At 63.8% G+C, this 115,343-nt stretch carries 85 protein-coding genes, 5 tRNA genes and 1 pseudogene (2 of these 91 cut by a window edge); 53 read left to right on the top strand and 38 right to left on the bottom strand.

The genetic code is table 11. The features are described from left to right. The 4 genes from cysT to BUS42_RS22900 all read left to right on the top strand — a co-directional run. On the top strand, positions 1-603 hold the 3' portion of the coding sequence (cysT, locus tag BUS42_RS22915; RefSeq protein WP_074309999.1) for a sulfate ABC transporter permease subunit CysT. It extends 228 nt beyond the left edge of the window; 603 of the gene's 831 nt are visible here — the last part of the coding sequence; its start codon lies off the left edge, out of view; its stop codon occupies positions 601-603. After that, on the top strand, positions 593-1,483 hold the full coding sequence (locus tag BUS42_RS22910; protein WP_074309997.1) for a sulfate ABC transporter permease: 891 nt from the start codon (positions 593-595) through the stop codon (positions 1,481-1,483). The genes cysT and BUS42_RS22910 overlap by 11 nt, the downstream gene beginning before the upstream one ends. Before the next feature lie 60 nt (positions 1,484-1,543). Beyond that, positions 1,544-2,617 (top strand): sulfate/molybdate ABC transporter ATP-binding protein, encoded by a 1,074-nt coding sequence (locus BUS42_RS22905; protein ID WP_074309995.1) that lies wholly within the window; start codon positions 1,544-1,546, stop codon positions 2,615-2,617. A gap of 184 nt (positions 2,618-2,801) precedes the next feature. Next, the gene (locus BUS42_RS22900) at positions 2,802-4,127 is read left to right on the top strand and encodes an IS1096 element passenger TnpR family protein (protein WP_074309993.1); all 1,326 of its coding nucleotides are present in this window, start codon (positions 2,802-2,804) and stop codon (positions 4,125-4,127) included. 123 nt (positions 4,128-4,250) lie between these two features. Here BUS42_RS22900 and BUS42_RS22895 read toward each other — a convergent pair whose 3' ends face one another. After that, entirely contained in the window at positions 4,251-7,097 is a 2,847-nt protein-coding gene (locus BUS42_RS22895) for a M16 family metallopeptidase (protein WP_074309991.1), read from the bottom strand. 388 nt (positions 7,098-7,485) lie between these two features. Next, a complete protein-coding gene (locus BUS42_RS22890) occupies positions 7,486-8,988 on the bottom strand; it encodes a MocR-like pyridoxine biosynthesis transcription factor PdxR (RefSeq protein WP_074309989.1) in 1,503 nt (500 codons plus the stop codon). Between the two features lie 607 nt (positions 8,989-9,595). Between BUS42_RS22890 and BUS42_RS22885 the strand changes: the two genes are divergently transcribed. The 5 genes from BUS42_RS22885 (at position 9,596) to BUS42_RS43800 (ending at position 15,848) form a co-directional block, all read left to right on the top strand. After that, positions 9,596-10,693 (top strand): DUF1559 domain-containing protein, encoded by a 1,098-nt coding sequence (locus BUS42_RS22885; RefSeq protein ID WP_074309987.1) that lies wholly within the window; start codon positions 9,596-9,598, stop codon positions 10,691-10,693. Positions 10,694-10,796: 103 nt separating this feature from the next. Beyond that, on the top strand, positions 10,797-12,362 hold the full coding sequence (locus BUS42_RS22880; protein ID WP_074309985.1) for a glycerophosphodiester phosphodiesterase: 1,566 nt from the start codon (positions 10,797-10,799) through the stop codon (positions 12,360-12,362). A gap of 531 nt (positions 12,363-12,893) precedes the next feature. After that, on the top strand, positions 12,894-13,295 hold the full coding sequence (locus BUS42_RS22875; protein ID WP_074309983.1) for a GntR family transcriptional regulator: 402 nt from the start codon (positions 12,894-12,896) through the stop codon (positions 13,293-13,295). Then, a complete protein-coding gene (locus BUS42_RS22870) occupies positions 13,292-14,233 on the top strand; it encodes an ABC transporter ATP-binding protein (protein WP_074309981.1) in 942 nt (313 codons plus the stop codon). Before BUS42_RS22875 ends, BUS42_RS22870 begins: the two co-directional genes overlap by 4 nt. A gap of 4 nt (positions 14,234-14,237) precedes the next feature. After that, positions 14,238-15,848: a hypothetical protein gene (locus BUS42_RS43800; protein WP_074309980.1), complete on the top strand. Its 1,611-nt coding sequence runs from the start codon at positions 14,238-14,240 to the stop codon at positions 15,846-15,848. A gap of 123 nt (positions 15,849-15,971) precedes the next feature. On the opposite strand, the gene BUS42_RS22860 is transcribed toward BUS42_RS43800, so the two are convergent. Genes BUS42_RS22860 through BUS42_RS22850 form a run of 3 tightly spaced genes read right to left on the bottom strand, consistent with a single transcriptional unit; the run spans position 15,972 to position 20,293 of the window. After that, the gene (locus BUS42_RS22860; protein ID WP_074309978.1) at positions 15,972-17,054 is read right to left on the bottom strand and encodes a WD40 repeat domain-containing protein; all 1,083 of its coding nucleotides are present in this window, start codon (positions 17,052-17,054) and stop codon (positions 15,972-15,974) included. A gap of 17 nt (positions 17,055-17,071) precedes the next feature. Next, positions 17,072-19,666, bottom strand: coding sequence for a protein kinase domain-containing protein (locus BUS42_RS22855; RefSeq protein WP_083670446.1), 2,595 nt, complete (start codon positions 19,664-19,666; stop codon positions 17,072-17,074). 15 nt (positions 19,667-19,681) lie between these two features. Beyond that, complete coding sequence (locus tag BUS42_RS22850) at positions 19,682-20,293, bottom strand: RNA polymerase sigma factor (RefSeq protein ID WP_074309974.1); 612 nt, start codon at positions 20,291-20,293, stop codon at positions 19,682-19,684. 310 nt (positions 20,294-20,603) lie between these two features. On the opposite strand from BUS42_RS22850, the gene BUS42_RS22845 reads away from it, so the two are divergent. Then, positions 20,604-21,878: a threonine/serine exporter family protein gene (locus tag BUS42_RS22845; protein WP_254053674.1), complete on the top strand. Its 1,275-nt coding sequence runs from the start codon at positions 20,604-20,606 to the stop codon at positions 21,876-21,878. A gap of 227 nt (positions 21,879-22,105) precedes the next feature. Here BUS42_RS22845 and BUS42_RS22840 read toward each other — a convergent pair whose 3' ends face one another. From BUS42_RS22840 to BUS42_RS22820, 4 genes are all read right to left on the bottom strand, one after another. After that, a complete protein-coding gene (locus BUS42_RS22840; protein ID WP_074309972.1) occupies positions 22,106-22,405 on the bottom strand; it encodes a hypothetical protein in 300 nt (99 codons plus the stop codon). A gap of 509 nt (positions 22,406-22,914) precedes the next feature. Next, positions 22,915-24,357 (bottom strand): putative sulfate exporter family transporter, encoded by a 1,443-nt coding sequence (locus BUS42_RS22830; protein WP_074309968.1) that lies wholly within the window; start codon positions 24,355-24,357, stop codon positions 22,915-22,917. Between the two features lie 964 nt (positions 24,358-25,321). Then, complete coding sequence (locus tag BUS42_RS22825; RefSeq protein ID WP_074309966.1) at positions 25,322-29,305, bottom strand: HEAT repeat domain-containing protein; 3,984 nt, start codon at positions 29,303-29,305, stop codon at positions 25,322-25,324. Between the two features lie 141 nt (positions 29,306-29,446). Next, the gene (locus BUS42_RS22820; RefSeq protein ID WP_410001718.1) at positions 29,447-30,010 is read right to left on the bottom strand and encodes a DUF421 domain-containing protein; all 564 of its coding nucleotides are present in this window, start codon (positions 30,008-30,010) and stop codon (positions 29,447-29,449) included. A gap of 273 nt (positions 30,011-30,283) precedes the next feature. On the opposite strand from BUS42_RS22820, the gene BUS42_RS22815 reads away from it, so the two are divergent. The 3 genes from BUS42_RS22815 to BUS42_RS22805 all read left to right on the top strand — a co-directional run bounded on the left by BUS42_RS22815 (position 30,284) and on the right by BUS42_RS22805 (position 32,713). Further along, the gene (locus BUS42_RS22815; RefSeq protein WP_074309963.1) at positions 30,284-30,808 is read left to right on the top strand and encodes a hypothetical protein; all 525 of its coding nucleotides are present in this window, start codon (positions 30,284-30,286) and stop codon (positions 30,806-30,808) included. A gap of 70 nt (positions 30,809-30,878) precedes the next feature. Beyond that, a complete protein-coding gene (locus tag BUS42_RS22810; protein ID WP_143206434.1) occupies positions 30,879-32,384 on the top strand; it encodes a S8/S53 family peptidase in 1,506 nt (501 codons plus the stop codon). Between the two features lie 95 nt (positions 32,385-32,479). Then, positions 32,480-32,713 (top strand): type II toxin-antitoxin system Phd/YefM family antitoxin, encoded by a 234-nt coding sequence (locus BUS42_RS22805; RefSeq protein ID WP_074309959.1) that lies wholly within the window; start codon positions 32,480-32,482, stop codon positions 32,711-32,713. Between the two features lie 310 nt (positions 32,714-33,023). On the opposite strand, the gene BUS42_RS22800 is transcribed toward BUS42_RS22805, so the two are convergent. After that, positions 33,024-33,404, bottom strand: coding sequence for a hypothetical protein (locus BUS42_RS22800; RefSeq protein WP_074309957.1), 381 nt, complete (start codon positions 33,402-33,404; stop codon positions 33,024-33,026). Positions 33,405-34,392: 988 nt separating this feature from the next. Continuing rightward, a pseudogene (locus BUS42_RS42065) lies at positions 34,393-35,272 on the bottom strand (IS5 family transposase). Between the two features lie 130 nt (positions 35,273-35,402). On the opposite strand from BUS42_RS42065, the gene BUS42_RS22775 reads away from it, so the two are divergent. The 3 genes from BUS42_RS22775 (at position 35,403) to BUS42_RS22765 (ending at position 39,048) form a co-directional block, all read left to right on the top strand. Further along, complete coding sequence (locus tag BUS42_RS22775; protein ID WP_074309949.1) at positions 35,403-36,329, top strand: IS630 family transposase; 927 nt, start codon at positions 35,403-35,405, stop codon at positions 36,327-36,329. A gap of 492 nt (positions 36,330-36,821) precedes the next feature. After that, the gene (locus BUS42_RS22770) at positions 36,822-37,781 is read left to right on the top strand and encodes a DUF1559 family PulG-like putative transporter (protein ID WP_074309947.1); all 960 of its coding nucleotides are present in this window, start codon (positions 36,822-36,824) and stop codon (positions 37,779-37,781) included. A gap of 817 nt (positions 37,782-38,598) precedes the next feature. Continuing rightward, complete coding sequence (locus BUS42_RS22765; RefSeq protein WP_143206433.1) at positions 38,599-39,048, top strand: hypothetical protein; 450 nt, start codon at positions 38,599-38,601, stop codon at positions 39,046-39,048. 568 nt (positions 39,049-39,616) lie between these two features. On the opposite strand, the gene BUS42_RS22760 is transcribed toward BUS42_RS22765, so the two are convergent. After that, the gene (locus BUS42_RS22760; protein ID WP_074309943.1) at positions 39,617-41,908 is read right to left on the bottom strand and encodes an SPFH domain-containing protein; all 2,292 of its coding nucleotides are present in this window, start codon (positions 41,906-41,908) and stop codon (positions 39,617-39,619) included. A 376-nt stretch (positions 41,909-42,284) separates the two neighbouring features. Between BUS42_RS22760 and BUS42_RS22755 the strand changes: the two genes are divergently transcribed. Next, the gene (locus tag BUS42_RS22755; protein WP_074309940.1) at positions 42,285-42,743 is read left to right on the top strand and encodes a hypothetical protein; all 459 of its coding nucleotides are present in this window, start codon (positions 42,285-42,287) and stop codon (positions 42,741-42,743) included. After that, entirely contained in the window at positions 42,740-43,228 is a 489-nt protein-coding gene (locus BUS42_RS22750) for a hypothetical protein (RefSeq protein WP_074309938.1), read from the top strand. The genes BUS42_RS22755 and BUS42_RS22750 overlap by 4 nt, the downstream gene beginning before the upstream one ends. On the opposite strand, the gene BUS42_RS22745 is transcribed toward BUS42_RS22750, so the two are convergent. The 3 genes from BUS42_RS22745 to BUS42_RS22735 form a co-directional block, all read right to left on the bottom strand. Beyond that, the gene (locus tag BUS42_RS22745; protein ID WP_159452280.1) at positions 43,225-43,710 is read right to left on the bottom strand and encodes a PIN domain-containing protein; all 486 of its coding nucleotides are present in this window, start codon (positions 43,708-43,710) and stop codon (positions 43,225-43,227) included. The two genes, BUS42_RS22750 and BUS42_RS22745, sit on opposite strands and share 4 nt — an antisense overlap. 8 nt (positions 43,711-43,718) lie before the next feature. Next, positions 43,719-43,970 (bottom strand): UPF0175 family protein, encoded by a 252-nt coding sequence (locus BUS42_RS22740; protein ID WP_074309936.1) that lies wholly within the window; start codon positions 43,968-43,970, stop codon positions 43,719-43,721. Positions 43,971-44,050: 80 nt separating this feature from the next. Then, positions 44,051-45,220 carry a pyridoxal phosphate-dependent aminotransferase gene (locus BUS42_RS22735; protein ID WP_074309934.1) on the bottom strand — a complete coding sequence of 390 codons (1,170 nt, stop codon included), beginning with the start codon at positions 45,218-45,220 and terminating at the stop codon, positions 44,051-44,053. A 408-nt stretch (positions 45,221-45,628) separates the two neighbouring features. Between BUS42_RS22735 and BUS42_RS22725 the strand changes: the two genes are divergently transcribed. After that, positions 45,629-46,927 (top strand): hypothetical protein, encoded by a 1,299-nt coding sequence (locus BUS42_RS22725; RefSeq protein ID WP_074309931.1) that lies wholly within the window; start codon positions 45,629-45,631, stop codon positions 46,925-46,927. A 221-nt stretch (positions 46,928-47,148) separates the two neighbouring features. On the opposite strand, the gene BUS42_RS22720 is transcribed toward BUS42_RS22725, so the two are convergent. The 4 genes from BUS42_RS22720 to BUS42_RS22705 all read right to left on the bottom strand — a co-directional run bounded on the left by BUS42_RS22720 (position 47,149) and on the right by BUS42_RS22705 (position 52,488). Further along, positions 47,149-48,075, bottom strand: coding sequence for an ABC transporter ATP-binding protein (locus BUS42_RS22720; RefSeq protein ID WP_074309929.1), 927 nt, complete (start codon positions 48,073-48,075; stop codon positions 47,149-47,151). A gap of 30 nt (positions 48,076-48,105) precedes the next feature. Next, positions 48,106-49,338, bottom strand: coding sequence for an RNA-guided endonuclease IscB (gene iscB / locus BUS42_RS22715; RefSeq protein ID WP_074309927.1), 1,233 nt, complete (start codon positions 49,336-49,338; stop codon positions 48,106-48,108). 380 nt (positions 49,339-49,718) lie between these two features. Next, positions 49,719-51,131, bottom strand: a complete 1,413-nt coding sequence (locus BUS42_RS45290) for a hypothetical protein (RefSeq protein WP_254053673.1) — start codon at positions 51,129-51,131, stop codon at positions 49,719-49,721. Between the two features lie 1,027 nt (positions 51,132-52,158). Beyond that, positions 52,159-52,488, bottom strand: a complete 330-nt coding sequence (locus tag BUS42_RS22705; protein ID WP_074309925.1) for a MazG nucleotide pyrophosphohydrolase domain-containing protein — start codon at positions 52,486-52,488, stop codon at positions 52,159-52,161. A 567-nt stretch (positions 52,489-53,055) separates the two neighbouring features. On the opposite strand from BUS42_RS22705, the gene BUS42_RS43795 reads away from it, so the two are divergent. From BUS42_RS43795 to BUS42_RS22685, 3 genes are all read left to right on the top strand, one after another. Next, the gene (locus BUS42_RS43795; RefSeq protein ID WP_159452279.1) at positions 53,056-53,205 is read left to right on the top strand and encodes a hypothetical protein; all 150 of its coding nucleotides are present in this window, start codon (positions 53,056-53,058) and stop codon (positions 53,203-53,205) included. A gap of 162 nt (positions 53,206-53,367) precedes the next feature. Next, positions 53,368-55,515: a polymorphic toxin-type HINT domain-containing protein gene (locus tag BUS42_RS22690; RefSeq protein WP_074309918.1), complete on the top strand. Its 2,148-nt coding sequence runs from the start codon at positions 53,368-53,370 to the stop codon at positions 55,513-55,515. A gap of 537 nt (positions 55,516-56,052) precedes the next feature. Then, positions 56,053-57,534, top strand: coding sequence for a hypothetical protein (locus tag BUS42_RS22685; protein WP_074309916.1), 1,482 nt, complete (start codon positions 56,053-56,055; stop codon positions 57,532-57,534). A gap of 281 nt (positions 57,535-57,815) precedes the next feature. On the opposite strand, the gene BUS42_RS22680 is transcribed toward BUS42_RS22685, so the two are convergent. Continuing rightward, positions 57,816-58,799 (bottom strand): hypothetical protein, encoded by a 984-nt coding sequence (locus BUS42_RS22680; protein WP_254053672.1) that lies wholly within the window; start codon positions 58,797-58,799, stop codon positions 57,816-57,818. Positions 58,800-58,992: 193 nt separating this feature from the next. Further along, positions 58,993-61,809 carry a tetratricopeptide repeat protein gene (locus BUS42_RS22675; RefSeq protein WP_074309913.1) on the bottom strand — a complete coding sequence of 939 codons (2,817 nt, stop codon included), beginning with the start codon at positions 61,807-61,809 and terminating at the stop codon, positions 58,993-58,995. A 95-nt stretch (positions 61,810-61,904) separates the two neighbouring features. On the opposite strand from BUS42_RS22675, the gene BUS42_RS22670 reads away from it, so the two are divergent. The 9 genes from BUS42_RS22670 (at position 61,905) to BUS42_RS22625 (ending at position 71,670) form a co-directional block, all read left to right on the top strand. Next, positions 61,905-62,735: a hypothetical protein gene (locus BUS42_RS22670; RefSeq protein WP_074309911.1), complete on the top strand. Its 831-nt coding sequence runs from the start codon at positions 61,905-61,907 to the stop codon at positions 62,733-62,735. A gap of 1,037 nt (positions 62,736-63,772) precedes the next feature. Further along, complete coding sequence (locus tag BUS42_RS22660) at positions 63,773-64,822, top strand: DUF1559 domain-containing protein (RefSeq protein WP_074309908.1); 1,050 nt, start codon at positions 63,773-63,775, stop codon at positions 64,820-64,822. Between the two features lie 309 nt (positions 64,823-65,131). Further along, positions 65,132-66,313, top strand: a complete 1,182-nt coding sequence (gene metK / locus BUS42_RS22655) for a methionine adenosyltransferase (protein WP_074309906.1) — start codon at positions 65,132-65,134, stop codon at positions 66,311-66,313. 103 nt (positions 66,314-66,416) lie between these two features. Continuing rightward, positions 66,417-67,610, top strand: a complete 1,194-nt coding sequence (gene galK, locus BUS42_RS22650; RefSeq protein WP_074309904.1) for a galactokinase — start codon at positions 66,417-66,419, stop codon at positions 67,608-67,610. Between the two features lie 153 nt (positions 67,611-67,763). After that, positions 67,764-68,201 (top strand): DUF2784 domain-containing protein, encoded by a 438-nt coding sequence (locus tag BUS42_RS22645; RefSeq protein WP_074309902.1) that lies wholly within the window; start codon positions 67,764-67,766, stop codon positions 68,199-68,201. A 77-nt stretch (positions 68,202-68,278) separates the two neighbouring features. Then, positions 68,279-69,478 carry a selenium-binding protein SBP56-related protein gene (locus BUS42_RS22640; protein ID WP_074309900.1) on the top strand — a complete coding sequence of 400 codons (1,200 nt, stop codon included), beginning with the start codon at positions 68,279-68,281 and terminating at the stop codon, positions 69,476-69,478. A 51-nt stretch (positions 69,479-69,529) separates the two neighbouring features. After that, positions 69,530-70,156, top strand: coding sequence for an SCO family protein (locus tag BUS42_RS22635; protein ID WP_074311361.1), 627 nt, complete (start codon positions 69,530-69,532; stop codon positions 70,154-70,156). Between the two features lie 20 nt (positions 70,157-70,176). Continuing rightward, positions 70,177-71,124 carry a diacylglycerol/lipid kinase family protein gene (locus tag BUS42_RS22630; RefSeq protein ID WP_074309898.1) on the top strand — a complete coding sequence of 316 codons (948 nt, stop codon included), beginning with the start codon at positions 70,177-70,179 and terminating at the stop codon, positions 71,122-71,124. A gap of 66 nt (positions 71,125-71,190) precedes the next feature. After that, positions 71,191-71,670 carry a YpsA SLOG family protein gene (locus BUS42_RS22625; RefSeq protein WP_074309895.1) on the top strand — a complete coding sequence of 160 codons (480 nt, stop codon included), beginning with the start codon at positions 71,191-71,193 and terminating at the stop codon, positions 71,668-71,670. A gap of 101 nt (positions 71,671-71,771) precedes the next feature. On the opposite strand, the gene BUS42_RS22620 is transcribed toward BUS42_RS22625, so the two are convergent. Together BUS42_RS22620 and BUS42_RS22615 are read right to left on the bottom strand one after the other, a co-directional pair. After that, entirely contained in the window at positions 71,772-72,254 is a 483-nt protein-coding gene (locus tag BUS42_RS22620) for a hypothetical protein (RefSeq protein ID WP_074309893.1), read from the bottom strand. After that, on the bottom strand, positions 72,254-73,207 hold the full coding sequence (locus BUS42_RS22615) for a DUF1559 domain-containing protein (protein ID WP_074311359.1): 954 nt from the start codon (positions 73,205-73,207) through the stop codon (positions 72,254-72,256). Before BUS42_RS22615 ends, BUS42_RS22620 begins: the two co-directional genes overlap by 1 nt. A 215-nt stretch (positions 73,208-73,422) precedes the next feature. Here BUS42_RS22615 and BUS42_RS22610 point away from each other — a divergent pair, with 215 nt between their 5' ends. After that, the gene (locus tag BUS42_RS22610; RefSeq protein ID WP_074309891.1) at positions 73,423-74,838 is read left to right on the top strand and encodes a sulfatase-like hydrolase/transferase; all 1,416 of its coding nucleotides are present in this window, start codon (positions 73,423-73,425) and stop codon (positions 74,836-74,838) included. A gap of 115 nt (positions 74,839-74,953) precedes the next feature. On the opposite strand, the gene BUS42_RS46045 is transcribed toward BUS42_RS22610, so the two are convergent. Next, positions 74,954-75,088, bottom strand: a complete 135-nt coding sequence (locus BUS42_RS46045; RefSeq protein WP_256386186.1) for a hypothetical protein — start codon at positions 75,086-75,088, stop codon at positions 74,954-74,956. A 26-nt stretch (positions 75,089-75,114) separates the two neighbouring features. Next, the gene (locus tag BUS42_RS22605) at positions 75,115-76,284 is read right to left on the bottom strand and encodes an FHA domain-containing serine/threonine-protein kinase (RefSeq protein WP_254053671.1); all 1,170 of its coding nucleotides are present in this window, start codon (positions 76,282-76,284) and stop codon (positions 75,115-75,117) included. Between the two features lie 177 nt (positions 76,285-76,461). Between BUS42_RS22605 and BUS42_RS22600 the strand changes: the two genes are divergently transcribed. Then, on the top strand, positions 76,462-77,403 hold the full coding sequence (locus tag BUS42_RS22600) for a pseudouridine-5'-phosphate glycosidase (protein WP_083670440.1): 942 nt from the start codon (positions 76,462-76,464) through the stop codon (positions 77,401-77,403). A 475-nt stretch (positions 77,404-77,878) separates the two neighbouring features. Here the strand turns inward: BUS42_RS22600 and BUS42_RS22595 are convergent, their stop codons facing one another. Both BUS42_RS22595 and BUS42_RS22590 read right to left on the bottom strand, forming a co-directional pair. Continuing rightward, positions 77,879-78,238 carry an RNA recognition motif domain-containing protein gene (locus tag BUS42_RS22595; RefSeq protein ID WP_015244158.1) on the bottom strand — a complete coding sequence of 120 codons (360 nt, stop codon included), beginning with the start codon at positions 78,236-78,238 and terminating at the stop codon, positions 77,879-77,881. A 446-nt stretch (positions 78,239-78,684) separates the two neighbouring features. After that, positions 78,685-79,314: a DUF2239 family protein gene (locus BUS42_RS22590; RefSeq protein WP_074309889.1), complete on the bottom strand. Its 630-nt coding sequence runs from the start codon at positions 79,312-79,314 to the stop codon at positions 78,685-78,687. Between the two features lie 888 nt (positions 79,315-80,202). Between BUS42_RS22590 and BUS42_RS22585 the strand changes: the two genes are divergently transcribed. Then, entirely contained in the window at positions 80,203-81,249 is a 1,047-nt protein-coding gene (locus BUS42_RS22585) for a glycosyltransferase (protein WP_074309887.1), read from the top strand. Beyond that, positions 81,246-81,860 carry a class I SAM-dependent methyltransferase gene (locus tag BUS42_RS22580; RefSeq protein ID WP_074309885.1) on the top strand — a complete coding sequence of 205 codons (615 nt, stop codon included), beginning with the start codon at positions 81,246-81,248 and terminating at the stop codon, positions 81,858-81,860. The genes BUS42_RS22585 and BUS42_RS22580 overlap by 4 nt, the downstream gene beginning before the upstream one ends. Before the next feature lie 76 nt (positions 81,861-81,936). On the opposite strand, the gene BUS42_RS22575 is transcribed toward BUS42_RS22580, so the two are convergent. Beyond that, positions 81,937-83,427 (bottom strand): ArnT family glycosyltransferase, encoded by a 1,491-nt coding sequence (locus BUS42_RS22575; protein ID WP_074309883.1) that lies wholly within the window; start codon positions 83,425-83,427, stop codon positions 81,937-81,939. A gap of 61 nt (positions 83,428-83,488) precedes the next feature. Further along, positions 83,489-84,706, bottom strand: a complete 1,218-nt coding sequence (rffA, locus tag BUS42_RS22570) for a dTDP-4-amino-4,6-dideoxygalactose transaminase (RefSeq protein ID WP_074309882.1) — start codon at positions 84,704-84,706, stop codon at positions 83,489-83,491. A 787-nt stretch (positions 84,707-85,493) separates the two neighbouring features. On the opposite strand from rffA, the gene BUS42_RS22565 reads away from it, so the two are divergent. Beyond that, a complete protein-coding gene (locus tag BUS42_RS22565) occupies positions 85,494-86,468 on the top strand; it encodes a DUF72 domain-containing protein (protein ID WP_074309880.1) in 975 nt (324 codons plus the stop codon). Between the two features lie 15 nt (positions 86,469-86,483). On the opposite strand, the gene BUS42_RS22560 is transcribed toward BUS42_RS22565, so the two are convergent. Next, positions 86,484-87,707: a DNA polymerase Y family protein gene (locus tag BUS42_RS22560; protein ID WP_074309878.1), complete on the bottom strand. Its 1,224-nt coding sequence runs from the start codon at positions 87,705-87,707 to the stop codon at positions 86,484-86,486. Positions 87,708-87,801: 94 nt separating this feature from the next. Between BUS42_RS22560 and BUS42_RS22555 the strand changes: the two genes are divergently transcribed. Then, positions 87,802-88,239 (top strand): hypothetical protein, encoded by a 438-nt coding sequence (locus BUS42_RS22555; protein ID WP_254053670.1) that lies wholly within the window; start codon positions 87,802-87,804, stop codon positions 88,237-88,239. 85 nt (positions 88,240-88,324) lie between these two features. Here the strand turns inward: BUS42_RS22555 and BUS42_RS22550 are convergent, their stop codons facing one another. The 8 genes from BUS42_RS22550 to BUS42_RS22520 form a co-directional block, all read right to left on the bottom strand. Beyond that, a complete protein-coding gene (locus BUS42_RS22550; RefSeq protein ID WP_074309876.1) occupies positions 88,325-89,755 on the bottom strand; it encodes an amidase in 1,431 nt (476 codons plus the stop codon). 658 nt (positions 89,756-90,413) lie between these two features. Beyond that, entirely contained in the window at positions 90,414-91,439 is a 1,026-nt protein-coding gene (locus tag BUS42_RS22545; RefSeq protein ID WP_074309874.1) for a bifunctional heptose 7-phosphate kinase/heptose 1-phosphate adenyltransferase, read from the bottom strand. After that, the gene (locus BUS42_RS22540) at positions 91,436-92,551 is read right to left on the bottom strand and encodes a GSU2086 family protein (protein ID WP_074309872.1); all 1,116 of its coding nucleotides are present in this window, start codon (positions 92,549-92,551) and stop codon (positions 91,436-91,438) included. The genes BUS42_RS22545 and BUS42_RS22540 overlap by 4 nt, the downstream gene beginning before the upstream one ends. Beyond that, positions 92,548-93,381, bottom strand: coding sequence for an HAD family hydrolase (locus BUS42_RS22535; protein ID WP_074309870.1), 834 nt, complete (start codon positions 93,379-93,381; stop codon positions 92,548-92,550). Before BUS42_RS22535 ends, BUS42_RS22540 begins: the two co-directional genes overlap by 4 nt. Next, entirely contained in the window at positions 93,378-93,941 is a 564-nt protein-coding gene (locus BUS42_RS22530) for a D-sedoheptulose-7-phosphate isomerase (RefSeq protein ID WP_074309868.1), read from the bottom strand. The genes BUS42_RS22535 and BUS42_RS22530 overlap by 4 nt, the downstream gene beginning before the upstream one ends. A gap of 478 nt (positions 93,942-94,419) precedes the next feature. Next, positions 94,420-94,923 carry a hypothetical protein gene (locus BUS42_RS45285; RefSeq protein ID WP_254053669.1) on the bottom strand — a complete coding sequence of 168 codons (504 nt, stop codon included), beginning with the start codon at positions 94,921-94,923 and terminating at the stop codon, positions 94,420-94,422. Continuing rightward, positions 94,920-95,870, bottom strand: coding sequence for a hypothetical protein (locus BUS42_RS45280; RefSeq protein WP_254053668.1), 951 nt, complete (start codon positions 95,868-95,870; stop codon positions 94,920-94,922). The genes BUS42_RS45285 and BUS42_RS45280 overlap by 4 nt, the downstream gene beginning before the upstream one ends. Before the next feature lie 93 nt (positions 95,871-95,963). Next, positions 95,964-97,379, bottom strand: coding sequence for a hypothetical protein (locus tag BUS42_RS22520; protein ID WP_074309866.1), 1,416 nt, complete (start codon positions 97,377-97,379; stop codon positions 95,964-95,966). Between the two features lie 984 nt (positions 97,380-98,363). Between BUS42_RS22520 and BUS42_RS22515 the strand changes: the two genes are divergently transcribed. From BUS42_RS22515 to rpoC, 16 genes are all read left to right on the top strand, one after another. Next, the gene (locus BUS42_RS22515) at positions 98,364-100,037 is read left to right on the top strand and encodes a sigma-70 family RNA polymerase sigma factor (RefSeq protein ID WP_074309864.1); all 1,674 of its coding nucleotides are present in this window, start codon (positions 98,364-98,366) and stop codon (positions 100,035-100,037) included. Between the two features lie 333 nt (positions 100,038-100,370). Then, positions 100,371-100,443 (top strand) — tRNA-Thr (locus tag BUS42_RS22510). A 94-nt stretch (positions 100,444-100,537) separates the two neighbouring features. Next, positions 100,538-100,619: transfer RNA gene (locus tag BUS42_RS22505), tRNA-Tyr, on the top strand. A gap of 166 nt (positions 100,620-100,785) precedes the next feature. Beyond that, positions 100,786-100,856 (top strand) — tRNA-Gly (locus tag BUS42_RS22500). 111 nt (positions 100,857-100,967) lie between these two features. After that, positions 100,968-101,040: transfer RNA gene (locus BUS42_RS22495), tRNA-Thr, on the top strand. 157 nt (positions 101,041-101,197) lie between these two features. Beyond that, complete coding sequence (gene tuf, locus BUS42_RS22490) at positions 101,198-102,409, top strand: elongation factor Tu (protein WP_074309862.1); 1,212 nt, start codon at positions 101,198-101,200, stop codon at positions 102,407-102,409. An 80-nt stretch (positions 102,410-102,489) separates the two neighbouring features. Further along, positions 102,490-102,642, top strand: a complete 153-nt coding sequence (gene rpmG / locus BUS42_RS22485) for a 50S ribosomal protein L33 (RefSeq protein ID WP_015244128.1) — start codon at positions 102,490-102,492, stop codon at positions 102,640-102,642. 146 nt (positions 102,643-102,788) lie between these two features. Continuing rightward, positions 102,789-102,861, top strand: a tRNA-Trp gene (locus BUS42_RS22480). A 154-nt stretch (positions 102,862-103,015) separates the two neighbouring features. Continuing rightward, positions 103,016-103,552, top strand: a complete 537-nt coding sequence (gene secE, locus BUS42_RS22475) for a preprotein translocase subunit SecE (protein ID WP_074309861.1) — start codon at positions 103,016-103,018, stop codon at positions 103,550-103,552. A 114-nt stretch (positions 103,553-103,666) separates the two neighbouring features. Next, complete coding sequence (gene nusG / locus BUS42_RS22470) at positions 103,667-104,449, top strand: transcription termination/antitermination protein NusG (RefSeq protein ID WP_074309859.1); 783 nt, start codon at positions 103,667-103,669, stop codon at positions 104,447-104,449. Positions 104,450-104,550: 101 nt separating this feature from the next. Continuing rightward, complete coding sequence (gene rplK / locus BUS42_RS22465) at positions 104,551-104,976, top strand: 50S ribosomal protein L11 (RefSeq protein WP_015244125.1); 426 nt, start codon at positions 104,551-104,553, stop codon at positions 104,974-104,976. A 165-nt stretch (positions 104,977-105,141) separates the two neighbouring features. Further along, positions 105,142-105,819 (top strand): 50S ribosomal protein L1, encoded by a 678-nt coding sequence (rplA, locus tag BUS42_RS22460; protein ID WP_074309857.1) that lies wholly within the window; start codon positions 105,142-105,144, stop codon positions 105,817-105,819. 34 nt (positions 105,820-105,853) lie between these two features. Next, entirely contained in the window at positions 105,854-106,447 is a 594-nt protein-coding gene (rplJ, locus tag BUS42_RS22455; RefSeq protein ID WP_074309854.1) for a 50S ribosomal protein L10, read from the top strand. Between the two features lie 198 nt (positions 106,448-106,645). Next, positions 106,646-107,050 (top strand): 50S ribosomal protein L7/L12, encoded by a 405-nt coding sequence (rplL, locus tag BUS42_RS22450; protein ID WP_074309851.1) that lies wholly within the window; start codon positions 106,646-106,648, stop codon positions 107,048-107,050. A gap of 397 nt (positions 107,051-107,447) precedes the next feature. Next, complete coding sequence (gene rpoB / locus BUS42_RS22445) at positions 107,448-111,155, top strand: DNA-directed RNA polymerase subunit beta (RefSeq protein ID WP_074309849.1); 3,708 nt, start codon at positions 107,448-107,450, stop codon at positions 111,153-111,155. 860 nt (positions 111,156-112,015) lie between these two features. Continuing rightward, positions 112,016-115,343: the 5' portion of a DNA-directed RNA polymerase subunit beta' gene (gene rpoC / locus BUS42_RS22430; protein ID WP_074309844.1), read on the top strand. Its footprint extends 953 nt past the window's final position; the window shows 3,328 of its 4,281 coding nt (coding positions 1-3,328); it begins with the start codon at positions 112,016-112,018; its stop codon lies off the right edge, out of view.

Genomic DNA, 115,343 nt, shown 5'->3' with positions numbered 1-115,343 from the left:
ATGGGAACGGCGACCGCCTGGGTCCTGGTTCGCTACTCGTTCCCCGGCAAGGGGATCATGAATGCCCTGATCGACGTCCCGTTCGCGGTGCCGACGGTAGTCACCGGCCTGATGTTGGTCGCGCTCTACGGCCCCACGAGCGTCCTGGGCTCGTTCCTCGGCCGCCACGGCTGGGGCGTAATCTATCAGCAACCGGGGATCGTCCTGGCCTTGCTGTTCGTCTCGTACCCGTTCGTGATCCGGAGCGTGCAGCCGGTCCTCCTCGAGATGGACCCGGCCGAGGAAGAAGCCGCGGCGACCCTCGGCGCCGGCGCGTTCACGACGTTCCGCCGGGTTACCTTCCCGACCCTCTGGCCGGCCATCCTGACCGGCACGGCGCTGGCGTTCAGCCGGGCCTTGGGCGAGTTCGGCAGCGTGGTGATGGTGGCCGGCAACCGGCCGCTCCAGACCAAGACGGGGCCAATGTACATCTTCGGCGAGATCGAGAGCGGCAATCGCGATGGCGCCATGGTCGTCTCGGTCGTCCTGCTCGCCAGCTCGCTCGCGATCCTGATCGTCCTGAACCGGATGCAGCGGCATGGGAGGCCCGTCCATGGCCGTTGAACTTGAAATGGAAGTTGACGAGAAGCCGACCACTCAGAACGGGCCGCCGACCGTGCTGAAACGCAATCGCCATCCTTGGGGCCGCTGGCTCCTGATCGGTCTGGTGGTGGCCTGGTTCGCGATCCTGGTGCTGGTTCCCGCCCTCGCCCTGGTCCGAGCCGCCCTGGCGGGCGGGTTTCGCCCCTTCCTCCACGCCTTGGCCGCCCCCTCGGCGCGGGAAGCGTTCCGCCTGACGATCCTGATCACGCTCCTGGCCACGGCGATCAACACCGTGTTCGGCCTCGCCCTGGCGATCGTCCTGGCGCGGCAGAACTTCTGGGGCAAGACCCTGGCCGACGGGATCGTCGACCTTCCGTTCGCGATCTCGCCGATCGTCGCCGGGCTGATGCTGATCATCCTCTATGGCGGCAAGGGCTGGATCGGCCAGTGGCTCGAGCCGATGGGGATCCAGGTCGTCTACGCCCTGCCGGGCATGGTCCTGGCCACGACCTTCGTCACGCTCCCGTTCGTGGTCCGCGAGGTCGTGCCGGTGCTCCGCGAGTTCGGGGTCGACCAGGAAGAGGTGGCGTACACCCTGGGCGCGGGACGGTGGCGGACCTTCTGGAGCGTAACCCTGCCGTCGATCCGCTGGGGCCTGGCCTACGGAGTGACCCTGACCGTCGCCCGCTCCCTGGGCGAGTTCGGAGCCCTGCTCGTGGTCTCCGGGAACATCCTCGGCCGAACCCAGACGGCCACCCTCTACGTTCACGACGGAATCGAGAGCTTCGACATCGAGGGGGCCTACGCCGCGAGCGTTCTGCTGGCGGGAGTCTCGTTCGTGATGTTGATTGGCATGGAACAGTTTCGCAAGCGTGTCGAGGCTCGCGAGGAGTCCGAATGACATTCCACGACCCAGAGACGACCGGGTGCCCGACCACGGACCCGAGCGGGAGGCGCTGACGTGGCCATCGCGGTCCGAAATCTCACGAAGCGGTTCGGAAAATTCCAGGCAGTGGGCGGGGTCTCGTTCGAGGTTCCCGCCGGCGAGCTCGTCGCGTTGCTCGGCCCCTCGGGCTCGGGCAAGAGCACGATCTTGCGGATCATCGCCGGGCTCGAGCCGGCCGACTCGGGCGACGTCGAGATCACGGGGGAGGACGCCAGCACCCTCTCCACGCAGCAGCGTGGCGTCGGCTTCGTCTTCCAGCATTACGCCTTGTTCCGGCATATGACCATCCGCCAGAACGTGGCGTTCGGCCTGCAAGTCCAGAAGCCTCGACCGCCGGCCAGCGAGATCAAGGCCCGGGTCGAGGAGCTCCTCGAGCTGGTCCAGTTGCTCGTCCACGCCGACCGCTACCCGTCGCAGCTCTCGGGCGGCCAGCGGCAACGCGTCGCCCTGGCGCGGGCGCTGGCCACCCGGCCCAAGGTCCTCCTCCTCGACGAGCCGTTCGGCGCCCTTGACGCCAAGGTCCGCGACGAGCTCCGCACCTGGCTCCGCCGGCTCCACGACGAGGTCCACGTCACCAGCCTGTTCGTCACCCACGACCAGCAGGAAGCGTTCGAGGTCGCCGACCAGGTCATCGTCCTGAACAAGGGCCGGGTCGAGCAGATGGGCCCGCCCCAGGAGCTCTACGAGCACCCGGCGAGCCCGTTCGTGACCGAGTTCCTCGGCTCGGTCAACGTGCTCCGCGCGGAGACGGTGCTCGGCATGGAGCTGGGGGACGAGGTGCCGCTCCCGCTGGACGTCGCCAACTCCAACGACAATTCGGCCGTCTACGTCCGCCCGCACGACTTCGAGATCACCCGCCAGAGCAACGGCCGCCCCGCCTGGTCAGCCCGGATCCGCAAGCTGATCCCGCTCGGCGGCCTGGTCCGGCTCGACCTGACGCTCCTCGACGGCACCACCCTCAACGTCCAGCTCACCCGCGAACGCTGCCTGCAACTGGCCCTGGCCGACGGCGAGGATATCTACGTCTCGCCCAAGGACTGGAAGGTGTTTCACGAGTCGAAACGATTCGTGGAGAATTATGTGATCTGAGCTGAATGCGATTTCCGTAAATCCGCTCGCCAGTCGAAACGATGATTCCCCGCAAGCCCCTGCCATTCTCCGGTAGGGGCTTGCTCGTTTAGGTTCGATCCCTTCAAACTCCAGGAACGATAGGCAACACAGTCCCAAGGCCGACCCGTAGATTCTCGTGGGCGGGCTGAGATTAAAGGGGGCGATGATGAAAACACCCGATTGGACGCATGCGATGGAGACCTGTCTCCAAAGCCAGGTCATTACCGCCGACCAGCCCGGACCGGTGCTGAAGGACTTCGGGCTGATCCTCGACTACGTGGGGACCAAGGGGGTCAAGTCGGCCGGGAAATACCATCTCCTGCCGATCGCGTGCATCCCGGAGCTGGACCCGCACCTGAGCCGGTCCCTCGACCTGAGCCTGACCTTGAAGCGTCCGCAACTCCGGTCGCATCCCTACTTGCAAGGGCTGAACCTCTTGCTGCGGGCGTCCGGCCTTGGCCGCGTCGAGGGGACAGGGGCCAAGAGCCGCCTGAGTCTCGACCCGGCGATGCTCGAGCAGTGGAACCGGCTCAATCCCACCGAGCAATACTTCAACTTGCTCGAAGCCTGGTTACTGTACGGCCGGCCGATCATGGTCGGGGACAGCAACGGTCGTCGCAGGGGTTCAATGCTGTCATCCTGCATGCAGACCTGGCTGTTCCTTCCCGAGAACAGTCGCCAGGTCGAAACCAGGGCAAACGGCTTTATCGAACTGATCGGGATCAGTGAAGGCTACTACCAGCTCGCCTTGATGGACCTGTTCGGGCTCATGAACGTCGGCCAGCCCCCGAGGGGGAGTGAGCGTTGGCTCCCAACCAGCCTCAAGCCGAATCCGTTCGGCGATGCCGTCTTCACCCTGCTCGCCATCAAAGTCGATCCATTCTCGGGAAATGTCGTCTCGGACGAGGAGCAGGAGGAGGACGAAGCGACCGAAGAGGAGGAGGCTGAAGGGGAAGACTCTGACGAACCCGAGTTTGGGATCTGGCAGTCGGTGTTTCAGCCCTATTTCCCGGAGTGGCAAGAGTCTCTCGTTTTTCCAAAGCGGGAGGCGCGTGAAGGCACATTTCTTTTCCGCGTGTCCCTGGCCCCCACCCTCTGGCGGCGGATCGCCATGCCGGCCGACTCCACTCTGGACGAGCTGGTCGGCTGGATCCTTCGTGCGATGAAATTCGACTCCGACCACTTGTACATGTTCACCTACACCGACTCCATGGGATCGAAGGTCAGTGTCTCCAGCCCTGAGTCGGATGAGGGGCCCTGGACTGATGAGATTTCGATCGGCAGACTGCCGCTGGAACCCGGACAGTCGATGGAACTGCTGTATGACTTTGGCGACTGCTGGAGATTCACCGTCAAACTGGAAAAGATCGAGCCGCCCAACGTGAAGATCAAGGCCCCAGGGATCGTGGAAAGCCACGGCGCTGCGCCAAAGCAGTACTCGAACTGGGATGATGAGGACGAGGACGAGGATCAGGACGAGGGCGAGTAACTTCATCAACGAACGTTCAACAACCAACGCGTCTGAAACGAAACCGAGCCTCGGCGAGGCCGTCGTCGTTCGACGACGGCCCCTCCGAGGCTCGCGGTTTGGTGCGTGCGGGTTCCGGCTGACTTACTTCGCCCCTTCCTCGGCCCCTTGCGTCGCGGCGGGGGGAAGCGGATTCCCCTCGGGGTCGAGGACGTTGATCACTTTGGCGTAGGGGAGCGACTTGAGCCCCGCCTCGATCTTCGAGCGGTCGCCGACGACCAGGATCACCATGTGGTCGGGGTCGAGATGGGTCTTGGCGACCCGTGCCACCTCGGCCTTGTCCACGGCGTCGATCTTGGACTGGTAGGTCGAGAAGTAGTCCGCCGGCAGGTTGTAGAGCACCAGGTCGGCCATCGTCCCGGCCACGCCGAACGTCGTCTCAAACTTGTTCGGGAAACCCTTGATGATCCGGTCCTTGGCGAAGGTGAGCTCCGTGTCGGTGACCGGGCGGGGCCCCGTGATGTCGTTCAGCTCCTTGACCAGCTCGATCAGCGCCTCCTTGGTCACCGCGGTCTGAACCGAGCCGCCGGCCTCGAACGGCCCGGGACCGATCCGAAAGGCGAAGTGCGACCGTGCTCCGTAGCTGTACCCCTTGTCCTCGCGAAGGTTCAGGTTGATCCGGCTCGAGAACTGGCCACCGAGAACCGCGTTCATGAGGGTGAGCGGGAAGTAGTCGGGGGTGGACCGGGGGAGGCCAACCTGGCCGACGGCCAAGACCGACTGCGCAGCGGCCGGCTTATCGACCAGAAAGATCGTCAAGGGCTTCTTCGAGGACGGAGGCGTCGGCAAATCCCGCTTGGGCGCTTCGCCGGGCTTCCAGTCCTTGATCGCCTTCTCGAGCGCGGCCGTGATGGCGTCGGGCGTCGTGTCGCCCACCACGATCAGGCTGGCATTATTCGGCAAGAACAAGGCCTTGTGGAACGCAACGACATCCTCACGCTTGAGTGAGTTGATCGTTTTGGGCGTGCCGAGATCGGGGCGGCCGTAGGGATGCTCCAGGCCGTAGAGCAGGCGAGGGAAGACGACGCCGGAGATTCCCTCGGCACTGTCGAGCCGCGCCTTGAGCATGGCCAGGCGCTGAATCCGGAGCCGGTTCAGCTCCTTCTCGGGGAACGACGGGTTCAGGAGCACGTCGGTGTAAAGGTCGAGTCCGCGGTCGGTGTGCTTGGTCAAGGTGGTCAATGACAGCGAGCTCGATTCGAGCTTGCCGCTGGCATCGATCGAGGCGCCGATCTCGGAGAGGGCTCCGGCGAGCTCGAGCGAGTTCCGCGTTGTCGTCCCCTCGGTCAGGAGATCGGCGGTCAGCGAGGCGAGTCCTTCCTTCCCGTCGGGTACGAGGGCCTCGCCCCCCTTGACCACCAGGTTGAGGGTCAGGATCGGCAGCTCGTGCCGCTCGGCGATGAGCACTTCCAGGCCGTTGGACAGGGTTCGCCGCGTGACCGGCGGGGGGGTGTACTTGGGGGTCGGGCCGACCTCGGGCATCTTGGTGCGGTCGAACTCGTCCTTGACCTCGGCGATCTTCGGACTCTCCGCCGGCGTCTGCTTCGAGCGATCGACCTCCGCCTCGGCCTTGCGAGGCGTCGGGTCGCCGGGGTTGACGTCGAGCCGGATCCGATTGGCCGTGAGGTACTGATTGGCCACCCGCTTCACATCTTCGGGTGTCACCTTGAAGAGCCGGACCATCTCGGCCTTGTAGGCCAGCGGATCGCCGAACTCGACGTTGTAGTTGTTGAGGAAGTCGGCCTTGCGACCCGCGGCCTGAAGGCCGACCACAAGCTGGCTCTCCTGGGTGTTCTGCGCCTTGATGACTTCGGCGAGGGTCGGGCCGTCTTTTTTAAGCCGTTCGATCTCGGCGTCGGCGAGCTTGACCAGGTTGTCGAGCGACTGGCCGCGCTGGGCGTAGATCGTGACGGTGAACTCGCCGGCCAGGGCACTCGCCGGGTGCCCCGCCTCGACGTGCGCGGCGAGTTGGCGATCGTACATCAAGGCGCGGAAGAGCCGGTTCTCCTTGTCGATCCCACCGAGGACCAACGCGAGGACATCGAGCGCCTGCTCGTCGGCGTCACCCCGCTGGCCGGTCGGCCAGACGAGTTCCACGCGCGGAAGCGAGACATGGTCGGTCATTTCGATGTGCTTAGGCGCGGACAGGACGGGAACGTTCGGCTTGAGCTTGGCGACCTCGGGGCCGCGGGGCAGGGGGCCGAAGTATTTGGCGACCAGCCGCTTGGTCTCGGCCGGGTCGAAATCCCCTGCGATGCAGAGGCTGGCGTTGTTCGGGCTGTAGTAGGTGCGGAAGAAGTTCGAGACGTCGTCGAGGCTGGCCGCCGAGAGGTCGGCCATCGAACCGATCACGCTGTGGTAATAGGGATGGTCGGGTGGGTAAAGCGCCTCGAGCAGGGTCTCGGCCGTCTGACCGTAAGGCACGTTGTCATACCGCTGCCGCCGCTCGTTCTTGACCACGTCGCGCTGGTTGTCGAGCTTCGCCTGGGTCAGGGCCGGCAGGAGGAAGCCCATGCGATCGGCCTCGAGCCAGAGGGCGAGTTCGAGGGCGTTGCTCGGGACATTCTCGTAGTAGTTGGTCCGGTCGGTGCTGGTGCTGCCATTGATCTGGGCGCCCACCTTCTCGATCGGCCCGAAGTATTCGTTGTCGTGGTTCTTCGACCCCTGGAACATCAGGTGCTCGAACAGGTGAGCGAACCCGGTCCGCCCCGCCTTCTCATTCTTCGAGCCGACCTTGTACCAGAGGTTCACTCCCACGACCGGCGTGGTGTGATCTTCGTGGAGGATGACCTCCAAACCGTTGGGCAGCGTGTACTTATCCACCTTAAGCTGCGGAATCTGGGGCGTGCGGTCATCGCCGCGCGCCGGGGAGCCGGCCGACGCCAAAGCGGCCGACGCCGCGAGCATGAGGGACAGGATGCCGCGTTTCATAAACGTGCTCACTCCGTGAACGATATTGGGCCGTCCGAACTGGCTCCGTTCTAACCGCTCCCGGGGGTGAACGTCCAGAGTCGGCCCCGCTTGCAAACCTCCTGGAGTACGTCGCTCCGACCCGTTTGGTTCCCGACCGCGCTCCCCTTCGTTCCGGCGCAGGCGAAGAGTCGACGTGCGCGGGCAAGGCGACAGTTTCCGCCCAAGGACGCAATCCCAGGGGGAGTTCTCGAAGTCGTACGCGACCATGCAATCAGTCGCGGCGAGAGCCGCCACACAGGCATACCGAAATCTATCCCAACAAACCACAATCTAAAATTCTTATTAATCGCAATTACATTTGTACTTTTTCAGCGATGTTCGGCGGCTCCTCACGGACCGACACGGCTCATACGGAGTTGACGCCGCGGTGGAGGGCCGCCGCCAAACGGCGCACGCCCTCGCGAATCTGGCGCGTGGAGTGGGCCGCGTAGCCGAGGAGGAGGCCCTGGCGCGACATCGGTTCGAGCGTGTAGGACGAGAGAGGAGGAGCCACCACGCCCGCCGCCTCGGCCCAGCGGGAGGCCGCTCGGTCATCGATCCCATCAGCGAGCCAGCCCATGACCTGCAGGCCGGTCTCCGACGGGACAACATCGAGCAGGCCGCACAGCTCGGCCTTCGCCGCGCAGACGAGGGTCTCCTGCCGCTCGGCGTAGAGCGAGCGCATCCTTCGGATGTGGCGGTGGAAGTGGCCTTCGGCAAAGAAGTCGGCGAGAACCGCCTGGGTATGGAGCGGGGGCGGGCCGCCCGCGAGCGCGAGGGCCGAGACGAAGGCGTCGACCAGGGCCGGGGGGGCCACGAGATAGGAGAGTCGGAGAGCGGGAAAAAGGACCTTGCTGAAGGTCCCCATGTAGACCACTCGCCCCTGTCGGTCGAGGCCTTGCAACGAGGCCAGGGGGCGTCCGATGTAGCGGAACTCGCTGTCGTAGTCGTCCTCCAAGATCCAGGCGCCCGCCCGATGGGCCCAGCAGAGCAATTCCAGTCGGCGTGCCAGGGTCATCGCCACCCCGAGCGGGTACTGGTGCGAGGGTGTGACATAGGCCAGGCGTGCCTCCGGGCAACGCGCCACCCCGGCGGAGACGATCATCCCTTCGCCGTCAACCGGCACGGGGACCGGTCGCGCGCCGGCCCCGACGACCGCCCCTCGGGCGCCCACGAAGCCCGGGTCCTCGATCCAGGCGGGGTCCCCCGGGTCCAGCAGCAGGCGCGTCGCCAGGTCGATCGCCTGCTGGGTCCCGGCGACGATGACCACCTGACCGGCCTCACAGACGACCCCCCGCGCCGTGCCCAAGTGGGCGGCGATCGCCTCGCGGAGCGGCCGGTAGCCGGCCGGTTCGCCGTAACCGAGGACGTTGCCAGTCGACCGCCGCCAACGTCGCGCGGACAGGGCCGCCCAGTCGTCGAGGGGCAGGGTATCCATCGCCGGCACCCCCGGCCGGAACGGCTTGGGGTCGGCCGTGCCGCGGACAACCCAGGCCGGCGTGGTCGCCAAAAGCGCACCCCGTCGCGAGAGCCGGCCGGGCTGGCCGCCCAGGTCGCCCCCGCCGGCCTTGCCCCGACGCACCAGCAGGGCGTCCTCCGGCAGGGTTCGAGTCACGTACGTCCCCGCCCCGACCTTCCCCTCCAGGTAGCCTTCCGCGAGCAGTTGATCGTAGGCGGTGGTGACCGTGTTCCGCGACACCCCCAAATCGACCGCAAGGGTCCGACTGGCGGGAAGGCGCCCACCAGGCTTGAGCGACCCGGCGAGGATCGACCCGCGCAGGCCGTCGTAGAGTTGGCGGAAGAGGGGCGCCGACGACGAAGCGTCGAGCGGGATCGCTAACAGCGAGACCGGAGGGATGCCCTTGGCCATGACACGTTCGCTCCGCGTTTGGGGACGAAAATGGCCCTCTCAATGTTCCTCATAATGGCTCTTGCCGCAAGGCCAATCTGACTTACGATATGAAGTGGGATTCTCGGAGGCCGTCGTGCCTCTACCCGCAATCGTGCCAGGTCGGCAAACTTCACGAATACTACAAAATCCAAACATATTATCGCAATAACAATTGTTTAGTATTGCGCCGATGATCCTTTACGACCCATCATACGGGTCGCCATCTCCTCGCATCGGGGTGCATTGACCATGAAGCGAACGGGGCCTGTGATCCTCCTGCTCCTGCTCTCCGCACTCGTTTCCCTCCAGGGTTGCGGCGGAGGCGATCCTGGGCAGCCTGCGGTGGGGTCGATCTCGGTCGGGTCAAAGTCTGAAGACGGGCCGAAGCTGGCCCCGAAGAAAGGGATCAGGCCCTCGCCGGCGAGGTAACACGGCCCCCAAGCCAGGGTAGCCGACAGTTGTCCACATCTCGCATGGGGTCTCGGTCGTTTCCTGTTTCCGAGCCGTTGATCCCGTGCGCTCTGAGATTGCCGTCCCTTCTCCCTCGATTCCGATTATCAACTCTGTCAACGAGGAGCGAGTCCCGATGAAAGCGATCCCGTGTGTCCCGGCAGGTCGGCGTGGCTTCACCTTGATCGAACTTCTGGTCGTCATCGCGATCATCGCGGTGTTGATCGCCCTTCTCTTGCCCGCGGTTCAGGCGGCGCGAGAGGCGGCACGTCGTTCGCAGTGCATCAACAATCTCAAGCAACTCGGCCTGGCCCTGGCGAATTATGAGAGCGCCAACACCTGCTACCCGATGGCCGCGTTCGCCCAGTACCTCCCTTACGGCGGAGTCAATCAGGGGATGAGCTGCTTCGTGGGGCTCCTGTCCTTCATGGAGCAGGCCCCGCTCTACGCGGCGTTCAACACCAGCTTCGGCTACCGCTGCGATGCGAACTCGACGGTGTCGGGCGTCGGCCTGAACATGCTCTGGTGCCCCAGTGACACCGAGATCGCGGGGGTCTTCTACCCCGAGCCGGCCGGGAAGGCTCATAAGACCAACATCCAGAACTTCATGTTCACGAGCTACGCGGGTTGCTACGGCGCCTGGGCCTCGTCGGCCTCGAACTCGTCGGCGTCGCTCCAGCAGCAGAACGGGGCGATCGTCTCCAACGGGATTAGCCCCGTTTTCGGTGGCACGGGGAGTACCCGCGGCGTGGTCACGATCGCGTCGGTCACCGACGGGACAAGCAACTCCATCGCCTTCGGTGAGCACGCCCACGGCCTGCTCAGCAAGACCGACGGCAACAATTCCTTCAACAAGTGGAATTGGTGGGTCTCCGGCAACTACGGCGACACGGCATTCACCGTCTTCTATCCGATCAATGTTCAGAAGAAGACACAGAACTGGGACGATGGCGCCAGCAGCGGCGGCTACACCGAAGGAGGAGCCTTCCTCAACGCCGCAACGAGCTTCCACTCCGGCGGGGCCAACTTCGCGATGTGCGACGGCTCGGTCCGGTTCCTCAAGGACAGCATCTCGACCTGGGCCCTCGACGGCACCGGGACCCCGTCCGGCGTTACAATGGACCCGAGCACACAGGTCTGGTCGGTGACCAACGCGGCGCAGTTCAAGCCGGGCGTCTACCAGGCCCTGGGGACGATCAACGGCGGCGAAGTCATCAGCGCCGACGCGTACTGATCGCACGGTGGGCGGGCTCGACCGTCGGGGGGTGTGCACAAGGCCCCGCCGATCGACCCGCCCCTGCCGTCGCGTCCGACAGCGAACCCGCAAGGACCCAACGATGATGAGCCCAATCCGATCCGCCCTCACGCTCGGGATCAGTCTGGTCGCAGCCGTCTCCGCCGCGGGGGAATTCCCGTTCTCCTCGACGATCCAGCCGCCGCGACGCGTGCAGGTCATCGCCCACCGGGGCGCACACAATCAAGCCCCGGAAAACACGGTGGCGGCCCTCGATCATGCGGTCGCCGACGCGGTCGAGTGGGTCGAGGTCGACGTCCGCCTCAGCCGCGACGGCCGTCACGTGCTGATCCACGACGCCGACCTCGGGCGCACGACCGACGGCCTCGGCCCGGTCGACGGCCGGACGCTGGCCGAGTTGAAGACGCTCGACGCCGGCGCGAAGTTCGCCCGACGGTTCGCAGGCGCGAGGATCCCCACTCTCGAGGAGGCACTCGCGACGGCGAAAGGGCGTGTCAACCTCGCCCTGGACTGCAAGCGGGTCGACCCGGCCCGGCTCGTCCGTGACGTGCTCGAGGCCGGAATGGAGCGTCAGGTGGTCGTCTCCGCCGACCTCGAAGTCCTCCAGGCCGTCCGGTCCGCGCCCGGGGGCGATCGGCTGGCCTTGATGCCGGAGTGGAAACCGGCCGACGGCCTCGACGCCTTCGGCGCCTTGCAGCCCGCGGCGGTCCAGGTCGATGCCGCCGACGTGACCCCGGACCACTCCCGCGCCTTCCACGGCCGCGGCCTCAAGGTCATGACCAAAACGCAAGGCGCGAACGACCGCCCCGAGACCTGGGACCGGCTGACCGCCGCGGGCGTCGATTGGATCCAGACCGACCGCGCGGAGGAGCTCCTGGCCCACGAGGTCCTCCGGCGGATCGACCCGACGGCGCGAGTGAAGGTGGCCCACCATCGCGGCGCCTCCCGGTACGCCCCCGAGAACACGCTGCCGGCCTACGAGAAGGCGATCCGCCTCGGCGCTGATCTCGTCGAATTCGACATCCAGACCACGCGCGACGGCGCGCACATCCTTATGCATGACGGCCGACTCGACCGGACGACGATCGCGCACGGGCCGATCCGCGACCACGACGCGGCCGAGCTCACCCCGCTCGACGCCGGCGCCTGGTTCGGCCGCCCGTTCGCCGGCACCCCGATCCCCACACTCGACGACTTCCTACACGCCGTCGGGGAGCGGGCCGAGCTCTATGTCGATGCCAAGAATATCTCCCCCGAAGCACTCGTCGCGGCGCTCAGCGCCCGCGGCCTGATCGACCGAGCCATCGTCTACCAGCACCCCGACTACCTCGCCCGACTCCGCGCCCTCGAGCCCCGGCTCCGCCGGATGCCGCCCCTCGCCGACCCGGCCCAGATCGACCCCCTCGCCGATCGCCTCGAACCCTATGCGTTCGACACCCGTTGGAATCTCCTGTCGAAGCCGCTGATCGACCGCTGCCACGCCCGGGGAATCAAGGTGTTTAGCGACGCCCTCGGCCTGAACGAGTCGGCGGCCAGCTATCGCCGCGCGATCCTCGACGGGATCGACGTGATTCAGACCGATCACCCGGTCCGCGTCCTGCGGACGATCGAACTCCTCGAGACCGCGAATCGCCCGCCCCAGCATTGACCAGGGCGCCGCGCCAACCCATCCTCTCACAAACACATCCGAATTCAACCCGCACAAAAAAAAGCACGGCCTACTATCCCGATCTCCTTGCCAAAAGGGAGGTTAAAGATAGTGGGGCGTGCCCCTCCCCCCTACGGAACACGTTCGACCCACGATAACGCCAACCCGTAGGGTCCGCTATTTGCGGACCATCCGTCATGGGTCTCATCGCGGACCACACCTCCAACCAGGCCGCAAGCGAAGATGGTCCGCAATAGCGGACCCTACGGGACGTGTTCGACCTACGATAATGCCAGGGCCGACCACGCCGAAGTCGGGAAAACGATCGGCCGGCGCCGGTCTCCGTCATTTCGGTGCGCTCGCCCCACGCCCCGAAACCGACGCTCACCGATCGACGTGGCGATCGGCAAGACATCTCGAATCAAAACCTCAATCCCGTTGGCCACGGCATATGCCTCCTTGACCCGCGGCGTCGGCCTTGTATCATTGTGTTAATACAAGAACCAACAAGAGCCTGCGAGAGGACGGGCCGTGCACATCCACATCAGTGCCGACGATGGGGTGCCGATCTACCAGCAGATTGTCAACCAGGTGAAGTACCTCGTGGCTTCGGGGCGGCTGGCGACGGGGGAGGAGTTGCCACCGATCCGGGTGCTGGCCGAGCGACTGGTGGTGAATCCGAACACGGTGGCGCGTGCCTATCGTGAGCTCGAGGCGGCGGGCCTGGTCGAGAAGCGGCGCACGGCCGGGACCTTTGTTTCCGACGCCGGTTCACCGCTGGCGAAGCGGGAGCGACTGAAGATCGTCACGGGGCGCGTCGACGCCTTGCTGGCCGAGGCGCGGCAGCTCGGCGTCAGTGTCGATGAGGTCGTCGACCTTGTCCGTTGCAGGGACCGGGCCATGCAACATCCTGGGGAGGATCAAGCATTATGAGTGCCGGCGAGAGTCAGAGCGTACGCGAATCCGCCTCCGACGGGGTCGTCCGGGTGTCTGGGCTGTCGCGACGGTTCGGACAGACGATCGCCCTCGACAGCGTGGACCTGGAAGTGCCGCGAGGCGGCGTCTTCGGGCTGGTCGGCGAGAACGGCGCGGGGAAGACCACGCTCATCAAGCACGTGCTCGGCCTGCTCAAGGCGCAGGCCGGGACGGTCCGCGTGTTCGGCCGCGACCCGGTGCGCGACCCGGTCGGGGTCCTCGCGCGGGTGGGCTACCTGAGCGAGGATCGCGACCTGCCCGAGTGGATGCGCATCGAGGAGTTGATGCGTTACCTTCGCGCGTTCTATCCCGCCTGGGACGACGCGTTCGCCGAGGAGCTGCGCAGGCAGTTCGACCTTGACCCGCAGGCGAAGATCAAGGGGCTGTCGCAAGGGCAGAAGGCCCGCGCCGGGCTGCTCGCGGCGCTGGCGTACAGACCCGAGTTGCTCGTGCTCGACGAGCCCTCCACGGGGCTCGACCCGGTCGTAAGGCGCGAGATTCTCGCGGCCATCATCCGGACCATCGCCGAGGAGGGGCGGACGGTCCTCTTCTCGTCGCACCTGCTCGACGAGGTGGAGCGCGTCTCCGACCATGTCGCGATGATCGACCGGGGCCGGATCGTGCTCTGCGGGCCGCTCGACGCGGTGAAGGCCGCCCACCGCCGGCTCACACTCCGATTCGACGAGCCGCGGGCCCGACCCCCGGTACTCCGCGGCGCATGGCACTGGGAGGGTTTCGGCCAAGAATGGACAGGGGTTTGCGACGGCGCAGTCGAGGAGATCTCCGGCCAGGCGGCCGGGCTCGGGGCCCGGATCGTCGAGGAGCATATTCCATCGCTCGATGAGATCTTCGTGGCCCGCGTCGGGTCGCGCCAACAGATCGCCGGGAAGGAGTAAGCCGATGCGAACGCTCACACCGGCCCTCGCCATCGGCTGGCAGCTCTGGTTGCGGAGCCGTCAAGGAGCCCACGCCGCCCTGGCCACGCTGGCCGGACTGGCCCTGTTCGGCCCCTTCGTTTTCTCACGGGTCCCGCACGAATACGCGATCGTCGGGGCCCTGGTTCCCGCCTTTGGCATCATCGCCTACTTCATGAATGCCACCTTGTTCGTCGAGGCGACGGGAAACCTGACCTCAGGGTATCCGAAACGGATGTACGCGCTGCCGGTGCCGACTCGAGTGCTGGTGTTCTGGCCGCTGCTGATCGGGGCGGTGGTCATGGCCTTGCTCTGGGTGGCGATCGCAGGCATGGTCTTCCGGCAGTCCGGCTTCCGCCTGCCGGTGCTCCTGCCGGCCTTGGGGTTGGTGGCGATAATGTCGTGGCTCCAGGTCCTCTCGTGGTCGCCGCTCAGTCCCGCCTGGCTGCGGCTGGTGGCGGTCACGCTGGTGGTCGGCGCGGCGGGAGGAATCGTCTGGAGCCTCGTCATGCTCGGGGCCGTCGGCCACGAGCGGGTCGCGGCGCTCCTGGCCGTCGCCGTCGTGGTCGCCTATCCGCTGGGGCTGGCCGGCGTGGCCAGCGATCGCCGGGGCGACGCGTGGCGGGCCTGGCCCGTGTGGCTCCGGCTCCCGTTCGGAACGGCCCGCGGTCCGCGCCGGCCGTTCCGGTCGCCGGCCCAGGCCCAGCTCTGGTACGAGTGGCGATGCCATGGACTCGTGTTTCCCATAACGACAACCTTGAACTCGCTCCTAATCCTTGGACTCGGCACCGCCAGAAACGCCTGGGCGGTCCATTCGCTGTTGTTGCTCGTTCTGTTCATCATGCCGGTGCTCTTGGCCACGTCGGTCGGAACCGTCATGGGGCGGCTGACTCCGTTCTGGGTCAAACACCCGAGGGTCGTCGAGTTCCTCGCGATTCGGCCAATGTCAACCCGGGACCTGGTCGCGGCCAAACTACGAATGACAGCGCTGAGCGTGCTGCTGAGTTGGTTGCTGGTTGTCGTCATCATGGTCCTGTGCCTCGGTCTCGTGGATCAACCTGGAGGCGCGGCGAAGCAATGGCAGGCCCTGAAAGTCCAGTTCCCCGGCGGGCATGCCGCCTCGATTCTCGCATTAGCGTTCGTGCTGGGCCCCGCCCTGGCGTTCCGGCAACTGACCGACTATTTCCCGATCACGCTCAGTGGCCGCCCCTGGCTTGAACGCCTGACCGCCGCTGTCATATTTTCGGTCGTGGCAGGAATTCTCGGCATCGCCCTATTCCCCCGAACGCTTCCGAGCCGGTTCCTGGTCGCGCGCCCCTGGTTGGTGGCGAGTCTCCTTGCGATCAAAGCGGTCGTCACGTCTTGGTCGTTCCGCGCGGCGTTGCGGCGGGGCCTGCTCCAACGGCGCGACCTGCTCCAGTACACAACCACCTGGATGGTGCTCACCGCAATCGCCATTGGCCTGTCCGTGCTGATCCTGCCAGCGAGATTGCAACCGGCCACGAGAACCGCCGTGCTGCTGAGCGTGGTAGTCTTTGTACCAATCTCGCGGTTCGCACTCGCACCCTTGGCGCTGGATTGGAACCGCCATCGTTGAGCGGCTGGTCGGGTCGTTCCGGGCCTCGACGCTCGCGGCGGCCTACCCGGTTGGCTTGCCGAGCAAAAAGGCGGTCTGCCGGGCACGATCATCGGCAGACCACTCCGTCAAACGGGCTTGCTTCTACCGAGAGGTCGGCCGTGAGGACGCGTCGAGCCGGTACAAGCGAATTGCCCCGACGCCGCCGCACGCCAGGGTCGTGCCCTCAGCCGAGAAGGCGAGCGCCGTCACCGGTCCGTCCCCCGCGGAGAAACCCCAGCGAGACTCCCCGGTCGCGACATCCCAGAGCCGCACGGACCCGTCGAATCCCGCGGTGGCCAGCTCACGGTCCCCGGGAGCGAACGCCAAGACCTGGATCTGCGATCGGGCATCCCATTCCCTGAGGAGACGGCCGGTTGCCAGATCCCAAAGACGAGCAAAATTATCGAGGCTACTGGATGTCGCCAACACTCGGCCGTCCCGCGAGAACAGCAGAGAGCTTACCAGAGCCGGATGCGCCCGAAACGCTACGGATTGGCTCCCCTGGGCGACGTCCCAGAGCCGGACCGTCCCGTCCTTGGTTCCGACGGCCAGTCTCCGACCATCGGCGTCGAACGCCAGGCACGAGACACCCGGAAGATCGAGCCGCGGCCCGGCACCTGGGTTCGCCGTCGCCACGTCCCAGAGCCGGACACCGAGGCCGTTGGCCGTGGCCAGGGTGGCACTGTCCCGACTGAAAACGAGCGCACTGGATCGCGCGGGCTGGGACGGGATGTCGGCCCGCCGCCGCCACTTGCCCAGGTCCCAGAGCGTGACGACGCCATCGGCATCGGCGACGCCCAGCGTGGTGCCGTCGGGAGTCAATGCCGCCCGATCGATCGCGACCCCCTGGGAGCCGCCGACCCAGACTCGGGACAGGTCAGGATTCCAGACGAGGATCTTGCCCTCGGCGGAGCAGCCGTAGAGCCACCCGTCGGCGGTCCGGAGGGCCATCGCCCTGATGGAGCCGCTAAACCAGTCGCTGGCGGCGAAGGCCGCCGGTGCCCACGGCGATGCCTGCGTCAGGCAGTTGAGTCCGACGAGCAGCACGGTCAACATGAGTGCCAGGCCCCGCGTGACAACCTTGACACGGCAAGGAACGCCGACGGGAGCTTCGGCGTCAGGCTCGTTCTCGTTCGTGAAAGTCGAGGCGAACGAGTCGACAATCGGTCGTGATCCTGAGAACATCCCCCACCTCGCTCGGGCTAAGGACGGCGATCGGACAGGTCCCAGAGCCTGACGGTCCCGTCCTTGCTCGCGCTGGCCAGGGTCTTGCCGTCAGGAGAGATCTCAACGGTGAAGGCATGGTCTTTGTGCCCCCGGAGCGTCAGGGTCTTGCGGCGTGAGGCGACGTCCCAGACGGCGATGCTGCCGTCGAACACGCCCGCGGCCAAAGCCGTTCCATCGGGAGAAAACGACAAACCGCGTGCCCCGGACCTCTTCCCCAACAACGGCAGGAAGCCCAGTTCGCGCCCCGTACCCAGATCCCACAGCCTGACGACCGAGTCGAAGCTGGAAGTCGCCAGGGTCTTGCCGTCGGGCGAGAAAGCGACGGACCAGGCCGGCCCCCGGTTTCCGACGGCCAGCTTGAGTCGTTGCGTCACCGAGCTCACGTCGTCATCGAAAAGCGTCACAAGGGGGGGGCGGGCCTCGCGGATATCGCCCGAGGCGAGGGCCAGGGTTTTGCCGTCGGGCGAGAATGAGGCGGAGAAGTACGGCGCGGGGGAGGTCAGCATGGCAGGCTGCTCCTGGGGGGTGCCGGCGTTCCAGAGTCGTTGCTTCCAGCTCCCGACCTCCCAGAATTTCGCGGTCCCGTCGTCGCCTGCCGAGACGAGGCACTTGCCGTCGGGCGAGAACCGCAAGGAACGCACCGCCTTGGCATGAGCCTGGAATCGGGTGAGTAGTCTCTGATTAGTGAAGTCCCATACGAGGATCTGGTAGGCGCCGCTCGTTGCCAACAACTTGCCGTCAGGCGAGAAGGCGGCACAGGAGCACGCCGTGTTTGCTTCCCCATTCATCCGCCCGACTTGTTGCTGTGTTTCCACGTCATAGACCTTGATGTTGCCGCTCCAGTTGGTGCCTGCGGAGAGGGTCTTGCCGTCGGGCGAGAAGATCGCAAACCAGCAAGGCTGGCCCCCGAAGGGTTCCAGGATGACCGACTCGGTCAACTCCGGCACGGCGGCAGGCTCCTTGTCCTCGACACGCGGTGGCTCCTGCTCAAGACGCGGAAAGCTCGGTGGGACCGCGGCAGGGTAGGGTGCGATCGGATCAACCGGCGCGCCCACCGCCCCCTCGGGCGCCGGCTCACTGGGCTCGAGCCGAACGACCACCGTCTTCTTTTGACCGCGGTGAATCGTGACGAGCTCCTCGCGGACACGCTTGCCGTCCTTGCTCGCGGAGAGGCGGTGCTTCCCCACGGCGAGGCGGATTTCCTGGGGGCCAGCCCCCTCGATCACGAGGTCTTCGTTGTCGATCCGGAGCTTGATCGCGGGGTCGTCGACTTCAACGACCAGCGTGCCCTCGGAGGTGCGGATGCGAAGCACAGTGGTGAGCAGGTTCAGGACGGATGGAAAGCCGGCGGCGCTGGCCACTCCGAGCGTGGAGAGGCCGAGGATCAGGACGAGCGTCAGGACCACGAGTCCTCGCCGGCGCCGATCTCGGCCGGCACCGGCGAGGCTCTTCGCCGGCCTCGGGGGTGGCTCCGTGTTCGGCCGCTCGATGTGAACCATGCCCTGACGAAGCAGGTCGGCAACCTCGGTCGCCGACTGAAAGCGGTGGTCCGGGTCCTTCTCGAGGAGCCGGACGATGATCGCCTCGAGCCAGCCGGGTACCAACGGATTGAGCTCACGGACCGACCGAGGCTGGTCTTCGCAGACGCGTTTGAGCACGGCCATCATGGTCGAGGCGCGGAACGGTGAGTGGCCCGTGGCGGCGGCGTAAAGGACCGTGCCCAGGCTAAACAGGTCGGCGCGGTGATCGATGGGTCCGCCCAAGGCCTGCTCAGGGGCCATATACTGGGGCGTCCCGGCAATGACGACACTGTGGCTGAGGCTGGCGTCGTCGGCGGCACGGGCAAGGCCGAAGTCGGTGATCTTGACCCGCTCGACGCCGTTTTCAAGCAGGAGGTTGGCCGGCTTCACGTCGCGATGGACCAAGCCTTGTGCGTGTGCGGCGGCCAGCCCGGCGGCGGTCTGCATGCCGATACGGAGGAGCGAGGCCACGTCGAGCGGCCCGTCGCGGTCGAGCCTCTCCTGGAGCGAGCGGCCCGAGATCAAGGGCATGACGAGATAGGGGAGGCCGCTGGCCGACTCGGCAACGGCGTGAATGGCGACGACGTGGTCGTGCGAGACGGCCGCGGCCGCACGCGCTTCGCGGGCGAACCGACGGCGCGCCGCCGCAACCGTGGCGACCAGCGGAGAGATCACCTTGATCGCCACCGGACGGTTCAACGCAGGGTCGAAGCCTTTCAGGACCAGACCCATCCCACCTTGCCCGATCACGGAGTGGACCTCGTAAGGGCCAAGCCTGCCGAGCGACCCCGCAAGGTCCGAAGGCTCGAGGAACGCGAGCGGCAACCCCACTTCGGCGGCGTTCTCATCGGCCCGCTCGACCTCGCGAGGGTCAAGACTGGCGAGGTGATCCCACCACGATCGATCGGAGGCCAATGCTTCGAGGGTCTCGCGACAGTGCGGGCAAGCGCTCAGGTGCTCTTCGAGCGCGACCACATCATCCTCGGCCAGCCGGCCGTTTAGGAGCTCCTTCAGCCGATCCACTCCACACCCGGAAACGTGGTTGCTCATGTTGAAACCTTTCCGTCAAAACCCCGCACTTTCCGCGTCCTGGACCTGCTCGATCTCACGACGGAGCCGTGCCATGACCCGGCACTTCAGGTTGTAGACCGAACCCACTTTGATTCCCAACTCGCGAGCGACGTCGGCGGCCGGCCTGGCCTCGACGCCAGTCGCGAGGAAGGCGTGCCAAGCCAGCTCGGAGAACTCGCCCCGGACTTTCCGAGCCGCCCACTCGAGCATCCGCCGCCGATAGGCGGCCTCGAACTGCGCGGAGTCTTCCGGAGCCGGGGCCGGCTGCTCCTCCAGAAAGTTGAGCACGCCGGTATCGCCGCTCCCCCGAGGCTGCCGCCCTCGCGCGACGAGCGATTTCAGCGTCAGATTGTGGGCAATGCGGAACAGCCAGCCGCGGAAGGATCCGCGTGACGGATCGTAGCGTCCCCCCTCAATGGCCGCGGCCACCACGCGGAAGACTTCCTGGGCCAGGTCCTCAGCGTCGGCGTGCTGTAACCCACGCCCCCGCGCCAGCCGCTGAAGGAGCGGGCCGTAGATGTCCACGAACTCGGCCCACGCGCACTCGTCGGCGGGGTCGCGAAGGCGAATCAAGAGGCTCGGCCTCGTCGTCGGCGCGGTGTCCAAAGCTCATGCCCTCCAGGGATATTATCCTCGCCGTGCCCAAACCTCATCGTGATTCTCCCGGTCCGGCGGAAAATTCGTCGACCGATCAAGCATCCCTGATTTCCCGGTTCAGACGGACCTTCCGAGACAGACTCTGACTCCTTACCGCCCTTGAGGCCCATGGCTCAACTTGGCAAATCGCCCACGGATTGACATGAGCGTCGCGTTGCGCGATCGCGAGCTATGGTAGTTTCGACCGGGAGTCGCGATTGAAGGCGGTTGCCGGCGACGAGTTAAGATGGCGATGATCAGGGAGCGAGACCAAGTGAGCGTGACCAAGCCTCCAGCGGTTCCGAGTCTGGATGCCGACCCCGCGTTGCCCCAGGCGTCGGATGAGGACCTGATTCTCGCGTTGGGCCGAGCCTTACACCAGGTCGGGCAGCCGGCGCACCGCCTCGAATCGACGCTGGGCCGGGTCGCGGCCCGGCTGGACCTCGAGATCCACGCCTTCAGCCTGCCGACCGGGCTGCTGATCAGCTTCGAACGCCCCGGCGACGGTAAAACGACGACCCGACTGCTGCGCCTGCCTCTGAGGCCGACGAACCTGGAGTGCCTGCGAAGGCTTTCGATCGAGTCGGAAGCGCTGGCCTGCGGCCGGGTCGCGCCTCGTGAGGCGATCGGCAGGGTCAAGGAACTGGCGAACGCCCCGAGGCGCTGGGGTCCCACAGCGACCGCGGCGGGGTTCTTGCTCTCCGCATCGGCCTTCTCGGTCTTCTTCGGAGGTGGCTTGCGCGAGCTGGGCGTCGCGTCGGGCCTGGGCCTGGCGGTGGGCCTGGTTGCGCTGGCGTTCGGCAGATCGCGTGCCATGAGCCGGCGGTTCGAGCTGACCGCCGCGGCGGTTGCGGGTTTCATCGCCGCTTTGGCCGACGTCTACCTCGGGCACTTCGTCCACTGGATCCCGCTCGCCTCGGGCCTGGTCATTCTGCTGCCCGGCCTCAGCCTGGTCGACTCAATCGAGGAACTGGCCAACGGCCATCTCACCTCGGGTGCCTCGCGAATGGCGGGGGTCGGAATCGTCTTCCTCGCCCTGATCTTCGGGGTGCTCATGGGGGTCAGCCTCGTCGGCCTCATCGCCGAGGACAGTGCCCCCGGAAGCGCGATCCCGCTCCCCTGGTGGGCACCGCTCCTGGCGCTTCCGGTCGTGGCGTTGGGGTCAACCTTTCGCTTCCAGGCCCGGCTCGCGGACATGCCCTGGATTCTCGTCGGCTCGGCGGTCGCCTTCGGCGTTTCGCGTGCCGGGGGCCATCTGGGTAACCCGCTCCTCGGTCCATTCCTGGGCGCCCTGGTGCTGGGGATGGCCGCCAATCTCTATGCACGTTGGCGCGACCCGAGCCCGCAGCTCCTCATCGTTCCGGGCCTGGCCCTACTCGTCCCGGGTTCGTTCGGGCTTCGCAGCCTCGACTCGCTCATGTCCGGGGCGTCGGTCACGGGTCTCGAGCAGGGCTTCCAGATGTTCATGATGACCATCGCCCTCGTCGCTGGCCTGCTCTTCAGCAACGCGATGGTCGCCTCGGAGGTGAACCCGCGGCTGCCCGCCGGCCCTTGATGATGCAGCCACCACCGCTTTGGATTTGCCGACGTCAGCAAAATGGCTCCCCCGACCCTGGGGACTAACTCTCCAGGGCCGTTATCGTTAACACCCAGGTTGCCGTTTGGTGTCCACGGAATCTGGACACCATACTCGCGCGCCTGGAAGAACGGTTCGAGGCGACAGTCGATGGGGGTAACGGCTGGACCGCGCCCTTTTACTCTCCTCGAATCGATTGCGGCTTGTCAGTGGTGGGGAAACGCAGCGATGACCCCGCAAACCGACTGGAGGGACGCAAAATCGAGGGACAATGCGTTGTCAGTCGCCCTCTGATAACAGGCCATCACCGTCTCTTGGCCCCAGCCGTCTCCGCTGAAAGCTTGAAGACAGTCGCGCACTCGCCCGCACGATTTGCGGCGGATCGCGTCCTCGTCGAGTCTGCCCCCCTCCTGGCGTCGTCGGTGGAGGACGATCAGGTGGGCGCAGAGCCAGACTTCGCTGAGCAACTCCTCGGATACCGTTGTGATACCGTGTACGAACAACATGGCATGCCCTCATACCACCGGTCGTATTCGTGACGGTCGGCCCCATTCTTCAAACGGACGCGGCGCCAGACCTACCACGACTCACCAAATATTTTACATAGTTCGACTGTTTCTGAATCGATACCGGACCCGGACACCTTGCCCCGCCTTGTCGAACGGAGAAATCGCCCTGATCGCGGGCCCCCTCTCTTTTCACCAAGCCCCATCCCTGCCGTGCGGATTCACCTCACCGGAATCGTCATGTGGCAAAATTTCGAATCGGGTCAACGCGAGGTGGGGGAGCCGTTGCCCGGGAATTCGGGGTCTGCGATCCGGAGGCGGATGGTGTCGGTGTTACGGGAAAGTAGCGAGCACTGGCCCATGAGAGAACACCCAAGAGGGTGATACCAAGAGTCAGGCTCACGGCGATGAGCCATTTTTCGACCGGTAGGAGCGGTTCGTACGGGATCGCGGCGAGTTCTTCCGCGAGCGACTGTTGCGGGTCGGGTTCGGGAGAGCGGTCGCTCAATTCAAAGCCCTCCAGAGATGATCGGCGGCTGGGCACCATGGAAGAACAGCCAGGAGATCGCCAGCCCGATCCAGATGATGAAGCCGAAAAGGCTGATGACGTAGACCAGGGCAAGCCGGCCGATCCCTTCGGCCCAGAGGCGTTTGAGATCGGCGGCCATCCCAATGGTAAAGAAAGTCATGGCGAAGAAGAGTCCTCGTAAGGGCTCCGTTTGCGCGGTCGCCGCGGCGAGGCCCGGGGCCATGGCCGGCCGTGCCAGTGTCAGCCCGAGGAAGGCGAGGAAGAGAGCGAAGTACCCGAGGACGAAGACGGGAAATCGTTTCAGGACGTCGCGTACCGGGACCGTCACACCGGGCTTCCGTTCGATTCCGTAGGTCCAGACGAGCGACAGGACCATCGCCCAGACGCCGATGAAGAGGTCGATGAAGACCTTGACCGTCGTCGTGGTCGTCAGGATCCAGCCTGCCTCGTAGGCAATTCCCGACTCCAGGGCTCGAGCATTGATCAGCGCTTCGGTGATCGCTCCACTCGCCACGGCCGCCCCATCGGTCTTCACCGCCAGGCCCATCCAGGCCGCCGCCACCAACGGCTCTTTCGAGAGGAATTCGCGGGCGGCGAGCGGGAGGATCAGCAACTCGAACACCGAGAAGATGACGACCAGCGACGAGACCATGATCGGCACGATGGGGCGGGCGCGAATCGCCGCCCCCGTGGTGATGGCGGCGGATACCCCGCAGATCGAGATCCCCGACGCGAGAGGTGCCGCCCATTCTCGGCTGAACCGGAAGTACTTTCGAGCGATGAAGTAGACCAAGGCCCAATAGATCAGGTAGGCCTCAATGATCGCCGCGATACCGCGAAACATGATCGATGTGACGAGGCCGGAAGCGGCGGCGGCCTTGATGCCGAGCCCCGCGCCCAAAAGGACGATCGCCGTCTTGATGAACCACTCAGAACGGGCCGCCGACCTCAGCCGGACGGCAACCGAGGGCAGGACATTGCCGACGAAGAGGCCGGAAAGCAGAGCGACGAGGAACCCCGCCTCCCCCGTCAAACCCAGAGACCAGGTGATCCCTGTCGCCGATCGCTTGTCGGGCGTCTGTGCGATGTAAGCGTAATGTCCCAGGATCAGGCTCGCGGCGCTAAGCCAAAAGATCACCGTGAAACCGGGAATGAACGTGCGAAGGTCGATCTTTCGGATCGCGGCACAGGCGCCGACCAACCCAAGGAGCAACAGGTAGGTCAAGAAGAGGCTGACGGCCCCGGGAAGGCCCGCGTAGTGCGACGAGACGGGGCGAACCGCGTCCCCAGGGCCGAGCCAGATTCGTGGGGAGGCAATCCAGCCCAACAAATCGAGGCCCATCGCGGTCGGCAGCGCAATCAAGACGATCGCGCCGCCGAGCCAGACGGCAAACCAGTCTTCCGAAGTCAACCAGGATCGCACGGGACGGAGTCCTCGAGGCTAGGGCACCGAACACGAAACGCAAGGATGCCAATTTGATGAATTGAGGCCAGTTCTCATCGAACACGACCGTCGTCAAAGCCCCTGTCGAGCCACTCTGCTCGAATCAACCGGCTTCTCCGTTGCAGAGGAACACTCTCATGGCCGTCGCGACTGGCCGGTGCTGGGAGGGAATCTGGCCGCGCTCCCACATTGTCGCAACGCATTCCTTGCTGGGATGGCCGTTTGCAAAGAGTTTCCGATGTTGGCGATTGTCGCGAACGGCTGCGGTCACGCCATGATCGTATCACAGTACGCCATGATTATGGCGCTTTGCAAGCCGGTGGTCTCACGAGCCCTTTCGACGCGATCATCTCGAGGGAAATGGTGGCCAGGCCGTGGAAATCGAGCAGGGATCGAGCCGAAGGGTCATCCTTCCCGATTTCGACTCGACTTGATTCTCTTGCGTTACGGTGCCTGGACGATGAATCGGGTCGCCGGGGAGAGGGCGACCCGGTCTACCGGACCTCGTCGAACGTCAGGTAGTCGGGCCAGAACGGTTGCGAGATGACCGCGACCTCCTGGCTGACGAAGCCGCTTCGGTCGCATCGAGCCGTAGGCGTCGAGAGTGAGTGGACGTGCAGGGCCAGGGCGAATCGTTCACTGCCGGCTAAGTCGTCGCCACGATAGCGAGCCGCCTCGCCGCGGCTTCGATAAATCCAATGGCAAGTTGGCTTTCAAATATTCAACGACTGGACCATGTCGATCTGGACAAAAAAACAACACTGTCGTCACTTCACCCGGTTTTCCGCCCGGTTCCATCAGCCGGGGCGTCGTTGCCGGCATCGGATGTTCAGCCGCGCCGCCAGAGGGAATCCCTGAGGAGCGAGTCTCGAAGATGCGGCCCGCCGGATTGAAGGAACCTTGTTCCGGCGGGCCCGTGGAACGAGAATCCCGGCGAGTGTGCTCAGCGCGAGGCGGCCGGTACACCGCCCGCCGGTTTGAGCCGGGCTCCGTTGATCCAGTCGAGCAGCGTCTGGTACTCGGCCGAGCGCTTCGCCTCGAACCGGACGCCGCCGGAGTGGGCCTTTTTGGTCGGGTCGTTCTGGGCCTCGGCTTCCTCGGCGGCCTCCCAGGTCGGCTTGCCCAGCAAGAGACTGTCGGCCGGACTCGGGAGATCGACGACCCGAAGTGCAGCACGGAAGTTGGCACGCACCGCTTGGGGCGACCACTTGCCGTCCTTGCCCGGGGCGACCATCTTGAGGATCGTATGCGAACGGTGGCAGCCCATGCAGCTCTGGCCGTCCTCACCCACCGCGGTGAAGATCGGCAGGACCTTGGCCTCGAAGTAGGCCAGGTCGAGCAAGTCGGCCGAGGCCCCCGCACCGCTCGATCGGCCGCCCGACTTCAGGAGCGCGGAGGCGATCTCCTTCTGACGCTGGTTGTCGGTGCCCGTCAGCTCGCGGAGGCTCGCTTCGATCGCCGGGTTGGCCACCAGCTTCGGGTGCGCCTGAATCACTTGCAGCGCCTTCTCGCGGACTCCGCTGTTCTCGTCGACCACCCCGTTGCTGATGACCCCGATCAGCCGAAGGTCGGAGACGTCCGCCGTCTTGGGCGAAACCGAGTTGAGGAGGCCGATCCGATGCTCGGGCGCCGGGTCTTCCAGGGCTTTACGCAAGGCGGAGTCGGACACCTTGACCTTCGCGCCGAGCACCAGCCGGATCGCCGACACCCGGGCGTCGACGTCGGCATCGGTCAAGGCCTCGGCGACCTGACTCCGGACCGCGCGGTCCGCCAGCAGCTTCGGAAACGCGGGCAAGGCCTTGAGCGCGGCGGCTCGGACCGTGGGAGCCTTGTCGTCGAGCCGAGCCACGACAGCCCCCGACCGATCCGCCTCGGCCACGGGGCCGAGCCGGCTCAGAATGGCCAGGGCGGCGGATTGCGCCTGGGGGGTTTGATTCTTCAAAAGATCATCAAGCAACGCAACCAATGGCGCATCAGCGTGGCCCATTTTGACCTTGAGCGGGAACTTCTCGGCCATCGTGCCGGCCCACTCGCGGACCGAGGGATCGACATCTCCCTGCCGGGCCGTGACGGCCAGGGCCAGCGTCGGGTCGCGGTCGTCGCGAAGCGCCACCAGGGCCTGGAGCGCCAGGCGGCGGATCGTGGGGGCGGGATCGGCCATCTGACCGATGAGGGCGGTCGAGACGCGGGCCTGAGCATCGCCGTAGACGAGCAACGGCTCGAGGTCATTACCGATCCGCCCGCCGAGCACGGGGCGCTCGTGGAACTCGGAGATCGCACGGAGGACCCCGTCGCGCTGGAGGGCATTGCCGTGGTCGAGCACCGCGACGTACTTATCGCCCAGACGATTCGAGGTCGCGTGCTGCGCCTCGGTCGCGATGTCGCGCCGCTCGTGAGTCGCCAGCGCGGGGACCCAGTTGGTATAGAGGTAGCGAATATTCTCATCACCGATGATATAGAGAGCTTCAATCAAGTTGCGACGCACCCAGGGGTGCCGGGGCGTGCTGAGCCGGGCGATGAGCTGGTCCTCGATCCGGTTCCGCAAGGCGGAGTCCGCCTGCCAGTACCACCAGCGCCAGGCCCCTTTGATCGCTTGCAACTGGACCACCGGGTCGGAGTCGTCAAGCCGTTCGAGCAGGGCGTCGGCCAGGGAAAGCTCCTGCGAGAGGTCACGGAAGTGGGCCGCGAAGATGCGGGTCGCGCCCCGGCGGGTCCGGTCGTCGGCTGACCCGAGCGCTTGCTTCAAGACCGAGACGAACCGGGTCTGCGCGGGGGTCTCACCCGGCCTCTGATTGGCATTCAGCCGATTGCCGATCGAACGGAGCGCCTCGGCCGCGGCACGTTGCACGGCCTTGCTCTCATCGCCAAGTCGCGCGACCAGCCCTGCGAGGGCCGACTCATCGCCGACCCGCCCCAGCGTCTCGCAAGCCGCGAGCCGGACCAAGGGGCGCTCATCGCCCAACTGAGTGATCAAAGCCTCGCGAACAGCAAGGGTGGGGGATTCCCAGATTCGCTCGAGGTCCCGGAGCAGGCGTGAAGACGAGTCCACGCGAAGCGTCGCGGGCTGCGGGCCGAGCGGTCCATTCCACCCCTTGGTCCCGTGCCCTGGGTAAATCCGCGAGAGCGCGAGCAAGGCCCACTGGGTCTCGCGGAACGGAGTCTGGAATTGTTCATAGGGGCTGATGTCGAGCCAACCGCCGAAGTTCTTCTGCCGAAGCAAAAGCGCGACAACTCCCTTGCGGACGGCCGGATGATCGGCGGGCAAGCCGGCCAGCGAGAGGGCGTACAGGCTCTCGCCGGTCTGCATCTCGGTGATCGCGTACGTCGGGTCGAACTTCACCGACCAGTGACCGTTGTCGCGCTGAAGCGAGAGGAGCCGATCGACGTTCGCCTTGATCTTGTCGGCGAACTTCGCCGGATCGACCAGGCAGAGGCCGATCGTCTGAGCGGCGAGGTCGCGCGTGTTCGCCGGCTCGCCCGTGGGGAGGAAGGTCGCGACCAGGTCACGGGTCTTGGCGAACCGGGCGTCCCCCGTCCGGCGCACGATCTCGTCGAGTTGCCGCCAGCTATCGGTGGCGACCTTGTAGCGGCTGACCGGGTTGTTCCCGTTCGACTCGTCGGGAGGCAGCTCTTTGCGATCGTCGTAGTAGAGCTTGAGGAATTCCGAGATCCCTCGATGCGTGTTGTCGCGCGGGGGGCCGGCGATCAGGTTCTCTGAGTCCATCACGATCGTCGAGAGCCGCCCGAGCACATTCGCGGGCGCGGGGATCATGCGGGCCCAGAGCGCCTCGGGATGGCCGTGGAACGGAACCGGATTGTTCGAAAGCCGATCGAGCAGGAACCGGAGCGCAAACGGCTGTTCGATCTTGTAGCCGGACCGCACCGCCCCCATCGCCGACTGAGTCGTGAAGTGAGTCGGGTGACAGGCGATGCAGGTCGACGTCTCGTGGTGGGCGTTGGCGACGCGATCCATCGGATGCCCCTTACGGGGGGTGTTGGCGTGCCAGCTATCGCCCGCGAGGAGCTGGAAGTCGAGGGCGGTCTTGATCGCCCGACGCGCCGACTCGGCGACCTTCTCGGGATCGCCCGCATCCTTTTTGTCGAGATAGGGGGGGACATCGAACAGCTTGGTGCGAAGCCGGTAATCGGGCTGGCAGGCGTCGACCATGACGTAATACGTCCCGCGAGTCAGCAGCCGGGTGGTGAACTTGTTCGCCCCGGGGCGCGGAGGCTTCTCGCGCTGGAGGCTCTGAGGGTCGATCCCGACCGTGTATTCGACCGGCTTGCCCTCCTTGAGCTGATAGACCCGCACGTCGGGCGGGACGTCCCGATCGATGAAGTCGAGGGCGAAAAAGGCGAGTTGGGGGGTGTCGGACGAGAAAGTGAAGGTGAACCAGTCCGGGCCGACGGCATTCTCAGCCTCGGTCGGCTGCTCGCCGAGCGGGAAATAGGGCCGATCGTCAGCCAGTCCATGGACCGTCTGGCCGAGGACCAGGGGATTGGCCTGTTCGGGCCGATCGTTGGGCTCGGCCTCGAAGCTCACCCCGTCCTCGGCCGGCTCGCCCAGGTCGGCGACCCGCACCGCGAACGGGACCGGCGCCTTGTGCGGCTCGGAGGCCTCGATCGTGACCCGGGCAGGGGTCTGCTTCGGCTGGAGGATCGTCCAGACGATATCCGGATCGCCCAGGTGGAGCGTCTTGTTGAGCGTGGTCTCGCCGAAGGCCAGCGTCACCGCAATCGGCGCGGCCGGAGCCAACCGGCCCGGTTGCGTCAGCGAAATCGAGACCGAGAGCGTCCGGGAGACCGGAGCCGCCGGGATCTCGACCGAGGCCGGCCGACCCGCGTGCGCTTCGGCCTCAAGGTTCGGCAGCCGACCAGCATCGGCCCCCAAAACGACCGCGACCCAGCAGGCGAGATTCCCAAGCATCGTAGACGGCTCCTGAATGACCCTCGATCCGATTCTATAGAATAATCGAGTCGCCTCCTCAACTCAATCGCCTGGCTCATGTTCGGCGCTTCCACTTCATCACCCGCGGAGGGGGAGGGGGGGGATTGCCGGGTGAAGTGATCAGAACTGGCGGACCTGGTCTTTGAGGTCGTCGATCTGCCGGCTCAACTGGTCGAGCTTGGCGATGATCTCCTTGTGGTTGAAATCGGCCTGTCTGGGGTTCTTGCCCTCGACGGAGAACGTGCCGCCGGGTTCGAGCACACACCGATCGACCTCGTCCAGGCTGGTGAAGCTCTGGCGATGGAGGATCGTCATCAGCTCGGACTCGGTCACGAGTTCCTTGGCCAGCGCATCGTGAATGATCCTGCCGTTTTCGATGAGGACGGTCGGTTCCCCTTGGATCATCTGATCGAGGCGGCGATGTCCGAACAGGAAGCGAACCACCAGGTAGTTGGCCATGAGCAGAGCCAAGGCGCCGACCAGGCCGCCGGCCACCGAGTTGTCATTCCCGATGATCGAGTTCTGCACGGTGTTGGAGAGCGAGATCAAAACAACAAAGTCAAATGGGTTGAGCTGGGCCAGCTCACGCTTGCCGAAGACGCGGAGGCCGATAACCAAGAACACATAAACAATCACAGGCCGAAGAATCTTCTCGGCCAGGGAGATCTCCGACAGCCACCACATGTTGCGCCAGAGATCTTGCGACCAGAGCCAGTGAAATGACATGCGAGAGCGTCCCCATCTCAAGGTTGAAGATTCAAAAGGTGGACGCCGTCCGGCAGCGTCGAAGCCGGATTGAAGGTACACCGCGGGTCGTTGGTCGTCGAGTTCGCCGTCCCCACACGAATTCTCGTCGGAGACGATACCCCTGAGAGAGAACGCGCTATAGAATATCAATGAGACGGGCGGCGAGAGTTGGACGTAAAGGGGATCAGGCCCGCCATTCAGGAGGACATCATGATTCGCTCAATTGGCTGCCTGACAATGTTCCTGCTCCTGGGATCGCCCCTCTGGGCGGGCGAGCTGGACGCCGAGTATGGGGCGAAGACGCCGAGCAAGTCCCCGACCGTCTCCCTCGCAAGCGCAACGGCCGTTGCCAATCACGTCGCCAAGCCGGTCGTCGGCAAGGGGAGCGAGCTCGACTCCGAACGGCTCGTCCAGGCCTGGAGGCATGGCGGCTTTGGTGGCTGGGGTGGTGGTTGGGGCCGTGGAATTGGCTGGGGTGGCGGTTGGGGCCGTGGAATTGGCTGGGGTGGCGGTTGGGGCCGTGGAATTGGTTGGGGTGGCGGTTGGGGACGCGGGATTGGCTGGGGTGGTGGCTGGGGCGGCGGAATTGGTTGGGGCGGTGGCTGGGGCAGTGGAATTGGCTGGGGTGGTGGTTGGGGCGGCGGATGGGGCGGTTTTGGTTACAGCTATTTGCCCGTCACTTATTATTCGACCCCTTACCTGGGCGTCGGTGGTTTCGGCCAGGGATGCTGGTAGAGGAATTCCCTTGCTGGGCGATTGCGGACTCAAGTCGCCGGCTTGGTCGTCCCCGCGCCGGAGCTTCTCGATGCGATGGAGAGCGATCGCCTGCCTGCTCCTCTTGGTCGCGTTCGACCGTCCGGGTAGGGGTCAATCCGTCGGGCTCGACTCGGAGCTTTCGTCCCCGGGCCATCGCCCGCCCGTGGCGCGAATGGCCGATGTCCCAGCCGTCCGAAAACGGCTGGGGCTGACGGCGGTGTACGACGGGATCGCCGGGATCGACTCCGTGAAGGTGGCCGTGCTCGACTACGGCTTCGCCGGCCTCGGCCAGGGTCGCCCCTACCTGCCAGCCAGCGCGGAGGTCGTCGAGCATTACGACCCGGCGTTCGTTCAGCGCAACGGTCTGGGCGACCCGGACTTCCGCACTCCGTTCGATCCGTCGAACCGGCATGGCCGGGTCATGGCCCAAATCCTCTGGTCGGTCACCGGCTCGAACCCCAAGGGACCGAAGTTTTACCTCCTCAACGCCAGCGGGCCCACCATGTTGCGCCGGGCGGTCCGGTTCGCGATCGAGCACCAGGTCGATCTGATCTTGTTTAGCGGCTCGTTTGAGGGGGGCGGTAACGGCGATGGTCGCGGCCCAATCAACCGGGTCATCGCCGAGGCGACCGCGGCGGGCATCCCCTGGATCAACGCCGCGGGCAACTCCGGGCGCAAAGTTTTCAACGGGCCGGTGCGGATCCTCAAGGACGGCTTCCTCCGGCTCCGCGACGGGTCGGACGTGGCGTCCTTGCGGTTCCGCAACCGGGTGGACGAGAACAAGGTCAGCGTCACTCTCACCTGGAGCGACTACCGCGAGGAGGAGGATGCCGGGACCGACAAGGACCTTGACCTCTACGTCGAGGATCCGTCCGGCCGGCCCGTCGGGGCCGGGGAGAAGCGGCAGGTCCCCGGCTCGCGGGTTCCCGGCCCCGACGAGACCCGCAACCCGCGCGAGCGCGTGGTCCTGGACGCCCTTCCCGCCAGCCCCGAGGTCCTCACCGACCCCGACTACTGCTACCGAATCCGGATCCGGGCAAAACGAGGCCGGTTCCTTGCGACCGATCGGCTCCGCGTCCTGGTGACCGCGAGCCGCGAGTCCTATCTTCCCCCCGGCGGCGACTCCCCGCGCGAGGCGCTCGTGTTCCTCGACGCCTCCGGCGAAGAAGAGCTCTATCCCCCGGCCGACAACCCGCTCGTCCTCACCGTCGGTGACACTGACATGTCATCATCCATCGGCCCGACCACCGACCGCCGGGTCAAGCCGGACGTCATCCTGGCCGACTCGCGCGCCTTCTTCACCGACGGCGAAGTCTCGGCCGGCTCCTCGAACGCCGCCGCCTACGTCGCCGGCGTCGTCGCCGTACTGAAAGCCGCCGCGCCCGGCCTGCGTCCCAGCCACCTGCTCCGGATCGCCCAGCAGGGACCGATCGTTCCCTACTCCGCCCTCGTCGGCCGCCCCACCCGCCCGGCAAACTCGCCCCCGCCCGGATTCCACTACTGGCAGACCCCGACCCGGGCCAAGCTCGCCGAGCTGGTGCGAGAGAAACGGTGACCTGCCTTGAAGGTCAATGTCACCAGGCGCTCCGTAGTGAGGGCCGCGACCTATGTTGAGGAATACTTATGCAAGAGGCTTCAAGGAGTCAACCCATGTCTCCGACTCTCTCACTTGACGCCGCGCAGAGTCATCTCCGAGAACTCCTCGAGGGGATGGTGCCCGGCGAAGAACTGATCCTGACCGCCGAAGGTGAGCCGATCGCCATCGTCACCCGTCCGCCTCGGGCAAGTTGGCCGTGCCAACCTGGCTCAGCCCATGACACCAAGCACTGGATGGCACCCGACTTTAACGCTCCGTTGGAGGACTTCAAGGAATACATGAAATAAACATCCTCATTGATACGCACACCTTCATCTGATTCTGGTGGAACGATCCTCAACTTAGGGACGCGGCCAAGAAAACCATCTGCGACCCGGCGAACCGGAAACTCGTCAGCACGGCGAGTTGCTGGGAGATCGCCATCAAGGTGAGTCTGAAGAAGCTCGACATCGGAGGGCCGTACCGAGGTTATATCCATCAGCACATGATCCGAAACCACTTCGAGTTGCTGTCGATCGCCGACGAACACCTGTCCGGGATCGTCGATCTACCGTTCCACCATAAGGATCCATTCGACCGACTGCTGTTAGCGAGGGTCTATCGTTCAGGCTTGGCACGCGCGATCGACGTTGGTACCGGCGGCCTTGGAGGGTCCGGCGTGTCGCGTCCCCAGGGCAACCAAGCGGCCCGCCGATTCTTACGCTTCAGGTCCGCGTGGTAGTCGACCATTCCCTTTACCCATATGACTCTATCGTCGATGGACCGGGCGATGAAGCCGCGATTCAACAACAGGTTCCTTTTGGTGCCACCGGGAGAGAGTGACTTGTATTCGTCGATCCGTCGCCGTTCGATGAAGGCGTTGGAGTCGCTCTTGCGTAAGTAATGGTCGCGCCGTTTGTCAGCCGCGATCCACATTGGCAGAGCGGAAATGGCGATGATTAAGAGCATCCGCCGAATCGTGACCTTGGGCGGTCGCATGGTCCGTCCTCAGATCGCACTCTTACGTCTGCCAGAGGCCATGCGGCCGAGGCCCTATCATCGTCGAGGATACCATGCCGTCAAGGTCGTTGCACTTGCCACCCAGCGAGAGCGGCCACGCAGGCCGACCAACCCGCCCACAACCACTCGGGCCATCTTGTCCTGATCCCAGGCATGCGGTAGCCTCGACTCGATCGGTTCGCGTGCTGGACGTCCCTGCCGGATGGAGTGATCTATGCGGCTATGCCGGTTCAGAATCCGGACCCTGATCATCGCCGTGGCGTTCATGGCAGCCATGTTCGCAACCATCGCTCGCGTTTCAAGGTGGCCCGACAGCGACCGGACTAGCCTTTACGAGGGGATCTGCGGCTTTATCTTCGTCCAAATCCTGCTGGGACTCGGCACGTTGATCGAAAACTGGTGGGCCAATTGGCGTGTGCAACGAAGTCATTCCGCCGCGAAGGGTCATCCGCTGTGGGATTCGTGGAACGACGGCTTGCCCAGGTGAACGACGACCGCTTCCGAGGTCTCGCATGCGACTCCCTCGCCTCATGACGCAGCGGACCATGATGGCTGTGGCAATCCTTGCGTTCTCGCTCGCAGCAGGGCGGCACATCAACAGGCTCGCACGGATCTCCAGCATTCGCCAGCACATGGACTTCGTTCACGCCACGAGCGAGCAACGGTTCCGAAAAGCCTCAAGTGTCACCAGAATGTCCGCCGCGTCGACTCACAGAGATGCCGGCTTACGGCCGCTTGACCTTGAAGCGGAGCGTCGTCGTGCGGCGTGGCAAATCAGGATGGCCGAATATCACCGGATGCTGAGTCTCAAGTACGATCGGGCCGCGTGGTATCCTTGGGCGAAGGTGTCCACTAATCAGCCCCGGCCCAAGTAACCCCGGACCAACCCGAGTTGCTCTGAGGTCCCATCGTGGCATTCTGGGCCAACGCTGGCCCCGAAAGGCTTGAGACGTACAAGGCCGTCGTTCTAGGCTGTGTTTGGCAAAAGGCGAAACAGGGCTTTCTCCATGATTGCGACCAACCACATGGCGACGTAGTTAACCGCCAATTTCTCGTAGCGGGTGCCTAACCGGCGGTACTCCTTGAACCAGCCCACCACCCGCTCGATAATATTCCGCCGCTTGTATGTGGCCTTGTCGAACTTCTCATCCCGAGGCTGGTCCTTGCGCGTCGGGATCACCGCCTCGACTCGTCGCCTCCGGCACCAGCGCCGGATCCGCCGATAGCTATACCCCTTGTCGCCTGCCAGCCGCCGCGGCCAGCGACGCTGGCCCCGACGGCGACGGAACAGGCGTCGGGCCATCGTCGGCTCGAAGGCCACGCTGTCGTGCCTCTGTCCGGCCGTGACGTGGATACCGACCACGCTCCCATGGCTATCACACACGAGGTGGATCTTGGTGCCGAACCCGCCTCGCGAACGCCCCAACGCATTGTCCGGCGGTTCCTCCATTTGCGTCTCTTGACGCCCTCCAAGCCTGCACGATCGGCTTGCCTTTTTTTTTCGCCCCGGCGGCTGCCCGGCTGGCCCGGATCACGGAGCCGTCGATGCACCACAAGTCATGGTCGATCTGGCCTCGATCGTCCAGTTCATCCAAGAGCGAGGAGACGATCCGAATCCATGTACCGTCCCGACGCCAGCGGTTGAACCGGTAGTACACAGTCTCCCAGGGGCCGTAGCGCTCGGGGAGATCTCGCCAAGGGGCGCCGGTATGAAGGATCCAAAGGATGCCGTTGAGGATGGGGCGGTGGTCGTTGAACGGATGCCCCAGGTTGCCGTGATGGGTCCGGTGCGGCAAGAGCGGCTCAATCCGAGCCCATTGTTGATCAGTGAGTTCGTAGCGATGCATAGGGGACCTCCTGCTCGATCACCCTATTTCTACGTTCGACGCCTCCAGACGGTTTGTCAAACAGAGCCTAGAGCGCCGAACAGGTGGATGGCGCACCATTTGAAAGGAGACATGAGTGAGGAGGTGGCCGATGACACCCTATTCTCAGGATCTCCGACAACGAGTCCTCGACACGATCCAGCGCGGCGAGGGTTCCTCGCGCCAGATCGCTCGTCGCTTCATGGTGAGTGTCTCCTTCGTCACGCGGCTGTTGAAACGGTATCGCAGCACCAGCTCGCTCGAGCCCAAGCCCCACGGTGGAGGCCATCCGCTCTCGCTCGGGCCAGAGGACCTGGAGCGGCTCCGGGAGTTGATCCGTCAGCAGCCTGACGCCACGCTCGAGGAGTGCCGACAGCGGCTCGGCACCGCGTGCAGCACCATGACCATCTCGCGCGCCCTGCGCAAGCTGGGGTTGCCGCGCAAGAAGAAGTTCCCGCGGGCCCAGGAGCAGGACCGCCCCGAGGTCCAGGAGCAGCGGCGGGAGTTCTGTGAGGACCTGGCCGGCACGGACCCAAGCCGGCTGGTCTTCGTGGACGAGTGCGGGGCCAACACGGCGCTGACCCGGACTCACGGCCGTGCCCCCGTGGGAGAGCGCGTCTACGGGAGTGCCCCTGGCCGTTGGGAGTCGATCACGCTGACCTGCGGTCTGCGCCTCTCCGGGGTGACCGCGGCGTTGGCCTTCCCCGGTGCCACCAACACCGACGTGTTCGAGACCTACGTGGAACAGGTGTTGGTCCCGGAGTTGAAGCCGGAGGACGTGGTGATCTGGGACAATCTCAAGCCGCACAAGTCGGAGGAGACGACCGAGGCCATCGAGGCGGCCGGTGCGCGAGTGGTGCCGCTGCCGCCGTGGAGTCCGGACCTGACACCGATCGAAGAAATGGTCTCGAAGGTCAAGGGAGCGATGAGGACGGTGGCGGCGGTCTATGCGGCGTTCGGTTCGGCCTTGCATGACGTAACCCGCGAAGATATCGCCGGGTGGTTCGGAGACCGTGCGGCGTACGCAATGCAACTGTGAGGCGCTCTAGCTTACGTAGTCGAGCATGAACTCGTGTGAGCTTCCCGCGAGCCGAACTCGATATCCGTGCCCAACAATCTGGCGAAAATGCGTGCGATTCAGGCAGTAAAACAGCCAGATCTGGATCAGCAGACCAAATAAGAACACTGATAATCCCTTACAGCATAATGACTTAGATTCATTACGAAACGAGCTATCGACTCAGTCGGCGAGCCGTTTGCTTTATTTATTCGATATCACGATTACAATGGTATGATCGTGCATGCTTTGATTCGCTGTTACCCCAACTAGCTAATCCATATCGGTGTCCATGCTTGCAAGAAATATTCATCGGCATGCTCGCAACGACAGAACTCCGTTGGATTTCGGTGGTCCGGCAAAACCCTGGCTCACTTTATGTGAGGAGTCAGGTTGTCGTCGAACGACTCGGTTCTCTACCCACTACAGTGCCACCTGCCTACTTCCTAGTCCGCTAAAAGACGCAGGCATCGCATGCTTAAACTTCGCAGTCCGAAGGCCGGACTCACTTTGATCGAAATACTCGTTGTTATTGCGACGCTGGGGCTGCTCTTAGGGCTTCTGCTGCCGGCAATACAAGCATCCAGAGAGGCGGCAAGGCGTGCTGGTTGTGCTAGCAATCTCAGGCAAATCGGCGTCGCAATTCATTCGTACCTAACTGACATGCAGTCATTTCCGCCTGGAAGTAACGCGGGACGAGCGTTTTCAATGCACGCGATGTTGTTGCCGAAGCTAGGAGAAACTAGATTATATGAGCAAATAGAATTTCGATCCGGAAAACCGTTCTTGTCATATTCGTATGATGAAAATTTTAGCGTATCGAGTGTCTCCTTGTCGGTGTTTCTTTGCCCGTCGGATGCAAGGCCAAGTATGCAGGCAAACGGGTTCACAAACTACGCGGGGAATGGAGGGAGCGGGACACAGGCATACGGCTACAACGGAATTTTTGTGCCAGGAAATGCACCTCCGGTAGTACCGGGCAGCGTGATCGATGGGTTTAGCTCCACAGCTTTGATGGCCGAATGGATGCTCGGAGGCGGTGCCTCTGGCGTCCAGGATCCCAGAAGGACCGTATTCGCAACGCCCGTCTCATTGATCCGGCCTGACCAACTCGAGCTTTTTGCGGAACAATGCCGCCTCCAAGTTCTTGAGGCAGGGCAATCCATCACTTCCAACAAAGGTGCAAACTGGCTTTACGGAGAGTTCGGGCACACGATTTACAACCACGTACTGAATCCCAACGAATCAAGCTGCACAAATGGCACTTTAGTTCATGAGGGGGCTTGGACGGCGAGCAGTCTACATGGCGAAGGGTCACATGTATTGTTCGTAGATGGACATATTCAGTTTTTGAGAAATAGCATACACAAAAATATTTGGCGCGCCATTGGCAGTCGAGCCGGAGGAGACAATTGTGGCACGGATGCGTTTTAGGGAGGTCGGAGGCGTTATCAAGTTTCGCTCAGCCCGGCCAGCGCGATAGGTGATCGAATCTGAAATTCGGGTCAACGTTGTTCCAGGAACAAGTGCTATAAAGGAAAGTGGCCATGCAACAGATGACCAGACTGATTGTCTCGCTCGCCATTCTCGGAATCCTCGCGAGCCCTGCGCGGGCTCAAATGCCGCCGCCGCCACCGTCGAATCCAGGCGAATTCCTCGTCATAAAACTGCCAACAGCATCGGCATCGGGTCCCAACATTGTTCAAGGATCAACTTATCTAGTTGATGTTTGGTATAAACAGTACTGCCCACAAGGCTCTTACATTCTCATATATGCTGTAAGGAATGACGGCGCTTCAGCCGGCCAAGCTCAAGCCGCCGCCCCTAATCGGCCCGCTGGTATGGTAGTTCCGCCGCCTCCAGATACTTGGCAGTCCATGACGGCCCCAGCGGCAACTCAACAAGTTACCATGACCGTTTTCGTCGAGTTGTGGTCACAGGGTGGTGGGCAACTGATCGACCGTACCGCTGTCGGTCCTCTCAGCGTAGTTCCATGATGGACCGACAGGGTGCAGGCAAGAAATTAGTAGTCCCTGGCCCCCCCCTATTTGCCCCCACCCTATCCTCGATATTATTCTTTGGAGGCCCTGACAACGCCCGGCGTCTGCCCCGCTTTTACGCCACGCGGCTGTTTTGTTAGGTCTCTTAAGAACACGCTTGTTGGTTCAGCTTGCTTCACGCTGGTTCCAGTGGCTTGCTCGTCCAGGCGGTGGCTTTCAACCACATTTCAAGTCAAGAATCGGAGAACAACATGCTTCGCATTTTCACTCGATGCACTATGGCTATCGTTGTTTCTTTGGGGCTCGGCTCTGCGGAGGCCGATCAAGATGCCACCAACTCCGCTCCGAAGGCGAAAGCAGGTGCGGAGTTGTCGCCGACCATCAAGTTTGAAATTCGTCAGCCTAGCTCCGACACTCCGGTTAAGGTCGCGATGTCAGTGCCTATGAATTGCATCGTTCGCTTCAAGTGCTCTGATCAAGCCAAGGTGCCAGACGTGGTCTTGCTCATGTTTAAACGAGGAAAGGCCACGGCCGGGCAATTCACGGCCAAGCCAGTTGCACTTGGGGATGGGATCTACGAGTGCAAGACAACGATTAAAACACCTGCCTCCGCTGGAAAATACGATTTAACTGTCCAAGCCGACCGAGAAGTGGTCGAGGGTCAGGCCCCGACTACAAAGCTGAAGGTGACTGTTCAGTGATTTGATTCTGGTGCTTGTGTCGTTTATAAATCCGGGCGGGAACTTGCCGTTCAAGACAGTCGATCGGACGGAATGGGGCTCCGGGACGGGTCGGTACGCTCGGCGATGAGCTCAGCGTCGAATCCCTGACGGACTAGCTCGGCGATTCCTTCGCTCAGGTCGTCTAGAATGTCGACGGATATGGAGTCAGAGGTGATAGCCCAAGCCTCGTACGATCAGATTCCGATCGTCAGCGCCGACAATGTGTTTGACTCATACTCAATTCAGCGGGTCTGGTAGATACTACATCGGTTTACCGTCGGATGGCGCACGGATCAGGGAGATCGAGCCTCCTGTTCAGAACGCGCTCGCTCTCTGTAGCAGGGGCCTCCGCCCCCCGGTCTTTTGGCCTGGGCACCGGGGTCGGAGACCCCTGCTACAGAGAGCGAGCGCCAGGGGGGGCGCTACCCCAGCCACCCGTCTGTGAGCGACCCGAAGGTAAACCGCTGTAAAATAAACACCGGGGCGGCCTCCATCCGAATTTGAGGCCGCTCCGGAGCATTTACTCATTCAAACATACAGGCCGAAATCAACTCGCGTCGGGCTTGGCGTTGGTCACCCCATTGGGCGTTGTCGGGGCAGGGACAGCCATCGCCTCACGGGTCATCTTTTCGGCATACTCTTCGAGCGACTTGGTCCCTTCGGCATCGGCCTCGGCCACGCCGAAGCCGGATTTCTCGGCGACCATCAGGCTGATGAGGAGTCCGAACAGGCCCTGGGCGGAACTGTCCGAACCGTGTTGGGAATCGCCGTTGGAGGAATGGCCGCTGGTCCCGGCCATGAAGACGCGCTGGGGAACCAGAGGCTGATTGCTGTTGGCGAGCTGGTTCGCGATCTGGGTGAGCGCGTACAGCCTCGGGTCGGAGAACGACTGAACCTTGCGGAGCAGGACCGACGCCTCCGACAGGCCGATCTGGGCGATTTTCGAGGCTTCGCCCTTGCCGGCGAGGGTGCGTTGTTCAGCCTCGGCCTGGGCGAGGACGACCATCTGCTCGGCCTGTTTGCGCGAGCGATCGAGCTCGGCCTGGGCCGTGACCACCATCTGCTGGGCCATTTTCTGGGCGCGGGCGAGGTCGGCCTCGGCCGCCTTGCGGGTTTTGGCCAGCTCGGCCTCGCCCTGGTTTTCGACGATCTGGATCTGCACTTTGGAGTTCGTCAGGCTCGTCTGCATCGTCGCCTGCGCCTGGGCGTCGTTGAGCGTTTGCAAGGTCTCGGCGGCGGCCCGCTGGCGCTGGTAGGTTTCGATCTGTTCGACCGAGAGCTGGCGCTGGCGCAACTGCTCGAGGAGCGTTTCGATCTTGCCCCCCGCCTCGGCCGTATCCGGCTTGCCGATCAGGACGTCGACGCACTCGATGTCAAACTGGCCGAACCGGGCCGAGAGGGTTTCCCGCGCCTCGCGCTGAATGTCGTCGCGGTCCTGCAAGAGCTGGAGCATGGTTCGCTTGTGGGCGACATCGCGGAAGAAGGCGGACAGCATCGGGTCGAGCGTTTGCGTGATCAGCTTCTTGACGTCGCCGAACCGCTGGATCACGTTCGGGGCCTTTTGATAGTCGATATGGACGACGACCGAGAGCGGCAGAGTCGGCTCGTACGCATCCTTCGTGACGAGGTCGATCGAACGCAGACTCTCGTCGTAGCGGTGGGTCTCGGTCCGGCCGGTGACCCAGTGCAGGACGAAGTTCGTCGTCGGGACCATCACGATGCTGCCGGCATACGGGTTGAACCCGTACTTGCCGGGGCCGAGCGGCCGCTCCAAGACCCCGCGCTCCCCCTCGGCGACCCGCTCGCCGTGGCGGAACCCGGTGCCCGAGATGTCCTGGCCGGTGCGTCCGTAGTAGCTGACCACCACACCCACGAAGCCGATCGGCACGACCGTCTTGGGCACAACCTCGACCGAGGCAAACCAGCGGTTGATGAAATAGGTGCCGTCGGTCAGGGGCACATACTGCCGGCCCCGATGCCCCCCCGCGGCGAGGAACGCCTCAGGGTCCTGATAGTTATTGTGGAAATGTTTATCTTCGCGCCGAGTGCCGACCGCCGGCGCAATGATCTCGCCGGGGCCAAGGCTCGGTCCGTCTTGCACCGTCACAATCCCGAGGCTGTCCACCGTGATCTGCCGCTCGGGATGGATCGGGTCGGGCGCCTGGATCGGCGCCCCGATCACGACGGGGTTGAATCCGTTCGACGCCTTGAGCTCGTTCTGCCAGCCGACGATCGTCTCCAGCTCGCGGCGTCCCTGAAATTCCAGCCGGTACGCCGCATCCTCGGTGATCACCACGAACAGCGCGAGGTTGATCGCATAAACCCCCTCGCGGAGGATCATCCGCTGTCGACCGCGCTGGCCGAGGGGGAGCGTTTCTTCGCCCGGCCCCGTCACCACATCGCCGACCAGGAACGCGCGGGCATCCTGAAAGTTATTGCAGCCCGCGACGCGCCCGAGGGTCTGGCTCGGCTCCAAGGGCTCGCCGTCCCGCGCGTAGACATAACCGATCTTGCCTTGAGGCACCGTCACCAGGTTGACCCGGTGGATCCGGTACTGCCAGGCCCACAAGCCGAAATGGACACCACCACGGAGGAGGTCGGCCTGAAAACCGGCCTCACCCAGGAGCGCCATCATCCGCCCTTCGGGGACCGATCCCTTGGGCGACCACAGCGTCTCGACAATCCCGACCCGGTTGTTCGGGATGTATCGCATCCCCGAAAACACGACCGTTGCAATCACGAGGCCAAAAAAACCGACCACCAAGAACACAAACCAATCCCCAGGAAAGAGTTGGGCCCAGAGCATTGGCCCAAGCCACATCCCCATTGCCGCGAACATGTTGCGATCTCGTCTGGCCCCGGCGTCATCGACGGGAAGATGCCGCCGCAAAGTTTTCCCAGTCCCCGCATTACCCCTAATCGCAACGCGGAGGACTTGAGCCCGTTGGGGAGCATTCGTCAGACACCCCCATGATATTTACGAATATTTCCCGGATGAGCGATCTTAGATTTTTAGGAGAGGCACTTCCGGTTGATCGAAAGCACGGGCGAGGATGAAGGCATCGGGCATTCCCTCGGAGAGCCCGGGAGACCGTTTTGATACAATACGGATTGAGGCGTCCGTTCGACTCTACGAGGGACTCGGCTTACCGTAGAGCACATCCTGAGGAAAATGGGGACGAGGCATTCCAGCCGGAACCACGGAGAGTACCGACATGCCAGATGTTGAAGAATTACTCAAACAACTTCGTGAACTGCCGCAGAGACAATACTCCGATCTGATCCGTAAGGTCGATGGGGAACGACGTGAGGCGGTCGAGCGAGAAGAGAGGGCACGCCCACCCGCGAGTGGGATGAGCCAACTCGAATTCGCCCAGTGGATCGGCCGCCGCCATTTCGCCGTCGATAAAGGGATCAGCCGGATCCTCTATCTGCCAAACGGGGCACCGGCCCAGGAAGTCCGATTGCTCGAGGTCAATGATCTGGCGCACATTCCGGAAAATGCTCCGATTGAAGCGATCGACTTCATGCCCGACATCGAAGGCGTGCCATATCAACTCTTCGTAGCGGATGTCACCCCTGGCCAGTTCGAGGCGATACGAGCCGGTCAATTGCCGCTTCCACCAGGGTGGATGCTGGAGGGCTTCCAGGCGATTTCCCCTGGTGAGCGATGAATGAGCAACAGCGTCTCTATCTCATCCAGGCCCGATCCGATCGAGCGGTTCTGCAACTGTTGGACTCACACTCTCTGCCGGCCTGCCACCAATTGCTCTATCTCCAAATGCTCACCGAGAAGCTGGCCAAAGCCTATTTCTGGCGGAACCCCGGAGTGAAGGTCCTTGGACACGCAGCATTCGTGAGATTCATCCGCTCGATCGCGACCAACCGTCGAATTGCCGAAGGAATCGGCTTCCGAGACTTGGTGAGTTTCGGAGAATGGATTGCTGATATTTCCGATTTAGCTTACGAACTCGAAAGACTGGCCCCGGCTCTCGCCGCGGACGGTCCAAATACGGAATACCCCTGGCCTCGCGCCTCGCCGACGAAAGCCCCGGCCGAGTATCCATTCGCAATTTCGATGCGTTTGAAATCGCGCAACGGCTTTACATTACTGAAAATGCTCGATGTCATCCTCGAGAACTTTGAGGATTGGTTTTAACTCAGGGGGAACTCGCCCGCCGAGCGGAGCACTTCGGCCCGAAGCCGCGGGGTGATAAAAAAGCGATAATCGTCTTGCAACTGATCCAGAAGCGGGGAGAGCGACTCGATTAGGCGACGTTGCTTGGCCTCCAGCAAAACGCCAAGGACGCCGAGCGGGGTCAGCCCAGCCCGTTTTGCCGCATGCCGGTCGGCTGCTTCATCTAAGAGAATCAGGTCCGCCCCCACTTCCAGAGCAAGGGCCAGGGCTTCTGACTCTCCCTCATCAAGCTTGAGAAGAAACCGAGTGACCGCCGTTCTGTCAGTGACAGCTTGAACCCGGATGAATGGGTATTCTCCCAAGTCGACGGTAGCCAGTCCTTTCGGCGAATTCCTGAGTTCTCTCTCCACGGCAGGTGGAACGACGACCTCGACGAACAGTTCGGGGAGAAGATCGAGGCGTTGGAGATTCGCGAGCGCTCGAATCGGGGAGGTGTCGCTCACAACAAGAATCACAGGAGATCCCTCAGACGCTCCAGCGCGGTGAGGTCGTCCGCCAAGTCTTGCTCGGTGGGACGGTAAACCGGGATCTTTCGGGACATCAATTCACCTTCGAAGTCGGCCCGGTTCAACCCGGCGAGCTTCGCGGCGGGCCAAAGCGCCAGCTTGCCGGCGTCGTACAGACGACAGGCGATTTCCACGATCGCCTCACGCTCGGTCAAGCCGGCCGCCTCCAAGGTCTCGTCAGGGATCACGACAGGCATCGGAACACTCCTCCGGCAACGGCAGGACGTGAGGTGACCCTTTCATTGTACAAGGATGACAACCGCGAAGGGTCCTTGGTTCAAACAATCACCTGCAACTTCCTGAGCCGCTCGATGGCCGCATCAAGGGTCGAGTCTTGCTTACAGAAGCAGAAGCGGATGTATTGCCGTCCCAGCGCTTTGTCATGGAAGAAGCTGGAGCCGGGGACGGTGGCCACGCCGAGGTCGCGGACCAGATGCCGCGCAAAGGCGACGTCGTCGGTGGTGCCGAAGGCTTCGATGTTGGCCATCACGTAGTAGGCCCCGTGCGGGGGGACGAGGTCGAAGCCGACGTCGAGTAAGGCCGAGCAGAGGCGATCGCGCCGGCCCTGGTAGTCGGCCGAGAGCTTGGTGTAGTAGTCGCGGGGCATCCGGTAGGCGAAGGCGCCGGCCTCCTGGAGCGGGGCCGCCGCGCCGATCGAGACGTAGTCGTGGACCTGGCGGAACGCGTGGGTCAGAGCCGGCGGGGCGATCATCGTCCCGACCCGCCAACCGGTCACCGAATAGGTCTTCGACATCCCGCCGATCGTCACCGAGCGCTCGCGCATCCCCTCGAGCGAGGCGAGCGCCACATGGGGCCGGCCGTCATAGATAATATGCTCATAAATCTCGTCGGTGATCGCGATGACGTCCCACTTGCGGCAGAGCGCGGCGACTTGTTCGAGCTCGGCGCGCGAGAAGACGGTGCCGGTCGGGTTGTTTGGATTACAGAGGACGATCGCCTTGGTCCGATCGTTAAAAGCGGCGGCCAGCTCGTCGGGGTCGAACGTCCAATCCGGGGCGTGCATCGGGAAGAACCGCGGGATCGCGCCGGCCAGCACGCAGTCGGGCCAGTAGTTCTCGTAGAAGGGCTGCGAGAGGATGACCTCGTCCCCTGGGTTGATCAGTGAAAGCAAGGCCACGAGCATCGCCTCGGTGCTGCCGCAGGTGACGGTGATCTCGGTCTCCGGGTCGACCGTCAGCCCGAGGTGCCAGCCGGCGTGCTCGGCGATCGCATGGCGCAAGCCCCGTGCGCCCCAGGTGACGGCGTACTGGTTGATGTCCGACTCGATGGCCCGGCAGGCGGCCGCTTTCAACTCGGGCGGGGCGGGGAAGTCGGGCATCCCCTGGGCCAGGTTGACGGCCTTGTATTTGGCCGCCTCGATCGACATGCCGCGGATCACGCTCTCGGTGAACCGCGTGGCCTTCTGCGAGAGCAGGGGGTGTTGCATCGGTCTTGCTTAACTTGATTGAGTGAGGATGAGACGCGCGGCGCGAAGGGCACGCCAAGCCCGCGAATGAGGTCGGCGTGTGGGGCACGCCGCCAAGGTGGATCGGCTCGGCGAGCGCTCGCGGAGCCACGCGCCCATTGTGGCCCAACCGGCTCGCATCCCGCAACACTCAGCCAATTCGCACGACCGCACCAGGCGGCCAATCCGTCACTACGCCTACCAGACGAACCTCGTGGCCAACCAGCCGGCCGATTCGGCATTGAAGGATCAAGCGGCGCGCCGATACAGAGGGCCAGACAATAGTGCTTAGGCGCACCGAATTCCCTTGGACAACCACCGTGGCCATCGCCTGGTTGCCAACAAACGGGGGGTGCGGTGCCTTCAGGATTGGATCAAGGAGGATCTCAGATGTCGGTTGATCGCAAGGAGGGCCGCCGGACGAACCATCGCGCGTTTCGGCCGACGCTGGAGCACGAGACGCTCGAGACTCGCGTCCTGATGTCAGGGAAGACGTCAAATTTGCCAGGTGCGGTATTCCTCAGGAATCCCAAGCCGGGCGTCGCCTTCGAGAACAATAACCCTCAGTTCCTCTCACCGGGCGCGCCTCGGTTCCCCGTCGCCCAATTCCCGCGCGGCAACAAGGTTGCGACCCGAACCGCCCACGGCGGCCAGAGCGTGATCGTCGCGGCTCCGGACGGCAGCCACTTCCGGATCAGCCTGACGCAGTTCATCCCCCCCGCGGGCCAGGGGCAATCGCAAACCGGGTCGGGAGCCAATGTCCCAGGGGCCCAGAACCCGATCCAGGGTCAGGTCCCCGGCGGGGGACCCGTCCAGCCGATCGGCACGGTCCGCGCCTATTCGATGTCCCGCGGACGGGTGGGATTGATCATTGACGGCACGACCACTCAGTCCGAACTCGACATCAGCCCACAGCCGTTCCCCCAGCGCAAGGGCTACGCGCACAGCTTCGCCTACGGCCAGACGAATCAGTCAAAGGTCCTCGACATCGGCCAGATCACCGTCAACAGCGGCCAGATCGGCGCGATCCTCGGCTTTCACACCGCCAACCTGTCCGGCCCCTTAGTCTCCCTGGGCACGACAGCCATCGATCGCATCGCCTTCAACAACCTGCTGCCGGGAGCGTCGATCCAGACGAATGGCGACCTGAACACACTTGACGTACTCAACAACGTCAAGCTCGATCGAGGCCCAGGGATCGTCATCGGCCGCGACCTGAACCTGTTCAACGTTGGCCAGAACCTGACCCTCCAGAACGGTGCTTCCCTCAACGTCGGCCGCTTCCTCGGCGCAACTCCTCAACCACCCAAGGGGACCGGGACAGGGTCGAACATCGTCGCCCTCAACCAATCTCTGGTCGGGAGCGGGACAAGCACCCTTGTCCCCGCAGTCTCAGGGTATGTCCAGGGCAACATCGTCATCGGCCCGGGCAGTCTCTTCTCCGCGGCGAGTGGGATCGCGGCGAGCTCCATCATCGGCACTTCCGCGGTGACCAACCAGCCAATCCCCAACCCCTCTGTCTTCCTCGTCAACGGCTCGGTAACCGTGAGCTCTCCCCGTCTCTCGGACCAGCTCGTCTCCCCGGCCTTAAACCCCTTCACCTTCGGCGTCAATATCGGTTCATCGACTCCTTCGGGCCAGGTCGCGAATTTCATCGCTCGAAGCGGCTTCGAACCGCCGAATCCCTGATCCCGACTCGCAACAGGTTCTCAGACACAAGCATGACCCCAGTCCACAGGCGTTTAAGCCGTTTGTGGACTGGGGTCGCTTTGCTCAACCCGACTGGGAATTGAAAGTCGAATGGCATGGACCGCCACGAAAATCCAAGACCGTAATATTTTTCTGACGACCGGGCCCTCACCAACGCAAATGCGTTTCCGGCTTACTTGTCCGCCCGAAACTCTCCCCGATCAGCTCGTGATCCCCTTGGTCAAGTGCATGAACGCCGTTTCGAGGTTGATCTCGTCTTCCTTGAACAGGGTCAAGTCGTAGCCTTGCTCGATCAGGCGGCTGGCCAGGAAGCTGTACTGCACGACCCCTTCGTTCATCTTGACGATCAGGACCCCGTTCTTGTCCTGAACGCTCTCGACCTCGGGCTGGTTCTCGAGCAGGTTGGCCGCGTCGGTCAGGCGGTCGGCCACGGCGATGTTCAGGACGATGTCGGTGCGGACCTGCTTCATCACGTCAACCACCGCGCCGTTGACGAGCAAGACGCCCTGCTCGATGATCCCGATCTTGTTGCAGATATCAGCAAGCTCGGGCAGAATGTGGCTCGACACCAGGATGGTCTTGCCCATCAGGCGGAGCTCTTTCAAGAGCGCGCGGATCTCGATCCGGGCGCGGGGGTCGAGGCCCGAGGCGGGCTCATCGAGCAGGAGGACCTGGGGATCGTGGAGGAGGACCCGCGCCAGGCCGAGCCGCTGGGTCATCCCGCGTGACAGGCTGGTGACCAGGGCGTCGCGTTTGTAGGTGAGGTCGACCAGCTCGAGCACCTCCTCGCAGATCTTCTTCCGCGCCGGGCCTTTGATCCGGTAGGCGGCAGCGAAGAACTCGAGGTACTCGATGACCTTCATGTCGTCGTAGACGCCGAAGAAGTCGGGCATGTAGCCGATCGCGCGGCGGATGTCCTTGGCTCCGGTGTAGATCGAGTAGCCGCAGACGGTGGCCTCTCCCCAGGTCGGGTTGAGGAGCGTGGCCAGGATCCGCATCGTCGTCGTCTTGCCCGCGCCGTTGGGGCCGATGAAGCCGTAGACGTCTCCCTTGTCGAGCGTCAGGTTGAGCCGGTTCAGGGCATACAGATCACCGTACATCTTGGTCAGGTCGTTGGTCTCGATCATCAAACCTCCTAGCGGCGGAAACTCCCGCCTTCAGGCGTGGGAAGGAGCCGCGTGAATTCTCGTGGTCAACGTGGTAGAGCGAGCTGCAATTCGCTTGCATGCCGTTGCCTTAGCGCTGTTATGGATCGCAATACCGTCAAGGGTCGCAATAGCGAAGTACCCGCTCGATCGCTTGCCTTTAACGAAACCGACCCCTTTCGGGGATTCAACGAGATCGAACTTGCGTAGCCCGAACAATTTGCCAGTTGGGGTTCGCTTCTCGCCACGCTTGCCGCTGGTTTGCTGGTAGTCGCCCTTGGAAACGTGACGCTTGCGATAGGTGACCGGGCGCGGCTCGACGACCTCACCGTCTCCGCAGCAGATCGCCACGGCATCAGCCGCATGGCTCTTGGGCCAGCCGAGGCATTGCTCACGTTTGTATTTGGTCTCGTAGCCGAACATCTCCTCGAACGACCAGCCGCTCTTCTTGAGCGATGCCTTGACGATGCCGATTTCGGTGGCGTGCTTCGTCTTGGATTTCTTCGCCAGGATCACGAATTTACCGGCGTGGAGATCGTCGTGGCACGACTCGCACAGGGTCAAAAGGTTCGAGGGGGTGTCAGTGCCTCCGTTGGACCGGAACGTGACGTGATGGACGTTAAGCTTCTGGGAATGCTTGACCTTTCGTCCGCTCTGGCAGGCGTAGTCGTCGCGATGAAGGACATACGCTTTGATGTTGTAGTAACCCTTCTGTGCGCCGTCCTGATAGCCAGCGCCATCGACGGCGAGGTTGGTGATCTTGTGGGTGTCGAAGGACGCAAGTTCCACCTTCCACCGCGTCACCGGCAGAATACTCGCGATAAAGTTCCGCTCGCGAAGGTGGCTCTCGATCTTGGATCGGATTGAAGGGGCCAGTCTCCCATCGGCTCGCATGGCGGCCCGGTTGTTCCACCTTGCGGGGCGATACCGGGTCTTCCTTGACCTTCGGTTTCGCCGGTACATGACTCTCTGTTTCATCTTCCCCGACACGTCGTCGCGGATCTGGACCTCCGCCTGATAGACGACCTTCCCGTTGGCGACGGCCGCGGCCCCGATGGACTTGCTGCCGGCATCCATTCCGGCCACGACCTCCTGCCTGTAGCCGCTGGCCCCAAACAGCAACTTAATCGTGAACGGGTCACGGCGGATGACCTTGGCCTTGCCCTGCTTGAGCAAGTGCCTTGCCTTGGCGGGCGAGCATGGCATAAGCGGCTCGCCCTTGTGATTCAGAACAAAGGCTAACATGAAGCCTCTCCTCCCTTGCGGGGTGATGCGTCGCCGCCTGCCTGTGACCAGCATGCGGCTCCGACTTCCTCTCGACCTGATATTCGGGGGTTTTCGCCGGCAACACTGCCCCTCACCCGCAGGACTGTTTAATTGCCGACCGCAGAGCAACCGACTGAGGCGATATCTGTTGGTGCCTATGGATTCCCCGGTATCGTCTGCCGGCATTTCGGCCGGCGGTCTGGTAAGCACGGGCTTTTTCTCAAAAGCCCCCGGCTTCAGCCGTGGGGTTGCTTACGGAGCCTGCTCTCTCATCTCGATGGAGTGCGTGGGAAGAAGCACGCCGTCGGCCAACCGGGTTGCAACGTAACGTATGGCACACGCCCTGGAAACGTCTTGGCTCATTTCTTGGCGCCACTCGTGTCGAGCGGCAAGATCACGCGGAGCAGCGTGGTCTGATCGACTTGCGGGGGACTCGGGGCATTGTCCAACACGAGCCGCGAGGACGCCCGGTCAATCCGGGCCACGAGCATCGGCCGGTCCAATTGCAGCAGGCCGGTCAGGTCGAGGTCGTTGAGCGCGTTGCTGGCGACCGCGGAGTCGGACGCCGAGGCCGCCACCGCGTCGTGGAACATCAGGCCGAGCAACAGGTCGGCCCGGTTGATCGGGGCACCGTTGCCGGCGTCATAAGAGGGCTGCTGGGGGAGATAGTTATGGATCTTATCCCGGATGTGCCCCGACAACTGGCGGTCCTGGCTGAGCGCGACCCGGACGGTGGCACCCGGCTCAATCTTCCGAACATCGGTCCCCGGCTCAACCGTCCCCAGCAGGTAGATCTGCCGGTTGTAGGCGAGAATGGCGTCGTACAGCGGGACTCCCACGCGGTTGGTCACCGCGCCCTCCAGGCGGTCAGGCCCGGCCGGCCGGAGATCGGACTCGATCAAGGGGGTTGCCGGGCCCGGTCCGAACCAGCGGCCCGTGAGACACTTGGTGCTCCAGATCGGGATCCGCACCCCTTCGAGTTTCTCGGCCCCGCCCGCGGGGAGATACTCGTAGCCGCCGCTGGAGAAGCTCATCTGCGAGCGGTTACCCATCCCGCCGAAGCCCGCCTCGGGGACGCCGAACCAGCTCACCATCACGTCGGTGCCCGCCGGCAGGCGCGGGGGGGCATCGCCGTTGCTCGCGGGGGCTTCGCGATCGAGCGGCAACGGGATGATCGACGCGGAGTAGTCGCGATTCTGCGGGCTAAAGATATCGAGATAGGTACTCCCCCGAATCAGGCCCGACGCCGGGACGGAATTCTCGGGGCCAGGCCCTTGGAGGACGTCGACGACGTCGACCTTGTTGATGCGGAGCACGTTCCCTTTCACGACGTAGGCTGCGTAGTAAGCAAGCAGGCTCACCGTCACCACGATCAAGGGGAAGGTGATCCAGGTCAACTCCATCCGCTTGACCACCTTCTTGAGGAACAGGTAGTCCCCCGGCCCGATCAGGAGGATGTAGAGGAAGATGAAGAAGGCGACCCAGCCGAACGAGATCAGCTTGACCCCCTGGAATTGCTCGAGCGCCTCGCGGAGCTTGGTCGAAAGGTCGCGCACGCCCGACTGATAGATCCGCCCGGCGCCGACGGCCGGGTTGGCACTGTTGGTGTCGGAGTTCAAGCGGCGGAGGCCGATCGCGCGGACCCAGAAGAGGCCCCGGTCTTCCCAGGCCGAGAACGGTTTCTGATCGACGTCGAGGGCGATGAGCGTGACCCGGCCGAAGCCGTGCGAGCCGCGAACGACCAGCGGAGCGCCGACCGCCCGGCTGAGCACCTTGCCCCCCGTTCTTCGATCTCCTCCAGCTTCGCGACCATCACCGCCGCGCCACTGGAAGAAATCGGCTTGGTCGAGCCACTGGCGAACGACTCGATCGCCCCCAGGTCGTTGACCCGCTGTAGGCCGGTCGGCAAGGCGGGCAGGATCGGCGTGAGCACGCTGTCGCTCACCGCCTGCCAGTTGGCCCCGACCGAGACCACGAGGTGCCCGCCGCGGCGAACCCAGTCGACCAGGGCCCGTCCCCGGAGCGCATCGAGCGACGCCATGACCGCGTGGTCGTTCGTGTCGAGCACCACCGCGCGGGCGGAGTCATAGCCGTACCAACGCCCCGGCAGATATCCCCCGGCCGCGTCCACCCGGGCAATCACGGTACCTCGGTCGGGCGTCGTCTGATCGACGGTAAACCCCGGGAGGGTCGGGATCAGCTCGACCCCTTGCGGCTTGCCGAGGGTCAGCACCAACGTCTCGTCCGCTCGGATTGCGTCGAACTTCGCCAGCGACGTCCCGGCGATCCGAGGCATCCGCACCTTGCGGTTCGGATCCGTGAGCCGGATGTCGAAATCGGGGTCGATCGTCCCGGGACGGGTGTAGGTCGTGAACCGCTGGCTCTCCCCCGCCCCCAGGTCAATCGCCTGGCGGACCGCGGTCGGCGTGTCGTTATCGTCGGGAACGACCAACTCCATCGACCCCGTGAACCGCTGGTCCCCTGCCTTGAGCTGGACCCAGACCGGGGTCCACGCGCCCACCTTGAACAGGTTGTTCGAGCTCCCCGTGGTGAACCCGACCCGCAAGTTCTCCACCTCGATCGGCGGCCGCTTCGGCGCTCCCCACACGGTGGCGGGCAGGACGCCCGCCAGCGCCACGACCGCCGCCAACGGCCAACGTCCCAGACGAGGTTGCATGATGCACGTTCCTTGAGGATCGAGTCGAGACGAGTCGAGCGGTCGCAAATAGGTCTCGTAGGGTGGGCAAGGCCCACCAGGTTTTTGATTTGGTGGGCCTTGCCCACCCTACGGGATCAAGATCAAGGCTTCTCAGACGGGTCGCAAACACAGGGAACGGCGCAACATCCCGGACAGGCCGTCCCATACTTTCTCTGAACGGCTGCCTCGAGGTCGACCCCTCGGATATTGGCCAAGGTCACCAGCCACGCCAGCACGTCGGCCATCTCCAGGGCGAGCTCCTCGTCCGTGCCCGACCGCAGCGCGGTCGCCAGTTCGCCGAACTCCTCGCTCAGCCAGAGAAAGGTGGCCGCATCCCCCCGCGCCTCGTCCTTCGCGCCATACATCGCGCGGATCTGCCGTTGTAAGGCGCCGATCGTCAAACCACCACGACCTACCGTTTGTTCGTTCATCGCACCTAGATCTTACAAAAGTCCTTAGCTCGAATGCAAATCCCAAAAGGAGGCCCCCAAGGGGAAAGCACGAGGCGCATTCTGTAGGTTTCGCTTCAACCCGCGATTTTGTTCAAAACGACTCGGCCGGACTGGCCGCCGAATCGCGTCGATCGGTGCGAACACGGTGTCCCGGTAGAGTTTACGTGTCGACCCAATCCGCCGCAAGAGCCGAGCCGCCGCGCCGAGACTTCGGCGACGGAGTGGCTCGAGTGCGAACCCGCCCAGCGCGTGCTTGAACTCAAACGGATCTGAGCGCGCCATTCCCTGAGGTTGTGGGCACTCCACCCCCAAATTCCATTCTATATACAAAGCCGACATAAACAGACCCACTGCCCCGAGGACCAACGACGCATCCTCACCTGCGGCATTCCCAACAGGAACGTTCGGGTCGAGTGGTTGCCCGCGGCTGCTCCCGGGGTCGATCCCGTGTGGGAGTTGCAGCGATACGAACTGGTGAGGACCGGCGACCCGCAGGGGGCAATTCACTTCCTGCGAGAGACGCGAGGCCTGTCCCGCAACGAGGCGATGAAGAAAGTGGCGGAAGTCGCCGCCGGACTGGGGATCAAGGAGGAGTTGAAGATCTGGGACCATGAACCAAGAAGGGAACGGCGGTGGAACGAAAACCTCAGCGGAATGGCGGCCATGCGCCCAAACATGGCAAATTTTCAAACTTGAATAAGTCGTCAAATCAAACATTCTACAATTCATATGCGATGAAACTCCCAGAGACCCCAATGAAAGTACCTGGCCACTCAATCTCTCCCTTGACAGCCAATGCATGCACGCTAGGATTGATTTTGGCCAAATCCGTCCTCTCTCGCTCGGAGGCCTTCAACGATGCTTGCGCCCGTTCTCGTCGGCTCCGTCTTGCTCCTCACTATTGCTGCTGATCAAGATATCAGGGCGTCTCATTTCAGCGATTACGAGGCCGCCAGGGCCAACGTCGGCCGGGATCCCGACGCCCATGTCAGGCTCGCACTCTGGTGCGAGGCTCACGGGCTTCAAGCCGAGCGGCTCAAGCATCTCGCCATTGCGGTCATCGCCAACCCGCGGCACTCCTTGGCGCGAGGGCTAATGGGGCTGGTCGAATACCGCGGACGATGGCAGCGACCGGAGTCGATCGGCGAAGGGGTGAAGAACGACGCCCTGCTCGCCGAGTATCGAGACCGCAGGGCCAAGACCAAGGACGACCCCGACGCGCAGTGGAGCCTCGCCCTCTGGTGCGACGAGCATGGCCTGAAGGCCGAGGCCGCCGCCCACTTCACGGCTGTCGTCAAGCACGCTCCCCATCGGGATGCCGCCTGGAAGCGCCTCGGGTTCAAGAAACAGGGCCAACGCTGGGTCACCGAAGCCCGACTCGCCGAGGAGAAGGCCGAGGCCGATCGCCAAAAGCAGGCCGACCGCCACTGGAAGCCAGTGCTCGAGAAGTGGCGTGACGGGCTCGGCGGCAAGAGCGCCAAGCGGCGGGCCGAGGTCGAGACGGCCCTCGCCGAACTCACCGATCCCCGCGCCGTGCCGGCGCTCTGGGCCGTCTTCGCCACCGGCAACGCCGAACAGCAAGCGGTGGCCGTGCGAGCCCTGGGGCACATCGACGCCCTCGCGGCTTCGCGATCGCTGGCGATGCTGGCCGGCTTCAGCGACTCGGCCGAGGTGCGCCGGACGGCGACCGAGACCCTCAAGCGACGAGACCCACGAGAATACGCCGACATCCTAATCAAATTCTTGCGCGACCCGATCCAGTACAAGACGCAGACGGTGGGGGGGCCCGGTATGCCAGGGACCCTGTTCATCGCGGGGGAACGCAAGAACATCCAGAGGCAGTACGTTCCGCCCCCGATGCCTCGACTGAACATGTTCAATCCTGCGTCAATCGATGTTCTTACCTATGATGTGAACGGCTTGCCGATGATCGTTCGCGGGATGGGAATCTCGGGATACGTCGTGCCGGCAGGGCCTTACGGCTATGTCGCCGTTGGCGATATCGCCAAGGGCGCCAGCACGACTGCCTCCCCATCCAACGTGATTCAGAACCTGATCCGGGATCCCGCTCACGCGGCCACGACCCTTTCCGCCGCCAACGCCCAGAACCAACCGAACCCCTTGGACCGGTCGAGAGCGCTGGCCATCCAGGGGGTGGGGGTTACAGGGGCCAATCCCGCGGGACAAACCATTCAGATCGGCCAGGCCATCCTTGAGACCCAGAACGCCGCGGCCTCGCTCCAGCAGCAGCTCGAGTCGGATGTCGCCGCTCTCGAACGGTCCAACGCCGAGACTCGCGAACAGAACGGCCGGATCGGCCAACTCCTGAACGAGGCCACCGGCCAGGACCTCGCCGCCAATCCCAGTGCCTGGCAGGGGTGGTGGATCGACCAACTCGGCTACGCCCAGAAACCAAGGTACGAGCAACCCAAGCCCACCTACGTTGAGGTGGTGTCCCGCCCGCTCCCCCCGGTCGCCGGGTTTGAGGACAATGAAAACGGGTACGTCCGGCGGATCAGTTGCTTTGGCGCCGGCACTCCGGTCCATACGCTCGCCGGGATCCAGCCGATCGAATCGCTCAACGAGGGCGACCGAGTGCTCACCCAGAACCTGAAAACAGGAGCACTGGGTTACCAGCCGATCCTCGTCGTCCATCGGAATCCACCGAGCCCGACCTACCGCATCGCACTTGGCGACGAAACCGTCATCAGCAGCCATTTCCACCGCTTCTGGAAGGCGGGCCAAGGGTGGGTCATGGCGCGTGACCTGGCGCCGGGCGACACGGTTCGCACCCTCGGCGGCCTCGTTCGGGTCAAATCCATCGATCCCTCGGACGTCCAGCCCGTCTTCAACCTCGACGTGGCCGACGATGCCGACTTCTTCGTCGGCCGCCAAGGGGCCCTGGTCCACGACAACACGCTGCCCGCCTTGCGGCAGGCTCCGTTCGATGCTCCGCCCAGCAGCCTCAAGACCTCAACGGCGGCAGCCAGTCTGGTCCCTCGATAAATCAGCTCGCGCACCGCGTAAGGATCGACATTTCCAATACATAACTACAGGCGTTACTGGATTCTTGCTGGAACCGCGCTCAACCGGCAAGATCCTCAAGCGGGCAGGCGTCTGGCGAAGCCACGAGCGGGCGGAATGGTGGGCAGACACATACAGAAGGTAATTCTCGTCGAGGAGAAATCGCCCGAGGATCATGCCTTTCAAGGCGACGGGAGCGTGAGACGGAAGTAGCCACCGTCGGGGATGGCTTCAACGTGGTCGTCGCCGCGCCGATATCCCCGCTCTTCGGGGCAAAAAAAAGGGGGGGGGGAGATTCGGAGCCGAAAACAACAATCAAATTTTGATCACCTTTTTATTACAACTTCCAACTTCTTTTGATTCATTGGATGACCGTTCACATCGGGACTTGCCGGTATCACGGGGTCCTGGGTGACGCATGATCGAGACTCGAACGGCCGGCTTCGTCTCCTTCTCTCCGGGGCGACCATGACAGACCCGCAGCATTTATCGCGACCAAGACCCTGGGGGCGATTCGTCTTGCTTGCGATCGCAGCCTCGCTGGTGGGCCTCTCCACGCGGGTGATCCCGCGCGTCTTCCCGGTGGCCGCCCGGGCGGTCCGCAAGGTGATGCCGATCCCGCAGGACACGGCGAAGATCGAAACGCGGCGCCGCGAGTTCCAGGAGTGGACTCGCCGGACGGTCCGCGAAGCGTACGACAAGGTCGGCAAACAGGACCTCCGGTGGAATGAACAGGCCCATGAGGCGCTGGAACTGGCCACGCGTCTGTTCAGCCAGCAGGTCGACCCCGAGGTCTCGCTGATCGACGTCCATACGCCGGCCAAGGCCGCCATCGCCGCCGGGTGCGACGACCCGTACCTGGTCTATCTCGACCACCGCTCCTCGGTCGGGCCGCACGACCCCGGCGAGCAGGAGATGATCCGACGGATGAAGGTCGCGGCCAGGGGGCTGGCGGCCAGTCGTTATCCCGCCTTCCGTCGCGCGATGGCCCTCCAGGTGGCCGGCACCTACGGGCTCATTTCCAATGCAGCGGGGGCTCGAAAGGAGGCCGAGCGCGATTTCGATGCCTCGCTCGCTCTCCTCCCCGAAAGCATCGCCGAAGACGAGCGGAACGAGTTCTGGGAGGCGCGCTGGTTCGAGAACCTGAGCTCCTTGATCGCGGGTTATCGTGGCCTCGATATCGCCGCGCCGGCGGCCTACGAGCGGGTCGACGCCAAGCTCGCCCAGATCCCCGAGCTGACGGTCCTCAGGCTCCAGTTGCGCGGGTACTTCTGGTTCCATTATGGCTGGGAAGCCCGGACGCAAGCGTTCGCCCCCAACGTCCCCGTCGGCGGCTTCGACACGTTCGAGAAGCATCTGGAGGTCGCCCAAAAAGCACTCAACGAGGCCTGGAAGCTCCGGCCCGATGCGCGGACGGCGGAATACCTCCTCGAGATCGAGAAGGGGATCGGCGGCGACCGCGACACGATGGAGCTCTGGTTCGATCGGGCCTTAACGGCCGACGGCGACCAGTACAACGCCTGCTTCACGAAACTCGACTGGCTCGACCCCAAGTGGCACGGCACGGCCGAGGAGATGCTCGCATTCGGCCGCGCATGCCGCGCGACCAAGAACTGGCGGGCGGGGATCACCCTCCTCTCCGGCGACGCCCATCTCCGCTACTACAGCAAGCTCTCGCCCTGGCAGCAGGCGAGATACCTGGGTTCGCCCAAGGTCTGGCCCGAGATCAAGTCGGTCTACGACGAATACCTGATGCATCGCCCGTCCGACGACCTCACGCGAAGCAAGTACGCCGTGCTCGGCTATCTCGCCGGCCGATATCCCGAAGCCCACGCCCAATTCGAGGAGCTCGGCGATCGCCTCACCGCCTGGCCGACCTTCCCGTATTACCCTCTTGAGACCATGAAGGGGATGCGATCCAAGACCGCGGCAATCGTCGCAAGTAAGCCCCGCCCGGAGCAGCCTCCCATTCGCAAGCCCGACGGTCCCGCCCTGCAGTAGTCACACGCCAAGACACCGTTCAGCTCGCTCCACCAACCAACCTGGCCCGAAGCAGGTTGCGTTCACCGTAGCGGTGGACCACGCGAGGATGGTCCTCAGCCAGGTTCGAAACCCTTTTGAACTGTCCCTGCCAGCCACATCCATGGGAATGGTCATGCCGGAGATGGCAGCGAATGTGAGCGCGGAGCCGCCATTACATCCACTCCATGTTAATTCCAACAATATAGCTTAAATGGCACAACGAACAGATCCTGGCACTTTTTGACGCGTGACCGCCATCATCACGGCATCGGCGGATCGGGCTCGACAGGCACCCAGGGCTCCCGCGCGGCCTTGGCATACTTCGCGGCCAGCTTCCTGTGAGACTCGACGAGCGCGCCGTACTCCGCCAAATTCTTCGCAGCGAGCCCGGCTTGGCGATTCTCGCCATCGGCGATGAGCCCGTACCGGTATTGCTTGTAGGACTCGGTGCTTTTCCCTTCAAGCCCCTTCAAGAATACCTTTTGGGACGGGTCCAATCCGTCAGGGATCCGTCCCGCGATGAGTTCCTTCGCGTTGTCGGCTCGCTTCAGATCGACACGGCTCTTCTCGATCTGACTCTGAAAAAAGTCCACCATCGCGCGTGCGGCTCGATCTTTCTCGTGATAGATCCGGGCCAGGCCGCTGTAACGCGCTGACTGGGTTCCAAGACCGAAGAGGAGCGCAACGTACGCCACGAGGATCATCACGGTTCGCATCCGGAACCGGAAGTTCCGAATCGAAGGCTTCGAGGCCCCCGGTTGAAGGCTCATCGAGTAGCCAAATAACAGGCCCAGGTAGGGCCACCAGAGCAGGGTCGGGATCAACGTCTCCGCGAGAAATGGCCAACCGCGCCAGACGAAGTCGAGGGCCGTCGCCATGAGCGAGATGGCGATCCCCGCGCCGAAGCCGATCCCCATGAATCGCCGGCTCCGCTGGCCACGCGCGTCGGCCTCTTCCGGAGGCAGCGGCTCCACCGAGAAAAAACCGGAGGGACGCACCCAGGTTCGGGCATGCGGATGGCGGTCATAAAACCAACCAATCCCAATACCTATGAGCGGATAAAGAAGCAGGTACACTGGCAATGCCAACTCATAGAGATCCCTCCCACGGAGCAGGTATTCCCCCCCCACGCTCACGCCCCCGAGCAATCCCCCCCCGACCAGTCCACTGAGTGCGAAACGGAGCCACGTTTGCTTCGGTGGAGAACCGGTAGGATGGTCCAGAAGTCTTGTTGTCTCGGACACAAGGCCTACTCTCGTCTTCTCTTGAGGGTACAACGACTGCCAAAGGGTTTCGCGGGAACCCACCGGGGAAAGATCGACCCAAGATTCCAGCCCTGGCGATTGAGCTGTCACCCCTTCGGGTTGCAAGGCCCCCGCCCGTCGAAAATCGGCGTGGATCTGACTCTTCTGTCTCTCTGCAAGCTCCGCTCTCAGCTCAGTCGCTGATTTCCTTGCGCAACTCCTTGGCCTCAGGATGGTCGGGGTCATCCTTGAGCAAGGTATCGAGAGTCGCCTTGGCCGCGTCGCGGTTGCCGAGGCCGAGCTGGGCCTTGGCGAGCTTGACTTTGAGGTCGTTGGGTCGCTTCGCTTTCAGCTCGATCGCGGTCTGGTATTCCTCGATGGCCGGGGCGTACTTCTTCTGAGCGGCCAGGGCGTCGGCCAGGAAGAGGTGGCAGGCGGGGTCGTAGACGTTGACGTAGAGGCACTCCATCGCCCATTTCTCGGCCAGGTCGGGTTGCTTGGCGGCGAGGTGACGCTCGGCCAGGGCCTTGCGGACGTCGAGGTCGTCGGCGTCGTTGTCGGCGATCATCGCCAGGTCAGTCAGGAACTTGGCGTCGTTCTTCTGCCGCAGGTGGACGCGCGCCAGGCCGGCGATCCACTTGGTGTGGACCGGGTCGTCGCGGCGGGCGAGCTCGTAGAGCCGCTCGGCCTCGTCGAGCTTCCCTGCCTTCAACTGGAGCTCGGCAAGCAGGTCGATCACCCGTTCGTTGGGCTTGTTCGGGTCAAGGGCCGGCTCGAGGACCGCGAGCGCGCTCTCTTCGTCGCCGATCGTGACCAGCAAGCGGGCCTTGACGTAGCTGGCCAGGGGCTGATGGGGTACGGCCTTGAGCGCCTTCTCGGCGAACGGGCGTGCCTCCTTGAGGTCGCGGCGGGCGAAATGCTCGTAGGCCATCCGCGCGTTCAGGTCGGCATCGTCCGGCTTCTCCTTGAGCATCCGCTCGAGTTGCGAGAACTTGATCGGCTTCTCGTCGTTGACCCGGGTCCGGATCGTCTTGACCACCTCGTCGAGCGAGGTCAGGTACTCCGCCTCGAAGTCGGCCTTCTCCACGTGGAAGCAGGCGGCGATCGCCCGGTCGGTCGTCAGGCCGCGGCGGTAGGCGCCGAGCATCTTGATCAGGGCGTCGGAACCAAACCGCTTGAGCATGTATTGCGCGTAGAGCTGGGCCTGGCAATACGCCATCTGGCGGTCGTCGGGCTCCTTGGGGCGGATGAACCCGAGGTTGATCGTGTCGAGGTTCAGCAGCTTCGAGCGGCTCGGCACGCGTTCCAAGAGCAGCTTGTTCCACTCCTGGGGGCGGGGGAACCCCTCGCTCTCGACGGCCAGGGCCTCGGTGTACCAGTGCGGGATGTTGAAGTCGGTCTGTTGTAAAGTGATGACGTGAACGAGTTCGTGCTTGAGCACCCGGGCCCAGTTGAACGGCTTGCCGGTGGCGCGCGGGCTGGCCAGGGCGACCACCTTGCCCGTGCAGGCGCCGACGGTCGGGATGAACGGCAGGCCGATCGTCCGGCCGCTGAACCACTTGTGGTCCTTCAAGATCTCGATCTGGGTCATCTCGGGCGGGGAGTAGCCGAACCGGGTGGTCAGTTCGCCGTGGATTGACTCGAGGTAGCGGCCCATGTACTTGCCGAGCAACTCGTCCTGCTTGGGGTCGACCAGGACACTGTAATGCTCGGTGAGGATCGGCTTGTAGGATGCCATGTGCTTGAGCACGAGCATCTGGTTGTTGGCGCGGACGTTGAACGGGTCGGCGGCGAAGGCGGCCTGAAAGAGATCGCGCGCCTCGTTCTCGCGGCCGATCTGCATGTAGAGCATTCCGAGCCCGATCGGCGCCTCGGCGCGGCGGGGGTCGGCGGCCGCGGCGAGCAGGAAGGCGCGTTCGGCCGAGTGGTATTTACGACGGTCGGCCAGGCGTTCGCCGAGGGCGGCGTAGAATGTGGCCGGCCTCGGGTTGTCGCCCAGAGCGAGGGCCTCGGCCACCGCAGCGCCGACCGGGTCGACCAGCAAGCGGAACGAGGCGGCGAGTCGGGCCAGGGCGTCCTGGTCGTGCCGGTTCTCGGCGACCGCCTTTTGAGCGGCGGCCAGGGCGTCGGTGAACCGTTCGTCGGAAATGTTCAGGTCGGCCAGCAAGATGTGCGCGGGGGCGTACCGCGGGTTGATCGCCAGGGCGCGCTCGACTTTGGCCCGGCCGGCGGCGAGCTTGTACCCTTGGAGGTCGGCGTTGCCGAGTGTGACCAGGACTTCGGCGGCCTGCGGGTTGATCTTCATGGCGCGGGCGAGTTCCTTCGCGGCCGCGGCCTCGTTGTAGCCGGAAAGGAACAAGCGGCCCTCGAGCCAGGGGGCCTGCCAGCATTGGGGGTCGGCCTTGAGCGCTCCTTCGTAGATCTCGTTGATCACGTCGTTGAGCGACTCGCTGAGCTCGTCCCCCCGCGCCATCGCCCGGTAATAACGCTCGGAGGCCTGGCCGACGATCAGGAGCGCCTCGGCGTCCTTGGCGAGATCGGCCTGGTGCTCGTTGTACCGGTCGATGAACCATTTCCAGGCATCGACCGCGGGATCGAGTTCGCCCCGCGCCTCCAGGAGGCGGGCCTCGACCCAACGCGCAGCGATGTGGTCGGGATCGACCTTCCGGGCCCGTCGCGCGGCCGAAGCGGCCGCTTCCCAGTCGCCGCGCGCGAGTTGGAGGTCGGCCACCCGGGCGGCGAGGTCGGCGTTTTGGGGCTGTTGCGCCGCGAGGTCGGTCAGCGCGGCGACGGCCCTCTCGACCTCGCCTTGGCTGGCCAGACAGTCGGCCTGGCCGAGCACGGCCTTGGCGCGAACGGGCGCGGGGAGGTCGTTCCCGTTGAGGATCGCCTCGTACGCCTCCTGAGCCTCGGCGTAGCGGCCGTTCTGCAAAAGTTGCCGGGCCTCATCGAGCCCGTCGGAACCAGCCACCACGGTCACGAGCAAAGTCAGTAGAATCTCGCGGAGCATACCCACCTCCTGTTCCTTTCCACGCTAACATAGGGGCCGGAGGAAATGAACCACCGAACCGCATGCGGCGACACGGATCAAGGCGAGGTCGAACCATGGCCAACACGAAACCCATGTACCGTCTGGTGGTCTTCGAGGAAGTGGACGACCCGCAAGGGGTCCGCGACCTCTTCTGCAAGGTGACGGGCCTCCACCCGACCGACGCCATGCAGTGGGTTGCGCGGGCGCCCGGGATCTGGCCGAGGCCGCTCACCGAGGCCGAGACCCGCACCTTGCTCGACGGCCTCTATGAGTTCCGCGTACCGGCCGAGGCGTGGCGGGTCGACCTGTTCCCCGACATCGTCCCCCCGCGCAAGATCCACACCGCCGCCTGCCTGCCGGAAGGCTTCCGGGTCCAAGGGCTGCATGGCGAAGCGACGCACTGGGTCCCCTGGGATCGGATCGACCTGATCAGCGCGGGGCGGATCGACACGGAGGACCTGTTCCGCAAGGCCAGTCCGCCAGCCTGGTCCGCCGCCCTGGCCGTGGGGCTCCGAGCGATCACGCTCCGGGTCGGCAAGCCCCCCGACCGCAGCAAACGCGCGAGCCGCCTGCTACGCGACCCGGTCGGCGAGGCGATCATCATCCGCCGCGATCCGCTAATCGCGTTCCGGATCGTCGAGAACCAGATGAACTACGCCTACCTGGGGGAGCGGCTCAGCCCCAAGGCGTCGGAAAACTTCCCCGTGTTCCTGGCCGACCTCTGCGCCCGGGCCGACCGCGCCGACATCACCCCACCCAGCCGGGCGATCGTCGAACGCAAAGACCCGGTCGAGTCGGCCTTCTCGAGCTCACAGGCCCTGCTGGAATACTCGACCCACCGGCTCCTCTGGTGCTGGTATCGCCGCGCCCGCGACCGCCAACGGCTCGAAGAAACGGGCCTCTAACCTCAAAAGGGCGGCGCATCCGCACCGCCCCCATAACCCGTCGCCGGCTCAATACCAACAATCGCAGATCTGAGAACGATCATATTCAGGCAATCCAACAATCGCAGACCTGAGAACGATCATATCCAGGCAATTTTCAAAAAAAATCAAGCAATCTTTCACTCACCTCGACAATGACTCAGGTCATTCTGTATTCAAGGTTTAGGTAACAATCGGTCCCGCTCTCGGCTCATTCCTTCGCGCGACTGACCGCGACGAGGGCATGGCAGAGATTGTTTGACCTGTGTATGATCCCCCACGATGCATGCACTCGGAACGTGCATACTCATTCGCTCGGTCGTCCCAAGGGTCACTCCGCCAAGCCGGAGTTCGCTTGAGACGTGCGCGACCAGCGAAAACTCCATAACGGATTGTCCCCCAGTGCGTCCCCCGAAGCCTGGTGCTTCCTCCCAGTGACGCCCCACCGGCCTTGCCTGAATCGCGATCTCTCAAGAGATCAACAAAACCCGACTACATTCTCATCAACTCATACTCTAAGTAATTAGGGTGTGCCTGACGCGAGCCGGATCGCTCCGGGTCGGTTCTCCGTGTTTTTTTAGCAAGAGGATCCCCCCAACGTGCGTTCTCTTCGAATCATTCTGATCAGTGCTTTTCTCTATGGGTTGATCTGCGGCCTCACCTTATCCCTGAGCGGTTGCGGCGGCGTCAGCGGCGAGCCACAACTCACGCCGGGGCCCACGAAGCAAGACGAGGATACTCGCCAACAGATGATCGACTTCGAAAATTCGAAAGCGAAAGCGAAAACCCGTAAGAAGTAAGGCCCCCGCGCCGAGCCTCGCACCCACCCGGGCAATCCTCGACCGCCCGCTTCATCGGAATCACTGCTCTTCCAGGACCGGACCGGACTCGATCCGCGTCCGAAGGCCCTGCCATGGCCTTTGAGAATTCAAGGGCAGACGGCCCGCCAAAGGGCCCGCTTGACGATCTATCGATCGTCGAGATGTTCATTTTTTCTAATTCAACCGAGGATCTCAAGCATGACGAATCGAAGCCTTAAGCGGGGATTCACGCTGATCGAGCTGTTGGTGGTGATCGCGATCATCGCCGTCCTGATCGCCTTGCTGTTGCCGGCCGTGCAGGCGGCGCGCGAGGCGGCCCGTCGTTCGCAGTGCACGAACAACCTGAAGCAGCTTGGGTTGGCCATGCACAATTATTTGTCGACCAACAATGTCTTCCCGTTGGGAGCGTCGCTCGCGGCCGATACCCCGACCACCCAATCGCCCTGGAACAATTGGGGAGCGCAGGCCCTGATGCTGCCCGCGATGGAGCAAATGGCCCTCTACAACGCGATCAACTTCAACTACGGTTGCCGTAGTGCGGCGACGGGTTCAGCCGCCGGTCCGATCAACTCCACGGCGAGCAACTCCAAGATCGCCACGTTTCTTTGCCCGTCCGACGGCAACGCGGGCCAGGTCAACCTCAACAGCTACCATGGCTCAATGGGCACCACCCCCGCGAATAACAAGACCGGAAGCTCGGGGATGTTCACGTTCCGGATGAGCTACGGGATCGAGAGCATCACGGATGGGAGCAGCAACACCATCGCCTTCTCCGAGGCCCTGGCGAGCGATGCTAGCAGCGATGGAATGCGCAAGCCGGGCAACGGAGTCGGCAACGCCGGCGGCGACACCGGGACGATCCAGCAAATGATCAGCGCTAGCACGAACCCGGCCGCGATCCAGACGGCGCTGACCGCGTGTAACACCGCGTGGCAGGCCGGTACGACCGCGACCATCGGCGTCGATCGCGGCCGTTACTGGGCGAACGGGATCGAGGGATACACGATGTTCAACACCATCGTGACCCCCAACTCCAAGCAGAACGGCTGGAATTACTGCCGACTGGACTGCTGCGACACGGCGGGCAACGCCCACTTCACCAAGGCGTCGAGCAATCACTCCGGCGGCGTCAATTCCCTGCTCGGCGACGGCAGCGTCCGGTTCGTCAAAGACTCGATCTCGCAGGTGACCTGGTGGGCACTCGGCACCCGCGACGGTGGTGAAACCATCAGCTCCGACTCGTTCTGAGCTGAGCCGCGACCTCAAATCGCGGATGCGACGGAACTTCGAGTCGATCGAAAAAAAGTAGCGGGAGGGGGAAGCATTCTGACTCCCCCCCACTTGTTTTCGATAGCGAGGGCGGCTTTGGTGACGAGGCTCACCATCAGCCAGTCCGCACGACCCGGCCATCCGGGCCACCTTTACATATTCCCCATGGCCCTGATAGACTTATCACGCAAACACCCTTGGCAAGGAACGCCAGGATCTCCAGGCGGAGGATGCCAACCTACCCGCCGCCGCCATTCCACCTTATGAGGTTGCAGGAGAGACATTTCCGTGCCCCAACAAGAGCGTTATCTGTTCACGAGCGAGTCGGTCTCGATGGGCCATCCCGATAAGATGGCCGATCAGATCTCCGACGGCATCCTCGACGCGATCTTCAAGCAGGATCCGTATGCGCGGGTGGCGTGTGAGACTTTGCTGACGACCGGGCTGGTGGTTGTGGCGGGCGAGATCACGACCACGGCGTCGGTCGACTACGCCAGTGTGGTCCGGCAAGTCGTCGAAGAGGTGGGTTACACCTCGAGCGAGATGGGCTTCGACGCCAAGACCTGCGCGGTGATGGTGGCCTTGGGCAAGCAATCGCCCGACATCGCCCAGGGGGTCAACGACGACGCCGAGAAGGGCAAGGACATCGGCGCGGGCGACCAGGGCCTGATGTTCGGCTACGCCGCCAACGAAACGCCCGAACTGATGCCGATGCCGATTGCCCTGGCGCACCGGATCATCAACCGGATCACCGAGCTCCGCAAGAACGGCACGATCAAGTGGCTCCGCCCCGACAGCAAGAGCCAGGTCACCGTCGAGTACGTCGACGGCAAGCCGGTCCGGATCGACGCGGTGGTCGTCTCGACGCAGACCGATGAGACGCCGATCGAAGAGATCCGCAAGGTCATCAAGGAGCAGGTGATCCTGCCCGTGCTGCCCAAGGACATGGTCGACGCCGAGACCAAGTACTACATCAACCCGACCGGCCGGTTCGTCGTGGGTGGCCCCTGCGGTGACGCGGGCGTGACGGGTCGTAAGATCATCGTCGACACCTACGGAGGCGCGGGTCGCCACGGCGGTGGTGCGTTCAGCGGCAAGGATCCCACAAAGGTCGACCGCTCGGCCGCCTACATGGCCCGCTACGTCGCCAAGAACGTGGTGGCCGCCGGCCTGGCCGACCGCTGCGAAATCCAGTTCGCCTACGCCATCGGCGTCTCCGAGCCGGTCAGCGTCCATGTCGACACCTTCGGCACCGGCCAGATCGCCGACGCCCAGATCGCCGACCTGGTTCGCAAGACCTTCCCGCTGACCCCGTCGGGCATCATCAAGCACCTCGACCTCCGCCGCCCGATCTACCAGAAGACCGCCAGCGGCGGCCACTTCGGACGCTCGGAAGCCGAGTTCACCTGGGAGCGCACCGACAAGGCCGACGTCCTCCGCAAGGCGATCAGCGCCCTGGTGACCGCCTAAGCCAATCGGATCGAACGGATCCTCCACATTTCCGACCGAAGCCCGTTTTCTCCCGGGAAGACGGGCTTCGCTTTTTAATTATTTTCCTGGACGTAGGCTTTCCATGCCGTCGCCGTTATTAGAGGCCGCACGCGCTGCGTACACTCAAGCGTTTGGCCTCGAGCCGACCATTCTGGCCCAGGCCCCCGGCCGGGTCGAACTGCTGGGCAACCACACCGACTACAATGGCGGCCTGGTCCTGGCCACGGCCATCGACCGCGGCACGGTCATCGCCGGCCGCCCCACCCCCGAACGCGAGGGGCAAGTCCACTCGACCGGGTTCGCCGACCCGGACCGGTTCGACCTCGAGGCCCTCGAACCGGGAGAGCCGGGAACCTGGGGCCGCTACGTTCGAGGCGTGGTCTGGGCGCTCCGCGAAACCCACGGGCCGTTGCAAGGAGGCTTTCAGGCCGCGATCGCCGGCGACGTCCCCTTGGGGGCGGGCCTGTCCAGCTCGGCGAGCCTGCAAGCAGCCCTTGCCCTCTTCCTGTTGAAGGCCGGAGTCGCCGGGCAAGCGACCGACCTCGACGACCCCGCGCGGATGGCGCTTGCCAAACTGCTCCGCCGTGGCGAAAACGAGTTCGTCGGGGTTCAGTCGGGGCTCCTCGACCAGTTCTCCGTCCTCTTCGGCCGCGCGGACATGGCCTTGAGCCTCGACTGCCGCAGCCTCGAATACGAGCGGCTTTCGCTCGGGACCCCACCGCCCGCGATCGTCATCTGCGACTCGAAGACCTCGCGGCGGCTGGCCGACGGCATGTACAACCAGCGCCGCGCCGAGTGCGAGCGGGTCGTCTCCTTCTTCCAGGCCAAGCGGGGCACCGAGGCCGTCACCTGGCTCCGCGACCTGACCGTCGATGAACTCGAAGAGGCCTGGAGCCAGCTCGACACGATCGGCCGGATCCGCGCCCGCCACGTCCTGACCGAGAACGAACGGGTCCAGCAAGGGGCCGAGGCGCTCCGCGCCGGCGATTCCGCGCGGCTCGGCGAACTGATGTCGGATTCGCACTCCTCGAGCCGTGACGACTTCGGCAACAGCTCGTCGTACCTCGAAGCCCTGATCGAATCGGCCGAGGAGGCCCCCGGCTATCTCGGCGGCAAGCTCTCGGGCGCGGGCTGGGCGGGCTGCACGGTCAACCTCGTCGACGCGGCGCAAGCCGACGACTTCGCCGAGGCGGTCCGTCACCACTACACAAAACGAACGGCCATCGTTCCCGACGTCCACATCTGCCACGCCGCCGCCGGCGCCTCCGAGCTCTGACCCGAATTTCCGGGCCCTTGGCCGAATTGCCAAGGCCCGTCGCGTCTTCACAATCGGCCGCTTCGGGCGAACAATTGGCACGGTCACCGCGCCAATCCGCAGGGTCATGAGAAGGGACTCTCACCGACGGGAAGCTTCAACGGAGGATCATCCATGCCCTGGGCGCGTATTCTGGCCGACCTTGTCGTCGTCTTTCACGCCTGCTTCGTGGCCTTCGTCGTGTTCGGGATGGTAGCGATTGTGGTCGGCCTCGTGTTAGGTTGGACCTGGGTGCGGAACTTCTGGTTCCGGACCCTGCACCTGGCCGCCATCGCCGTCGTCACCGCGCAAACGCTGGCCGGGATGATGTGCCCGCTGACGATCCTCGAGAACCACTTGCGGCGGCAGGCAGGGCAGCAAACTTACCCGGGGGCGTTCATCGGCTACTGGGCGCACCACCTGATCTTCTTCGAGGCGGAGCCGTGGGTGTTCACCGTGGCTTACACCCTGTTCGGCCTGGCCGTCGCGGGTGCCTTTCTCCTGGGCCCGCCCCGCTGGCCCTGGCGGCAAACCGTCGCAACCAACCAAGAAGCGATCCATCACGCCCCTTGACCTCCTTGCCAGATCGGGTCAGGTCAGGGCGCGTGTCCGTGTCCAACCGGCTCTGGTCCCGCGTGAAGGAGTGTCCGATGCCAGGAACGCGTGCCCTCTTCCTGATGACCGCCCTGCTCACACCGACGTTAGCGTCGGCCGAGACGTGCCTCTCGCCGTTCGTAAAGCGACTCGATCGCCCCGAGAAGTTTCTTTACGTTTTCTGCGTGGACGCGGACGCAAAGGACAATGACTTCGTCGCCGTGATCGACGTCAACCCTGACAGTTCCGCCTACGGGACGCTGATCCACACCCTGGACCTCGGCACCAAGGGGAACGAGACCCATCACTGGGGGTTCACCGACGACCGCACCCGGATCTGGGCGGGAGGCTTGCTCTCGAGCCGGGTCTGGATCATCGACGTCGCCACCGACCCGGCGAAGCCGAGGATCGAGACGGTGCTCGAAGCCGTTTCCCAGCAGACCGGCCTGTCGGGTCCGCACACGTACTACGCCCTGCCGGGCCGGATGCTGGTCAACTTCCTGGGAGCGGCCGACGGAGGGCTTCCCGCCGGCATGGCCGAGTTCACCAACGACGGCAAATTCATCCGCCGGATCGAGAACCCCAAGGAGGCTCCGTACGGCTACGACGTGGCGATCAAGCCCGGCCTGAACCGAATGGTCTCGAGCAGCTTCACCCCGCGGCGTAACTACAAGAAACCGCTGGCGCAGATGGACATGAAAGACTTCGGCAGCGAGATGGTCGTCTGGGACTTCAAGGAGCGCAAGCCGCTGCAAGTCGGCAAAACAGGGCTCGCCCCCCTGGAGGTGCGCTGGAGCTTGAAGCCTGAGAACAATTACGGGTTCACCAACTGCGCGCTCGACAACTCGATCTGGCTCTTTCGGGGCCGGTCCGACGGCCCCTACGAGTTCAAAAAGGTCGCCCAGACCGGGGCGTTTCCCGTCGACCTGCGGCAGAGCCCCGACGACCGCTACCTGTTCGTGAGCTGCTTCGGCGACAACCTGATCCAGCAGTGGGACGTCACCGACCCCGACCAACCCAAGCTCTTCAGCACCGTCTCCCCGGTCGTTCAGCCCAACATGATGCACCTGACCGGCGACGGCAAGCGGATGTACGTGACCAACTCGCTGCTCTCCACCCTGGACCACGCCGGCCGGTTCTACGTCCGGCTCGTCCACATCGGCCCCGACGGCATGAAGGTCGACCCATTCTTCAACATCGACCTGAACACGCTCCCCACCGGACCGGCGCGGAGCCACGACATGCTGTTGAACTGACAGGATCCCTTGAATCGCAGCCGAAACGAAACCGCCAAGGAGATCGAGACGATGAGGAGGCTTCAAAACCGAACGACCCCAACCTTGCTCCTGGCCTTCGTTTTCGCGGCTCCACTCCTCGGGGCAGAAAATACCGCGAAGCAGGAGACGCGGCATCAGAGCGTACTCGCCGACATCGGCCCGGCGCCTTCGGTCGCCTTGACCGATGCGGCGGGAAAGCCGTTTGTCTTGGCCGACCTGCGGGGCAAGGCAGTGGTCGTCAGCTTCGTCTACACGACGTGCACCGGCAGTTGCCCGGCCACGACGTTCAACCTGACTCGCGTCCAGCGAGCGCTCAAGGAGGCGGGGCTCTGGTCGACGCAGGTCGAGTTCGTCTCGATCAGCCTCGACCCCGAACGCGATACGCCCGAGGCCCTCGCCGCCTACGCCCGGAACTACAACGCGGACCCGGTCGCCTGGCACTTCTTGACCGGCCCCCCGGACCGGGTGGCCAAAGTGGTGGCCGCCTGGGGGATGTGGGCGAAGATCGGCCCCTCGGGTACACTGGACCACCCTTCGCGGATCTTCCTGATCGATCCTCAAGGTCGGCAGCGGGAGATCTACAACCTCGAATTCCTCAAGCCGGCGTCCGTGTTGCATGACGTCCAAACCGTGCTCGCCGAATCGGCGAACCGCTGACAGGCCCGAGGACTGATCCGTTGGCCAACATCGCTCCCCCCCGTTCGCAACGTGCCTTCGTGATCCTCAACCCGGTCGCCGGCCAGGGCGCGGCAGCGGCCGTGCGCCAGGCTTTGGCGGAAGCATTTTCCAATAGCGGCGAGGGGGCCGAGGCTCCCTACACGATCCACGAGACCGCCCCCGGCGAGGCGATTGCGACGCGGGTCCGCGAGGCCGCGGAGCAGGAGGGCTATGACCTGATCGTCGCGGGCGGCGGAGATGGGACCGTCTCGGCGGTTGCCAACGGCCTGGTTGGGTCGGAGACGCCGCTCGGGATCCTCCCGCTCGGCACGGCGAACGTCCTGGCGCGCGAGCTCGGCATCCCGATCGACCTCAAAGGGGCCTGCCAGCTCCTGGCCGGAGCGCACACCGTCACGGCGATCGACGCCATGAAGGTGGAAGACCAGTGCTACTTCACCCAGGTCGGCGTCGGCATCGACGCGATGATGATCCGCGACACCGATCGCGAGTCCAAGCGCCGGTTCGGACGCACCGCATACCTCTGGACCGCCTTCACCCGGTTGCTCGGGTTCCAGCCGCGGCGGTTCCTGATCGAGAGTGACGGGCAATCCGTTCGGTCGCGGGCCTCGCAGGTTGTCGTGGCGAACAGCGGGATCCTCGGCCAGCCACCGTTCCGCTGGGGACCCGACATCCGACCCGACGATGGCCGGGTCGACGTCTGCATCGTCCGCGCCCGCTCGTTCTGGAACTACGTCACCCTGTCCTGGCATGTGGTCCTCGGCCAGCACAAGCAGGACGCCAACGTCCGCTACCTGACCGCCCAGCAGCACGTCGTCATCGCCACCACCAAGCGTCCCTTGCCCGTGCAGGCCGACGGCGAAATCATCGGTGAGACCCCGGTCACGGTGACGGTCGTCCCGCACGCCCTCCACGTGATCGTGCCGCGGACCGCGGGGAGCGACCAATAAGTCCGCCGGCTCTTTAATCCTCGCCCCTCGCTTGCGAACGAATCTGAGTCTGAATCCGAGGTTGGCATGATCCAAAAAGTCGTCACGGGCGGACAGACAGGGGCGGAGCAGGCCGCCTGGGTGGCGGCACGCCGGGCCGGGATTGTGACGGCGGGCTACATGCCGCGCGGGTTTCTGACCGAGGACGGGCCCGCTCCGCGGGTGGGGGCGCTCTATGGGGCGATCGAGTTCCCCATGGATGACGCCCGGCGGATCCGCGCCAATCTCCGCCGGGCCGACGGCCTCTTCTGGTTCGGCGACCCGGACTCCCCCGAGGCTGCGGACACCTTCGCCGCATGCCGCGAACTGGCCAAGCCGTTCCTCACCATCAGCCCCGGATTCACGACGCCCGCGGAAGTCGTCGCATGGCTCAGCGTGTTCGAGACGGCCACCCTCGTCGTCACCGGCGCTCGCGCCTCGCGAGCCCCGCGCCTCGGGCCACTCGTTGAGGCCTTCCTGGATCACACCTTCGCCGCCTTGCGAAGAGTGGCCCGGCGCGTCGAGTAGCTCCCACAAAAAAAAAGAGAGGGCATCGAATGCCCTCTCCCCATCCCGCACGATCGATCGCCGAGCCATTGCCCAGGCCCAGGCCGCCGAAACGGCCTCGCTCACCGGCCTCGGGTTCGTGAAGCCACGCGCCGCGGTGTGGTGAGGTCGAACGGAAACGCGTTTTCTCCGTCCGACGTGACCACAATCGCGAGTTGCGTCCGGACGTTGTAGTTCACCGGGATGACGTTCCGGACCTCGTCGATCGTTGATGAAGGGAGGTCGGGATGCTTGATCCGTTTCCCGGTCGGCTGCACGGCGTTGATCTCGACCTGGTAACGCCCCGGTGCCGGCCCCTCGGAACGGCCGATGCAGTACGCACCGTCACGGATCTCCGCGGTGGCCGCCGTCGCTCCGTCCAGGGGGGCGAACGTGACCGAACCCGAGGGGAGCGGCTTACCGTCGAGCGTGATGACCCCGGAGACGGGCTGCCGGGCCGGCCCCTCGTCGCCGCAACCGACCATGACCCACGAGACGGCGAGCGCCACACCCCAGGCGAGGTTGGCCATGCCCAAGCGACCACGTTGCTTGGTTTCGGTACGCATTAGAGGGAGTCTCCGCTGATCACTTCGCCGCCGGCCCGGCTGCTCAGGGCCCGCCAGGTCGGCAGAGCGATCGAGTCTTTGATGAAACGGATCGAGCCGTCGCCGAGGAGCACGTTGACTCCGCCGGGGTGAACGCTCCGCGAGCCGATGTAATGGTTCGGGCCGTCGCCGGTGTTGCGATTGCACGGAGCCTTGACCGCGACCCAGCACGCGCCATAGTCAGGCGTCTGGCTGTTGGGAGCGAGTCGGGTCGAAATCTGGTGCGATGAGGGTTGCTCGCTCCAGATCCGGCCGCGACGGTCGATCGTCTCGACAGGCTGGCCCGCCGGGTGCGGCGTCTGGACCAACTCGGACATCAAAAACGTCTGGCTCGTTCCATCAGTCAACTCGGCCAGGGAGGCCCCGTAGTTCAAGGCGAAAGGCGAGGGTAAAATCGGGTCGGAATACGTGTTCTGGCCCCAGTTGACCCCGTAGTTTCCCTTGACGTCGCTCACGCCGCCACCGTTGTTCGTGAACACGACCTTCTGGTCTGACGGGCAGTCAAACACGTTCACCCGGGACGCGCGGGTCGTGGAGTTCTGATTTTCCTGGAACGAGAGGTTGTAGTTGAAGCTGTTGCTCAGATTGCCCTGTTCGACGAACGGCAGGAGCGACGTGATGAACGGCTGACGATACTGGTAGCCGCCCGGATTCGTGACCCCGGTCGACCCGGGAGCGAACCGCCCGTGCACATCATGATAGTTGTGCAACGCCAGGCCGAGCTGCTTCAGGTTATTCGTGCACTGAATCCGTCGCGCTGCCTCACGGGCCGCCTGCACCGCGGGAAGCAATAACGCAATCAAGACCGCGATGATCGCGATCACCACCAACAACTCGATCAACGTGAACCCAGCCCGTCGGCAGCAAGTCGTCGGGGTCTCAAGGCGAACTACCGGCTCTTGTCCATTCCGCATCGTCCATTCTCCCCTGAGAGACCCGGCCTTGAATGCCATCTTGCCTTCACTGGAACCAATCATTTATTTCTTGATCGGCATTGTCAAGTTGAAACTCCACTATCTTGACCAACTTGATAGGAAACCAGTAGAGTTCGTCTCGATCCACGGTCGCGGAGTGGCCGCGGCAGGGGGCATAGGGGCGTTGTGACAACGGACTTCGAGGTGCTGTTTTGATGAAACCGAGAATCAGGCGAACCTTGCGGGCTTCATGGCTCGTGGCGATCACGATCGTCGTGACGGGGCCAGGCGCCAGGATCGGGTTGGCCGCTCCGGCCGGCAAGCCGAACGTCGTGCTGCTGGTCGCCGACGACCTGGGTTACGGCGACCTGGGGTTTCAGGGGGGCCGCGATATTCCGACGCCCCATCTCGATGCATTGGCGCGAGGCGGGGTGCGCTGCACGAACGGGTATGTCTCGGGTCCGTATTGCAGCCCAACCCGTGCCGGATTGTTGACGGGGCGATACCAGCAGCGGTTCGGACACGAGTTCAACCCCGGGGAGGGGCCTGCGAAAGGCCTCGGGTTACCGGTCACGGAGACGACGGTGGCCGACCGGCTCAAGGCGGCCGGGTACGCGACCGGGCTCGTGGGCAAGTGGCACCTCGGCTCCGCATCGCAGTTTCATCCTCAGAAGCGTGGATTCGATGAGTTCTTCGGCTTCCTCGGCGGCCAGCACACCTACTTCGCCGGCAAGAGCCCTGACGTGTACCGCGGCACCGAGGTCATCCAGGAAAATGCCTATTTGACCGACGCCTTCTCCCGCGAGGCCCTGTCGTTCATCGATCGGCACAAGGACCACCCGTTCTTCTTGCAGCTCAGCTTCAACGCGGTCCACACTCCGATGGACGCGACCGAAGATCGCGTCGCGCGGTTCTCCTCGATCGAGGACCCGAAGCGGAGGACGTATGCCGCCATGCTTTCCGCCCTCGATGAAGCGGCCGGCAACGTGATCGAGCGGATCAGGACGGCCGGGCTCGAAGAAAACACGCTGATCATCTTCTTCAGCGATAACGGCGGCCCGACCATGCTGGGCACCACGACCAACGGCTCGCGGAACGACCCGCTTCGCGGCTCGAAGCGGACGACCCTCGAAGGGGGCATCCGGGTCCCGTTCGTCCTGAGCTGGAAGGGAACGCTCCCCGCGGGCAAGGTGTATGAACCGCCCATCATCCAGCTCGACATCCTGCCGACGGCCCTGGCGGCGGCCGGCGTTGAAACCAAGGCGGAATGGAACCTCGACGGCGTCAACCTCTTGCCCCACCTCATCGGCAAGTCGTCGGAGCAGGCTCCCCACGACACGCTCTACTGGCGTCTGGGCGGCCAGGCGGCCATCCGCCGGGGTGACTGGAAGCTCGTCCGCTATGACCAGACCGTCGACATCGCCGGCGCTCGCTCAGACGCCCGCTCCGGGCCTCCCGTAACCCCGTTCCGGCTCTACAACCTGGCCAAGGACCTCGGGGAAACCCAGGACCTGAGCCCAGAGAACCCGGACAAGGCCAAGGAACTGCTCGCCGCCTGGGAAGACTGGAGCCGCCAACTGGCCCGCCCCTTGTGGGGACCGGGGAGCCTCGCCACGCAAGCCACGAAGTGAGAAGCGGTTCTCCCAAAGACGGGTAGCAGAAGCCTGGCAGCGGCTCGCCTGGAAGAAAAATCCCAGGGCCGGACTACGGGGAATCGCGCGAGGCGAGCGCCACGCACGGTTCCTCTCAACAGAACGGCCGCAGGGCCTGGCGCATCGCTGAAGCGGTGGGGTAGCGGTCCTTGGGGTCGCGGGCCAGACACTTCTGGAGCACGGCGGCCAGGGCGGCCGGAATGTCGGGGCGGCGTTTGCGGACCGGCACCGGGGGTTCCTCCAGGAGGGTGCGGATCAGGTCCCCCCTTCGGCCACCTGGTCATAGATGAACTGGCTGGTGAGCAAATAATAAAGCGTTGCGGCGCTGGCGTAGAGGTCGCCCGAGGGGAGCACCGTCTTGAAGTCGAGCATCTGCTCGGGCGGCATGAACGGAACCGTTCCGCGCATCTCGCCCGAGAAGGTCAAGCCCGACAGCCCGAGCCCGCGAAAGCTCTTGGCCAGGCCGAAGTCCGAGATCTTGGCGACCAAGCCCTCCGGCCGACGGCCGATCAGGATGTTCTCGGGCTTGATGTCGCGATGGACGAACCCCAGCCGGTGCGCTTGCTCGAGCCCCTTGAGGACCTGGCAAGCCATCCGGCAGGCCTGCGAGATCGGGTAGCGGCCCGGGGCCGAGTTGGCCAGGGCCTCCAGGTTCGAACCCGCGACGTACTCCATCGCGAACCAGAACTGGCCCCGGGTCATCCCCTGTTCGAGCCACTCGACGATGTTCGGATGCTTCAACTGGCTGATGACCGACATCTCGCGCAGAAAGCGGTCGACGGCCGAACGCGCGGCGGCCGACTCGGGAACGATCAGCTTCAGTGCGACCAGTTTCCCGGTCTCGTTGTGCTTCGCCTGGTAGACGACCCCCATCGCCCCGCGGCCGAGCTCGCGCACGGTGGTGAAGTGGGGGACCGGCTGGGGCAGCGACGACGATTCGGCCCGGCAGAAATCGCAGAGCCACTCGACCGAATCCCCCGCCACCAGGTTCGGGCCGCTCGCCACGTCGATCCCGAGCGGGGCGGGCGAGCCACAACCCGCGCACTGGATCGGCTTGGGATGCGCGTCCAGCGCGACCGATAACGTGCGGCTCCCGGTCTGCGTCTCCATCTCGCTCGTCTTCGAAGCCGTCTCGACCCGGACCCGAAACAGGCTCTGTCCCGCCGCGATCTGGTCCCCCGAGTTCAACTTGGCCCGGTCGACCCGGCGCTCGTTGACGTAGGTTCCGTTGGTGCTCCCCAGGTCGCGGATCTCGCACCGGGGCGGATTGATCTCGATCAGAAAGTGGTCGCGCGAGAGTGCGGTGTCCTCGGGCACCGGACAATGCACGAACCGCGACCGACCCACGATGAACGTGTCGTGTCGATCGAAGACGAACGAACGGCCCTGACGCGGGCCTTCGAGAACATCCAAGATCACTCGCATTGTGACGTCGTAAGTCCTCCCCAATCTGAGTTCCCGCTCATTATACTCCAGGCAAGGCCAGGGTCGGAGTCCTTTATGACCAAGATCCACCTGGCAACCGGACGGCACACACGTTGGATGGGTTTTTCCCGGGTGGGCGGAGCCGAGCACGCAATGGGGCGGGCAGGAGCGTTTCTGATGGCGGACACTTACGAGATCGCGACTGAGGTCAAAGAGGCCCTGGCCGAGGGGCGGGCCGTGGTGGCCCTGGAGTCGACCCTGGTCGCGCAGGGGCTGCCTTGGCCCGAGAACCTCAAAACGGCGATGGGGGCCGAGGCGGCCGTCCGGTCGGCGGGAGCCACCCCGGCCACGATCGCCGTCGTCGCCGGCCGAATCCGGATCGGCCTCTCGGCCGGCGAGTTGGAGCATCTGGCCTGCGCCGGGACGTTCTTGAAGGCAGGTCGGCGTGACCTCTCGCTGGCCGTCGCGCGTAAGCTGGACGCCGCCACCACCGTGTCGGCGACCCTCTGGATCGCGCGTGAACAAGGGATCGGCGTGTTGGCCACCGGCGGGCTGGGGGGAGTCCACCGCGAGGCGGCGATCACCTTCGACATCTCGAACGACCTCGACGAGCTCGCCCGAGCCGATGGCGCCCTGGTGGTCTGCTCGGGAATCAAGTCGATCCTCGACATGCCCGCCACTCTCGACGCCCTGGAGACCCGCGGCGTTCCCGTCGTCGGCTACCAGACCAGCGAATTGCCCGCGTTTCTGACCCGATCGAGCGGCCTCGCCCTGGAGGCACGCGTGGAGTCAGCCGACGAAGCCGCGGCCCTGGTCCGCGCCCACCGTGCCCTCCGGCTCCCCGCCGCGGTCATCCTGACCCAGCCGGTCCCCAAGGCCGACGCCCTGGATGACGCCGCCATGGACGCCGCCCTCGAATCCGCCCTGGCCGAGGCCCGCCACCAACGGATCTCCGGCAAGGCCGTCACTCCCTTCCTGCTCGATCGAATCCGCCAAGCCACCGCCGGCCGCGGGCTGCACGCCAACAAAGCCCTCATCCTCGCCAACGCCCGCCTTGCCGGGGACGTGGCAATGGCCCTGGCCTTGAATCGGGATTTCAACCACGAACCCCATCAATAAAAAACAACGACCCGATCCAGGGCCAGGAAGCCGCTCGCGACTCGTTCCCACGGAGGACCGTGGGAACGAGGATGATTCCTCGCTCTCTGGCGGGTCGTTGATAAAAACCCAAAACAAGTGGCAAGGAAGCATATTTCACTGTTTTGTGAGCCGAGCAATATCCTTGACAAGTTCACGCATCTTAAATTCAATTTCCTGGAACCGCGGGCACCCCGCCCGCTCACGCCGGGTTCGAAACGAAGATCGGCCCGCATACCTTGATTGCATCAAGGTATGCGGACCGATGGTTGTTTGACGACACCGGAGTCGGGGCGAGGACAGTAATCCCGTGCTCTTCGCGACTCCGGGCAGGGGCGTAAGATCAACCCCGCAAAACGGGGTTAACCTGACCGGTTCTCCCGAGACAGAGTCTTGGGTGAGACGTCAAAGGGTTTACGCCGGCAAACCCTTCGACACCGATCGATCCAAGGGGCGATCAATAACGGCCGCGGCCACCGCCGCCGCCGCCGTAACCACCGCCGCCACCACCACCGTAGCCACCACCACCGCCGCCGCCGTAGCCGCCGCCGCCGCCGCCGCCACGTGCTTCACGGGGCTTGGCTTCGTTGACCGTCAGGTTGCGCCCGTCGTGATCATGTCCGTTGAGGCCCTGGATCGCCGCCTGGGCTTGGGCGTCGGTGTCCATCTCAACAAAGCCGAATCCTTTGGAGCGATTCGTGTCACGGTCGACGATGATCTGTGCGCTCTGCACGGTGCCGAACTGGGAGAACAGGGCTTCCAGGTCGGACTCATTCACGTTGTAGGTCAGGTTGCCCACATACAGCTTCTTGGCCACTCTCAAACTCCCGGGCGAAGGCAAAACGACCCGCAAAACGCTTTCAGGGTCGAGAAGAAAGGGGATTCCGTTGAATCCCGGTGGGTGAGAAAGGCGAGGGAGGTAAGCAAGGACCGGATCGGGAAGAGCCAGCAATGCTGCTCGGTCGTCAGACCAACCGACGTTGAGTATAACAAATTTTCGTGATGAATGGATAGAGCGATTGACACAACTTCGCAATATCGTCGATTCCGACGAATCGGCCGTCGCGCAAGTCGACCCAAGACCTCTGGCCAGAGCCACTCGAACCGGCCGAAACCTGCGGAATATTGCGAAAATTCAAGCATTTCGCTCGAAACGGGTACGCCACCCGCTCGAGCGAAATGACTCCTCAAGTTCGCCACCGGCGGGCACGATCCCCGCCCCCCGCTGAAAAAAAATCTGAGATTCGCCCCAGAATCTCTTGATCATTTTTCCACGCCCAGCGCGTCGGGAGGGGATTCCAGAGTCGCGCGGACCAGCCGCGTGACGTGGATTCGAATGTCCTCGGGCCAGTCGCGGATCAACGCTTCGAGCCGTTCCGGCGCTTTGGCGAACAAGGCGCGGGTCGCCTCCTCAAACCCAGGAAAATTCCCGGCCATGGCCGACATGAACCGGTAGGCCGACTCTTCCGCCCGGCGGACGCGATCGCGGCCCTCGTTCACGCGTCGCGCGGCTTCCACGAGCTTGCGAAGCGCGACGGACGCCCCGCCAGGCTGCTCATTGAGCCAGTCCCAGTGCCGGGGCAAGAGGGTGACCTCGCGGGCCACGACTCCCAACTTCGGACGACCCGGCCCCCGAGGCGCGACGGCGGGGGTGGGAGCGGCCGGCGTGTCGCCGCTGCCCCGATCCTCGACCCTCCCCAACACGTCTTCGGCCGTCCCCCGAAAGTCCACCTCGATCAACTCGCTCGTCACGTCATCGAAGATCAAGACAGGGGCGGCCTCCCCCCGGTCGAGAACCTCCTTGACGCGCAACGCCACGACCCCCAACCCACCCGACGCAATCCGCCGAACCCCTTCAAACGCCGTACAACCGCCCTGCGCTCGATCCGCCATCGTCTCCCCCCCTCGGTCCACTTTCCAGATTTGGTCGACGAAAGGAATTTTACCCGGGCAAATCCAAAGGTCAATATTACCCGGGCAAAATCTTGCGGCCCTCGGGGCGCTCGGGAACGTGTTAAGTGTCGCCGCCAATCGCGTGTTGATCGTGACTCGGGAGCGTGGGAGATCCAGCTCAACGACAAAGAGACAAGGGGAAACAGAGCCCCACGCCCAGGAGGGAGTCGCGGTTTCGCCTCGCCCCATTCTCGCCGCCGGCCGTGCCGACGCACCCCCGACTGCATCCCTACGCCCGAGCCGACCGCGACGCTCAACGGCAATTCAACCGCAAACAAATCCTATACGTCTTCACGAGAAAATCTCCGCATACAAACATCTTTCATCCAGAAAATCCGCCATTTCCCCCTCCAAATGAGAGGTTGGCCTCCTGCTCGCACGCATGGAAACTTGCCCGAACAACGTAATCGTTCAATCTGATATCAGAAGCTGTTTTACTTCTTGACAAGGCGAGAGCTTGTAGTAAAACAGACCGAAGCCGAGGAGTGAATGTTGAGACATGGACGCCCCCAAGATCACAGCGTCAACCCGGACAGGACTGTCCCCACTTTTTTTAAAAACTCATTTTTTGGGAACACCGGTCGCGATGTCGCGGCTTGGTTCCGTGCAGGGATGACTCTCCCGTTTGATGACGCCCGCAGCCGCGACAACCCGAGCCTAATTCACGATCCATCGCCGTCGATGGACCCATCAAACGCGCATCGATCCGCAAGCCATTCGAAGACCGACCGTGCTGATTGATCTCCTGTGTCATTCGAGGGAAGTCGAGCAAGGGCCCGCGGGCCGTCACTTGCATCGCTTCGGCCCCACTCGAGAAAGCGACTCCCAATGAGGGCGAGTGAGGAGACCCCCGGCTCCCGCGAACTCGAGCTCGAACTCTCGATCGTCATCCCGGCGTTTCGGAGCGAGGGCTGCTTGCAGGCGCTTGCCAACGCCATCGACGCCACGCTCGGCCCTCTCGGGTGGCGTTACGAGGTCATCCTCGTCAACGACGGTTCGCCCGACGGCACCTGGGCCGTCATCGAATCGCTCTGCCAGACCCGTGAAAACTACGTGGGGATCGATCTCAGACGCAACTTCGGCCAGGACAACGCGATCCTCACCGGCCTCCGCGCGGCCCGGGGATCGCTCATTGCGATCATGGACGATGACCTCCAACATGACCCTGGCGACTTGCCCCTGCTCCGTGAGCGTCTGCTCGACGAGCGAGCCGATGCCATTTACGCCCACTTCGGGACGAAACATCAGCAGGCGTGGAAGAACCTGGGAAGTTGGTTCAACGGTAAGTTCGCCGAGTGGGTCATCGAGAAGCCGAAGGGGATTTATCTCTCCCCCTACAAGCTGATCCGCAAAGAGATTGCGGAGGCGATCTGCGAGTACCAAGGCCCCGACCCCTACGTCGACGGACTCCTCTTTCAGGTCACCGCGCGAATCGGTCAGGTCCACGTTGCCCACCACCCCCGATACGCCGACCACGGCAACTACACGTTCTTCAAATCGCTCAAGGTCTGGGCTCGCCTGGCCACGGCGTTCTCGGTCAAGCCGATTCGTCTGGTCCTGTTTGGCGGTTGCTTCTTCGCCGCCCTGGGTGGAGCGCTTGCCCTTTACGTGGTCGCCTACCGCCTGCTCTACCCTGAAGACTTCGAGCGGGGGGTGGCGGGCTGGGCCTCCTTGATGGTGGCTCAGCTCCTCACGACGGCCATCCGGATGATCTTCCTGGGGATCGTCGGCGAATACGCCGGGCGCACCTACATTGCCGTCTGCCATAAGCCGCAAGCCACGGTGCGCGAGGTCCTCTACTCCAGCCCCGGCCCAGTCGCGACGCCCCCGGGCCGGGCGGAGAGCCATGGTCCCGGAACGAAAGTCGAACCGTGAACGCCAGCCTGGTCTATCGCAATTCATTTACCTATGAACTTGTAATCCGAATTCTCTACGGGCGTCACCACCGGGCGCGATCGCAGGCCATCGCCCAGCTCATCCCGCCGGAGTCCAGCGTCCTCGACCTCTGCTGCGGGCCGGGGATCCTATTCGCTCGCCACCTGCGGACCAAGCGCGTGCATTACACCGGTCTCGACTACAATGCCCGCTTCATCACTCGGGTGAAGCGTCTCGGAGGCGAGGGGCAGGTTTGCGACATCAGCCGTCTCGAGTCATTTCCGCAATTCGACTACGTCATCATGCAAGCGAGCCTTTATCACTTCCTCCCGGACGTCGGGCCACTTTTGACCCGGATGGAGCGGGCGGCACGTCGGGCCGTCATCGTGGCGGAACCGATCCGCAACCTCGCGACCGGCTCGAACCGGTGGCTCGCGACCCTCGCGCAACGCCAGACCAACGCCGGGCTCGGCTCCCAGCCCACTCGTTTCACCGAAGCGATGCTCGACGACCTCTTCGCCTCGCGCACCGCGCACCCGTTCCGGTCCTTTCTCATCCCAGGAGGACGCGAGAAAGTCTACGTGATCGACGTCGGACGCAACCCTTCGTAGGACCCGCTCTTGCGGACTTCCGCGGCGTAAAAGCCGCGTGGGACAACGGCCGCTTCCATCGCGGGCCGTGGCCACTCTACGGAAGTGGCGATCGGGTTCGAATCGGGCGATACAGATTGGCGCTGGGGGCGAATTCATCGGCGGAATCGCCATATTTTCGGATCAACTCGAGGTTTTCGGGTGGGACTTGCGAGAGCCCGAGCGCCACGGAGTCGACCAGCAGGTAATCGTAGTCGTCGGCGAGAAACGGCAAATACTTCGCGTCGACGACCCGCCGGCCCGCCAGGTAGAAGTCGAGGATGAACCGATCGTCAAGCGCGATCAGGGCCTCGGGGTCGAGGTCGTCCATCATCCGCGCCGCGACTTTGTGGGCGTCGTAGGCCGGATCATCCCAATACCGAACATGGGCGACGAGCGTCCTCAGCCCCGAGCCGGGGACGAGCGACGCAATGAGCAGGCCGGTCATCACCAGGGTGACCGCGACGGGCCGGCCGGTCCGCCTGGTCGCGCGAGCCGCGGCCCCACCCGCCAATCCCCCCGCGGCGATGCACGCGAACGCGATCGGGAACGCGAAATAGGCTCGCAAGGGATGTCGGCCCATGAGCAGCACCAGCAGCAGACTGCTCGCCACCAGGTGATACCCCAACGCACGCTCCGGGCCCGACCACCGCGCCCGCGCCGCGACCCAGGCCGCGGCCGTCCCGTAGAGCACCGCCTGGACGGGGAGAGCCGTCGCGAGGAACTGCCTCGCCTGAAAACCGAAGGCGGCCAGGGGATCGGGCAACGTCCGAGACAGGCCGGAACCGACCCGGCCCAGGACGTTCGTCTGGAACTGAATCCAGAACAGGTCCGGGTGGCGAGCGATCAGCGGCCCCCAGAGCGCAAGCCCCGCCAGGGCCGCGACGCTGAACGTGGTTGCCGCCGCCAGTCGCGGCCGCACCTTCGGCTCGGGACGGCCCAGGAAGAGGAGCGCCAGGCCAATCTGAATGCAGGGGACAATCCCGACCGGGTGGCAGAGCATGCTCAAGCCCCCCGCGACCCCAGAGGCGACCAGCCATCGGGTCCGCCGTTGGCCGCCGTCGCGGACCAGGCACCAGACGGCGAGGAGTCCGAACGTTGTGGCGGCCATGTCGGGCCGTGCGGTCGTCGCCGGGAAGTACGCGGCCCGGCCGAACAGATAGAGCAGGGCTCCCCAGAGCGCCCCGGTCCGATTCTCCAACCAGCGGCGGCCCAGGTCGTAAACCAGCCAGGTCGCGGCCAAACCCTCCAACGCCGAAGCCAGGCGGGCCTGGCCGAGTCCTTGGCCAAAGACCAGGTGGACCAACGCCTGAAGGTAGAAGCTCAAGGGGGGAAGCGTGTAGACAACAAGATCCACGCCGTAGACGAACAAGGGGTCGCGCGACGGTACATAAGGGACTCGGGGCACCCCTTCGCGTTGGATCGTGATCCCGACGACGCCGTAGAATTCTTCATCCATCCCCGCGGCCGTGCGGAACATCAACGGCAGATGCCAGGCGAGGAACAGGGCTCCCATCAGAACCAGCCAACCGCCGTCCCGCTTGCTCATCGCGTCCCGAACTCCCTGGGATCCAAGCCTGCCTTGGACTCCATCCCTTCCAGCGGTTTGCTCACCAGTCCACGCTAGCGAGCGACGGCTCGCGCCGTTTCGGGGCCGGTGCGTGTTGCGTGAAGAAGCGAGTCACAAGGTCGATCACGCGCGACTGCTCGGCTTCGGAGAGATCAAAGAATGTGGGGAGCCGCAACAGTCGCGCGGCGAGATCCTCGGTCAGGGGAAGATCGCCCTCCCGATAACCGAGCCGATGCCCCATAGGCGAGTCGTGCAGCGGAATGAAGTGGAACGTGGCCATCACCCCGCGTTCCCTGAGATACGCCATCAAAGCGTCGCGGGTTGATCCGCTCTCCAGCATCAGGAAGACCGTGTGGAACGGGCTGTCGCACCCCTCGGGGATCGTGGGAAAACGAAGCCGACCCGCCGTCGCCAAGGAGGACAAACCCTCGCGGTAGCGACGATCGATCGCCCGCCGGCGAGCCTTGATCGCATCCATCGCCTCGAGCTGGGCGAAGAGGAAGGCGCAGGCAATCTCGCTCGGGATGGCGGAAGCCCCCACATCAACCCACGTGTACTTGTCCACTTCACCCCGGAAAAACTTGGCGCGATTAGTCCCCTTGTCCCGCAGGATCTCGGCGCGTTCGATCAGTTCGGGGGCGTTGCAACAGAGCGCCCCACCTTCGCCACTGACGAGGTTCTTGGTCTCATGAAAGCTGTACGTCCCGAGGTGGCCGATCGATCCGAGTGCGCGGCCCCGGTAGCAGGCGTCAACCGCCTGGGCGGCATCCTCGACCACCCTGAGGCCATGGGCGTTCGCAATCGCCATGATCCGCCCCATCTCGCACGCGATCCCGCCGTAGTGGACGGGGAAGATCGCCCGCGTCCGGGGCGTCAGCGCGGCCTCGATCCGCGACTCGTCCAGGTTCAGGGTATCGGCCCTGATCTCGACGAACACTGGCCTCGCCCCCAGCCGGACGATCGCGTTGGCCGTGGAGACGAACGTGAACGAGGGGAGGATCACTTCGTCGCCCGGCCCCAGGTCGCAAAGCGTTGCCGCCAGTTCGAGCGCCGCGGTGCAGGAGGGGGTCATCAGAACCTTGCCGATCGCAAACTTTTGTTCCAAGAGTCCCGCACAGCGTCGCGTAAACGGACCGTCGCCGCGGATGCATCCCGAGGTAATCGCCTGGCTGAGGTACGACAACTCCGCGCCGGTGAGATAAGGACGATGAAGCGGAATTGAAGGAGACCCGGTCGGGTTCGTGCCATCGGTGCGCATGCTCTCTCCTTGTCGCCTGGACCAGCGCGACTGACGAAATGGCAACCCCAACTCGTTTGTGATTCACAACGAGGAATATCGGAGATCTTTTTCAACAGAAGCCGACCCGCGGCGAACGGCACGACGACGAACTCATTCGTCTTGCAAGCCACGGCCGATCAACGGCTTTCCGTGGATCGCCGATTCACTTCGCCAATGGCGCCGAGCCGACCCAAATCAGAAGACTTCTCGGAATGTGAGGCACGAATTCCATCGTGGAGATCACGGGCAGTTTGGTGTTTTGCGAGGTGTCTCAAAACACGCGAGGCCATCCGCGAAAAAAGGACGTCTGAGAGCCACAAGATCTGCGAAGACGTTGAAACCCAATCTGCCTCTTCCACGCGAAGGGGTCAAGGAGAAAAATCGCATTTTTGATTTATTTTGGGACGAAGCCAAAACAAATATCGCCTATTTCTTGTTTTGCTTCATTCTTGCATCCACGCACAGTCTTTCGCCCTCATGAGCTCTCCATGAATCCATGGTTCCATGGAAAGCGACGACGCGAAGAAAGCAACCGGAGCGACCGAGAATCGCGCTCAGGAGGCCGAATTGGAACCGGGAAACGGGGAAGGTCTTCCGGGAGTCGGTCATCACCGACGGAATTCGGCCTTCATTCAACAAAAGCAGCAATCAACACCACAACCGCACAAACACTAATATTTTCATACGCCTCACGATCAGCACCTTCCCCACAAAGGCGACCCCGACTGACGTCGCCAACGGGTCGAGGGGCGGATAGAATGGAGTCATGGACACCCTCTTCCCTCTCTTTGATTCCGAGGACGACCGGCCTCCGTTGGCGGCCCGGTTGACTCCGAAGTTGCGTGCGCTGGCCGATCAGGGTGTCTTCTTCGGGACGAGCTCGTGGAAGTACCCAGGGTGGCTCGGCTCGATCTATTCCAAGGATCGCTATGAGACGCGCGGCGCGTTTTCGAAGAAGAAGTTCGAGGAGCATTGCTTGAGCGAGTACGCCAAGACCTTTACCACGGTCTGCGGCGACCTCACGTTCTACCAATTCCCCTCGCCCCCGTTCTGGGCGAAGCTCTTCGACGCGACGCCCCGCTCATTCACGATGGCGTTGAAGGTCCCGGAGGACATTACCGTCGCACGCTGGCCGACGCATGCCCGATACGGCACCAAGGCCGGCGCCGACAACAGCCATTTTCTGAGCGTCGAGCTCCTCAAAACGCTCTTTCTCCGTCGGCTTCTCCCTTATGCCGATCGGGTGGCCACCTTGATCTTCGAGTTCGGGACCTTCCCTAAGAGCCAATTCCCGACCCCGGATGATTTCTACTACCGGCTCGACAGCTTCCTCGAAGCGCTGCCGGGTGGATTTCGGTACGCCGTCGAGATCCGCAACCCGGAATACCTGAGCCCGGCTTACTTCGGCCTCCTGAAAGCTTATGGGGTGGCGCACGTCTTGAACGCCTGGACGCGGATGCCACCGCTCGAGACCCAGATGGAAATGCCGGGCGTCTTCGACGCCGACTTTACCGTGGTCAGGGCGTTGCTCACCCAGGGCCGTGCCTTCGCCGAGGCGGTCCAAGCATTCGAGCCCTACAACCGCATCCAAGATCCGAACCCGGCCGTTCGCTCGGCCCTTGTCCAGGTGGCTGAACATGCGAGGACGCGTAAGAAGCCCGCATTTCTCTTTGTGAATAATCGTCTGGAAGGGTTTAGCCCGGGAACGATCGAGGCGGTGGTGGAGCGACTCGGAGTTTAGCGTGGGGACCGATCGTCAAAAGCACATTTTTCCCTTCACGTCGCAAATATCCCACTCGTTCGATGTGTCGTGATAGATCTTGGCCAAAGGGAGCGTCGCGGCGCTTCGGAGGGCGAACCGGCCGATCTTCTTGTTGACCTCGTGCTTGAGGTGGGCGATCGTCTCGGCCCGGCGGCCGCCCGACTCGAAGAGCCCCAACTGAGCGTGGACGCGTGGTGTCAGGCGGTCGGCGATCAGGTGCATCCGGTTCGCCGGCACCCGCTTGATCCAGGCGTGTCGCAGGCAAGGGCGGAGCACGTCGAGCAGCACGTCGAACCGGTCGCTGGGAAATTCCAGGGAGGCCCGGCCTTCGCCCGCCTGGCCGTCGCGATAGCCCACCCAGAGGGAAACGTGCTTGGTCAGGACTTGATGATAGTGAAGTTCCTCGATCAACCGCTCCATGTTGCGGATCAACCACGCATAAATCATCATCGGATCGTCGGTCGCCTCGCCGAAGCTGCCCCCGCGCGATAAGGCCTTGTGGAGCGGACGGGCCGGGTGGATCGGCACAACCGGATCACCGTTGAGCTCCCACCAGAGCGACTCGCCGGTGGCCGTCAGCAAGTCCCGGATAAGCCGGCGGTCGGCCTGGGCCAGGTCGAGGCAAGTCCGAATCCCCCAAGGTTGGAGCCGGCGTTCCCGCCGCCCGGAGATCCCCGTGATCTCGACGACCGGGAGCCGCGCCAGGAGCTCCGTCTCCTCCTGGCGATCGAGGACCGCCTTGGCGCCCCGCGGTTTGGCGGTGTCGCTAATCAGCTTGGCCAAGGTTCGGGTGCGGGCGATGCCGACCGTCACCGGGATCTGGACCCGCTCCATGATCCGGTCCCGCACGACTTCGGCGTAGCGTTGATAGTCCATGCCTGGAGGCGGGGTCGCCTCGAAGAAGAACTCGTCGATGCTGTAATACTCCACCTTCGGCGAGAATTCGCGGACGACCTCGAGCATCAACCGGCTCAGGACCTCGTACCACCGGAAGTCACGCTTCACGTACAGGCCGTCGGGGCATTTCGTCATCGCCTCCCAGATGGGGACACCGGTGGCCACCCCGGCCGCCTTCATCTCATAACTCTTGGCAATGACGCAGGCGCCCTGGTTGCCCAACACCCCCACGGGCAGGCCGTTCAAGTGCTCATAGCGGACCCGCTCCGCCGAGACGTAGAAGCAATCGGCGTCGAGATGTGCGACCGGCGCTTGACCCATGGCCGCAAGTATAGTACTAAACTGACGGACAGTTCAACTCAAGGACGAATCGATTTAAACCGTGTGTCTCGGAATCGCCATCGCAGGGAGCGAATTGCCCACGGAGCTGATCGGGCGATACGGCCTGGACCGGCGCTTCTACCAGCGAGGCGAGCGGTCGGAGTATCGCTTCCTCTTTCGCGACCGCCGCCCCCGGCTCCCGATCTGGCGTGACGGCCGGCTGCAAGTCGTGCGCTGGGGCAACAGCCGAGGGCAGAGCCGGTTCCTGCCGCGAACCGGCTGGACGTGGCGCGAGACGATCGAGCAGGGGGGCTGGCGGAGCTCGGGAGCCATCCTCGTGGACATCCCCGCCTCGTTCGGCCTGGAACGCCGCGGCGTCTGGTACCTGATCGAGCAGGGGATCCGCGGCCTCCTCGTCCCCGACGAACGAGGCTATGCGGTCGCCTACATGATCTGCGAGCCATCGAGTCACTATTACCAGGTCATGACCAGCTCACCGCGAATGCCCGTTTTTATCGATCAACAAATATAGCATATGCGAACAAACAGAGAGCTCATCGCAACCTGTCCTCTAGCCCAACCCAGCAGGATCGCCTCGGGGCAGAGGAGATTCGCAGTCACTCCTCTCCCTGACTTGCCGAAGCGTCGCAGGGCTCGATCGGAGCGAACGTGCCAAGTCGGGCTTCAATCGCGGCAGCCGCTTCGAAGCAGAGGTCCTCGCGATAAAAGCCGGCGATCACCTGCACACCTTGCGGAAGGCCGCTCGCGACGTGGGTCGGGATGGCGACTGCCGGCACGCCCACGAAACTCGTGGCCCTACAGAGCCGCACCGCCGTCTCGAAGCGGACGAATTCGTCGAGACCGCGCGTCTCGAAGGCGACCGGCAGAGCCGGCTCCGTGAACACCGGCCCGAGGATGAGCGGGTAGCGGTCCAGGAAGAGCGACCAGTCACGCAAGAGGCCCTGCCGAACCGCCGTCAGCTTCACGTACTCGGCCAGGTTGACCGGACCGTGCAGCGCCATCGAAAACGCGATGTGGCGGCGGCCGTCCGCCGAGAGCAGCCGCTCAAGCATCGGCCAGATGAGGCTGAACTCAGTCATGATCATCCGTACATAGGCATCGATCGTTTCCGAGAGCTTGGGCACGTCAACCTCCTCGAGCAGATACCCGGCGTCTCGAAGCGCCGAGGCAGCCAGGTCGATGGCCGCACGAACGTCCGGATGAACCCCGAGGCCCCCTGGGTCCGCGACCAGGGCAACGCGGATCGGCCGCGGGAGCGGTGGCCCTTCGAGCGGGGCCGGCACCACACGCGGGTCGCGCGGATCAGGACCGGCCAGAACGTGGCAGGCCAGGCGGAGGTCGGTGACCGTGCGCGCGAGTGGGCCGTCGACCGGGATCAACTGCGACGAGAGCGTCAAGTCGCGCGGGCCGACGCTTCGATCCCCGGGGAACCGGCCGTAACTCGGCTTGAGCCCGACGACCCCGCCGAAGCTCGCCGGGATCCGCACTGATCCGCCCGCATCGTTGCCCAGGCCCAAGGGAGCCATCCCCGTCGCAACCGCGACCCCATCGCCGCCACTCGAACCACCCGGCGTGCGGCTCGCGTCCCAAGGGTTGATCGTGTCGCCGTAGAGTTGGCTGCGCGTGTGCAGACCAAGCGAGAGGTCGGGCAGGTTGGTACGCCCGATCGGGATCGCGCCGGCCTCGCGAAGTCGCTGCACGACGGGCGCATCGCAAGGGGGAACCGCATCACGCAGCGCGGGCACACCGTTCGTCGTTGCCGAGCCCGCCACATCAAGGTTCTCCTTGATCGTGAACGGCACCCCGGCCAACGGTCCGAGCGAATCCCCCGCGGCACGACGGCGATCGGTCTCTCCGGCCGCGCGCCGCGCGGAGTCGGCAAGCACGTTCGTGACCGCATTAACCCCAGGGTTCACCGCCGCGATCCGCTCGAGATGGGCGTCCACCACCTCCAGAGCACTCACCTCGCCGCATCCGACCAGCGCCGCGAGTTCCGACGCACTCCGCTTCCAAAGTGGGCGATCCACCTGATTCTCCTTTGCCTGTTCTCGTCGAATGAGGCTCCCATAACCCGCTGAAGCTGCCGAATATTACCCGGACACAATTCAGAACACAATATCACCCGGGTAAATTCGGTCAGCCACGCCCGAAGCCATACCAAGGGTTGGCCCAGCCGCCTGGAGGCGGACTCTACCTGGCAAGGGGGCGACCGGTTGAGAACGGCTTTCACAGCCTGTACTCACCTGGCCCGAGTGGAGCTGCGGTCGGTGGCCAGGCACCGAAAGTGGGTCAGACTGGGAATTGGGGGAAAATCAGCGGTAAAGCTTCGTCGAACCCGTTTTTCCCGACTGCGGCGTGATCGGCCTTGGCGTCATCATGGGTCCAACGATTCCCGTAGAGTGGGCACGGCCTGCCATCTTAACCTCCCTTTGAGCAAGGAGATCGGGAGGTGGGCCGTGCCCACCCTACGAGAGATTCAATCCTCACCGTAAATCAATCATGAACTGATTATAATTTCATAACATTTTCGGCAAAGCCATACGATCAGCGTCGAATCGACACGGTAGCAAGGGCCCCGGGTTGATGGCCCCGGGGCCGGGCAGAAAACCCGGTAACGTGGCGACATCCCTGTTGAATCGCAATGTTTTTACAATTTAAAAATCATGATCTGCCACCGCTTTTTCTTCAAAAGCTCGGCACAACGTGATCGGCGAGTTCACGCACACTTGCGGTTCCGGTGGTCCCGAGTTGGTGGATCACCAGGGACGAGGCAATCGCGGCGAGTTCGCTGGCTTCGCGAAGACTCGCGCCGCCCGCAAGGGCGGCGGCCAGGTTGGCGGTGACGGAGTCACCGGCGCCGACGATATCGATCGGGCCGCGGACCGGGAGGGCGGCGACGTGATCGACCGAGCCTCGGGGGTCCGCGGCGATCATGCCGCGTTCCGAGAGTGTGACAAAGACCGGGCGGCCGTTCTTAACCGCAAATTCGGCCGCGGTCGCTGCGACGTCGTCCAGCGAAAGCACCTCGTGTCGATCCAAGAGCGACGCCAGCTCGGCCGCGTTCATCTTGAAGCTCACGGCCGGCCAGTCGCGAAGGCCTTGGCGGGAGTCGGCGATCACGGGCAGACCTGGATTCGCCGCGGCGAGTTCGCCGAGGAAACGAAGGAGACCACGCGTGACGACCCCGGTCCCGACCTCATCGACTTGATCGAGAACGATCAGGGCGTCGATCTTCGGGGCAATTTCTCGCAGGCTTGCCGTAAGCCTTGCTTCGAGGACCGTGGGCGTCTGCGTCCAGTTCTTGACGTCGATGCGGTTCAATTCGACGGGGGGTTGGCCCGGAGAAATGACCAGCGGCTTGGCATACGTGAACGTCACTCGGTCGGGGGTCGTGACGAAGTGATCGAGCGTCACGCCTGACTTCGCGGCCAACTCACGGCGCAGTTCGTAGCCTTCGCCATCGTCGCCACAAAAGCCGACCGCGATAATCTCGCCGATCCCGAGCGCGACGAGATTGTTGACGATGGTGCCCGCCCCGCCAGGTTGGGCGCGCACACGGACAACGTTATGGACAGGCAAGCCTGTCTCGATGGAAATCTCGGCACGAGCCGGGTCGATCTCCAGGTAGCGGTCGAGACAGAAGTCTCCCACCACCGCGATCCGAAGGGTCTGGTAACGTGAGGTGACGGCTTGGAATCGCTCGGGCGTCATGCTCGGGCCAAGATCTCGTGGTAGAGGTTCTGAATGAACACCGCATTGTCGCACTGAAGATAATGCATGGCTCCGCCCATCCGGGCGTAACTCTTGCAGAATCGTAGGTAATACGCCGGATTCGACTTGGGCGGTTCGCCGGTCGTCCAGTCCCAGCCGCCGCCATCCTGAAGATCAACGACATGGATCGAATGGCCGGAAACGGTCGGGCGACCGTCCTGAATCCGGAGATTGTTCGCACAGCTCAGGCTTTTCTCAAAAACCTGCGGGCCCATGATCGCCGAGCCGACCGAGAGGACAGCGCCCCCATCGAGCGTCTCCACCGATCCTCCGAAAAGACGAAAGTCCTCTCCCCCCGCGCGGCCGACGACGGCCCCGTTAAACAGGGGGTGATTGGCGATGATGTCGTAGCCGATGCCGGGATGAACCGAGACTGGCACCTTATTGAGGAATGCCTGCGCAAGGATCGAAGCATGTTTCCAGCGATGCTCAACCACGATCCGGCCCGTAGGAAGGTTATGGGTGCGGATCGCGACCAGGAGGTCGGCCCGAGCCGGAGCGAGCGGATGGCCAGGCTCGGCCCGCAGCATCGATTCCAGCTCGACATCGGTGGGAAGCACCGTGCCGTCCTCGGCGATAAACCGGCCGAGGGACACCCCGTATCCCTCTCCCCTCAACCCTCCCGCAAGCAACGCAAGCTGGAGAAACCGGCCGGTCTCGTCCCACGAGCCAAACGTGCCCGTCGCCACGTTGGCGCGCACGCTTTCCGTGGATCGGCCCAGCCAGGAGTATTCCCAGTCGTGGATCGTGCCCGCACCGTTGGTGGCGAGGTGGGTGATCCAACCTCGCTCCATCATCTTGGAGAGCAGCAAGGCGGCGCCGTTGCGAAGCAGATGCGCGCCGTAGATCAGAATCACGCCGGCCCCCTGCGCCCTCGCCTTCAGGACATCCGCGGCACACCGGCGAATGGCAGAGGCAAGCGGCTCGGGGCAGGGGGCGGGGGCAACATCCGGCGAAATCAAGATGTCTTCAACACGCGTCAGGCTGTCGCGATCGCTCAGAGGAAAGACCTTGAGCCGGGACAGGTCGAGGGGAGTGGAGTTGGAGTTCATTGTCCCAGGATCAACTCCAAGAGGGGGGCGGCATCACGAAAGTCCGGGATGATCACATCGGCCCCCACCCCGGTGAGGCGATCGCGTTTCCATTCATCCATGCGGCCCGAGCCGTTGTTTGCCTCGTCACTGGCAACCGCGACGGCGAGCCCACCGACTTGTTTGGTGTTCTCGATCTCCACATAGCCGTCGCCAAACGACAACAATTGCTCCCCTTGAATGTTGTTCTCACTGAGAAGTCGGTCGATGACCATCTTCTTGGAGAACGACTTGTAGTCGTCCTGAGCGCCGTAAATATGTTTACCGAAGTATCGAGTGAGCCCGAGAAGCTCGGCTTCTCGCTTGACGAAGGGCTCGTCGGTGCCGCTGGCCAGATAGAGCGTAAGCCCGCGGCGTTGGAGGTTTTCCATCAACCCCGAGGCGCCGAAGACGAGCAAGTCGTCGGGCGGAATGGTGCCGGCTTTCAGGCCTTTGGCGCGGTCGGCGATCCGTTCATCCAGCCGCCGGAGGTATTCGTGCTTGTACCAAAGCGGCTCGCGGGGCTCGCCCCCGCGCTCGCGAATCCGGTCGGCAAGCTGCATCATCTGGTAGATCGTCTGCTTGCCGTTGAGCCGCATGATGTCTTCGAAAGCCAAGCGCTGGCGATCGGCCTCACTCTCGCCGTCCAGCGGAGGGAGGACCTCGGTGAACATGGGGACCATGATCTCGGGCCAGCCCTGGCGAATCAGCGAGAGCGTGCCGTCGAAGTCGAACAGGACATGGCTGATCCCGGGCCGGGGAGCGAACGTCGGACGGAGGATGACCTCTCCGGAAAAAACGGGCTGACTCACGCGGCGCCTCCGTCCATGAACGCGTAGCAGAGCATATGAAGAATCGTCATCTGAGCATCTTCGACTCGACCATAGTGGGAGTCTTCAATGACCAGCGTCTGGCCGGCGATCTCGGCCAGACGTCCGCGCTTGGCACCCACGAGGGCGATGGTCTGCAACTCATTCTGCCCGGCCCATTCGAAGGCACGAACGAGATTGGGCGAATTTCCGCTCACGCTACTCGCGATCAGGACGTCGCCCGGCCGCGCGTAGTTTTGCAGCGAGCGGAGGAAGACGTCGTCGAAGCAGTAGTCATTCCCAAGCGCTGTGAGCCAGGCCGAGTTATCGGCCAGGGTCAATACGCGAAACCGCTTGCCAACTTTATCGCTCGCCCCCTTGCCGAGATCGGTCGCGAAGTGCGAGGCGCTCGCCGCGTTCCCGCCGTTGCCGATGGCGAAGATCTGCCGATCGTCGTGCCAGGCTTGCCGGACGGTACCGATCAGCGTCTCGACCCCATCCAGGGGAATCGAATCCAAGGCGCGGTGTTGGGCCTCAAGATACTCAGAAAGCCAGGGTCGCATGAGCTTGACTCGTCCTCCGGGCGAAATTGCGGACTATTTCCGTAGGAGGCAACGCATGGCCCGTGCCTGCGAAGCCATCGGTCTGCGCTTTGAGCAAAACGACCTGCCCCATTCCAAGCGATCGGGGGTCAGTATCGTGATCGGCCTGTCCGACCGTATTAAGGCCCCGGTCTCACGGCGTCGGACGACCTCGACTGTATGATAGCCGTCGTCCCATCGGGGGCCCAAATCAATCATACAGGAGTGAAGGGTTTCGCCGCGACCTCTGCAACGGTTCAGAGTAGGGATAACGCCCTCTCTTTTTTGTCTGTCTTTCAAGAACCTCTTGTCAGTGGGCAACCGCGGTCGCCGGTCGGCAACCGCGGCCGCCTGCCTGGTCAAGGGGCTTCCGTGGGGCCGAAGTCGAACGTTCGGATGATCGCTTCGACCTGGTTGCGGAATGGGGTGGCGGGGTCTTGCACCGTATTGGAGGTGACGATCAGGCTCTCATCCCGGCCGAAGAGGATGAAATAGAGGTCGTTGTGGACCCGGATCTCTCCTTTACCGGGGGCCGCCCCCCTTTCAGGACCGACTCAGCGCGATAGACTTTTCGCTTGGAGGCGGCCCAGTCGGCTTCGGGCAGCCAGGCGTGTGGCCCTGGGATGACGTTGTACCGGTTCTGCCGCCATTCTTCCTTGAGCATCTTGAGGTGGAACTCGGGGTCGCGATTCATCCGATCCGCCTCGGCATCCCCCGTCTTGATGATGCGCTGAAACTCGAGGGTGTCGGGACCACCCGGGCGGGGCCGAACCAACTCCAACGAGAGCTCGTCCGGCGGCCGGCCCGGACGGTACTCCTGCGGGAAGCGGAAGTGGAACTTGCCTTGCGGATCGTCGTAGCTCAGCCACGAGTTCTCCTCGGTCGCCACGGGGGCCGGGTTGGGGAGCGGCAACGCTTCGCCCGTCTCGTCGATCCGCCGGTCGATAATCAACTCCCGGGTCACGGTCTGGCGGAGTCGGCCGTTGGGGGAAGCGGGGTGACTGCGGACGTTGCCATGCGGAGTTCGATGACGGCCCCCCGCACATCCACGATCGACTCCTTCTCCTTTCCCTTCTCCGCGCCCGAGTCCTTACTCGCGCCCGGACTGCCTGAGCTCGGCGGTGAGAAGCTGAACACGAGTTGAGCGTTGATCGCGAAACTGCCCGAATTGGACCGGGCCGGCGACCGCCCCGCGACCCCGATGACCGCCTCCCAGTTCGGCCCTTCGGCCGCCTGGCGCACCTGCTGCAAGGTTGCGGCCAGAGGCAGCGGGACCGACCCAAGCAAGGCACGCCCCCCCGCCTTCGAGACGGCCCACCGATCACCGACCCGGCTGGGGATGGTGGGCAGCAGGGCCGCGAGGTCGGGCAGGTAAACCTCGCGGCGAATGATTGCGTACTCGTCCTCGCGCAGGCCGCGGCCCGGGATGAGGCTCAGGACCTGGGGATCGCTCCCCTCGCGAGGCTGATACCAGATCATCAGGCCCTTGAGCGGGTCCGGGCGCGATGGCTTGGTGTTCGGGTGGGGAGTGATCCGGTAGGCCGCGTACTCGCGCACACCGGCCTTGATCTTGTCCCCACCGGTCAAGTCGGCTGGTCGCTCGCGATAGTCGGACTCCTGAGTCGCTTCGTTTCGATCGGGGGTGCCCTGCGGCTTCTCGGTGACGACCTTGGCCGTGTCACGAGTGACCACTCGATACTGGCCGATCAAGCCGGGCGGGCTCTTCGCGTCCGCTTTCTCGTAGTGCTCGGAGAAAAGGAACCGCGTGACCAGGTCGGTCACCGACTGGGACTCGCCGGAAGGCGGCGGGGCTGATGCCGCGGCCCCCTCCTGGCCGAGCGCAGTGGCCCCCCACAACGAGGCCGCGACCAAACCACCCCAGACCGACCCGATAGATCGCCTCCACCGCATGGGAACGCCTCGATTTCGAATGGTGGAACCGTCGAACGCCAACCCATCTTAATAGAGAAAAATCGCCCCCGGAGGCGACCGAATAGGACCGCCCTAGGGTTTTGAATTGAGTTCCGGAGTGGGAGTGGGACGAGGAGCCGCTTCCGGCGCGTCCCGCCAACGAAGCGAGCCGATCAGGCGAAGATCCTGGTCGCCGAAGGCTTTGACCCGATCGTCCGCCTGGGTGAATGTTGCAAGCAACTGGTCACCGTCGGGGCTGGCGATGAGGTAATAGTACCAGACCAGGCCGAGGTTCCCCTCACGCCCCTGCACGCCGACCTTGTAGCGGAAGCCGCCCGCCGGGTCCCCCTCGACTTCCCCTTCACCGAGGAACGAGGCAAACCTCGGCCCCAAGGCGCTCCGCAGGTCATTTCGAAACTGCTTCAGGTCCTGATGTCGCCCCTTGCCCGCGCTCGGCCCATTCATGAGGTTGCACTGCGCGACCACCACCCCGCGGTCGAGCCGTTTGAGCACCGTCAGCCGCCGATCGTCCCAGTAGGTGTGCCAGTTGCGGTCATGGGTCAGGGTGTACTTACCGTCGGGCGAGACCAGCAACAGTTGCTCGCGTTTCGGGTCGGGCTCCACCGCCCCCGCCCCCGCCGCGACCGCGTCGTCGGCAATCTGGGCCGAGGGTTCGGCCGTCTGCCGGGTGACGGTCAAAGTACTCTTCACCTCCAGCCCTGCCTCGACCGCGCCCGGCTTCCGCGCCTCGGAACGTTGCAGGTGCAGCCGGTCGATTCGACCCGCCGCGCGGTCGACACTCAACGTTCCATCAAAGAGCATTTTCCCTTCACCGCCGAGCACCGCCCCCCGGACGTTCCCTTCCAGGTGAATCTTGACCGTTCGGGCGTCGATCGACTCAACCTTGGCCTGAAGCGCGTTCTCGGTCAGCGTGTCGTACGAACTGAGGGACCGCGCCCCGTCGTCGCCGACCTTCCAGGAATCCCCCACCTTGACCGGCTTGTCCGTGAGCAGGGCGGCCAGAGCCAAGGGGTCGGCCGCCGCCTGAACCAACTCCAATTCGGAGCGAGTCAACGGTCCTCCCGGGCTGAACACGACCACCCCTTCCGCCCGGGGTTCGGCCACGAGCAGGGCAACCTCCGGCCGGAGCACCGCGGCCGTCGGCCGGATCTCACCATTGATCGCCGAGGCCGCCTGGCTTACCTTGCGGACCACCCTGGTGGCTCGTCCTGGTTTCCCCTGAGTGTCGGTCGCGAGCACCCGCTCGACGAACTCGAGCCGGGTCTCGACCTTCAGCTTCAACGGCTTGACGGGCTCGGGCTTGGCGGTGCCGGGAGGGGGAGCAGGCCGGTAAAGCCCCTCCGCCTTCAAAAGGATGAGCACTTGGGTCGAGTCGCCAACCCGCGCGGAGTCGCTTAGCGTCACCGTCTCCACGGCGGCGGCCCCAAAGGCGGTCAGACACGCCCCGAAAACCACTAGCCCGATCACGGAACCTCTGAACGCGGCCATCCTTAGCTCCTCATGCGTTGAACGACCTTGCCGACTCCAGGCCCGAACCACGAACACAACTCCTCGAGCGCTCGAGCCTGTCCCGAGAGAGACAAGACTGAGGAGTGGAAGGCGCGCCGATCCAAAAGGCGGCAGAGTCACGGACTGAGCCGATCGTTGAAGCGTCCCATCATTCCCGGAGCCAAGTGCCGGACTTCCGACTCGGGAGATGAGTTCCTCAAGTTGGAAACTCCACTGACTCTAGTAGCTCCGGAACCACGCTGTCAATTCCGCACGCCTCCCCGAACCGAGCCGAACCGGTCGCTCGTCCCCTCAGGGGAGCGCCTCCGAATTCTGAGGCTCAACGCAAAGGGTCCCCCAAGCTCTCAACCTTGCAACCTCACCGCCCCTTTTTTCCCTGCGTTGCCAGCCGGATTGGCAAATCCTTCAAAACTTGCATGCACGCCACAATGACTGGTCACGAATCAGCCAGAGTTGCGTAATCGAAGTGAAGCGGACGACCGGTCGCGGTAGGGTTGCGACCGATCGGGGTTCCTCTCTTGTCCCCGTGACATTCCCTGGACTGCGTGGGCTCGAATCCGAATTCCGAACCGAACGCTTCGCAACGAAAATGCAAGCGAGACGGGAACTTGGGGCAGGGTTCACCGGTCCAATGAGAAAACCAGGACCGAAATTCCGCGAACAAAACGACGAATTAAAACGTCTGTTTGAAACAGGCGTTCCAATCACAGGGATCGTGGGCACGAAAGTCGTGGTTCAACGATTATTTACGACCCAAGGGCACTTGGTTTGCGTAAGAAGAGTGTGCGAACCTGGGAGGAGGGCTCGCCCTCAGGAAGGGAGAGGGCTTTCTCGAAGCACAGAAAGATGCGAAGGTTCCCATGGGTTAGTCAAGTGTGCCGTTCAGGATCCGTTTGCAGGATCGATGGGTCGCGACGGGTTCGGGTTCGAGGATAAGGGATTCGCCTGGGGAGAATTCCGAGGATGGGGAGCAGTTATTGCCACCCGGCTCTGAAACAGCTGAAGGAGCAACAGGCTCGGTTCGCTCCGAAGCAGGAGCGACTCGAACAGGTTGATCGGGCCGAGACGTTGCTGGGGGAGATTCAGCCGGAGAAGCAATATCCGTATGAGTATCTCTGGTATCGCATCAAGGGGTATCGCCCCGAGACGGCGCCTGAGCTTCTGTTGGAGGGGAGTGGGGTTCGCCACGACCTCCGTCTCTTCATTGAGGATCTGTCAGGAACGGTAGGGCAGGCGGTCGAGCAAGCGGCTGAGCCGGTGCTGACGGTTGAGGCGGTCGGTCTCCGCTTCAACGTGTCGACCCGGACGATCACGCGGTGGCGGCGGCAAGGGTTAGTGGCCCGGCGGTTTGTCATCGACGGGCGCACCAAGGTCGGGTTTCTCGAGTCGAGCGTGATGCGATTCGTTGAGTCGCACCGCGATCAGGTCGACCGGGGAACTCGGTTCCGACTTTTGACTGACGAGGAGCGTGACGAGATCATTCGCCGCGCTCGTCGGATGGCGCAGGTCGGCCAGGGGGGTCTGGTCGAGATTGCGCGGAGGATCGCTCGCAAAATGGGACGCTCCACGGAAACCGTACGATCGACTCTGAAAAGCTACGACCGCGGTCATCCCGACCGGGCCATCTTTCCCCCGATGACCGGACCTCTCGACGAGGAGGCCAAGGGGCAAATCTACCGGCTCTATCGCCGCGGCGTCTCGGCCGAGGTCCTGGCCACCCAATTCAACCGGACCCGCTCGAGCGTCTACCGCGCCATCAACGAGATGCGTGCCTTGCGGATCTTGAGCGTGAAGCTCGAATTCATGGCGCATCCCAGCTTCGACGATCCCGCGGCCGCCGAGGCGATCTTGGGGCCAATGCCCCTCCCGGCCGACGGCAAAGCCCCGCGGCGCACCAAAGCTCCCAAGGGACTTCCCCCCTACCTGGCCAGTCTTTACGAGGTCCCCTTACTCGGCCGCGAACAGGAAGCCCACCTGTTCCGCAAGATGAACTACTTAAAGTGCCTCGCCAACCGACTCCGCGACCAGATCGATCCCGGCCGAGCGCGCACCGGCGACCTCGACGAGATCGAACGGCTCCAAGAAGAGGCGTTGGCGGTCAAGAACCAGATTATCCGCTCCAACCTCCGCCTCGTCGTCTCGATCGCCAAGCGACACGTCGGCCCGTCGAATAACTTCTTCGAGCTGGTCTCCGACGGCAACATGTCGCTCATCCGCGCCGTGGAAAAGTTCGACTACGCCCGAGGGAATAAGTTCAGCACGTACGCCTCGTGGGCGATCATGAAAAACTTCGCCCGAACCATCCCCGAAGAGAACTACCGGCGCGACCGGTTCGTCACCGGCCACGAAGAGATGTTCGAGGCGGCCGCCGACACCCGAATCGACGAGCACGAATACGAGTCGGCCCAACGCCGCAACCAGGAAGCGGTCAAAGGGATGCTCGGACGACTCGACGAACGCGAGCGGCGGATCATCATCAGCCGCTACGGCATCAACGGAGTCGGCGAGCAAACCCTGGAGCAGTTGGGCCGTGAACTCGGGATCACCAAAGAACGGGTCCGCCAGATCGAATCGCGAGCCCAAGACAAGCTCCGCCGGATCGCCATCGAGGAGAAACTCGACCTTCCCATGCTGTAAGCCCGCCGCGATCCAAAGAAATGGAAGATTTTCCGAACTACCCCCTTGCCGAACCGGACATCGGGTCGCTAATATAGTCCATTCATGATGTCGCTCCAAAAATGAAGCGATGTTAAGACGGCATTCGACCGCGTTTCACCGGCGGCACCAAATAACGTCGCCGGACGAACGCGGTCGTCTTCGCTCTTGAGAGCCTGCGGGGCAACCCTCGGTAATCAGAGCCAGTCGTTAGCCTTGAGTTCCACGCAGGTCGAATTCCGCCGGATCGGCGAAAAGAGATCTTGCAACGAACAGCCACGACGGTATATTTGGGAATTTCACGGCCTTGCCGACGCTGGCGTAGCTCAACTGGCAGAGCACCGGTTTTGTAAACCGACGGTTGTGAGTTCGACTCTCACCGCCAGCTCTGGTGAACTGTCTGGTTGAAAAAACGAGAGAATCGCCAACGCTCAAGTAAGTCCCTGAAAACCGAAGGAAGCAGTAGGCCGAAAGTTCAAGTCGGGTGGATACCCAAGTGGCCAAAGGGGGCAGACTGTAAATCTGCTGGCTCTGCCTTCGCAGGTTCGAATCCTGCTCCACCCATTACCGAATCGACGCGTAACGAGGTCCATAAATTTTCTGAGAAAGGGCCTCGAGTCCTCAAGCGAAATCAGGTAAGTTGACGGCATAACCAGGGTAGAGCCAAGTACGAGTCTCCCCCACGATCCACCGACCTTCAGCCGACTTGGTGCGGCCAGTTCGGCTTCTCGCGGGTGTAACTCAATGGTAGAGTACCTGCCTTCCAAGCAGGCAACGTGGGTTCGATTCCCATCACCCGCTCTCCGGTCCGGCGGCGGGGAGTTGAGGCTTGGCTGAACGTCCTGGCATGGAAGACGAGACCTGAATCGCCCGACATCCGAAGATCGCACCGAATTCGGTATTGAAGCAAATGCTGCCGTGGCTCAGTTGGTAGAGCGCGTCCTTGGTAAGGACGAGGTCCTGGGTTCAAATCCCAGCGGCAGCTTTTGGGCGACGCCCAAGTCCGGGCGGTGCGAGTTGGACCCAGAGGTCGGCCCCAGGCCGCTGGGTAGTCCCGCCCGGAGCGGACCATTGTTGACGTGTGGGGCGGCTGGGCGGGTCCCCGCCAAACGAACACCAGGGATGCCGTAAGGCGCTAAGCAATGGCAAAGGAAACGTTCACCCGGACAAAACCACACGTCAACGTGGGAACGATCGGGCACATCGACCACGGCAAGACGACGCTCACGGCAGCCCTCCTCTCGGTTCTCGCCGCCCATGGCCAGGCCAAGAAGAAGGATTACAAGGACATCGCCAAGGGCGGGACGGTCCGCGACGCGAACAAGACGGTGACCATTGCCGTCTCCCACGTCGAGTATGAGAGCGAAAAGCGCCACTACGCCCACATCGACTGCCCGGGTCACGCTGACTATATCAAGAACATGATCACGGGTGCCGCCCAAATGGACGGTGCGATTCTCGTGGTCTCGGCCGCCGACGGACCGATGCCGCAGACCCGGGAGCACATCCTTCTGGCTCGCCAGGTCGGTGTCCCCGCGCTGGTGGTCTTCCTCAATAAGATCGACCTGGTCGACGACGAGGAACTGCTGGAGTTGGTCGAGATGGAGCTTCGTGAGCTCCTGACCCACTACAAGTTCCCCGGCGACGAGATCCCGATCACTCGCGGATGCAGCCGACCGGCCTACGAGAACCCGACCGACCCGGTCGCGGCCCAGCCGATCCTCGACTTGGTCAAGTCGATGGACGACTACATTCCCGAGCCGGTGCGGGCGGTTGACAAGCCGTTCCTGATGCCGATCGAAGACGTGTTCTCGATCAAGGGACGCGGGACCGTCGGCACGGGCAAGATTGAGCGTGGTTCGATCAAGGTGGGTGAAGCGGTCGAGATCGTTGGCTTCAACGCCAACAAGAACTCGGTGGTCACCGGCGTTGAAATGTTCCAGAAGACGATGGACTTCGGCCAGGCCGGAGACAACGTCGGCGTGCTCTTGCGAGGCATTGAAAAGACCGATCTCGAGCGTGGGCAGGTCATCTGCAAGCCCGGATCGATCACCCCGCACACCAAGTTCGAGGCCGAGGTGTACGTCCTCTCGAAGGACGAAGGGGGACGGCACACGCCGTTCTTCAAGGGATACCGGCCCCAGTTCTACTTCCGGACGACCGACGTGACCGGCTCGGTTTTGAACCTCCTCTCGGAGGACAATAGCGAAGCCGAAATGTGCATGCCCGGCGACAACATCAAGATGACCGTCGAGCTGCACACCCCCATCGCGATGGAGGAGAACCTCCGGTTCGCCATCCGTGAAGGGGGCAAGACCGTCGGCGCCGGCGTTGTGACCAAGATCCTTCAGTGACCTTGATCTGTGCAACTTGCCGCCAGCCGCCCCTTTTTCAGGGCGGCGGCGGCCGTTCGCACCGGCGCGGGAGTGGGTAGATGCGCGAGTACGTCTGGCTAGAATGCACCGCCTGCGGAGACCGGAACTACCGGACGCAGAAAGAAACACGCGGTGCCGATCGTCTGGAGTTGAAGAAATACTGCCGGCGCGATCGCAAGCACACGCCGCACAAGGAATCGCGGAAGAAGTAGGCGACCGAGACGAAATGAAATGGTCCGACCCGGCGGACGGCGAGTTTGCCGTGCCGGGCCGTCCCATTTTCGATGGAAACAACAACGGCGCTGGTGCCGGGCTTCGTAGTCAGGCCCGGCCGGTCCGCTCAGGGGGTTTGTTAGCGACGAGCGTAGCTCAATTGGTAGAGCACCGGTCTCCAAAACCGGCGGTTGGGGGTTCGATTCCCTCCGCTCGTGCTTCTTGGCGAAACGGCACCGATCGTTTCGGTTCCGCAACACCACCGTAGGTCACCTCGGAACCTAACCCGAACCGAGACCTTCCCCCCGACCGTGACCGCGAACCGACCTCCACGAAGTTGTGTCCCGTCCACTTGCACGCGAGAAAGTAGCCATGGGCAAAGTCAAAGATGGAGCGCCGGCGTCGAAGGCGTCGAAGCCCCCGAAAGCGGGGGCGACGGGAGGAGGATCCAAGCGCCGCAAGGATTTTGCCCTGTTCGTCACGAACCTCTTCAGCGCCACCCTCCACAAGCCAAAGCAGGGGCGTCACGCCCGGATCTACACGGCTGCTGGGCTCGGAATCATCGTCGCATTGGGGATTTGGCGACTCTATGACACGCTGCTCTCCTCCAGCCCCGCGATTCGATTCGGAATCCCCACGGCGCTCGGTCTGGCGTTCGCCTGGTTCATTTTCCGCCTGGTGGAATACCCGCCGTTCGTCGAATTCCTGATCGCCACCGAAGCCGAGATGAACAAGGTCTCGTGGACCAGCCGCGACGACCTCTACCGCGCCACGACCGTCGTCCTCTCGACCGTCGTGCTGATGTCGGTCTATCTGTTCGGGGTCGACTGGGTGTGGTCGAACCTGCTCCAGATCCTCGGCGTCCTGAAATTTGGAGGAGGGGGAGCGTTCGGCTCGAGTGCCGGCTAACCCCGACCCGTCCCCATCCGGCCGCCTCCGGTTCCGCCGCGGCGGGCTCCGGACTCCTCGCGTCCCGTTGGTGGTTTCCCTTGGTTCTTGGCCTCCATCCCCGCATGGCGTTGCATGAGTCACCCGACTGACGAGATCCCCGATTCGGTCCCCCCCGGCAACGGGTCCTTGGGGCCGGACGAACCGCCGACCCTCGCCGCGGAGGATGATTCCCCTGCGTTCGAAGTCGAGGAGCAGACCCCCGATGGCGGCCCGCCGATGACCTCGGCTCGACCCGCCCCGGAACCCAAGCCTGAAGCTGAATCGGAACCGGAGTCGGAACCCGACGCGACCGCATCGGTCGTGGACGACGACGAAGAGAAGATCGAGCTGGTTTGGTACGTGCTCAAGGTCCAGAGCTCGCGTGAGGATACGATTCGCGACGCGCTGGAACGACGGGTCAAGATCCAGGGACTCGAGCGCTACTTCAGCCGGATCGTGGTGCCCACCGAAAAGATCACCGAGATCCGGAACAACAAGAAGCGGATCGTCGAGCGGAAAACCTATCCCGGCTACATCATGGTCGAGATGGAGCTCAACGAGAAGACCTGGTTCACCGTTCGGGAGACGCCCGGTGTCGGCGATTTCGTCGGGGCGCATGGCACGCCGACGAAGATGACCGAGACCGAAGTCAACCAGATGCTTGGCCAGGAAACGGCCAAGACCGACAAGGTCCCGACGATCCGGATCAACGTCGAGCGGGGCGATCGGGTGAAGATCAAGGACGGTCCGTTCGAGAACTTCGAAGGCACGGTCGAGGAAGTGATCGAGGCCCGCGGCTTGGTCAAGGTCATGCTGATCATCTTCAACCGGCCCACGCCGGTCGACCTCGAATACTGGCAAGTGGAACCTATCTGACCTAGAGGAAACGCGGGATCCGGGTGTCGCGGTGTGCGGGATGGGTGAGATCGACCATCCCTCGGCCGCCGTGCCCCCAATGGACCCGACGGGAGACGACGATGGCCAAGGTGATGACGGCGAAGGTGAAGCTCCAGTGTCCGGGCGGGCAGGCGACCCCCGCGCCCCCGGTCGGGCCGGCCCTTGGCCAGCATGGTGTCAACATCGGTCAGTTCGTGATGCAGTTCAACGACCGAACGAAGGACATGAAGGGGACGACGATCCCGGTCGAGATCACGATCTACTCCGACCGCTCGTTCGAGTTCATCACCAAGAGCCCGCCGGCCGCCGTCCTCTTGAAGCAGACGGCGGGCGTGGCCTCCGGGTCGGCCGAGCCCCATAAGACCAAAGTCGGCAGCGTGACCGCCGAACAAGTCAAGAAGATCGCCGAAACCAAGATTGCCGACCTCAACGCCCGCGACATCGAGCATGCCTGCCGAATCATCGCAGGCACGGCGCGAAGCATGGGGATCGAAATCAAAGGTTGAGCCGGGTCCTCGTCTCAACCCTTCCAGTGAAGAGCAGCCACGGCTCGGGGCGGGAAATTCCCGGTCCCCGGCCCCCCTTGGCGCGACCGCCCGCCCTTGGGGAAGCCCGATCGTCCTGCGATCGGGTGACGGTACGGCGGCAGCCCTCCGGAAAGGAGCGCGAACTTGCCTAGTCAGTCGAAACGCTATCGCGCCTTGCGCGAGAAGGTGACCGAAGATCCGGTCCCTCTCGAGGATGCGATCCGTCATTTGAAGACCTTCGGGACGACCAAGTTCATCCAGACGGTCGAAGTCTCGACCAACCTGGGGATCGACCCGCGTCAGAGCGACCAGAACGTCCGTGGCTCGGTCGCCCTGCCGCACGGGATCGGCAAGAACGTCCGGGTCGCCGTGTTCGCCCAAGGTGATAACGCCGAGAAGGCCACGGCCGCCGGCGCCGACATCGTGGGTGGCGACGATCTCGCCGCCAAGATCAAGGGCGGGTTCCTGGACTTCGACGTCGCGCTGGCGACCCCGGACATGATGGGCGTGGTCGGCCCGCTCGGCCGTTTGCTCGGCCCTCGCGGCTTGATGCCCTCACCGCGTTCCGGCACCGTGGCCACCGACATCACCTCGGCGGTCCGCGAGTTCAAAGCGGGCAAGATCGAGTTCCGCAACGACAAGGGAGGCAATGTTGCCGCCCCGGTCGGTAAGCTGAACTTCACCGACGCCCAGCTCATCGAGAACATCACGGCATTCCTGAAGCACCTCCAGACGGTCAAGCCGGCGGCCGCTAAGGGGACTTACCTCCGCTCGGTCACCATCTCGGCCACCATGAGCCCGGGTATCCGGGTCCTGGCGTGACCGGCAACCGCCCCAGCGAGGCAGCGACGCGATCATGAGTAAATACGTCAAAGAATTGATGATGGACCAGTTGAGGACTGAACTGGACGGCAGCCGTTCGGTCCTGATCCTGGACCTCAAAGGGCTGGGCGCGGTCGCCGAACACCAGTTCCGCCGCGACCTGCGCAAGAAGTCGATCAAGATCCGGACTCTCAAGAACACGCTCGCCCGCCGGATCTTCACTGAGATGGGGATGGACGGTCTGTCCCAGTTCCTGGAAGGCCCATCAGTCGCCGTCTGGGGCGGTGATGGAGTCGCCGAACTGGCCAAGGAGATCTTCACCCAGGTCAAGGCGCTGAAGAAGCCCGAGATCAAGGGGGGAGCCGTTGATGGCGTCGTCATCGGCCCGGCTCAGGTCGAAGACATCACCAAGCTGCCCAGCCGCGAGGCCTTGATCGGCCGCGTGGCGGCGTTGGCCATGTCGCCGGCCCAGCGGGTGGTGTCGTTGGCGAACGCTCCGGCCAGCGGGATCTTGAGCCAGCTGGAAACTCTGTCCGAAGGCGCGCCGGAAGGCGAGGCCGAGACCGCGACCGACACCGTCACCGAGGCCGCCGACACTCCGGCCCCCGCCGCCGAAGAAGGGGCCTGACCCGATTGAGCTCCCGGGCGGCCACCCTCTTGCCAAGGGTCCTCTGGGTAGGACGTCCCGTCTCCGGCCTGGTGCCGGAGGGCGAAGGCGCCTTTTTTTGATCCGCATTCATCCGCCTTTTTTGGTATTCGACACTCTACGTCGCCGGGGGCAACCGCCCTCGCCGAAAGCTGCGTAAAGGAAAGGACCTCACGACTCATGTCCACCGCCGAGACCGCGATCTTCGCCGACAACATCAAGACCCTGGGCGACTCGATCGTCAAGCTGACCGTCCTGGAAGCCAAGGCCCTGGGCGACTACCTGGAAGAAGTCCACGGCATCAAGCCGGCCGCTGCCGCCGTTGTCGCGGGTCCCGCCGCTGCCGCCGCCCCGGTTGAAGCGGCCGCCGCTCAGACCGAGTTCGACGTCGTCCTGGAAGCGTTCGGCGCCAACAAGATCAACGTCATCAAGGTCGTCCGTGCCGCCACCGGCCTGGGCCTGAAAGAGGCCAAGGACGCTGTCGAAGCCGCCCCCAAGGCGATCAAGACGGCGATCTCCAAGGAAGACGCCGAGAAGCTCAAGAAAGAGCTCGAAGAGGCCGGCGCCACGGTCAAGATCAAGTAATCCGCCCCGGACCGACGGACTCCGGGATCGCTTTCGCACTCCAGGACGTGTTGAGGAAGTCGAGACGGCCGCACCGACCGCCGGCTTCCTCAATGCCTAAGGATGAGACGAGGGCCGAGTTGACCTGGACCGAAACGTCTCGTGACGAACCCCGTCGTTTCTGTTCGCGACGACGCCTGGCCCGGCCCCAAGCCGCGCGCCAGGCGCCCGCCGCTCCCTCGAATTGCTCGAATCGCCCCGGCGGCGGCCTTCAGGCCGATCGCCGGGGTGTCTCGGCGCGCGGGCAGGTCGGCACGACCACCTCTTCGGATGGTCGAGACCGGCGCCCCTTCGAAACGCCCAGTCGGACCGGCCGACGGCCCGCGCCCACCTATCTCCCCTTGAGGAGCGCGACGATATGCCCACCGCGACCACCGTACGTCGGATCACTCCGCCCACACAAAAGAATTTCGGCAAGATCTACGACGTGTTCCCGGTTCCGGACCTGACCGAGATCCAGACCCGCAGCTATGAGCGATTCCTTCAGGCCGACATCATCGCCGAAGAGCGGGCCGACAGCGGCCTCGAAGGGGTCTTCCGGGAAATCTTCCCGATCGAGAGCTACGACAAGACCCTGAAGCTGGAATACATCAAGTTCGACCTGGGCAAACCGCGCTACGAACCCGACGAGTGCCGCCAGCTCCGCCTCACCTACGGCCGCCCACTCCACGTCTGGCTCCGCCTCAACAAGGGGGAAGCCGCCATCGAAGAGTCGGTCTACCTCGGCGATATGCCGATCATGATCGGCGGCGGTGAGTTCATCATCAACGGCGCCGAACGCGTCGTGGTCAGCCAGCTCCACCGCTCGCCGGGCGTCGACTTCGTCGTCGAGATCGAGGCGGGCGACCGTAAGCTCCACGCCTGCCGGATCATCCCCGAACGCGGAAGCTGGATCGAACTCCAAGTCACCAAGAAAGAGACGCTCGGCGTCCGGATCGACCAGTCGGGCAAGTTCTCCGCGATGACGCTCCTCCGCGCGATGAGCCCGCAATTCTCGTCCGACGAAGCGATCCTCTCCTCGTTCTACGACCCCGAGTCGGTCGACACCGGCGACAGCGCCGCCGCCACCCTGCTCGAAGGGCGGATCGCCTGCGGCGACATCGTCGACCCGGCCACCGGCGAAGTCCTGATCGAGAGCGGCACCACCATCTCCAAGACCTCGGCCCAAGTCCTGGCCGACGCCAGCCTGGGACCGGTCATGGTGCTCAAGGAGGCGAAGGATCCGTTGATCCTTCAGTCGCTCCAGGAAGACCCGACGACCGACCACGAAAGCGCCTTGCTCCGGATCTACCAGCGGCTACGACCGGGCAATCCCCCCCAGCTCGAGAAGGCCAAAGAACTCTTCCACGAGAAGTTCTTCGACACCAACCGCTACCGCCTGGGCAAGGTCGGCCGGTTCCGGATCAACCGGAAATTCAGCCAGACGATCCCCGAAGACCAGATGACTCTGGATCCCGAGGACTACGTCAACGCGATCCGGTACATCCTCAACCTCCGCAAGGGCAAGGGACAGGTCGACGATATCGACCACCTGGGTAACCGCCGCCTCCGAACCATCGACGAGCTCGCGGCCGACGAGCTCCGCAAGGGGTTCCTCAAGCTCCGCCGCACCGTCCAGGAGCGGATGAGCCTCAAAGACGCCGAGGACATGACCCCGCGCTCCTTGATCAACCCCAAGAGCATCAGCGCGGCGATCGAATACTTCTTCGGCCGCGGTGAATTGTCCCAGGTCGTGGACCAGACCAACCCGCTCGCTCAGCTGACCCACGAGCGCCGGCTCTCGGCCCTCGGCCCTGGTGGTTTGAACCGGAAACGCGCGGGCTTCGAGGTCCGCGACGTCCACATCTCCCACTACGGCCGAATCTGCCCGATCGAAACTCCGGAAGGAACGAACATCGGTCTGATCAGCTCGTTGGGAATCTACGGCGGCGTCGACGAGTACGGCTTCCTCGTCACCCCTTACCGGCAGATTTCGCACGGGCACCGCACCGAGAACGTCGTCTGGATGCGGGCCGACGAGGAGAGCGAAGCTTACCTCGCGCCGGCCGACGCCCCCACCGAAGACTCGGGCAAGCTCAAAGGGCCGAGCGTCATCGCGCGGTACCAGACCGACTTCCACACCATCCCCGTCGACCAAGTCCAGTACATGGACATCTCGCCGAAGCAGATGGTGGGCGTCTCGGCCGGCCTGATCCCGTTCCTCGAGCACGACGACGCCAACCGCGCGTTGATGGGCTCGAACATGCAGCGGCAGGCGGTCCCGCTCCTGGTGGCCGAGCCGCCGATCGTGGCCACGGGGCTGGAACGCTCCGTCGCCATGAACTCGGGGATGATCGTCAAGGCGCCCGCCGACGGCACCGTGACCTACGTCGACTCGTCGCGGATCATCATCGACCACAACCAGATCTACAAGCTCCGCAAGTACGTCGGCCTCAACGAGCGGACCTGCTTGAACCAGAAGCCGGTCGTCGAGCTTGGGCAGCAGGTCAAGAAGGGGCAGATCCTCGCCGACGGCGCCGCGACCTACCTGGGCGAACTCGCCCTGGGCCGCAACGTCTTGGTCGGGTTCATGGCCTGGGACGGCTACAACTTCGAAGACGCGATCATCATCAGCGAACGCCTCGTGAAGGAAGACGTGTACACGTCGATCCATATCGAAGAGTTCGAGATCGAGATCCGCGAGACCAAGCTGGGGCGCGAGGAGTTCACCCGCGACATCCCCAACGTCTCGGAGAAGGCGCTGCGGAACCTGGACGAGAACGGGATCGTGCGGATCGGCACCTATGTCAAGCCGGGCGAAATCCTGGTGGGCAAGGTGGCGCCGAAGTCCAAGAGCGAGCTGACCCCCGAAGAGAAGCTGCTCCACGCGATCTTCGGCCGGGCCGGCGAAGACGTCAAAAATGACTCGCTGGAAGTCCCCTCGGGCGTTGAGGGGATCGTGATCAACACCCAGCGGTTCAGCCGGCGAATGAGCCTCAACGAAGACGAACGCAAGGTCTTCGAGAAAGAGCTCAAGGACACCGAGCAGGTCGAGAACGTCAAGATCTCGGACGAGTACAAGCAGCTCATCAAGGCGCTGGAAGAAGCCGTCGACGGCCCGGTCCTCGACCCGTCCACCGGCAAGCCGTTGGGCCGCGAGAAGGACCCGAAGGCGTTGGCCGAGGAGAGCGAGCGGTTCAAGCTCGAAGCCCTCGACCTGCGGAGCCCCGAGCGGGCCGCCGAAGCGCGAAAGGTCGTCCGCCAGTACGCCCCGAGAATCGAAGCGTTGCGCGACGAGAAGGACCGCCGGCTGAACAGCTTGAAGCGGGGCGACGAGCTCCCCTCGGGCGTTCTCCAGATGGTCAAGATCTACATCGCGACCAAGCGGGTGATCTCGGTCGGCGACAAGATGGCCGGTCGGCACGGTAACAAGGGCGTCATCGCCAAGATCCTCCCCGAAGAGGATATGCCGTTCCTGCCCGACGGTACGCCGGTCGAGATCTTGCTCAACCCCTTGGGCGTTCCGAGCCGTATGAACGTCGGCCAGATTCTCGAAACCCACCTGGGTTGGGCCGCCGCCAAGCTCGGGTTCCAGGCGATCTGCCCGGTCTTCGACGGTGCCAGCGAAGACACGATTCGCAAGTGCCTCAAAGACGCCGGCCTGCCCGAGAACGGCAAGGCGCTCCTGTTCGACGGTCGCACCGGCGAGCAGTTCGACCAGCGTGTGACGGTTGGGTATCTCTACATGCTCAAACTTCACCACTTGGTCGACGATAAGATCCACGCTCGTGCCACCGGCCCGTACTCCTTGATCACCCAGCAGCCGTTGGGTGGTAAAGCACGGTTCGGCGGCCAGCGGTTCGGTGAAATGGAAGTGTGGGCGCTCGAGGCTTACGGAGCCGCCTACATCCTCCAAGAACTGCTGACGGTCAAGAGCGACGACGTCGAGGGACGGACCAAGATCTACGAGTCGATGGTCAAGGGGGAGAATACCCTCGAGGCCGGTACCCCCGCGAGCTTCGACGTCTTGACCAACGAAATCCGCGGTCTCGGGCTCAACATGCAGCTCGAGAAGAAGCGAATCTGAGCGTCTCCCATTGGGTTCGGACGTCGTCGTCCGGACGGATCGCGGAACATCGATCGCCGGGGCAGGTTTTCGGCCTGCCCCGGCGCTCCATCCGTGTGGCGAGATGCTCGTGATCGAGCGTTTGGCCACGTTGGGACAATCATCGCTGAGTGACCCAAGGGGGCAAAGCGACCCTTCCCCCCTATGGTTTCCTTGGGATCGATTCCCACCCGACGATCCGTCAGGAACCGGTCCGGTCCAGTTCGGGAGACTGGAGACTCTCAAGGGAAAGGCCGACGGGTTTCGACTCCTCGCGAACCAGACCGTGCCCGACCTCTGCCAAGACCTGGCTCGACACTTGAGCCCAAGTCGAACGGGATCGAGATGAAGGTCATCGCTCATGACACCCCAGGGTCCTTGAAACGGCCCCGACTGCCCATGACTCGAGAACGACCCTCACCCGTTCCCGAACGGCGCCCCAAATAATGCCCTTGTCAAGCAGAATTTTCTTGGAATCCATGTTAAGATCGGCTACCATCAACAAGAAGCGACTCCATCGGCGGCCGGCCCGACGTTGTTCTGGGCTGCGCCTCCGCCTTGTTTTGAGGTCCATTGGGCTTGAATCTTGGAGTTTCCTGCATCCGGCGAAGGAGGAAGGCCGGCGTGGCACCTTCGGTCTCGGATGACCGTCTGAACCGCGGCGTCCTCTCCTGTTCCGGGAACGTGAGAGGGGATCGGCCCGCGGATCTTTTTTTGGTCGATGCCCGCGACTTGGGATTTGGGAATCCGAACCGATCGCTTGAGCGACCGCTGAATTGTGACTTTCCCCCGAAACAACCCCGCTTCGGCACGGCTTGAGCGCGTGCAGAGGAGAGTGTCCCGTGAGCATGGGCGAAAGTGCCTACGATCGTATCAATGATTACGGCGCCGTCAAGATCGGGCTGGCCAGCCCGTACGACATCCGGAGCTGGTCCTTCGGCGAGGTCAAGAAGCCGGAAACGATCAACTACCGGACTTACCGCCCCGAAAAGGACGGCCTCTTCTGCGAGCGAATCTTCGGCCCCGAGAAGGACTGGGAATGCGCCTGCGGGAAGTACCGCGGGATGAAGTACAAGGGGATGATCTGCGACCGCTGCGGCGTGAAAGTCACGCACTCGCGGGTCCGCCGCAAGCGGATGGGCCACATCGAGTTGGCCGCGCCGGTCGTCCACATCTGGTTCTTCAAGGCGATGCCCAGCCGCTTGGGTACCCTGCTGGACATGAAGACGTCCAGCCTGGAACGGATCATCTACTTCCAGGATTACGTCGTCATCGACCCCGGTGACACCCCCTTGAAGGAACGGCAGCTCCTCACCGAAGAGGACTTCCGCAAGTCACGCGAGATGTTCGGCGACACCTTCCAGGCCGACATGGGGGCCGACGCCGTTCGCAAGCTCCTGGCGCGGCTCGACCTGGTCAGCCTCTCCAAGCAACTGCGGACCGAGCTCGGCGAGACCTCGAGCAAGCAGAAGACCAAGGACCTGACCAAGCGGCTGAAAGTCGTCGAGGCGCTCCGCGACAGCGACAACCGTCCCGAGTGGATGGTGCTCGAAGCCATCCCGGTCATCCCGCCGGACCTGCGTCCGTTGGTCTTGCTCGACTCGGGCAACTTCGCCACCAGCGACTTGAACGACCTCTACCGCCGCATCATCAACCGCAACAACCGGCTCAAGAAGCTGGTCGACCTGAACGCGCCCGAGGTCATCATCCGCAACGAGAAGCGGATGTTGCAGCAGGCGGTCGACGCCCTGTTCGACAACAACCGCTGCAAGCGGCCCGTGCTCGGCTCGAGCAACCGGCCGTTGAAGTCGCTGACCGACATGATCAAGGGTAAGCAGGGTCGGTTCCGCGAAAACTTGCTGGGCAAGCGCGTGGACTACTCGGCGCGCTCGGTGATCGTGGTCGGCCCCGACCTCCGGCTCCACCAGTGCGGTCTCCCCAAGAAGATCGCCCTCGAGCTGTTCCAGCCGTTCATCATCCGCCGGCTCAAGGAGCTGGGCCACGCCGACACGATCAAGTCGGCCAAGAAGATGCTCGAGCGCAAGGTCGAAGAGGTGTGGGATATCCTCGAAGAGGTGATCCACAACCACCCGGTCTTGCTCAACCGAGCACCGACCTTGCACCGCATGGGAATCCAGGCGTTCGAGCCGGTCCTGGTCGAAGGCAACGCGATCCGGATCCACCCGCTCGTCTGTAAAGGGTTCAACGCCGACTTCGACGGCGACCAGATGGCCGTCCACTTGCCCCTCTCGATCGAGGCGCAGGTCGAGGCGATGACGCTGATGATGTCGACCAACAACATCTTCAGCCCCGCCAACGGCAACCCGATCATCAGCCCGACCCAGGACATCGTCATGGGGTCGTACTATGTGACGGTGCAGCGCCCCGGCGAGCCCGGCGAAGGGATGACCTTCTCCAGCGCCAACGAGGTCTTCCTCGCGTTCAGCCAGAAGAAGGTTGGCGTCCATGCGATGATCAACCTCCGGCTCCCGGTTCACAAGAAGCTGCGAGGGGACGGCGAGAAGGAGTTCACCCCCGGCATGGTCATCAAGACCACCACCGGCCGCGTGATCTTCAACGACATCCTCGACGCCAAAATGCCGTACTACAACACGGCGTTGGGCCAGAAGCAGCTCCAGGGGATCATCGCCGACTGCTACCAGATCCTCGGTCGAGCCGCAACGATCAACCTGCTCGACAACATGAAGGACCTCGGGTTCCGCGAATCCACTCGCTCGGGCCTGTCGTTCGCCACCGACGACCTCAAGACGCCGATGACCAAGGACGCGATCCTCTCGGAAACCGAGAAGGAAGTGGCCAAGGCCGCCAAGCTCTACCAGCGCGGAATCATCACCGAGCAGGAGCGCTATAACAAAGTGCTCGACGCCTGGACCCACGCTCGTGAGCGGATCACGAACGAGATGATGGAGCAACTCCGTCATGACGTCCGCAACGGCCAGGTCTACCTGAACCCGATCTTCCTGATGGCCGACTCGGGTGCTCGTGGTGGTGTCGAGCAGATTCGCCAGCTCGCCGGGATGCGAGGTTTGATGGCCAAGCCCTCGGGCAAGATCATCGAGACCCCGATCAAAGCGAACTTCCGCGAAGGCCTCTCGGTGCTCGAGTACTTCAGCTCGACGCACGGAGCCCGAAAGGGTCTGGCCGACACGGCCTTGAAGACGGCCGACTCGGGTTACCTGACCCGTAAGCTGGCCGACGTGGCGCAGAACGTCGTGATCACGATGGAAGACTGCGGCACCTCCCAGGGGATCACCAAGGGAGTCATCTACAAGGGCGAGAAGGTCGAGGTCAGCCTCGTCCAGTCGATTCGAGGCCGAGTCAGCCGGGTCAACATCGTGAACCCCATCACCGACGAGATCGTGGTGAAGGAAAACGAGATGATCACGGTGGCCGCGGCCAAGAAGCTCGAGGACATGCAGATCGAGAAGATCCAGGTCCGGAGCCCGATGACCTGCGAGGCGACCCTCGGGATCTGCCGCCGCTGCTACGGCATGGACCTGGCGACCGGCCAGCTCGTCGAGCCGGGCATGGCCGTCGGGATCATCGCCGCCCAGTCGATCGGTGAGCCGGGCACCCAGCTCACGATGCGTACGTTCCACATCGGCGGCGTCGCCACCCGCGGCGTCGAAGAGAAGGACGTCAAGAGCAAGCGGGAAGGCAAGATCAAGTACGTCGGCATCAACCTGGTGACCAACGACGAAGGGAAGAAGATCGCCCTCTCCCGTAACGGCGAGATCCAGATCCTCGACCCCAAGGGCCGCGAACTCGAGAAGTACGACGTGCCTGACGGTGCGGCGATGCTCGTCGAGGACGGCTCGATGGTCACCCGCGGTACGATGCTCTGCGAGTGGGACCCGCACAACATCCCGATTCTCGCGGAAGTCGGCGGTAAGGTCCGCTACGAAGACGTCATCGAAAACGAGACGATGCGGATCGAGATCGACCCCTCGGGCCACACCCGGCGGACGATCATGGAGCACAAGGGGGACCTGCACCCGCAGATCCTCATCGAGGACGCTGAGGGGCACATCCTCGCCTACAACTACATCCCTGAAGGGGCCGGTATCGAAGTCCAGCAAGGAGCCCAAATCACCGCGGGTACCTTGCTGGCCAAGACGCCGCGAGAAGTGGGTGGTACCCAGGACATCA

This window comes from Singulisphaera sp. GP187, assembly GCF_900129635.1.
Lineage (GTDB): Bacteria > Planctomycetota > Planctomycetia > Isosphaerales > Isosphaeraceae > Singulisphaera.
This window is presented reverse-complemented; position numbering and strand designations above follow the sequence as displayed.

What these genes read in the sequence shown, in the direction of transcription:
- tuf (WP_074309862.1), top strand. Translation starts at nt 101,198, where the DNA reads ATGGCAAAGGAAACGTTCACCCGGACAAAACCACACGTCAACGTGGGA.
- BUS42_RS22670 (WP_074309911.1), top strand. Translation starts at nt 61,905, where the DNA reads ATGGCCAACACGAAACCCATGTACCGTCTGGTGGTCTTCGAGGAAGTG.
- rplJ (WP_074309854.1), top strand. Translation starts at nt 105,854, where the DNA reads ATGAGTAAATACGTCAAAGAATTGATGATGGACCAGTTGAGGACTGAA.
- BUS42_RS22565 (WP_074309880.1), top strand. Translation starts at nt 85,494, where the DNA reads ATGGACACCCTCTTCCCTCTCTTTGATTCCGAGGACGACCGGCCTCCG.
- BUS42_RS22575 (WP_074309883.1), bottom strand. Translation starts at nt 83,427, where the DNA reads ATGAGCAAGCGGGACGGCGGTTGGCTGGTTCTGATGGGAGCCCTGTTC.
- galK (WP_074309904.1), top strand. Translation starts at nt 66,417, where the DNA reads ATGCCGTCGCCGTTATTAGAGGCCGCACGCGCTGCGTACACTCAAGCG.
- BUS42_RS22895 (WP_074309991.1), bottom strand. Translation starts at nt 7,097, where the DNA reads ATGAAACGCGGCATCCTGTCCCTCATGCTCGCGGCGTCGGCCGCTTTG.
- BUS42_RS22855 (WP_083670446.1), bottom strand. Translation starts at nt 19,666, where the DNA reads ATGAGCAACCACGTTTCCGGGTGTGGAGTGGATCGGCTGAAGGAGCTC.
- BUS42_RS22735 (WP_074309934.1), bottom strand. Translation starts at nt 45,220, where the DNA reads ATGCAACACCCCCTGCTCTCGCAGAAGGCCACGCGGTTCACCGAGAGC.
- BUS42_RS22775 (WP_074309949.1), top strand. Translation starts at nt 35,403, where the DNA reads ATGACACCCTATTCTCAGGATCTCCGACAACGAGTCCTCGACACGATC.
- BUS42_RS22675 (WP_074309913.1), bottom strand. Translation starts at nt 61,809, where the DNA reads ATGCTCCGCGAGATTCTACTGACTTTGCTCGTGACCGTGGTGGCTGGT.
- rpoB (WP_074309849.1), top strand. Translation starts at nt 107,448, where the DNA reads ATGCCCACCGCGACCACCGTACGTCGGATCACTCCGCCCACACAAAAG.
- secE (WP_074309861.1), top strand. Translation starts at nt 103,016, where the DNA reads ATGGGCAAAGTCAAAGATGGAGCGCCGGCGTCGAAGGCGTCGAAGCCC.
- BUS42_RS22640 (WP_074309900.1), top strand. Translation starts at nt 68,279, where the DNA reads ATGCCAGGAACGCGTGCCCTCTTCCTGATGACCGCCCTGCTCACACCG.
- BUS42_RS22805 (WP_074309959.1), top strand. Translation starts at nt 32,480, where the DNA reads ATGTCTCCGACTCTCTCACTTGACGCCGCGCAGAGTCATCTCCGAGAA.
- BUS42_RS22660 (WP_074309908.1), top strand. Translation starts at nt 63,773, where the DNA reads ATGACGAATCGAAGCCTTAAGCGGGGATTCACGCTGATCGAGCTGTTG.
- BUS42_RS22545 (WP_074309874.1), bottom strand. Translation starts at nt 91,439, where the DNA reads ATGACGCCCGAGCGATTCCAAGCCGTCACCTCACGTTACCAGACCCTT.
- BUS42_RS22720 (WP_074309929.1), bottom strand. Translation starts at nt 48,075, where the DNA reads ATGATCGAGACCAACGACCTGACCAAGATGTACGGTGATCTGTATGCC.
- BUS42_RS43795 (WP_159452279.1), top strand. Translation starts at nt 53,056, where the DNA reads ATGAAGAAAGTGGCGGAAGTCGCCGCCGGACTGGGGATCAAGGAGGAG.
- BUS42_RS22725 (WP_074309931.1), top strand. Translation starts at nt 45,629, where the DNA reads ATGTCGGTTGATCGCAAGGAGGGCCGCCGGACGAACCATCGCGCGTTT.
- BUS42_RS22800 (WP_074309957.1), bottom strand. Translation starts at nt 33,404, where the DNA reads ATGCGACCGCCCAAGGTCACGATTCGGCGGATGCTCTTAATCATCGCC.
- BUS42_RS22885 (WP_074309987.1), top strand. Translation starts at nt 9,596, where the DNA reads ATGAAAGCGATCCCGTGTGTCCCGGCAGGTCGGCGTGGCTTCACCTTG.
- iscB (WP_074309927.1), bottom strand. Translation starts at nt 49,338, where the DNA reads ATGTTAGCCTTTGTTCTGAATCACAAGGGCGAGCCGCTTATGCCATGC.
- rplL (WP_074309851.1), top strand. Translation starts at nt 106,646, where the DNA reads ATGTCCACCGCCGAGACCGCGATCTTCGCCGACAACATCAAGACCCTG.
- BUS42_RS22645 (WP_074309902.1), top strand. Translation starts at nt 67,764, where the DNA reads ATGCCCTGGGCGCGTATTCTGGCCGACCTTGTCGTCGTCTTTCACGCC.
- BUS42_RS22585 (WP_074309887.1), top strand. Translation starts at nt 80,203, where the DNA reads ATGAGGGCGAGTGAGGAGACCCCCGGCTCCCGCGAACTCGAGCTCGAA.
- BUS42_RS22870 (WP_074309981.1), top strand. Translation starts at nt 13,292, where the DNA reads ATGAGTGCCGGCGAGAGTCAGAGCGTACGCGAATCCGCCTCCGACGGG.
- BUS42_RS22910 (WP_074309997.1), top strand. Translation starts at nt 593, where the DNA reads ATGGCCGTTGAACTTGAAATGGAAGTTGACGAGAAGCCGACCACTCAG.
- BUS42_RS22610 (WP_074309891.1), top strand. Translation starts at nt 73,423, where the DNA reads ATGAAACCGAGAATCAGGCGAACCTTGCGGGCTTCATGGCTCGTGGCG.
- BUS42_RS22530 (WP_074309868.1), bottom strand. Translation starts at nt 93,941, where the DNA reads ATGCGACCCTGGCTTTCTGAGTATCTTGAGGCCCAACACCGCGCCTTG.
- BUS42_RS22560 (WP_074309878.1), bottom strand. Translation starts at nt 87,707, where the DNA reads ATGGGTCAAGCGCCGGTCGCACATCTCGACGCCGATTGCTTCTACGTC.
- BUS42_RS22625 (WP_074309895.1), top strand. Translation starts at nt 71,191, where the DNA reads ATGATCCAAAAAGTCGTCACGGGCGGACAGACAGGGGCGGAGCAGGCC.
- BUS42_RS22880 (WP_074309985.1), top strand. Translation starts at nt 10,797, where the DNA reads ATGATGAGCCCAATCCGATCCGCCCTCACGCTCGGGATCAGTCTGGTC.
- BUS42_RS22760 (WP_074309943.1), bottom strand. Translation starts at nt 41,908, where the DNA reads ATGTTCGCGGCAATGGGGATGTGGCTTGGGCCAATGCTCTGGGCCCAA.
- BUS42_RS22820 (WP_410001718.1), bottom strand. Translation starts at nt 30,010, where the DNA reads ATGTGGTGGCTGTCGGAGATCTCCCTGGCCGAGAAGATTCTTCGGCCT.
- BUS42_RS22605 (WP_254053671.1), bottom strand. Translation starts at nt 76,284, where the DNA reads ATGCGAGTGATCTTGGATGTTCTCGAAGGCCCGCGTCAGGGCCGTTCG.
- BUS42_RS22750 (WP_074309938.1), top strand. Translation starts at nt 42,740, where the DNA reads ATGAATGAGCAACAGCGTCTCTATCTCATCCAGGCCCGATCCGATCGA.
- BUS42_RS22765 (WP_143206433.1), top strand. Translation starts at nt 38,599, where the DNA reads ATGCTTCGCATTTTCACTCGATGCACTATGGCTATCGTTGTTTCTTTG.
- BUS42_RS22705 (WP_074309925.1), bottom strand. Translation starts at nt 52,488, where the DNA reads ATGAACGAACAAACGGTAGGTCGTGGTGGTTTGACGATCGGCGCCTTA.
- BUS42_RS22690 (WP_074309918.1), top strand. Translation starts at nt 53,368, where the DNA reads ATGCTTGCGCCCGTTCTCGTCGGCTCCGTCTTGCTCCTCACTATTGCT.
- rpmG (WP_015244128.1), top strand. Translation starts at nt 102,490, where the DNA reads ATGCGCGAGTACGTCTGGCTAGAATGCACCGCCTGCGGAGACCGGAAC.
- BUS42_RS22515 (WP_074309864.1), top strand. Translation starts at nt 98,364, where the DNA reads ATGGGGAGCAGTTATTGCCACCCGGCTCTGAAACAGCTGAAGGAGCAA.
- BUS42_RS22615 (WP_074311359.1), bottom strand. Translation starts at nt 73,207, where the DNA reads ATGCGGAATGGACAAGAGCCGGTAGTTCGCCTTGAGACCCCGACGACT.
- BUS42_RS22815 (WP_074309963.1), top strand. Translation starts at nt 30,284, where the DNA reads ATGATTCGCTCAATTGGCTGCCTGACAATGTTCCTGCTCCTGGGATCG.
- BUS42_RS22900 (WP_074309993.1), top strand. Translation starts at nt 2,802, where the DNA reads ATGATGAAAACACCCGATTGGACGCATGCGATGGAGACCTGTCTCCAA.
- BUS42_RS22620 (WP_074309893.1), bottom strand. Translation starts at nt 72,254, where the DNA reads ATGCGTACCGAAACCAAGCAACGTGGTCGCTTGGGCATGGCCAACCTC.
- BUS42_RS22840 (WP_074309972.1), bottom strand. Translation starts at nt 22,405, where the DNA reads ATGTTGTTCGTACACGGTATCACAACGGTATCCGAGGAGTTGCTCAGC.
- BUS42_RS43800 (WP_074309980.1), top strand. Translation starts at nt 14,238, where the DNA reads ATGCGAACGCTCACACCGGCCCTCGCCATCGGCTGGCAGCTCTGGTTG.
- rplK (WP_015244125.1), top strand. Translation starts at nt 104,551, where the DNA reads ATGGCCAAGGTGATGACGGCGAAGGTGAAGCTCCAGTGTCCGGGCGGG.
- BUS42_RS22540 (WP_074309872.1), bottom strand. Translation starts at nt 92,551, where the DNA reads ATGAACTCCAACTCCACTCCCCTCGACCTGTCCCGGCTCAAGGTCTTT.
- BUS42_RS22590 (WP_074309889.1), bottom strand. Translation starts at nt 79,314, where the DNA reads ATGGCGGATCGAGCGCAGGGCGGTTGTACGGCGTTTGAAGGGGTTCGG.
- BUS42_RS45280 (WP_254053668.1), bottom strand. Translation starts at nt 95,870, where the DNA reads ATGCGGTGGAGGCGATCTATCGGGTCGGTCTGGGGTGGTTTGGTCGCG.
- BUS42_RS22810 (WP_143206434.1), top strand. Translation starts at nt 30,879, where the DNA reads ATGCGATGGAGAGCGATCGCCTGCCTGCTCCTCTTGGTCGCGTTCGAC.
- BUS42_RS22860 (WP_074309978.1), bottom strand. Translation starts at nt 17,054, where the DNA reads ATGTTCTCAGGATCACGACCGATTGTCGACTCGTTCGCCTCGACTTTC.
- BUS42_RS22740 (WP_074309936.1), bottom strand. Translation starts at nt 43,970, where the DNA reads ATGCCTGTCGTGATCCCTGACGAGACCTTGGAGGCGGCCGGCTTGACC.
- BUS42_RS22520 (WP_074309866.1), bottom strand. Translation starts at nt 97,379, where the DNA reads ATGGCCGCGTTCAGAGGTTCCGTGATCGGGCTAGTGGTTTTCGGGGCG.
- BUS42_RS22600 (WP_083670440.1), top strand. Translation starts at nt 76,462, where the DNA reads ATGGCGGACACTTACGAGATCGCGACTGAGGTCAAAGAGGCCCTGGCC.
- BUS42_RS22755 (WP_074309940.1), top strand. Translation starts at nt 42,285, where the DNA reads ATGCCAGATGTTGAAGAATTACTCAAACAACTTCGTGAACTGCCGCAG.
- nusG (WP_074309859.1), top strand. Translation starts at nt 103,667, where the DNA reads ATGAGTCACCCGACTGACGAGATCCCCGATTCGGTCCCCCCCGGCAAC.
- BUS42_RS22770 (WP_074309947.1), top strand. Translation starts at nt 36,822, where the DNA reads ATGCTTAAACTTCGCAGTCCGAAGGCCGGACTCACTTTGATCGAAATA.
- BUS42_RS22825 (WP_074309966.1), bottom strand. Translation starts at nt 29,305, where the DNA reads ATGCTTGGGAATCTCGCCTGCTGGGTCGCGGTCGTTTTGGGGGCCGAT.
- BUS42_RS22890 (WP_074309989.1), bottom strand. Translation starts at nt 8,988, where the DNA reads ATGGCCAAGGGCATCCCTCCGGTCTCGCTGTTAGCGATCCCGCTCGAC.
- BUS42_RS22635 (WP_074311361.1), top strand. Translation starts at nt 69,530, where the DNA reads ATGAGGAGGCTTCAAAACCGAACGACCCCAACCTTGCTCCTGGCCTTC.
- rffA (WP_074309882.1), bottom strand. Translation starts at nt 84,706, where the DNA reads ATGCGCACCGATGGCACGAACCCGACCGGGTCTCCTTCAATTCCGCTT.